This is a genomic window from Sinorhizobium sp., from assembly GCF_059070375.1.
The window spans coordinates 2,449,441-2,563,686 of sequence record NZ_JCACWC010000003.1 but is presented as its reverse complement, the minus strand read 5'-3'; the positions used below and the strand labels follow the sequence as shown (position 1 = coordinate 2,563,686).

The 114,246-nt window shown below is 60.7% G+C and carries 104 protein-coding genes and 1 tRNA gene (2 of these 105 cut by a window edge); 55 read left to right on the top strand and 50 right to left on the bottom strand.

Annotated elements, in window-relative coordinates; genetic code table 11:
• The 6 genes from AC5J09_RS24385 to lgt form a co-directional block, all read right to left on the bottom strand.
• Positions 1 to 284 carry the 5' end (the start) of a ribose-phosphate pyrophosphokinase gene (locus AC5J09_RS24385; RefSeq protein ID WP_018095645.1) on the bottom strand. The gene continues 649 nt to the left of window position 1, outside the view, so the window shows 284 of its 933 coding nt (coding positions 1–284); its start codon is at positions 282 to 284; its stop codon lies off the left edge, out of view.
• A 284-nt stretch (positions 285 to 568) separates the two neighbouring features.
• Positions 569 to 1,450: a hypothetical protein gene (locus AC5J09_RS24380; RefSeq protein WP_494298718.1), complete on the bottom strand. Its 882-nt coding sequence runs from the start codon at positions 1,448 to 1,450 to the stop codon at positions 569 to 571.
• Between the two features lie 258 nt (positions 1,451 to 1,708).
• Positions 1,709 to 2,860, bottom strand: a complete 1,152-nt coding sequence (locus tag AC5J09_RS24375) for a M24 family metallopeptidase (protein WP_018095643.1) — start codon at positions 2,858 to 2,860, stop codon at positions 1,709 to 1,711.
• 1 nt (position 2,861) lies between these two features.
• Entirely contained in the window at positions 2,862 to 3,656 is a 795-nt protein-coding gene (pgeF, locus tag AC5J09_RS24370) for a peptidoglycan editing factor PgeF (RefSeq protein ID WP_494298717.1), read from the bottom strand.
• Between the two features lie 162 nt (positions 3,657 to 3,818).
• A complete protein-coding gene (locus AC5J09_RS24365) occupies positions 3,819 to 4,922 on the bottom strand; it encodes a class I SAM-dependent methyltransferase (RefSeq protein ID WP_494298716.1) in 1,104 nt (367 codons plus the stop codon).
• An 11-nt stretch (positions 4,923 to 4,933) separates the two neighbouring features.
• Positions 4,934 to 5,776, bottom strand: coding sequence for a prolipoprotein diacylglyceryl transferase (lgt, locus tag AC5J09_RS24360; protein WP_494298715.1), 843 nt, complete (start codon positions 5,774 to 5,776; stop codon positions 4,934 to 4,936).
• A gap of 284 nt (positions 5,777 to 6,060) precedes the next feature.
• On the opposite strand from lgt, the gene AC5J09_RS24355 reads away from it, so the two are divergent.
• From AC5J09_RS24355 to AC5J09_RS24340, 4 genes are all read left to right on the top strand, one after another.
• Positions 6,061 to 6,348: an accessory factor UbiK family protein gene (locus AC5J09_RS24355; RefSeq protein ID WP_100671982.1), complete on the top strand. Its 288-nt coding sequence runs from the start codon at positions 6,061 to 6,063 to the stop codon at positions 6,346 to 6,348.
• A 474-nt stretch (positions 6,349 to 6,822) separates the two neighbouring features.
• Positions 6,823 to 7,323: a type III secretion system chaperone family protein gene (locus AC5J09_RS24350; protein WP_018095638.1), complete on the top strand. Its 501-nt coding sequence runs from the start codon at positions 6,823 to 6,825 to the stop codon at positions 7,321 to 7,323.
• 1 nt (position 7,324) lies between these two features.
• Positions 7,325 to 8,143, top strand: a complete 819-nt coding sequence (gene proC, locus AC5J09_RS24345) for a pyrroline-5-carboxylate reductase (protein WP_494298712.1) — start codon at positions 7,325 to 7,327, stop codon at positions 8,141 to 8,143.
• 108 nt (positions 8,144 to 8,251) lie between these two features.
• Positions 8,252 to 8,593, top strand: coding sequence for a tRNA-binding protein (locus tag AC5J09_RS24340; protein ID WP_018095636.1), 342 nt, complete (start codon positions 8,252 to 8,254; stop codon positions 8,591 to 8,593).
• A gap of 12 nt (positions 8,594 to 8,605) precedes the next feature.
• On the opposite strand, the gene AC5J09_RS24335 is transcribed toward AC5J09_RS24340, so the two are convergent.
• The 5 genes from AC5J09_RS24335 to AC5J09_RS24315 all read right to left on the bottom strand — a co-directional run bounded on the left by AC5J09_RS24335 (position 8,606) and on the right by AC5J09_RS24315 (position 12,821).
• Positions 8,606 to 9,988, bottom strand: a complete 1,383-nt coding sequence (locus AC5J09_RS24335) for an ATP-binding protein (protein WP_100671822.1) — start codon at positions 9,986 to 9,988, stop codon at positions 8,606 to 8,608.
• Positions 9,989 to 10,021: 33 nt separating this feature from the next.
• On the bottom strand, positions 10,022 to 10,723 hold the full coding sequence (locus AC5J09_RS24330) for a response regulator (protein WP_013844742.1): 702 nt from the start codon (positions 10,721 to 10,723) through the stop codon (positions 10,022 to 10,024).
• A gap of 217 nt (positions 10,724 to 10,940) precedes the next feature.
• Positions 10,941 to 11,417 carry a MarR family winged helix-turn-helix transcriptional regulator gene (locus AC5J09_RS24325; protein WP_100671821.1) on the bottom strand — a complete coding sequence of 159 codons (477 nt, stop codon included), beginning with the start codon at positions 11,415 to 11,417 and terminating at the stop codon, positions 10,941 to 10,943.
• Between the two features lie 183 nt (positions 11,418 to 11,600).
• Positions 11,601 to 11,867 carry a hypothetical protein gene (locus AC5J09_RS24320; RefSeq protein WP_127710081.1) on the bottom strand — a complete coding sequence of 89 codons (267 nt, stop codon included), beginning with the start codon at positions 11,865 to 11,867 and terminating at the stop codon, positions 11,601 to 11,603.
• A 324-nt stretch (positions 11,868 to 12,191) separates the two neighbouring features.
• Positions 12,192 to 12,821, bottom strand: a complete 630-nt coding sequence (locus tag AC5J09_RS24315) for a DUF1236 domain-containing protein (protein WP_494298710.1) — start codon at positions 12,819 to 12,821, stop codon at positions 12,192 to 12,194.
• A 218-nt stretch (positions 12,822 to 13,039) separates the two neighbouring features.
• Here AC5J09_RS24315 and AC5J09_RS24310 point away from each other — a divergent pair, with 218 nt between their 5' ends.
• Both AC5J09_RS24310 and AC5J09_RS24305 read left to right on the top strand, forming a co-directional pair.
• The gene (locus tag AC5J09_RS24310; protein WP_080636519.1) at positions 13,040 to 13,195 is read left to right on the top strand and encodes a hypothetical protein; all 156 of its coding nucleotides are present in this window, start codon (positions 13,040 to 13,042) and stop codon (positions 13,193 to 13,195) included.
• A gap of 108 nt (positions 13,196 to 13,303) precedes the next feature.
• Positions 13,304 to 13,945, top strand: coding sequence for an MBL fold metallo-hydrolase (locus tag AC5J09_RS24305; RefSeq protein ID WP_275597559.1), 642 nt, complete (start codon positions 13,304 to 13,306; stop codon positions 13,943 to 13,945).
• A 72-nt stretch (positions 13,946 to 14,017) separates the two neighbouring features.
• On the opposite strand, the gene AC5J09_RS24300 is transcribed toward AC5J09_RS24305, so the two are convergent.
• From AC5J09_RS24300 to AC5J09_RS24275, 6 genes are all read right to left on the bottom strand, one after another.
• Entirely contained in the window at positions 14,018 to 14,443 is a 426-nt protein-coding gene (locus tag AC5J09_RS24300) for a BA14K family protein (RefSeq protein WP_100671817.1), read from the bottom strand.
• Positions 14,444 to 14,586: 143 nt separating this feature from the next.
• Positions 14,587 to 14,802 (bottom strand): cold-shock protein, encoded by a 216-nt coding sequence (locus tag AC5J09_RS24295; RefSeq protein WP_003532915.1) that lies wholly within the window; start codon positions 14,800 to 14,802, stop codon positions 14,587 to 14,589.
• Between the two features lie 669 nt (positions 14,803 to 15,471).
• Positions 15,472 to 16,374: a DMT family transporter gene (locus tag AC5J09_RS24290; protein WP_100671981.1), complete on the bottom strand. Its 903-nt coding sequence runs from the start codon at positions 16,372 to 16,374 to the stop codon at positions 15,472 to 15,474.
• Between the two features lie 186 nt (positions 16,375 to 16,560).
• Positions 16,561 to 17,751: a PQQ-dependent sugar dehydrogenase gene (locus AC5J09_RS24285; protein ID WP_494298709.1), complete on the bottom strand. Its 1,191-nt coding sequence runs from the start codon at positions 17,749 to 17,751 to the stop codon at positions 16,561 to 16,563.
• Positions 17,752 to 17,876: 125 nt separating this feature from the next.
• On the bottom strand, positions 17,877 to 18,161 hold the full coding sequence (locus tag AC5J09_RS24280; RefSeq protein ID WP_440852049.1) for a hypothetical protein: 285 nt from the start codon (positions 18,159 to 18,161) through the stop codon (positions 17,877 to 17,879).
• Positions 18,154 to 18,351, bottom strand: a complete 198-nt coding sequence (locus tag AC5J09_RS24275) for a hypothetical protein (RefSeq protein ID WP_494298708.1) — start codon at positions 18,349 to 18,351, stop codon at positions 18,154 to 18,156. Before AC5J09_RS24275 ends, AC5J09_RS24280 begins: the two co-directional genes overlap by 8 nt.
• Before the next feature lie 398 nt (positions 18,352 to 18,749).
• Between AC5J09_RS24275 and AC5J09_RS24270 the strand changes: the two genes are divergently transcribed.
• Complete coding sequence (locus AC5J09_RS24270; protein WP_100671814.1) at positions 18,750 to 19,952, top strand: pyridoxal phosphate-dependent aminotransferase; 1,203 nt, start codon at positions 18,750 to 18,752, stop codon at positions 19,950 to 19,952.
• A 119-nt stretch (positions 19,953 to 20,071) separates the two neighbouring features.
• On the opposite strand, the gene AC5J09_RS24265 is transcribed toward AC5J09_RS24270, so the two are convergent.
• A complete protein-coding gene (locus AC5J09_RS24265) occupies positions 20,072 to 20,938 on the bottom strand; it encodes an NAD(P)-dependent oxidoreductase (RefSeq protein ID WP_494298707.1) in 867 nt (288 codons plus the stop codon).
• Between the two features lie 24 nt (positions 20,939 to 20,962).
• Positions 20,963 to 21,724 (bottom strand): SDR family oxidoreductase, encoded by a 762-nt coding sequence (locus AC5J09_RS24260; protein WP_494298705.1) that lies wholly within the window; start codon positions 21,722 to 21,724, stop codon positions 20,963 to 20,965.
• A 112-nt stretch (positions 21,725 to 21,836) separates the two neighbouring features.
• Here AC5J09_RS24260 and AC5J09_RS24255 point away from each other — a divergent pair, with 112 nt between their 5' ends.
• The gene (locus AC5J09_RS24255) at positions 21,837 to 22,727 is read left to right on the top strand and encodes a LysR substrate-binding domain-containing protein (RefSeq protein WP_275597565.1); all 891 of its coding nucleotides are present in this window, start codon (positions 21,837 to 21,839) and stop codon (positions 22,725 to 22,727) included.
• Between the two features lie 38 nt (positions 22,728 to 22,765).
• On the opposite strand, the gene carA is transcribed toward AC5J09_RS24255, so the two are convergent.
• Entirely contained in the window at positions 22,766 to 23,971 is a 1,206-nt protein-coding gene (gene carA, locus AC5J09_RS24250) for a glutamine-hydrolyzing carbamoyl-phosphate synthase small subunit (protein ID WP_100671811.1), read from the bottom strand.
• Positions 23,972 to 24,296: 325 nt separating this feature from the next.
• Between carA and AC5J09_RS24245 the strand changes: the two genes are divergently transcribed.
• From AC5J09_RS24245 to AC5J09_RS24190, 12 genes are all read left to right on the top strand, one after another.
• Positions 24,297 to 24,746 (top strand): GatB/YqeY domain-containing protein, encoded by a 450-nt coding sequence (locus AC5J09_RS24245; protein WP_018095619.1) that lies wholly within the window; start codon positions 24,297 to 24,299, stop codon positions 24,744 to 24,746.
• Positions 24,747 to 24,981: 235 nt separating this feature from the next.
• Entirely contained in the window at positions 24,982 to 26,985 is a 2,004-nt protein-coding gene (gene dnaG, locus AC5J09_RS24240; protein WP_411921648.1) for a DNA primase, read from the top strand.
• A 45-nt stretch (positions 26,986 to 27,030) separates the two neighbouring features.
• The gene (gene recQ, locus AC5J09_RS24235; protein ID WP_494298704.1) at positions 27,031 to 28,941 is read left to right on the top strand and encodes a DNA helicase RecQ; all 1,911 of its coding nucleotides are present in this window, start codon (positions 27,031 to 27,033) and stop codon (positions 28,939 to 28,941) included.
• 139 nt (positions 28,942 to 29,080) lie between these two features.
• Complete coding sequence (locus tag AC5J09_RS24230; protein ID WP_494298703.1) at positions 29,081 to 30,268, top strand: glycine C-acetyltransferase; 1,188 nt, start codon at positions 29,081 to 29,083, stop codon at positions 30,266 to 30,268.
• 23 nt (positions 30,269 to 30,291) lie between these two features.
• The gene (tdh, locus tag AC5J09_RS24225; RefSeq protein ID WP_018095615.1) at positions 30,292 to 31,326 is read left to right on the top strand and encodes an L-threonine 3-dehydrogenase; all 1,035 of its coding nucleotides are present in this window, start codon (positions 30,292 to 30,294) and stop codon (positions 31,324 to 31,326) included.
• Positions 31,327 to 31,764: 438 nt separating this feature from the next.
• The gene (gene rpoD / locus AC5J09_RS24220) at positions 31,765 to 33,819 is read left to right on the top strand and encodes an RNA polymerase sigma factor RpoD (protein ID WP_018095614.1); all 2,055 of its coding nucleotides are present in this window, start codon (positions 31,765 to 31,767) and stop codon (positions 33,817 to 33,819) included.
• Between the two features lie 272 nt (positions 33,820 to 34,091).
• Positions 34,092 to 34,382 (top strand): GYD domain-containing protein, encoded by a 291-nt coding sequence (locus AC5J09_RS24215; protein ID WP_003532955.1) that lies wholly within the window; start codon positions 34,092 to 34,094, stop codon positions 34,380 to 34,382.
• A 201-nt stretch (positions 34,383 to 34,583) separates the two neighbouring features.
• Positions 34,584 to 35,153, top strand: coding sequence for a transglycosylase SLT domain-containing protein (locus AC5J09_RS24210; protein WP_018095613.1), 570 nt, complete (start codon positions 34,584 to 34,586; stop codon positions 35,151 to 35,153).
• A gap of 95 nt (positions 35,154 to 35,248) precedes the next feature.
• Positions 35,249 to 35,602, top strand: a complete 354-nt coding sequence (locus tag AC5J09_RS24205) for a DUF1428 domain-containing protein (protein WP_029956413.1) — start codon at positions 35,249 to 35,251, stop codon at positions 35,600 to 35,602.
• Positions 35,603 to 35,725: 123 nt separating this feature from the next.
• Positions 35,726 to 36,148: a secondary thiamine-phosphate synthase enzyme YjbQ gene (locus tag AC5J09_RS24200; protein WP_494298702.1), complete on the top strand. Its 423-nt coding sequence runs from the start codon at positions 35,726 to 35,728 to the stop codon at positions 36,146 to 36,148.
• Between the two features lie 101 nt (positions 36,149 to 36,249).
• Complete coding sequence (locus tag AC5J09_RS24195) at positions 36,250 to 36,654, top strand: ketosteroid isomerase-related protein (RefSeq protein ID WP_494298701.1); 405 nt, start codon at positions 36,250 to 36,252, stop codon at positions 36,652 to 36,654.
• Positions 36,655 to 36,913: 259 nt separating this feature from the next.
• On the top strand, positions 36,914 to 37,270 hold the full coding sequence (locus tag AC5J09_RS24190; protein ID WP_379938101.1) for a hypothetical protein: 357 nt from the start codon (positions 36,914 to 36,916) through the stop codon (positions 37,268 to 37,270).
• A gap of 93 nt (positions 37,271 to 37,363) precedes the next feature.
• Here AC5J09_RS24190 and AC5J09_RS24185 read toward each other — a convergent pair whose 3' ends face one another.
• The gene (locus AC5J09_RS24185) at positions 37,364 to 38,152 is read right to left on the bottom strand and encodes an SIMPL domain-containing protein (protein ID WP_003537551.1); all 789 of its coding nucleotides are present in this window, start codon (positions 38,150 to 38,152) and stop codon (positions 37,364 to 37,366) included.
• Positions 38,153 to 38,297: 145 nt separating this feature from the next.
• Here AC5J09_RS24185 and AC5J09_RS24180 point away from each other — a divergent pair.
• The 6 genes from AC5J09_RS24180 (at position 38,298) to AC5J09_RS24155 (ending at position 43,479) form a co-directional block, all read left to right on the top strand.
• A tRNA-Ile gene (locus AC5J09_RS24180) sits at positions 38,298 to 38,374 on the top strand.
• Positions 38,375 to 39,001: 627 nt separating this feature from the next.
• On the top strand, positions 39,002 to 39,649 hold the full coding sequence (locus AC5J09_RS24175) for an HD domain-containing protein (protein ID WP_494298700.1): 648 nt from the start codon (positions 39,002 to 39,004) through the stop codon (positions 39,647 to 39,649).
• A gap of 598 nt (positions 39,650 to 40,247) precedes the next feature.
• Positions 40,248 to 40,994, top strand: coding sequence for an SDR family NAD(P)-dependent oxidoreductase (locus AC5J09_RS24170; RefSeq protein ID WP_494298699.1), 747 nt, complete (start codon positions 40,248 to 40,250; stop codon positions 40,992 to 40,994).
• Between the two features lie 215 nt (positions 40,995 to 41,209).
• The gene (locus tag AC5J09_RS24165) at positions 41,210 to 41,644 is read left to right on the top strand and encodes a hypothetical protein (RefSeq protein WP_494298698.1); all 435 of its coding nucleotides are present in this window, start codon (positions 41,210 to 41,212) and stop codon (positions 41,642 to 41,644) included.
• A gap of 152 nt (positions 41,645 to 41,796) precedes the next feature.
• Entirely contained in the window at positions 41,797 to 42,435 is a 639-nt protein-coding gene (locus AC5J09_RS24160) for a response regulator transcription factor (RefSeq protein ID WP_494298697.1), read from the top strand.
• A 282-nt stretch (positions 42,436 to 42,717) separates the two neighbouring features.
• Positions 42,718 to 43,479, top strand: coding sequence for an SDR family oxidoreductase (locus tag AC5J09_RS24155; RefSeq protein WP_494298696.1), 762 nt, complete (start codon positions 42,718 to 42,720; stop codon positions 43,477 to 43,479).
• 195 nt (positions 43,480 to 43,674) lie between these two features.
• Here AC5J09_RS24155 and AC5J09_RS24150 read toward each other — a convergent pair whose 3' ends face one another.
• The 7 genes from AC5J09_RS24150 to wrbA all read right to left on the bottom strand — a co-directional run bounded on the left by AC5J09_RS24150 (position 43,675) and on the right by wrbA (position 51,378).
• Positions 43,675 to 44,646 carry an alpha/beta fold hydrolase gene (locus tag AC5J09_RS24150; RefSeq protein WP_494298695.1) on the bottom strand — a complete coding sequence of 324 codons (972 nt, stop codon included), beginning with the start codon at positions 44,644 to 44,646 and terminating at the stop codon, positions 43,675 to 43,677.
• Between the two features lie 133 nt (positions 44,647 to 44,779).
• Entirely contained in the window at positions 44,780 to 45,385 is a 606-nt protein-coding gene (locus AC5J09_RS24145; protein ID WP_494298694.1) for a hypothetical protein, read from the bottom strand.
• A 251-nt stretch (positions 45,386 to 45,636) separates the two neighbouring features.
• A complete protein-coding gene (locus tag AC5J09_RS24140) occupies positions 45,637 to 46,797 on the bottom strand; it encodes an adenylate/guanylate cyclase domain-containing protein (RefSeq protein WP_494298693.1) in 1,161 nt (386 codons plus the stop codon).
• Positions 46,798 to 47,381: 584 nt separating this feature from the next.
• Positions 47,382 to 47,753, bottom strand: a complete 372-nt coding sequence (locus AC5J09_RS24135) for a response regulator transcription factor (RefSeq protein WP_494298692.1) — start codon at positions 47,751 to 47,753, stop codon at positions 47,382 to 47,384.
• A 65-nt stretch (positions 47,754 to 47,818) separates the two neighbouring features.
• Positions 47,819 to 48,457 carry a response regulator transcription factor gene (locus AC5J09_RS24130; protein ID WP_494298691.1) on the bottom strand — a complete coding sequence of 213 codons (639 nt, stop codon included), beginning with the start codon at positions 48,455 to 48,457 and terminating at the stop codon, positions 47,819 to 47,821.
• Positions 48,458 to 48,589: 132 nt separating this feature from the next.
• Positions 48,590 to 50,542, bottom strand: coding sequence for a PAS domain-containing sensor histidine kinase (locus tag AC5J09_RS24125; protein WP_494298690.1), 1,953 nt, complete (start codon positions 50,540 to 50,542; stop codon positions 48,590 to 48,592).
• Between the two features lie 206 nt (positions 50,543 to 50,748).
• Positions 50,749 to 51,378: an NAD(P)H:quinone oxidoreductase gene (wrbA, locus tag AC5J09_RS24120; RefSeq protein WP_494298689.1), complete on the bottom strand. Its 630-nt coding sequence runs from the start codon at positions 51,376 to 51,378 to the stop codon at positions 50,749 to 50,751.
• Between the two features lie 329 nt (positions 51,379 to 51,707).
• On the opposite strand from wrbA, the gene AC5J09_RS24115 reads away from it, so the two are divergent.
• The 9 genes from AC5J09_RS24115 to AC5J09_RS24075 all read left to right on the top strand — a co-directional run bounded on the left by AC5J09_RS24115 (position 51,708) and on the right by AC5J09_RS24075 (position 61,157).
• Positions 51,708 to 52,871 (top strand): VOC family protein, encoded by a 1,164-nt coding sequence (locus tag AC5J09_RS24115; protein WP_494298688.1) that lies wholly within the window; start codon positions 51,708 to 51,710, stop codon positions 52,869 to 52,871.
• A 33-nt stretch (positions 52,872 to 52,904) separates the two neighbouring features.
• Complete coding sequence (locus AC5J09_RS24110; RefSeq protein WP_494298687.1) at positions 52,905 to 54,023, top strand: iron-containing alcohol dehydrogenase; 1,119 nt, start codon at positions 52,905 to 52,907, stop codon at positions 54,021 to 54,023.
• Positions 54,024 to 54,038: 15 nt separating this feature from the next.
• Positions 54,039 to 55,391 carry an amidase gene (locus AC5J09_RS24105; RefSeq protein WP_494298686.1) on the top strand — a complete coding sequence of 451 codons (1,353 nt, stop codon included), beginning with the start codon at positions 54,039 to 54,041 and terminating at the stop codon, positions 55,389 to 55,391.
• 22 nt (positions 55,392 to 55,413) lie between these two features.
• The gene (locus AC5J09_RS24100; protein WP_494298685.1) at positions 55,414 to 55,842 is read left to right on the top strand and encodes a CBS domain-containing protein; all 429 of its coding nucleotides are present in this window, start codon (positions 55,414 to 55,416) and stop codon (positions 55,840 to 55,842) included.
• 70 nt (positions 55,843 to 55,912) lie between these two features.
• The gene (locus AC5J09_RS24095; RefSeq protein ID WP_494298684.1) at positions 55,913 to 56,563 is read left to right on the top strand and encodes a glutathione S-transferase family protein; all 651 of its coding nucleotides are present in this window, start codon (positions 55,913 to 55,915) and stop codon (positions 56,561 to 56,563) included.
• A 103-nt stretch (positions 56,564 to 56,666) separates the two neighbouring features.
• Positions 56,667 to 58,124: a mechanosensitive ion channel domain-containing protein gene (locus tag AC5J09_RS24090; protein WP_494298683.1), complete on the top strand. Its 1,458-nt coding sequence runs from the start codon at positions 56,667 to 56,669 to the stop codon at positions 58,122 to 58,124.
• Positions 58,125 to 58,270: 146 nt separating this feature from the next.
• Positions 58,271 to 58,984 carry a nitroreductase gene (locus AC5J09_RS24085; protein ID WP_494298682.1) on the top strand — a complete coding sequence of 238 codons (714 nt, stop codon included), beginning with the start codon at positions 58,271 to 58,273 and terminating at the stop codon, positions 58,982 to 58,984.
• Positions 58,985 to 59,082: 98 nt separating this feature from the next.
• Positions 59,083 to 60,006, top strand: coding sequence for a LysR substrate-binding domain-containing protein (locus tag AC5J09_RS24080; protein ID WP_494298681.1), 924 nt, complete (start codon positions 59,083 to 59,085; stop codon positions 60,004 to 60,006).
• A 218-nt stretch (positions 60,007 to 60,224) separates the two neighbouring features.
• Positions 60,225 to 61,157, top strand: coding sequence for a LysR family transcriptional regulator (locus tag AC5J09_RS24075; protein WP_494298680.1), 933 nt, complete (start codon positions 60,225 to 60,227; stop codon positions 61,155 to 61,157).
• Between the two features lie 112 nt (positions 61,158 to 61,269).
• On the opposite strand, the gene AC5J09_RS24070 is transcribed toward AC5J09_RS24075, so the two are convergent.
• Together AC5J09_RS24070 and AC5J09_RS24065 are read right to left on the bottom strand one after the other, a co-directional pair.
• Positions 61,270 to 61,632 carry a response regulator gene (locus AC5J09_RS24070; protein WP_494298679.1) on the bottom strand — a complete coding sequence of 121 codons (363 nt, stop codon included), beginning with the start codon at positions 61,630 to 61,632 and terminating at the stop codon, positions 61,270 to 61,272.
• Positions 61,633 to 61,649: 17 nt separating this feature from the next.
• On the bottom strand, positions 61,650 to 67,217 hold the full coding sequence (locus tag AC5J09_RS24065; protein ID WP_494298678.1) for a trifunctional serine/threonine-protein kinase/ATP-binding protein/sensor histidine kinase: 5,568 nt from the start codon (positions 67,215 to 67,217) through the stop codon (positions 61,650 to 61,652).
• A gap of 345 nt (positions 67,218 to 67,562) precedes the next feature.
• Here AC5J09_RS24065 and AC5J09_RS24060 point away from each other — a divergent pair, with 345 nt between their 5' ends.
• The 3 genes from AC5J09_RS24060 (at position 67,563) to AC5J09_RS24050 (ending at position 70,204) form a co-directional block, all read left to right on the top strand.
• A complete protein-coding gene (locus AC5J09_RS24060; protein ID WP_494298677.1) occupies positions 67,563 to 68,042 on the top strand; it encodes a carboxymuconolactone decarboxylase family protein in 480 nt (159 codons plus the stop codon).
• A 162-nt stretch (positions 68,043 to 68,204) separates the two neighbouring features.
• On the top strand, positions 68,205 to 69,044 hold the full coding sequence (locus AC5J09_RS24055) for a tryptophan 2,3-dioxygenase family protein (RefSeq protein WP_494298676.1): 840 nt from the start codon (positions 68,205 to 68,207) through the stop codon (positions 69,042 to 69,044).
• 110 nt (positions 69,045 to 69,154) lie between these two features.
• On the top strand, positions 69,155 to 70,204 hold the full coding sequence (locus AC5J09_RS24050; RefSeq protein ID WP_494298675.1) for a glutathione S-transferase family protein: 1,050 nt from the start codon (positions 69,155 to 69,157) through the stop codon (positions 70,202 to 70,204).
• Between the two features lie 230 nt (positions 70,205 to 70,434).
• Here the strand turns inward: AC5J09_RS24050 and AC5J09_RS24045 are convergent, their stop codons facing one another.
• Positions 70,435 to 70,812, bottom strand: a complete 378-nt coding sequence (locus AC5J09_RS24045) for a GFA family protein (RefSeq protein WP_494298939.1) — start codon at positions 70,810 to 70,812, stop codon at positions 70,435 to 70,437.
• Between the two features lie 237 nt (positions 70,813 to 71,049).
• Positions 71,050 to 72,012, bottom strand: coding sequence for an MBL fold metallo-hydrolase (locus AC5J09_RS24040; RefSeq protein ID WP_494298674.1), 963 nt, complete (start codon positions 72,010 to 72,012; stop codon positions 71,050 to 71,052).
• A 370-nt stretch (positions 72,013 to 72,382) separates the two neighbouring features.
• On the opposite strand from AC5J09_RS24040, the gene AC5J09_RS24035 reads away from it, so the two are divergent.
• Together AC5J09_RS24035 and AC5J09_RS24030 are read left to right on the top strand one after the other, a co-directional pair.
• Positions 72,383 to 73,294, top strand: coding sequence for an MBL fold metallo-hydrolase (locus tag AC5J09_RS24035; protein WP_494298673.1), 912 nt, complete (start codon positions 72,383 to 72,385; stop codon positions 73,292 to 73,294).
• Between the two features lie 437 nt (positions 73,295 to 73,731).
• On the top strand, positions 73,732 to 74,109 hold the full coding sequence (locus AC5J09_RS24030) for a cupin domain-containing protein (protein WP_494298938.1): 378 nt from the start codon (positions 73,732 to 73,734) through the stop codon (positions 74,107 to 74,109).
• Between the two features lie 93 nt (positions 74,110 to 74,202).
• On the opposite strand, the gene AC5J09_RS24025 is transcribed toward AC5J09_RS24030, so the two are convergent.
• The 6 genes from AC5J09_RS24025 to AC5J09_RS24000 all read right to left on the bottom strand — a co-directional run bounded on the left by AC5J09_RS24025 (position 74,203) and on the right by AC5J09_RS24000 (position 83,736).
• Positions 74,203 to 76,362, bottom strand: coding sequence for a PAS domain-containing protein (locus tag AC5J09_RS24025; protein ID WP_494298672.1), 2,160 nt, complete (start codon positions 76,360 to 76,362; stop codon positions 74,203 to 74,205).
• 218 nt (positions 76,363 to 76,580) lie between these two features.
• Entirely contained in the window at positions 76,581 to 77,801 is a 1,221-nt protein-coding gene (locus AC5J09_RS24020) for an MFS transporter (protein WP_494298671.1), read from the bottom strand.
• A gap of 640 nt (positions 77,802 to 78,441) precedes the next feature.
• Positions 78,442 to 79,926 (bottom strand): DUF1254 domain-containing protein, encoded by a 1,485-nt coding sequence (locus tag AC5J09_RS24015; RefSeq protein ID WP_494298669.1) that lies wholly within the window; start codon positions 79,924 to 79,926, stop codon positions 78,442 to 78,444.
• 114 nt (positions 79,927 to 80,040) lie between these two features.
• Complete coding sequence (locus AC5J09_RS24010; protein WP_494298668.1) at positions 80,041 to 81,576, bottom strand: DUF1254 domain-containing protein; 1,536 nt, start codon at positions 81,574 to 81,576, stop codon at positions 80,041 to 80,043.
• A gap of 107 nt (positions 81,577 to 81,683) precedes the next feature.
• Positions 81,684 to 82,676, bottom strand: a complete 993-nt coding sequence (locus tag AC5J09_RS24005) for a helix-turn-helix domain-containing protein (protein WP_494298937.1) — start codon at positions 82,674 to 82,676, stop codon at positions 81,684 to 81,686.
• A gap of 73 nt (positions 82,677 to 82,749) precedes the next feature.
• Positions 82,750 to 83,736, bottom strand: coding sequence for a helix-turn-helix domain-containing protein (locus AC5J09_RS24000; RefSeq protein ID WP_494298667.1), 987 nt, complete (start codon positions 83,734 to 83,736; stop codon positions 82,750 to 82,752).
• A gap of 543 nt (positions 83,737 to 84,279) precedes the next feature.
• On the opposite strand from AC5J09_RS24000, the gene AC5J09_RS23995 reads away from it, so the two are divergent.
• Positions 84,280 to 84,906 (top strand): hypothetical protein, encoded by a 627-nt coding sequence (locus AC5J09_RS23995; RefSeq protein WP_100671791.1) that lies wholly within the window; start codon positions 84,280 to 84,282, stop codon positions 84,904 to 84,906.
• Between the two features lie 118 nt (positions 84,907 to 85,024).
• Here the strand turns inward: AC5J09_RS23995 and AC5J09_RS23990 are convergent, their stop codons facing one another.
• Positions 85,025 to 85,363 carry a hypothetical protein gene (locus AC5J09_RS23990; RefSeq protein ID WP_494298666.1) on the bottom strand — a complete coding sequence of 113 codons (339 nt, stop codon included), beginning with the start codon at positions 85,361 to 85,363 and terminating at the stop codon, positions 85,025 to 85,027.
• Positions 85,364 to 86,405: 1,042 nt separating this feature from the next.
• Positions 86,406 to 87,029: a hypothetical protein gene (locus AC5J09_RS23985; protein ID WP_494298665.1), complete on the bottom strand. Its 624-nt coding sequence runs from the start codon at positions 87,027 to 87,029 to the stop codon at positions 86,406 to 86,408.
• A 121-nt stretch (positions 87,030 to 87,150) separates the two neighbouring features.
• Here AC5J09_RS23985 and AC5J09_RS23980 point away from each other — a divergent pair, with 121 nt between their 5' ends.
• Positions 87,151 to 87,387: a hypothetical protein gene (locus AC5J09_RS23980; RefSeq protein WP_494298664.1), complete on the top strand. Its 237-nt coding sequence runs from the start codon at positions 87,151 to 87,153 to the stop codon at positions 87,385 to 87,387.
• A 47-nt stretch (positions 87,388 to 87,434) separates the two neighbouring features.
• On the opposite strand, the gene aac(3)-IV is transcribed toward AC5J09_RS23980, so the two are convergent.
• On the bottom strand, positions 87,435 to 88,244 hold the full coding sequence (aac(3)-IV, locus tag AC5J09_RS23975; RefSeq protein ID WP_494298663.1) for an AAC(3)-IV family aminoglycoside N-acetyltransferase: 810 nt from the start codon (positions 88,242 to 88,244) through the stop codon (positions 87,435 to 87,437).
• 550 nt (positions 88,245 to 88,794) lie between these two features.
• Here aac(3)-IV and AC5J09_RS23970 point away from each other — a divergent pair.
• The 4 genes from AC5J09_RS23970 (at position 88,795) to AC5J09_RS23955 (ending at position 92,423) form a co-directional block, all read left to right on the top strand.
• Positions 88,795 to 90,621: an AfsR/SARP family transcriptional regulator gene (locus AC5J09_RS23970; protein WP_494298662.1), complete on the top strand. Its 1,827-nt coding sequence runs from the start codon at positions 88,795 to 88,797 to the stop codon at positions 90,619 to 90,621.
• Positions 90,622 to 90,638: 17 nt separating this feature from the next.
• Positions 90,639 to 90,854, top strand: a complete 216-nt coding sequence (locus AC5J09_RS23965) for a hypothetical protein (protein WP_324762092.1) — start codon at positions 90,639 to 90,641, stop codon at positions 90,852 to 90,854.
• Positions 90,851 to 92,065: a YcaO-like family protein gene (locus AC5J09_RS23960; protein WP_494298661.1), complete on the top strand. Its 1,215-nt coding sequence runs from the start codon at positions 90,851 to 90,853 to the stop codon at positions 92,063 to 92,065. The genes AC5J09_RS23965 and AC5J09_RS23960 overlap by 4 nt, the downstream gene beginning before the upstream one ends.
• A 124-nt stretch (positions 92,066 to 92,189) precedes the next feature.
• Complete coding sequence (locus AC5J09_RS23955) at positions 92,190 to 92,423, top strand: hypothetical protein (RefSeq protein ID WP_275597593.1); 234 nt, start codon at positions 92,190 to 92,192, stop codon at positions 92,421 to 92,423.
• Between the two features lie 123 nt (positions 92,424 to 92,546).
• On the opposite strand, the gene AC5J09_RS23950 is transcribed toward AC5J09_RS23955, so the two are convergent.
• On the bottom strand, positions 92,547 to 93,341 hold the full coding sequence (locus AC5J09_RS23950) for a DUF1194 domain-containing protein (protein WP_494298660.1): 795 nt from the start codon (positions 93,339 to 93,341) through the stop codon (positions 92,547 to 92,549).
• 234 nt (positions 93,342 to 93,575) lie between these two features.
• Between AC5J09_RS23950 and AC5J09_RS23945 the strand changes: the two genes are divergently transcribed.
• Positions 93,576 to 94,889: a glucoamylase family protein gene (locus tag AC5J09_RS23945; RefSeq protein WP_494298659.1), complete on the top strand. Its 1,314-nt coding sequence runs from the start codon at positions 93,576 to 93,578 to the stop codon at positions 94,887 to 94,889.
• Positions 94,890 to 94,938: 49 nt separating this feature from the next.
• On the top strand, positions 94,939 to 95,418 hold the full coding sequence (locus tag AC5J09_RS23940) for an anthrone oxygenase family protein (RefSeq protein WP_100671782.1): 480 nt from the start codon (positions 94,939 to 94,941) through the stop codon (positions 95,416 to 95,418).
• Between the two features lie 63 nt (positions 95,419 to 95,481).
• Here AC5J09_RS23940 and AC5J09_RS23935 read toward each other — a convergent pair whose 3' ends face one another.
• A complete protein-coding gene (locus AC5J09_RS23935; RefSeq protein ID WP_494298658.1) occupies positions 95,482 to 96,273 on the bottom strand; it encodes a crotonase/enoyl-CoA hydratase family protein in 792 nt (263 codons plus the stop codon).
• 85 nt (positions 96,274 to 96,358) lie between these two features.
• Here AC5J09_RS23935 and AC5J09_RS23930 point away from each other — a divergent pair, with 85 nt between their 5' ends.
• From AC5J09_RS23930 to AC5J09_RS23920, 3 genes are read left to right on the top strand one after another with little or no spacing between them, the layout of a single operon-like run.
• Entirely contained in the window at positions 96,359 to 96,955 is a 597-nt protein-coding gene (locus AC5J09_RS23930; RefSeq protein ID WP_494298657.1) for a TetR/AcrR family transcriptional regulator, read from the top strand.
• On the top strand, positions 96,952 to 97,314 hold the full coding sequence (locus AC5J09_RS23925; RefSeq protein ID WP_494298656.1) for a glyoxalase superfamily protein: 363 nt from the start codon (positions 96,952 to 96,954) through the stop codon (positions 97,312 to 97,314). Before AC5J09_RS23930 ends, AC5J09_RS23925 begins: the two co-directional genes overlap by 4 nt.
• A 39-nt stretch (positions 97,315 to 97,353) precedes the next feature.
• Positions 97,354 to 97,650 (top strand): hypothetical protein, encoded by a 297-nt coding sequence (locus AC5J09_RS23920; RefSeq protein ID WP_494298655.1) that lies wholly within the window; start codon positions 97,354 to 97,356, stop codon positions 97,648 to 97,650.
• Here the strand turns inward: AC5J09_RS23920 and AC5J09_RS23915 are convergent.
• Positions 97,647 to 98,930: a cystathionine gamma-synthase family protein gene (locus AC5J09_RS23915; protein ID WP_100671778.1), complete on the bottom strand. Its 1,284-nt coding sequence runs from the start codon at positions 98,928 to 98,930 to the stop codon at positions 97,647 to 97,649. The genes AC5J09_RS23920 and AC5J09_RS23915 overlap by 4 nt on opposite strands.
• Positions 98,931 to 99,164: 234 nt before the next feature.
• On the opposite strand from AC5J09_RS23915, the gene AC5J09_RS23910 reads away from it, so the two are divergent.
• Positions 99,165 to 100,844, top strand: coding sequence for an alpha/beta hydrolase (locus AC5J09_RS23910; RefSeq protein ID WP_494298654.1), 1,680 nt, complete (start codon positions 99,165 to 99,167; stop codon positions 100,842 to 100,844).
• A 65-nt stretch (positions 100,845 to 100,909) separates the two neighbouring features.
• Here AC5J09_RS23910 and AC5J09_RS23905 read toward each other — a convergent pair whose 3' ends face one another.
• The gene (locus AC5J09_RS23905) at positions 100,910 to 101,761 is read right to left on the bottom strand and encodes a LysR family transcriptional regulator (RefSeq protein ID WP_324762082.1); all 852 of its coding nucleotides are present in this window, start codon (positions 101,759 to 101,761) and stop codon (positions 100,910 to 100,912) included.
• Between the two features lie 122 nt (positions 101,762 to 101,883).
• Here AC5J09_RS23905 and AC5J09_RS23900 point away from each other — a divergent pair, with 122 nt between their 5' ends.
• From AC5J09_RS23900 to AC5J09_RS23890, 3 genes are all read left to right on the top strand, one after another.
• The gene (locus AC5J09_RS23900; protein WP_494298652.1) at positions 101,884 to 104,331 is read left to right on the top strand and encodes a GcvT family protein; all 2,448 of its coding nucleotides are present in this window, start codon (positions 101,884 to 101,886) and stop codon (positions 104,329 to 104,331) included.
• Positions 104,328 to 106,775 carry a GcvT family protein gene (locus AC5J09_RS23895; RefSeq protein WP_494298651.1) on the top strand — a complete coding sequence of 816 codons (2,448 nt, stop codon included), beginning with the start codon at positions 104,328 to 104,330 and terminating at the stop codon, positions 106,773 to 106,775. The genes AC5J09_RS23900 and AC5J09_RS23895 overlap by 4 nt, the downstream gene beginning before the upstream one ends.
• Before the next feature lie 143 nt (positions 106,776 to 106,918).
• On the top strand, positions 106,919 to 108,463 hold the full coding sequence (locus tag AC5J09_RS23890) for a trimethylamine methyltransferase family protein (protein ID WP_494298650.1): 1,545 nt from the start codon (positions 106,919 to 106,921) through the stop codon (positions 108,461 to 108,463).
• A 15-nt stretch (positions 108,464 to 108,478) separates the two neighbouring features.
• Here the strand turns inward: AC5J09_RS23890 and AC5J09_RS23885 are convergent, their stop codons facing one another.
• The 5 genes from AC5J09_RS23885 to AC5J09_RS23865 form a co-directional block, all read right to left on the bottom strand.
• Positions 108,479 to 109,000, bottom strand: coding sequence for a hypothetical protein (locus AC5J09_RS23885; protein WP_275597601.1), 522 nt, complete (start codon positions 108,998 to 109,000; stop codon positions 108,479 to 108,481).
• 107 nt (positions 109,001 to 109,107) lie between these two features.
• Entirely contained in the window at positions 109,108 to 110,241 is a 1,134-nt protein-coding gene (locus AC5J09_RS23880) for an ABC transporter substrate-binding protein (RefSeq protein ID WP_494298649.1), read from the bottom strand.
• Between the two features lies 1 nt (position 110,242).
• Positions 110,243 to 110,974, bottom strand: a complete 732-nt coding sequence (fhuF, locus tag AC5J09_RS23875) for a siderophore-iron reductase FhuF (RefSeq protein WP_494298936.1) — start codon at positions 110,972 to 110,974, stop codon at positions 110,243 to 110,245.
• 28 nt (positions 110,975 to 111,002) lie between these two features.
• Positions 111,003 to 113,177: a TonB-dependent siderophore receptor gene (locus tag AC5J09_RS23870; RefSeq protein ID WP_494298648.1), complete on the bottom strand. Its 2,175-nt coding sequence runs from the start codon at positions 113,175 to 113,177 to the stop codon at positions 111,003 to 111,005.
• Between the two features lie 416 nt (positions 113,178 to 113,593).
• Positions 113,594 to 114,246 carry the end of a gamma-aminobutyraldehyde dehydrogenase gene (locus tag AC5J09_RS23865; protein WP_494298647.1) on the bottom strand. It continues 775 nt past the right edge of the window, so only the last 653 of its 1,428 coding nucleotides appear in the window; its start codon lies off the right edge, out of view — the gene reads right to left on this strand; the stop codon is at positions 113,594 to 113,596.

Here is a 114,246-nt window from a genome sequence, read left to right as displayed (position 1 = left end):
TCCTGCCGGGCATAGCCGAAATAGGGAAGGACGGCGGTGATGCGGCGAGCCGATGAGCGCCGGACCGCGTCGATCATGATGAGGAGTTCCATCAGATGATCGTTGGTCGGGAAGGAGGTCGACTGGACGATGAAGACGTCCTCGCCGCGCACGTTCTCGCCGATCTCGACGAAGATTTCCTGATCGGCGAAGCGCCTTACTGTGGCTTTGCCGAGCGGCAGGTTGAGATAGTTGCAGATCGCTTCGGCCAGCAGCCGGTTCGAATTGCCTGCGAAAACCTTCATTGACGGTCCGCCTTGAGCTGGCGCGGCCACGTCCGGTCGTCCGGGGGGTGGGTTCTCCGCGCAGATTCCGTGAGCCATTCCGATTGCGGGCAATCACTGCGGACGGCCGCTGTCAGAGCTGATCGGCCGCTTTTTAGCGTCCTTGAAGGTGAATGCAAGGGGATTGCTGCGGCGCAACGCTCAATATCCGAAAAACTTTGCGCCAGCCGGCCAAGATGACGGCGATTCCGGGCCGATTGGCCGAAAATCAGAAAGCGCGGGCAAGCGGAGCGCGAGCGGAGACGCTATCCCGCGGTCGACCGACGCCATTCGATGTAGGCGTCGATCGTCTGGCTGGCGATCGCCTCCATCGTTTCTGCCGGGACCGCGCTCCAGGGGTCGGCCGCTGCGTTTGCAACGGAGTCTTGTCCCTGGATGCGGTGCAGGCGATTGCCGCTGCCGTCGAGTATGTCCCAGACATAGACGACCGTCGTCTTGCCGCCGTCGTTGAGCGCTGAAAAATATCCCTTGAGGATATGGTCGCTGGTTTTGTCGGTCGAGCTCTTGATCGCGAGGCCCTGACTGCGCGCAGAGGCTCCGAGCTGCTTCGAGAGCGGCGTGACCGCCTGGACCGGTGCGCCGATGATCGGCAGAAAACGGATTCCGCCCGAGCCGGTCGCAGCTGCCGCAGGCGATGCGGCGGCTTGCTGCGTCGGCGCGGGCGCCTGCGTCGTTTCGACCGGTGTGGGCTGCTCCTCGCCGCCATTGTCTTGCGTCGCGTCTTCCACGGGCGGTGCCTGATGCCGGGCGATCCGGGCAGGCGCCGACTGAGGCTGCATCGTCTGTACCGGTGCTTCACCGCCGGCGAGACGGTTTGCCTGGCCTTCCAGCGTGCCGGCCGGGTCGGTGTAGTCGCTATAGCCGACATTGTCGGCGGCGTGCTGCGGAGGCGGGCTCGAAATGTTCGGCTGTGCCGCGAAGGCGGCGGAGCGGCCCGGCGGCACGCTTTCCACCGGCATCACCGCGGTCTGCGCCGACATGGAGTCGAGATCCGACTGGGTCACCGGAGGGGAGCGGAAAGTGCCTTCGCCCACATCCACCTGCGGGATCAGGGCGTCGGTCGTGTTGCAGCCGGCCAAGGCTGCGGCAAGGCCAAGGCTGGCGATCGGATTGATCTGCTTGCGCATCGTTCCCACCGTCTCCGCTAGATCACGATGATTTGAGGTCGAGCCGACCTGAAATTATGACCGTGATCGCTTCCAAAGAGCGAGAGCGGGACGCGGGCGGAAAACCGCACGCACTTTTCCTCATCCCGCTCTCGAACATCCCGGCGCCGGATGCGGCGGCTGCAGCGCCGCGCGCCCTATGGACGCGCAAAGGTCGCTGCAGCAGGATCAGCCGCCGGCGCGTTCTTCACTTTCAACGGAAATCATAGGGCGATTTCCTTACGCAGATATGAAGTCCAGTCCGTAGCGCGAGAGCGGGCGGGGGGTGTCGGCCGTGGTGAGATAGGTCTGGCCGAGCGTCATGGCGGTGCCGCTGTCCGAATCCATGATGATCATGTGGACGAAGAGGGACATGTCCGGCTCGATCTCCTGCGGATTGCCGATATGGAACATCTGGTGTTCCATCCAGGAGGGCGAGAAGCGTGCGCCGAGCGAATAGCCGCAGGCGTTCAGACGGTGCCGGGCAAGGCCGCGCTCGTCCATGATCTTCGCATGCACGTCGAAGACGGTCCCGAAGGTATTGCCGGGTCGAAGCACCATTTCGATCGCCTGGATCGTTTCCCGGCAGGCGCTGTAAAGCTCGCGGTGGCGGTTGGTGGGCTCGCCGATCACCACCGTGCGCATCATCGCCGCATGGTAATGGGCGCTGACACCGGCCCATTCGAGCGTGAGCTGATCGTTGGCGTCGAGGTTGCGCCGGCCGGCCTTGTAGCGGCAGAGCAGTGCGTCGGCCCCGGAACCGATGATGAACTCATTGGCCGGATAATCGCCGCCGCCGGCGAAAACGGCACCCTGCATGGCCGCGAGGATATCCGCCTCGCTGCCGCCCGGGCGGATGAGTGGCAGCGCCGCGTCGAGCGCGTCGTCTGCAAGGCTCGCCGCCTTCTCGACATAAGCGATCTCCGCCGGGCTCTTGATCAGACGCAGGCGGCTGACGAGCAGCGACGCGTCGACCAGTTCCCCGAAAGTGGAGAGCTGGTGGTCGACGAGGCGCGCCGTTCTTCCGGTCATGCCGTGGGTGTCGTATTCGACGCCGATGCGGCGGCCGAGGAGATCGAGTTCACTGAGCAGATTCTTGAGGTCCATGGCCGGATCGGCATTGACCCGATCCACCCATATTTCGATGCGCTCGATATTCGACGTATGACGCGCCTGGCGCAGGTCGGCCGAACGGGTGAGCAGGACCATGGAACCATCCCGCTTGACCACCAGCGACTGGAAGAAGCAATAGCCGAAGGTGTCGTAGCCGGTCAGCCAGTACATGCTCTCCTGGGCGAAGAGCAGTATCGCGTCGAGCTTTTCCTCCTGCATCTTGGCCGTGAGCCGCGCCAGGCGGGCCGCATATTCTTCTTCGGCGAAATGAAGCGCCATCTCAAACCTCCCGTATGGAAATCGCTGATATCTGCCGCCCGTAATCAGGCTCCTGCCTGTGCGTCGTACGGCGATAGGAGAAGAAGCGGTCTTCGTCCGCATAGGTGCAGATGCCGAGGTTTTCCGCCGTCACGCCGGCCTCGGCCAACCGCCGGACCGTCAATCCGGGAAGGTCGAACATGGCATGGCCGTCGCGGCCCGACGGCGTAAAAAACGACGCATAGCTTGCCTCGGTGGCGACGAAGCGGGCTACGAATTCGGGGCCGACCTCATAGTGGCTCCGGCTGATCGACGGTCCGAGACAGGCGATGATGCGCTCGCGGCGAGCGCCGAGCGAGATCATCGCTTCGACGGTGCTTTCGAGCACGCCGCCGAGCGCGCCCTTCCATCCGGCATGGGCGGCACCGATGACGCCTGCTTCCGGATCGGCGAAAAGGACCGGACCGCAGTCGGCGGAGAGAACGCCGAGGACGATGCCTGGCGTTGCCGTTACTAGGGCATCGGCATCCGGCCGCGCGCCGTCGTAACTGGCGTCGACGATGATCGCGTCCGGCGAATGGACCTGGTGCACCGTGGCAAGTTGTCGTGGCTCCGCGTCGAACCAGCGGGCGACCCGGGCTCGGTTCTCGCCGACCCGTTCCCGCTCGTCGTTCGAGCCGAGACCGACATTCAAACCGCGGTAGATGCCCTCGGAAACGCCTCCCTGGCGCGTGAAATAACCATGTGCGATTGCCGGGCCTGCCTTTGCGGCGAAGAGCGGGCTCTGCACAGGGGATAGCGAGGCATCATCCTGCATTCGGTGTTTTCGCCCTCGTGATTTTCTAAGCTTCGTTGGAATTGAGGGCGCGTTGCGGCCCGTCGACTTGCAGCTGATTTGCCGGCGCGATGTTGACCCGGCAGGCGGGGACTGTCAATCGCCCTGCCGAGCCGAGAGACCCGAGGCGGTGCACGGCCGGCCCTAAGACGCCTTCTTCCGGAAGGGCGCCAGGGCGACTTCCGGACTGCTTACCACCAGCACCTTGAACAGCTCTCCCATCCTGCCCGCGCCGGAGCCCGCAAGCCGCTCGACATCGTCGCGGATGCTTTCCTGGGTCGTGTCGTCCTTGTCCCGGCCGAGTGCCGCGGCGCGTTCCAGGAGTCCGAGGCCGACCAGGAAATCACCCTGACGGGCAAGGCCGTTGATCTGCACGCCCTCCGCTTTCGCACGGCTCGCCAACTGCTCGAAATCGACATGGCTGGTCAGGTCGGCGAGACCGGGATTGGCAAGCGGCGGATCATATTCGTGATTGCGGACGGCCTGCAGCGTGTCGCCGTAGCCGGTCGCCAGATGGCCGTAGTCGATGATGATCGCCGTGCCGCTGCCGGCCCGGAGGCGCTCGCAGAGCGCAGCCATCACCGCGTCGCGGGCGGGGGAAATTTCGAAGATCGTGCCTTCCGCGACGGTTGGCGCCGGAGAGGGCAGCAATGCGGGATCAATGCCGGCAATGCCTGCGGCAAAGGTCAATCGGCCCTCCGCATCGAGGCCGACCATGCGCTCACGGAAGCCCTGTGCGGTCCTCACGAATTGACGGATCGGAATTGCGTCGAAAAGCTCGTTCGCAGCCAGGAGCAGGAATCCGGAGGGAAGGCTGTCGAAGCTCTCATGCCAGCGGACCTTGCCTTCGTGTTCGGCCAATGTCTCGGCCTGCAGCTTGCGAAGCCGGTCGCTGGTTTCGACGAGATGAACGGTTGCGGTCCGGTACAGCGCCGGCGCCAGCCGCTGGATGACGCGGAGCATGTCGGACATCATCGTGCCGCGGCCCGGACCGATCTCGGCGATAATCGCGTCCTCAGGCGTGCCGTGCTGCTGCCATGCATGCACGAGGAATATGCCGATCATCTCGCCGAAGAGCTGGCTGATCTCCGGCGCGGTGGTGAAATCTCCCGCCGGCCCGAACGGTTCGCGGACGCGGTAATAGCCATGCTGCGGATCGGCAAGGCAGAGGGAGAAATAGTCGGTCACGCTGATCGGTCCGTTGGTCCGGATCAGCGCCTTGACCTTGTCGGCGAGAGGATTCGTCATGACTTGTCCAGTCAAGCGGCGGCAGCCGCGCTGCGCGCCCGCGCAATGGCCCAGATTCCGACCAGTAGCATCGGCAGTGAAAGTACCATGCCCATGGTAAGCCAGTCCCCCGCAAGATAGCCGATCTGTGCGTCCGGTTCGCGGAAGAATTCCACGAAAATGCGGCTCGCGGCATAGCCGCAGACGAAGATGCCGGTGACAAGGCCGGGTATTTTCAAGGCTCTGCGGCGATAGACGAACCAGGCGAGCACGACCAGAAGCACGATGCCCTCGAGGCCCGCCTCGTAAAGCTGACTGGGATGACGGGCGAAGGGGCCTCCCGTCGGGAAGACGACCGCCCAGGGCATCGAGGACAGGCGGCCCCAGAGTTCTCCATTGATGAAATTGGCGATGCGCCCGAAGAAGAGCCCGATCGGCACCACTGCTGCCACGACGTCGAACAGGCTCCAGAGGGGGATGGCGTTCCTGCGCGCAAAGATGATCATCGCCAGCGTGGTGCCGAGAAGGCCACCATGGAAGGACATACCGCCATTCCAGATCTGGATCGCGCGGACGGGATTCTCGAGGATGGAGCCGAGATCGTAGAAAAGGATGTAGCCGATGCGCCCGCCAAGTACGATGCCGCCGGCCGCCCAGAGCAGGAAGTCGTCAAGCTGCGCCAGGTTGAGGGGGGCGATGCCGTTGCGCCAGAGCGAAGCGTTCTGGATTATGCGGCGCGCGTAGAGCCATCCGAGGAGTATCCCCGCGACATAGGCGAGCCCGTACCAGCGCACGGCGAGCGGCCCCATCGTGAAGATGACGGGGTCGATTTCGGGGAAGGGCAGGATGGCGAGGCGGGTCGCGATTGTTTCCAAGGTCTTCTCTCGTGCCGGACCGATGATTTCGGCGGAACATGACGAGCGAATCCGGCGCGGTCAAGCACCCGCTGCCGCCGCGCAGCGACGCCCCCGCCTCTTCGAACGTAGAAAGGTGCCCGCAGTACGCTATACTGCCCCATCGCCCCATCGCAAATTCAAGGACCCTGGAGAACGTTGAGCGGCGTCACGGACGTCATTTTCCTTGCATCCTCACGCCGGGGACCCTACCTGAAATCATGAGCTCCGCCGCATGTGGCGGGTTGGAAATGGAGACCAGAAAGATGAGCACAGGCGCCAACCGTATTCTCGATGATCTCGCTCGGCTGATGACGGATGCGGCGGGCGCGGCCCAAGGGGTGCGGCGCGAGGTCGAGGCGGCATTCCGGGCGCAAACCGAAAACTGGCTGAATTCGCTCGATGTCGTGAAGCGCGAGGAGTTCGAGGCGGTCAAGGAGATGGCCGCACGGGCACGGGACGAAAACGACGCTCTCCTTGCTCGTATCGAAGCGCTGGAAGCACGTTTGGCCGCGACCGGTCCGGCAGCCGGCGACATCACGACGGGCAAGTAAAAAACCTGCCGCAGGTTGGCCTTCGGTCGCCGTCTACCCTCGAGCCGCGTGCCTTTCCGGCTCTCATGGATGCGAATGCGGCGCGGGGCCAATCGGCCACCCGCCGTCGCCCGGCGCATTTCACTTCGTCAGCGTCACGGTTAACAAAAACTGAAAAGTTTTCCACCTGTGGACACTGGCAAAAAACCTTTATCGCAGAGTCGTTTAAGCAGCCGCGCTGAATCAGATTCATAGCGCGGGGCGCAATTCTTCCCGGCAATTTTTAGGCTCAGGGGCTGGCACGCTGACTCTGCCGTTATACACTGATTTTAAATGATGATTCGACACGGACCAAGCAAGCTCCGGGCAGGGTGAGTAAGCCAGGATAGTCGCAGGTCCAGCAATCATAGTGTGTTCGTATCCGGTATTGGGTTTGCAGTGTTGCGTCCTGTGAGCGTGACTTTGTGCGCCTTAGCCGCGCCTTTAGGGTGATGCATGAGCCTTTTGGAAATGGAAGTCGAGCGCCAGTCCAACCCGGTCGATATGATCGAGTTCGTTGCCGCGAACAATGACTGGTCCTTCGAGCGATCCGGCGAGGACGAGATTGCCATGACCGTCGAAGGCAGGTGGGCGGACTACCACGTTTCCTTTTCCTGGATGGAGGAGTTCGAGGCGCTGCATCTGGCCTGCGCCTTCGACATCAAGGTGCCGGACAGCCGCGCAAACGAGGTGATACGACTTCTGTCCCATATCAACGGCCAGGTGCTGATGGGTCATTTCGATCTTTGGCGCCAAGAAGAAGTCATCATCTTCCGGCAATCTCTGTTGCTCGCCGGTGGAGCGGAACCGACGAACCAGCAGGTCGAGGTGCTCCTGTCGAACGCGCTCGACGCCTGCGAGTCCTATTTCCAAGCGTTCCAGTTCGTCGTTTGGTCGGGCATGGATGCGCAGCGCGCGGTCGACGCGGTATTGTTCGAGACCGTTGGGGAGGCATGAAGTGAGCTTTGCCGTTTCGGGTCCGATCGTGCTCGTCGGCGCCGGCAATATGGGCGGCGCCATGCTCGCGGGCTGGCTGAAGAGCGGAGTGCGCGGCAACGACGTTCTCGTCATCGATCCGGGCCCGTCACCGGCGATGGCAAAGCTGCTCGCGGATAGCGGCGTGCAACATGCGACCTCCGCTCCGGCGGGCGCCGAGGCGGGCGCGATCTTCATCGCGGTCAAGCCGCAGGTGATGGAAACAGTGCTGCCACCCCTGAAAGGGCTCGTCGGTCCGCAAACCGTGATCGTTTCGGTGGCCGCCGGCAAGACGCTCGGTTTCATCGAGCGGCACCTGGGTGAGGCGGCGACGGTGCGCGCCATGCCGAATACGCCGGCCATGATCGGACGTGGTGTGACCGGCGCCTTCGCAAATGCGCGCGTCAGCGATGCTCAGCGCGCCCTGGTGCATGATCTGCTGAAAGTCAGCGGCCCCGTCGAATGGGTCGGGAGCGAAGCGGATATCGATGCCGTGACCGCCGTCTCCGGCAGCGGCCCGGCCTATGTCTTTTATCTCGTCGAGTGCATGGCGGAGGCCGGGCGCAAGGCCGGACTCGAGGCGGACCTAGCCATGCGTCTTGCTCGGGAAACCGTCGCGGGGGCTGGTGAACTCCTCCATCAGTCCCCCGACGATGCAGCGCGCCTGCGCCAGAACGTCACTTCGCCCGGCGGTACCACGGCGGCTGCACTGGCGGTATTGATGGCGGATGACGGCATGCAGCCGCTCTTCGACCGGGCCATTGAGGCGGCGCGCAAGCGCGCGGAAGAACTGGCCGGGTAATTCCAGGCGAGAACGGCGCGTCTCGCAGTTCACTTTGAAGTTGTCGCAATCGTTCACGTTTCCGGTCGTACGTCGAATCGACCCATCGACGTGATCCGAGGAACATTCATGACTGAAATCATTTCCTACGCCGATTTCGAACGCGTCGACATACGTGTCGGTACAATCGTGGAAGCGGAACCCTTTCCCGAGGCGCGCAAGCCGGCAATCAAGCTCAAGATCGATTTCGGCCCTGACATCGGCATCAGGAAATCCTCCGCGCAAATCACGGCGCACTACAAGCCCGAGGAACTCGTCGGCAGGCAGGTTCTGGGTGTCGTCAATTTTCCGCCGCGCCAGATCGGCCCCGTGCGTTCCGAGGTGCTCACGCTCGGCTTCGAAGACGAGGCCGGTGCGATCGTGCTCGCATCCACCGACAAGCCAGTGCCGAACGGCAAGAAGCTGATGTGATCGTCCCCGTATTTACGTCGGGACACGCACCGTCGCGCGCAGGCCGCCGAGGGGGCTGTCTGCGAGCGTGACATTGCCGCCATGGCTGCGGGCGATGTCGCGGGCAACGGCGAGGCCGAGGCCGGTGCCGGAACTGTCGAGATTGCGGGCTTCGTCCAGGCGGAAGAACGGTTTGAACACGTCTTCGCGTGACCGCTCGGGGATGCCCGGTCCGTCGTCATCGACTGTGATGGTCAGCCATTTCGCGCTCTGGCGGGCCTCGATATGCACGGTGTTCGCATAGCGATAGGCGTTGGATGCGAGATTCGAGATGAGCCGCGTGAAGGCGTTCGGCCTCACGTGAATCTCGTTCTCGCCCTGGATCTCGGTCGTCAGCGTCTTGCCGTACAACTCCGCCTCCGCCGAAAGCCGCGCCATCAGATCGCTGAGTTTCAGCTGGCCGACATCCTCTTCCGCGTCTCCTCGGGCGAAGGCGAGGTAGCCTTCCAGCATGTTCTGCATGTCCTCCACATCCTGGTTGAGGCTTTCGAGGTCCGGATTGTTGCCCACAAGTGCCAGCTGCAGCTTGAACCGGGTCAGGATCGTCCTCAAGTCGTGGCTGACGCCGGTCAGCATCGCGGTGCGCTGTTCGATCTGGCGCTCGATCCGCTCGCGCATCAGGATGAAGGCGAGACCAGCCCGCCGAATTTCATTGGCACCCCGCGGTGCGAAATCGTCGATCTTCTGTCCCTTGCCGAAGCTCTCCGCTGCGCTGGCGAGCGCCAGGATCGGCCTGATCTGCCCACGCAGGAAGAGAATCGCGATCGTCAGCAAGACGAGAGACGCGCCGACCATCCATACGAGGAAGATGTGTGTGTTCGATGCATAGGCCTGGTTGCGGCGGGCATAGACCCTGAGAATGCGGTCGTCTTCGAGCTTGATGCGAATTTCCACGATCTTCGAATTGCCGACCGTATCGATCCAGAAGGGACGCCGGATCTGGTCCGAAATCTCCTCGCTGAGGATCTGGTCGAGGATTTCGAAGAAGGGCTTGGGGCGCGGCGGCGGCAGCTCTCCGCCCGGCTCGACGGTTATGTTGAGGTCGAGCTGATCGCGGGCGATGCGGACGATCTGGTCGATATCGCCCTCCCGCGGGAAGGTCGTGATCAGGTCGACGATGGCGGCGATGTCGTTGGTCACCGCCGAGGAGAGGCGCTGGGTGACGAGTTGCCAGTGCCGCTCCATGAACACGAAGGCGACCACGGACTGCAGCAGCACCATCGGGATGACGACGATCAGAAGCGAGCGCGCGTAAAGACCCATCGGCAGCCGGCGCCGCAGCCAGCGGACCACGCGCTTCCAGCCGCCGTCCGCGGGTGTCGTTCCTTCGCGCTTCAAACCGTCAAAGCTTGCCATGGCCCTTGATCCGGCACTCGTTTCTGCCCATCGTCAGTCAACGCTCAGCCGGTAACCGATGCCGCGAACGGTCTGCAGCCAGACGGGGTTGGAAGGATCGTCCTCGATTTTACGCCTTAGCCGGTTTATCTGCACGTCTATCGTCCGCTCGCCGACCTCGGCGTCGTCGCCGATCAGCTCGTGGCGCGGAATGGTTTCGCCGGCGCGCTGCGAAAACAGCGTCATGATCTCCTGCTCACGGTCGGTGAGACGGATATGGTCGGCTCCGCGGCGCAATTCCTTGCGCACGACCGAGAAGGTGTAGGGCCCGAAAATAACCTGATCCACCTTATGTGTCTGTGTCGGCTGGTTGCGGCGCAGAATATTGTTGATGCGGAGCACGAGTTCGCGCGGCTCGAAAGGCTTCGGCAGGTAATCATCGGCGCCCGCCTCCAGCCCTTCGATACGCGAATTCGCCTCCGCCAGGGCCGTCAGCATGATGATCGGCACCGACTTGATCTGCCTGAGACTTTGCGTCAGAGCGATGCCGCTTTCCCCCGGCATCATCACGTCGACGACCAGAAGATCGAAATCGATTCCTATCAGCTTTCGCCGGGCCTCGTCGGCATCGGCTGCCGTCGTTACGCGAAATCCCTGTTCGACCAGATAGCGGTTGAGCAGGTCGCGGATGCGCCGGTCATCGTCGACGACCAGAAGATGCGCCGCATCGTCGGAGACTGTCGCCTTTGCTATCATCTTTCGGTACCCTCATTGCCGGTCGAGCCGGAAAGGCTGCGCCAAAAATGCCGGAGACCGTGCAGCACAGGCGCCGCGGTCTCCCATTCTCATTCAAGGGGCTACCCGTTCTGCCACGAACGGCGAGCCGACGTCCAATCAGACGCGCACAGGTCGCGTAACATTTTGAATCGTTGTGTGACTCTCGGGCGGCTTCCCTGCAGCGCCGCACAGTGAATCAGCCCGCAACGTCGTTCATCATGTTGGCGAGAAACCGCTTCACGGTTTCCCGCGCACCCGGTCCGGCCCTTGCCAATGCATCCGCTATGCGGCGGGACTGTGGTTCGGCAAGCGCCCGCGCCAGGGCCTGGCCTTCCGGCGTCGTGTAGAGCATGCGCTGCCGCCGGTCTTCGGGACCGGTTACCTGCCGGATATAGCCGGAATCGATCAACTGCTTGAGGACACGGGCAAGGCTCTGCTTGGTGATCTTCAGCGTTTCGAGAAGGTCCGCGACCGTCATGCCGGGTTCCCGGTTGACGAAATGCACGACGCGATGATGCGCGCGGCCGAATCCGCTCTTCTCGAGAATGGCGTCCGGGTCGCCGGTGAAGTCGCGATAGGCAAAGAAAAGCAACTCGATGATCTCGAAATCTATCGTGTCCATATCTTCGCCAGCGCTGTCGCTTACGCTCTTGTTCCTGATCTGGCCGACCACGCGGTCATATCCTTTCAATCGAAATGCCGTTCGCGAAACATACCGCAATATATGTCAGTTTGGTTGACATATTTCCATCGAGTCGCATTCATTCAGGGCGAAGACACGCACATGGCGCCTCGGCGACACGCAGAAAGGCGGCCGCAGCCGCCTTTTGCATTACGATGGATGTCGCCTGAAGACTCACGCCTGCTTGCCGACGAACTGCCCGACAATGCCGTTGAGAACGCCGCCGCCGACGAGAGCGCCGATTGCCTGCATGGCCAGACCGGTCGCGGCGGCCTCTCCGCCAAGCATCTGGATCAGGAACCCGCCGCCGAGGCCGCCGATGGCACCGACGATCGTGCGTGCCACGACTGAGAATGCCTGCTGCTTCAGCATGGCGCTGGCGGCGTTTCCGCCAGCTGCCCCCGCAATCAACTGGGTAATGATAGGCACTAATGCTTCCATCGATCCCTCCGTCCTGCGACCCCTCATCCAGAGCCGCGACATACCGGACAATCCGGCACGGGAAGGTTGAAGCCGACGGGGAGAATTGTCAATTTTGCCACCACTGGTGTTGGCCACAGGCGGCGATCCGGAAGCGGGCCTGTGAGATAGTCGCTTGAGTTGTTTCGGGAATTTATTTCGGGCGCGCGCGAGCGCACGAGGATCCTCAAAGCGGCATTGCTCGTGCTCTCTCCTGCCGGCGCGCTTCCGACGGGTGATTCGCCATGACGCAGCGTTCTTAAATTGACGCTGCGCCACTGTGCTTTCCCGCTTTTCGCCTGACGATTAGCGATAGACGTAGACAACCCTTCTTGTCCCCGGATCGACAAGGACGGGCTGGCCATTGATGGTCACGTACTGATACTCGTAGTCGGGAATTGGCTGGACGGCCACTGTGTTCGGCAGCGTGGCACCGACGACGGCCTCTCCATCTACATAGACGGTGTCGACCGGGTTCTCGGTGATATAGGTGCGCACCGTAGGAGGCGGAGTCACCGCTTCGACCTGCTCGACCGGACCCACCAGTTCGAGCGGTTCGGATGGGGCCACCACGGTCTCGCCCTCATAGGCGACTGTCGGGACCGAGAGCTCCGTGCGGCGTTCCTGGATAACGGCTGTCGTGCCGCCCATGTCCGTGGCCAGGTAACGGGCGTAAGCCCAGCCGCGCAAGCCGTTGACGTCGATGCGGCACCAGTTGCTTCCCTCCATGCAGCCGTCGAGCACGGCAGCACTGCCGCGCGTGGCGACGCCGACCGCAGGATATTGCGGGCCGGGTCCCGCACGCACATTGAGGTCCGTCAGCGTCGTTGCGCTCATTTCGGCATGGGCTGCGGGAATGGCGGCGAGCATCGCGCCGGCTGCCAAAGCCGCTCTGAGCGAGGCCGCTTTGAACAGAGTTGGAGAGAGGGTCTTCATCATCTTGCTCCTTCATTTGCAGGCCAGAACGCGCCGCGCTGCAGGGATGTTCCCCCCGTCACATCACGAAATGCAGGGATGAAACATATTGCCGTCGCCAAGCGTTGCCCGGACTGAAGGAAGCCGACGAAGTCTTCGCTCTATTGTTGGCCGGCAACGCGCGGCTGAATTATCGATTTCTATCCGACACAGGATGGCTCCAAGCCGGGAGTGACGAGATGCAAGGTGAGATTTCGGACGATGCCAAGCTTGCCGCCAAACGGTTGCGTCCGCTGGTGGTGGTCGTCGTGACAGCCAAGCTCGTGGTTTCGGTGCTGTTGCTCGCGACGGTGCACTATTCGCCGCCGGCTTCGGAAATCGTGGCCCTGCGCTGATTTGCACTGTCATACCGCTCGCTTATCGCTATAGCTGGGAAAACGGCCTGGATCGGGAAGGGCTCTCACTTCCAGGTCACCTCACGAGCAAGAGCGAGGCATGGTCCGATGTTACAGGCAGGCATTATCCCGGTAACGCATTTCGAGCAGAACTGTACGGTCCTGTTCGATAGCGAGACCAAGGAGGGCGTGGTCGTCGATCCCGGCGGCGACGTGGACATCATTTTGCAGACGATCCGCGAGAACGGCATCGCGTTGAAGGCTATCTGGCTCACACACGGTCACATCGATCACGCCGGCGGCGCCAAGGAATTGAAAGAAGCACTGGGGCTCGACATTGTCGGACCCCACAAGGACGACCTTCCGCTGCTCGAACGGCTGGAGGATCAGGCGGAGCGCTTCGGCCTCGCGATGAAGGTTCAGAACGTCGTACCGGACCGCTGGCTTGAAGAGGGCGATACCGTCTCCTTCGGCAACCACGTCTTCGAGGTCTTGCATTGCCCCGGCCACGCGCCCGGTCATGTGGTCTATTTCAACCGGGCACAAAACTTCGCCCATGTCGGCGACGTGCTTTTTCACGGCTCCATCGGCCGCACCGACCTGCCGGGCGGCAATCATCAGCAGCTTCTGGATTCGATCCGGGACAAGATACTGCCGCTCGGGGACAATGTGGGCTTCATCTGCGGCCACGGCCCGGGCGGGCAGATCGGTGAAGAGCGACGCAGCAATCCGTTTCTCCGCGGTCTTTGACGAGCGGTGCGAAAAGAAAAGGGCGCATGACTTTTCCAGTCATGCGCCCTTTCGGTTCATACGCGGCGGTTTTCAGCCGGCGTTGCAGAAATGGCTGCGGCCGTCATAGCCGACGAAGGTTCCGGTGTCCGGATCGAACGAGCGATAGCGCTGCGAGCAATAGCGATACCAAGCCGGTGTCCAGGGCTCGAGGCCGTAGGTCTCGACCGCCACCGGACGATAGACGGGCCGATAAACCGGGCGCGGACGATAGACGGGGCGGGGCTCGTAATAGTCGGGCTCCGGATCGATATAGACCCGCTCGCCATAATAGCGCGGCGGCGGCGGCGAAGCGATCGCGCTGCCGATGAGCGCGCCTGCGGCCAAGCCGACGGCGCCCGCTACCCATGCATCGTCGTTATTGCGATGGCGGTGCCCTGCCTGGGCGGTGCCGAAGGTCGGGATAACGATGGCGGCCGCGGCGACCGACAGGACGGCTGCTTTGATGAATTTGTTCATGGGCTTCAATCCTATGCATGCGACCGGATGGTTTCCGGATTTCATGATGAACAAAGTCTATATAAGCCAAACTGAACGGAGCCTGAACGAAAAAACCCGGCAAAACTGCCGGGCTCGAACTTAACTTTCAGCAGAGAACAGCGTTAGCCGACGATCTGCAGGTTGACCGCCTTCGGTCCCTTGCCGCGGCGATCCGGCTCGGTGTCGAAGGATACCTTCTGGTTTTCCGTGAGGCCGCTCAGGCCCGAGGCCTGCACGGCAGAAATATGCACGAAGATGTCCGCGCCACCGTTCTCAGGCTTGATGAAGCCAAAGCCCTTGTCTGTGTTGAAGAATTTTACAGTGCCAGTCTCGGCCATGCGTCAGGTCCTTTTCTCTCCACCCGCGTTGCGGGCAGCATTGCAGTTTTGCCCGGTATGGGCGTGGGGGCAGTTCTCGACAATTGAGGAAAGGGTCCTGGTTATCGCGACCAGCCGCAGGAAGGAATAACAGCCTCCCCCCGTTGGCCGCCCGGAGTGGGTTGCGTCTCCGGCCCGCTTTTATTCAAGATCTTCCCGTGTTCGCAGATTGCCCGAACACAGTAAGAGTGATGGGTTTATTTTGAATTGGCAAGCAAAACTTTTCTGACGAGGTATTGCGTCTTCTCATTGCTCAAAAAGAGGTCAGTTGGTCGTTTTGACTCGCCTGTTCAAAAAGCATCGCAAGCTGTTGAATTCAAAGCTTTTCGACCAAGGATCGGGATGCGGCTGGATCATTTGCGCCAAATTGCGTCGCTCATGGGTATGCCGCAACTTTGTGCAGCCTGGTTTCTCGGTCCAAGCGCCTGATATCGCTCGTCGTTCACGCAGCGCACGGGTGCGAGGGGCCATGGCCTGCAGGCCTACAGAAAAACTGCAGGATATATTGCCGACTCAAGCGCAATTCACAGTTCCAAGCAAAATTGAGGGGTTTCCGAGAGTATTAGTAGTATTAACCCCGATGCGAAGCGCGCGGAGAAATTGCACGGAACGGCCAGCAGAAACCGCTGTTCAGACAGCAGCTTCGGCGGCCTCGCCACGTTTCTTCGTCAGTTCCGGCACGAGCTCGACCGCAAGCATGGCCAGGAAGATGACGGCGCAGCCGACGTAGCCGACCGGAGTGATGGTCTCTCCGAGCAGCAGCACCCCGAACAGGGCGGCGAAGAGCGCTTCGCTCGAGAGGAAGATGGCAGCCTGCGGCGCCGTCGTATAGCGTTGGCCGACGACTTGGCAGATGAACGCGATGCCGCTCGAGAATATCCCGGCATAGAGGATCTGTGGGAGGGCGCCGCTGATCGCGTCAAAGCTCAGCGGCTCGAGCAGTCCGGCCAGTGCGCAGCCTGCAACGGCACAGACGGCGAACTGCGTCATCGACAGGAGCATCGGCCGGCCCGTGGCCGGAGCGAATAAGCCGACCAACATCAGCTGAACCGCCCAGAACAGGGCGCAGACGATCGTTAGCATGTCTCCGCCGGTCAGCGCCGAGAGCGCGCCGCCGCTCAGGAGAAAGATGCCGAAAGCCGCGAGCAGGGCGGCCGGCCAGATGACCCAGTGCGGCCGGCGGCGCAGGAACACCACAGTCAGTACCGGGACGAATACCACGTAGAGCCCGGTCAGGAAGCCGGAATTGGTGACGGTGGTGGTGAGGAGGCCGTATTGTTGCGTGACCGCTCCGCCGAAAAGCGCCAGTCCGACGAAGACGAAGTTGCGCATGGCGTTGCGCGGCAAGGGCGCAGCGGCCTGCTTCTTTTCAAGGAGCGCCAGGGGCAGTGCCACGAGTGTCGCGATCGCAAAGCGCAGGCCGATGAACCAGAGCGGTCCGATCGCGTCCATCGCCGTCGACTGCGCTACGAAGCCCGCACCCCAGATTGCACCGGAGAACAGTAGGAAGAGATTGGCTTGAATGCGAGTCACCGCTGGCTCCGGGTCGTGGTCCTGCTCACGGGAGGCGCGCGATCTTCGCGCCATATTCCCCGACTTTCGAGAATCACTCCGAAGCCATGCTGCTCAGGTGATTGCGACCTCGCTCTATCAGTTGCGTTTTTTGCGGGCAAGCCGCTCCGTGTTGCCGTCAGGCTGGGCAGCCGTGCCGCAACGGACTCATTGCGTCGGAGCTTTGGAGACCCTGAGCACTGCACCGTCCTCCTCGTCGGTGACCATGACCAGTGCCCCGTCGGAAGCGACGATGACGTCGCGGATGCGGCCGAATTCGCCGTCGAACAGCCGTTCCTCGTTGGTCACGGCGCCGGTCTCGTCGCGGTCCAGTCGGGCAAGCAACTGGTACTTCAGTGCCGCGATCAGAAGGTCGCCGTTCCACTCCGGAAACATTTTGCCGCGATAAACGGCGATCGCGCCGGGCGCGATCGATGGGTCCCAATAGAAAAGCGGCTGCTCAAGACCTTCCTTCGCGGTGCCCTCGCCGATCTCCACTCCGGAGTAATCCTTGCCGAAGGTGATCACCGGCCAGCCATAGTTTCTGCCGGGCTGCGGGTTGTTCACCTCGTCGCCGCCGCGCGCGCCGTGCTCGACGGTCAAAAGCTTGCCGTCTTCGGGATCAAAGGCGATGCCCTGGGGGTTGCGGTGCCCGATGGACCAGATCTCGGCCAGGCCGCCGGTGCCGCCGCGATAGGGATTGGAGGCGGGAATGCTGCCGTCGGCGTTGAGGTGGAGGATCGAACCGGCATGGTCGCGCGGGTCCTGGGCGCGCTCGCCTTCGCCGCGATCGCCGATGCCGAAGAACAGGCTGCCGTCCTTGTCGATGGCGATGCGCGAGCCGAAGTGCTGCCCCTTCCGGGTGAACCTGTTCATCCGGAAGATCTCCTTCACATCCCTCAGGCTCTGTTCGTCCTGCGAAAGAGCCGCCCGCACGAGAACGGTGCCGTAACCACCATCACCGCGGACGGAAAGAGTGAGATAGAGAGTCCTGTTGGTCGCAAATTGCCGATCGAGGGCGACGTCCAGAAGACCGCCCTGGCCGTGTGCGGCCGCTTTCGGCACCCCTTTGATCGCAGCCGACAGCTTGCCGTCGCGCAGGATGCGCAGCCGGCCGGGTCGTTCGGTGACGATCAGCGCCCCGTCAGGCATGGCTTCGACCGCCCAGGGATGCTCCAGCCCCGAGGCAAGCGTCTCGACGAGAACGGTTCCTGTCTGCGTGGGAAATTCCCGCCTCTCCTGCGCAGCGGCAGGGGAAGAGGCGAAGGCCAGAAAGAGCGAGACTGCAGCCGCCGCCGAGAATGTAAACAATGTTCCGATGTCCCTTGAGCCGTCAGTATTCCAGCGCGAGTGCCGCATTGCATTCCTCCGGTCCGTCCGTCTGAGCAAATGCATCGTGCCGTCTCGGAGGTCCGAACGCGCGAGCAACGCGCAAACTGGAGCGGCACGCACCGGCCTTCAAGTCAAATCGGATCAAAACGGCTTTATCGCACCGATCCTGTGGTGAGCGGTCCCGGCGCTTCTCGGATCGCCTCGAGGCGCGTCGGCTGGGGTTCGCCTTCCGTCGCCGGACGATGTCGTCCTCCGGAGTTTTGCTGGAGCAGATACTGCGCGACCTCGTCTTTGGCCTTCACGTAGAAGCCTTTGCCGACGAGCATCAGGCCGGCAAGGGCGAATAGGGCGACAATCGCAACGAGGATTGTCTGGACCGCCGACAGTCGTGCAAAGAGGTCGGCGTTCGGCTGCGACCCGTTATCGTTGTCAGCCATGGCGCGCGGCTTCGGACTGGACGTGGGCCGTCGCGGGCTGCTGCCCGATGTCGGCTTGCGTCGTCACCTGCGTCATTAATCCGAGGACCATCACGATGCAGGCCGCAAGTGCGGCGAGCGCGATATAGAAACCCCAGTGTGCCTCGTTGCGGCGGGTGCGCGAGGCGGCGACTTCATCATCGAGAAACATAGCATACCCCCAAGATGCCGATGCATCCGCATCGCGAATTGGCGCTTGGAAATCGGCTCTTGCGGGACGGAATTGCGGCGCGCTGAGACAGTTGTTGTGGCGAAAAAAAGGCACGTCTCGGCCGCGAAAAAGCGCGGGAGTATCCGGGCGGAGGCGCGTCGACCGATGGTGCGCCGGCAGCCGCTCGGCCGCACGAGGTCATCCAGTTTCGATCGATTGCTTTGATCGCACCCATGAAACTTTGTCATGGTGACGCATTTTGCGCTGACTTGCCGCCGTTTTTCGCCTGAGGCGCTTGCAAGACCGGGCGTCTTTCGACATAGACCTAACCGCTAGGGAACCCCGGTTTTCCGTTCCGTAGCGTCTCACGCCGTCTCGAAACGATCAGGAAACACACCATGGCCTTCCTTGCCGATGCCCTTTCCCGTGTAAAGCCGTCCGCCACCATCGCTGTTTCGCAGAAAGCCCGCGAGTTGAAAGCGAAAGGCCGCGATGTCATCGGCCTCGGCGCAGGGGAGCCGGACTTCGACACGCCTGACAACATCAAGGAGGCCGCGATCGACGCGATCAATCGCGGCGAGACGAAGTACACGCCGGTTTCCGGCATTCCGGAACTGCGCGAAGCCATCGCGAAGAAGTTCAAGCGCGAGAACAATCTCGACTACACCGCGGCGCAGACGATCGTCGGCACCGGCGGAAAGCAGATCCTCTTCAACGCCTTCATGGCGACGCTCAACCCGGGCGACGAAGTCGTGATTCCGGCACCGTACTGGGTCTCCTATCCGGAAATGGTGGCGCTGTGCGGCGGCACACCCGTCTTCGTCTCGACCAAGCAGGAGAACAATTTCAAGCTCAAGGCCGAGGATCTCGACCGCGCGATCACGCCGAAGACCAAGTGGTTCGTCTTCAACTCGCCGTCCAACCCCTCGGGTGCGGCCTATTCGCATGAGGAGCTCAAGGCGCTCACGGACGTCCTCATGAAGCATCCGCATGTCTGGGTTCTGACGGACGACATGTACGAGCACCTGACCTATGGCGACTTCAAATTTGCGACTCCCGTCGAAGTCGAGCCCGGCCTCTACGAGCGCACGCTGACGATGAACGGCGTCTCCAAGGCCTACGCGATGACCGGATGGCGCATCGGCTACGCGGCCGGGCCGCTTCATCTGATCAAGGCGATGGACATGATCCAGGGCCAGCAGACTTCGGGCGCCGCCTCGATCGCGCAGTGGGCGGCCGTCGAGGCGCTCAACGGCCCGCAGGACTTCATCGGGCGTAACAAGGAGATCTTCCAGGGCCGCCGCGATCTCGTCGTCTCGATGCTGAACCAGGCCAAGGGCATTTCCTGCCCGACGCCGGAAGGCGCCTTCTACGTCTATCCGTCCTGCGCCGGGTTGATCGGCAAGACCGCGCCCTCGGGCAAGGTCATCGAAACGGACGAGGATTTCGTCTCCGAGCTTTTGGAGACGGAAGGCGTGGCTGTGGTCCACGGCTCGGCCTTCGGCCTCGGCCCGAACTTCCGCATCTCCTACGCGACCTCCGAGGCGCTGCTGGAGGAGGCTTGCCGCCGCATCCAGCGCTTTTGCGCCGCCTGCAGGTAATGCTCCTGCAGACCCACATGAAAGAGCCCGCTGCAACGGCGGGCTTTTTCATGTTCAGAGCTTGAGTCAGCGATCTGCCAGTCCGATTCAAGCAGCAGTCCTACCCCGTTGAAACAGAATCACTTTCGCTTCCGGATCACTTCGACGACGGCGGAGATGTCGTCGCCGTGGCCCCCACCGTCGACGCGGTCGCCCGCCAGCCGCAACATGGGTTGCATGAAATCGGGGGCGACGCCCTGTTCTTCGCTTGCCCTCACGATGTTCCCGAGCGCGATCTTCTGCATGGCGATGTTGGAGACGACATCGCGGCCGTGCATGCCGCTATCGATTTTGCCGGCGAGGTCGGGCAGGGTACCGCTCATCGCCTCGATCCAAGGCAGGAGCAGCGGCAGGAAGTCGACGGCCTTGCCTCCGGCGCTGGTCACCAGCGCGCTCGCGTGCAGGAAGCCCGAGAAGAGCCCGTACATGCCTGACAGTAGCGCTATGTCGTAGAGCGAAGCCAATCCCTCGTCTTCGCCAAGGTGACGGCTTTCGGCAAGGGCTTCGAGGGCCGAACTGTGCCGATCGAATAGCGCACGCGAGCCGCTGTAAAGGATCAGGGCGCCGGCCCCGCCGATCATCGGCGGGATCGCCATGATCCCCCCGTCGAGATAGATCGCTGCCTTGGCCGCCAGCCACGTGCCGAGTTCCCTGGCGTCACCCGGCGTGCCGTTGGTCAGGTTGAGGAGGTCACGGCCGGCAAGCGCCTCCTCCGCCTGTTCCAGGACCGCACGTGCGGCGGGGTAATCGACGAGGCAGAGGATGGCGAGTTCGCTCGCTGCAATCGCTTCGGCCGGGCTTTCCGCGATCTTCGCACCGGCACCGGCAAGCGGCTCGGCGCGCGATCGCGTCCGGTTCCAGACCGTGACGCTATGGCCGTGCTTGAGAAGCGTGCGTACAAGCGCCGTCCCCATGGCGCCCAGGCCGAGAACTGAAATGTTGCTCATGGATCGTACCTTTCTCGAAATCATTCAGGCGGCGGTCGAGAGCTTCTGGCCCAGGCCGCCGTCGACGGCGAGTTTCGCCCCGGTCGTGAAGGTCGCCTCAAAGGCGAGGAAGAGCACGGCGCGTGCCACTTCATCCGCGGTGCCGTTGCGCTTCATCGGCGTGATGTTGTCGCCGAGCGTCTTGAACTCGGCGCGCTCCGCTTCGGTGATGCCGGCGACGCCCTTGGTCGGCGTATCGATGAAGCCAGGGCTGACGCTGTTGACCCGGATACCGCGCGGCAGAAGCTCGGCGGCGAGCACGGATGCGAAGGAGACGAGTGCCGCCTTGCTCGCGCTGTAGACGCTCATGCCCGGATGGCCACCCTCGTCGGCGACGGAGGAGGTGAAGACGATCGATCCGCCTTCGCGGATCAGAGGCGTCAGCCGCTGCACGGTGAAGAAGGCGCCCTTGGTGTTGACGGCAAACTGGCGGTCATAGGAGGCCTCGCTCACCTGATCGAAGGGCTCGAGCTCGGAGACGCCGGCATTGATATGCAGGAGATCGATCGCTCCGAGCGTCTGACCGACGGTCGCACCGAGCACGGCGATTTCGTTGAGATCGGCGATGTCCGAGCGCAGTGCATGCACGCGCGGGCCGAACTCGTCCCTGATGCGGGCGAGGTTGCTCTCATTGCGGCCCGTGAGCAGTACCTCGGCGCCGCCTTCGACAAGCCGTCTCACGGTCGCCAGGCCCATGCCGTGGGTGCCGCCGATGACGATCGCCTTCTTTCCCTGATAGTTGCCCATGTTCGTTTCCTTTCGGTTCAACAATGATGACCAACAGATGCATCTGTGGACGAACTTGTGCTAGATGGCTCTGCGTGGATCTATCGTCCACGCTTGTGGATGATAGAAAGCCATGGCCAATCTCAACGACTTCACGTTCTTTGTTCACGTCGTGGACCACGGGGGTTTCGCGCCGGCCGCGCGAGCGCTGAACCTGCCGAAATCCACGCTCAGCAAGCGCGTGGCCGAACTCGAAAAGGATCTCGGCGCCCGGTTGATCAACCGCACGTCGCGTCATTTCGCTGTGACCGAAACCGGCAAGGATTTCTATCGCCACGCGGCGGCGATGATGATCGAGGCGGAGGCGGCGGAGAATATCGTCAGGGGCAGACTTGCCGAACCGAGCGGCACGGTGAGGATCACGGCTTCGGTGCCGACCGCGCAGCTGTCCCTGGCGCCGCTCTTGCCGCAGCTCGCACTTGCCTATCCGAAACTGCGGGTGACGCTGCATGCGACGGACCGCTTTGTCGACGTCATCCAGGAAGGCTTCGATCTTGCCGTGCGAGACCATTTCGCACCGCTGCCGGATTCGGGCCTCGTCCAGCGCCGTGTCGGATTTCAGGCTAAGCTGATCGTCGCCTCACCGCTCTATTTGCGAGGGAACGGCACTCCCGAACGCCCGGAGGACCTCGATCGTCATGATGGGCTGCTCACGTCGCTGGCGTCCGAAGGCTGGGTGATGGAGCGCGCCGATGGGGCGACCGTGTCGGTCTCGCCGAGGCCGCGTTTCGTGGCCGACGAATCCCGCGTCCTGCGAGAAGCTGCGCTCGCGGGTCTCGGCATCACCACCTTGCCCGGCAAGCTTTGCCAGCAGGAGATCGAAAGCGGCACGCTTGTCCGCATTCTTCCGGAGTGGACCGCCGGCAAAGTGATGACGACGATCTTGATGCCGCACCGGCGCGGGCAGCTCCCCTCCGTGCGGGCAACGGTCGATTTCATCGCCGAGCGTCTCGTCGACGGCTGATGCAAGAAGGCCCGCACGAGGCGGGCCTTGAGAAGAACTCAGCGCTCGGCGAGTGCCGGTTCGCCTTTCTTCTCGCGAATGAGATTCAGGAAGCGGCGGAAGAGGTAATGGCTGTCCTGCGGGCCTGGCGATGCTTCCGGGTGATGCTGGACGGAGAAGATCGGCCTGCCGCCGACGCGCAGGCCGCAATTGGTGCCGTCGAAGAGCGAGATGTGAGTCTGTTCAACGCCTTGCGGAAGCGAGTTCGCATCGACCGCGAAGCCGTGGTTCATGGAAACGATCTCAACCTTGCCGGTGGTGTGGTCCTTGACCGGGTGGTTGGCGCCGTGGTGTCCCTGGTGCATCTTTTCGGTCTTGGCACCGAGCGCCAGTGCCAGCATCTGGTGGCCGAGGCATATACCGAAGACCGGGATATCCGTCTTGAGAAGGTCCTGAATGACCGGCACGGCATATTCGCCCGTTGCGGCCGGGTCGCCCGGGCCGTTCGACAGGAAGATGCCGTCCGGCTTGAGCGCGAGGACTTCCTCGGCGCTCGTCTGCGCCGGAACGACGGTGACACGGCAGTTCAGACCGGCGAAGAGGCGCAGGATGTTGCGCTTGACGCCGTAGTCGAGAGCCACGACGTGATAAGCGGCGTCGGTCTCGCCCAGCGTCGAGTAGCCCTCGTTCCAGACCCACGGCTTCTCGTTCCAGCGATAGGACTGCCCGGACGTGGCGACCTTGGCGAGGTCGAGGCCTTCGAGGCCGCTCCAGGCCTTTGCCTCGGCTTTCAGCGCCTCGACGTCGAAGACGCCTGCCGGGTCGTGGGCGATGACGCCGTTGGGCATGCCGTTTTCGCGGATCCAGGCCGTCAGCGCCCGCGTGTCGATGCCGCAGAGCCCGATGATGCCGCGCGCCTTCAGCCAGGCGTCGAGGTGCTTGGCGGCGCGGTAGTTGGAGGGCTCGGTGATGTCGGCCTTGAAGATGACGCCGACGGCACCGTTGCGGGCGGCAGGCGTAAGATCCTCGATGTCCTCGTCATTGGCGCCGATATTGCCGATATGCGGGAAGGTGAACGTGACGATCTGGCCGAGATAGGAGGGATCGGTCAGGATTTCCTGGTACCCGGTCAACGCCGTGTTGAAACAGACCTCGGCCTGAACCTTACCGGTCGCGCCGATGCCCTTGCCTTCGATCACCGTGCCGTCGGCCAGAACGAGCAGGGCAGTGGGTTTCTGGATTGTCCATGCGGGTGTCGCGGTCATCGTCTCTATCCCGTTGTGGCCGAAAGCGAGGCTTGAAAGCCGGTCGGTTCAGGGCCATTTCAGATCGCATGCGGCATGGCGCGCGGAAACCCCGCGGGAGAAAGTTCATGCCGATGTACGTGCAGGTGCCGGAAAATAGCCAAAGGCTCTGGCAAGGTCAACCAGACGCTGTGAATTGTTCCGAAATAAAATGCGTTATAATTCAATCGGTTGCCAAAGACGTTTGATTGTGCCTGCCGCACTGGTTTAAGACGATGACAAATGGACGCATCGAACCGGCCCCGCAGATAGAGCCCTGGGGTCGGTTTCGACATGGAGTTAAGACATGCGCGAGCATTTCGCCAATGCACTGAAAGAAGCCCTCAAGGCCAAGGATACCCGGCGCATCTCGACCGTCCGGCTCATCCAGGCTGCGATCAAGGACCGCGACATCGCCAATCGCGGCCACGGCAAGGACCCGGTCGGCGACGACGAGATCCTGCAGATCCTCGCGAAGATGATCAAGCAGCGCGAGGAATCGGCCCGAGTCTATGACGAGGGCGGCCGGCCGGAGCTTGCCGAGCAGGAGCGGCAGGAAATCGCCATCATCAACCAGTTTCTGCCGGAGCAGCTTTCCGAGGAAAAGGTCAAGGAAGTCTGCGCCAAGACCGTCGCGGAAATCGGTGCGCACGGGCTGCGCGACATGGGCAAGTGCATGAACGCCCTGAAGGAGCGTTATCCCGGCAAGATGGACTTCGGCAAGGCCTCCGGGGTGGTCAAGGACCTCCTGAAGTAAGCCGCAGCGCCCGCTCCGGCGGGCGCGCATTCCTTAAGGCCGCTGACGGCAAACGACCCGCGCCGCGCCGGCCGACAAGCGTTACCTCCTTGGCTCGAGCCCGTGCCTGTGAATAGCGGGCAAGGCGCAGGCTGCCTGTGGCTTCCTTCGGCCATGCCGCTTATATGGAGGTTTGCATGCATGTCGTTGCCCGAAGCCGCTGCACGGGCTCGGGCGACATGCGGTAGAGGTAACCATGCGCTTTTCACCGTCCTTCCTCGACGAGATACGCGACCGCGTCCCCATTTCGGACGTGATCGGCAAGCGCGTCACCTGGGACCGGCGCAAGACCAATGTTCCGCGCGGCGATTATTGGGCCTGTTGCCCGTTCCACGGCGAGAAATCTCCGAGCTTCCACTGCGAGGATCGCAAGGGCCGCTATCATTGCTTCGGCTGCGGCGTTTCCGGCGATCATTTCCGCTTCCTGACCGAGCTCGAGGGCCTGAGTTTTCCGGAAGCCGTGCAGCAGATCGCCGATTTGGCGGGCGTCCCGATGCCGCAGCCGGACCCGCAGGCCGAGCAGCGCGAGCGGGAACGTACGAGCCTGCTCGACGTCATGGAACTGGCGACGCAGTTTTTTCAGGATCAGCTTCAGACGGCGAACGGGGCAAAGGCGCGCGCCTATCTGCGCGAGCGCGGACTGACCGGCCGCACAATCGAGACGTTCCGTCTCGGCTTTGCACCCGACAGCCGCAATGCGCTGAAGGAGTTTCTCGCCGGAAAGGGTATCGGCAAGGAGCAGATCGAGGCCTGCGGCCTCGTCGTGCACGGCGACGGCATTCCGGTTTCCTACGACCGCTTCCGCGACAGGATCATGTTCCCGATCCCGTCCGCCCGAGAAAAGGTGATCGCCTTCGGCGGGCGCGCCATGTCGCCGGACGCCCCGGCAAAATATCTGAACTCCAACGAGACCGAGCTCTTTCACAAGGGCAATGTGCTCTTCAATTTCGCCCGCGCCCGGCGGGCTTCGCAGGGTGCCGACGGCGCAGGCACGATCATTGCCGTCGAAGGCTATATGGACGTGATCGCGCTTCATCAGGCGGGGATAGAAAATGCCGTTGCGCCGCTCGGCACGGCGCTGACCGAAAATCAGCTCGATCTCTTATGGAAGATGACGACCCAGCCGGTGCTCTGCTTCGACGGCGACGGCGCCGGCGTCCGGGCCGCCCATCGGGCCGTCGATCTCGCGCTGCCCCATTTGAAGCCGGGCCGGTCCGTGCGCTTTGCCCTGTTGCCGGAGGGCAAGGACCCGGACGATGTGGTGCGCCATGACGGACGCGAGCCCTTCGACAAGGTGCTCGCCAATGCCCGCTCGCTCGCCGACATGGTCTGGCAGCGCGAGGTGCAGGGCGGCGATTTCGACACGCCGGAAAAACGCGCCGAACTCGAAGCGCGGCTGCGGCAGGTGACCTCGGTAATCGCAGACGAGAGCGTGCGCCGCCATTATGGGCAGGACATGCGCGACCGCCTGAATGCGTTTCTTCAGGGGAGCGCGCCGTTCAGAGGCGAAAGGCGGCCGTTCGAGCGAGCCGGGAGGCAGGCGGGCAGGCAGGGTGGCAGGGGCTGGTCGCCGGCTCCCAACCCGGTCATGGGCGCGGCCGTGGAGGCTGGGACCGCCGGCAGTTCCAAACTCAATCAGATGCTGAAGGCCCGCGGCTCGCTTCGCCCGCCGGTACTTCGCGAGAGCGTGCTTGCGTTGACGATCGTCAATCATCCGCAATTGCTGTTCGACGAGTATGACGAGATTGCCACGATCGAGTTCGACCACCGTGATCTGCAGCGCTGCTGGGCTGCGGTTCTGAACGCGGCGGCGGCGAACGGATTGCGGCTCACGCGGGAAACCCTCATGGAGCAGCTCGAGGCGGAGGGATTCTCCACGCTGATCGCCGCTCTGGACCGGCAGGTGCGCTATGCGCGGCTCTGGACCGCAACGGCGGCGGCGGCTCCGGAGGATGCACGCGAAGGTTACCTTCAGGCCCTGACGCTTCATCGGCGGACGAAGGCGCTGCTCTGGCAGAAGCGGGAACTCGAGCGCGAGATCGCGGAAGCCACGGCGTCCGAAGACGTGGAGCAGGGTCAGCGGCTCGTGCGCGCCATGGAGGAGGTGCAGCTCGAGCTTCACCGGATGGACAAGCTCGAAGCGATCATCGAAGGCTTCGGCGTGCTTTCCGGCCGCGTCAAGGGCCCGGCGGCTCGTTAGCCGATACTCTCACGACGGGCCGGTTGAGCAGCGGCCCGAGCCGGTTTGCCTTCAATCAGCCGCGACTCCATACTGCGTGCTCCCGATGAAAGCGATTCCATGCCCGAAAGCCACAACACCGCCCGCCTGTTCGAAACGGAAGGCCTCAACAATCCCCTCGATCTCCTGAAGCGTATCTACGGTTATTCCACCTTCCGCGGCCAGCAGCAGGCGGTCGTCGACCATGTGGTTGCCGGTGGCGACGCCGTCGTGCTCTTTCCGACGGGGGCGGGAAAATCGCTCTGCTTCCAGATCCCGGCGCTCTGCCGCCGGGGCGTCGGCATCGTCGTTTCGCCGCTGATCGCCCTGATGCGCGATCAGGTGGAGGCGCTGAAGCAGCTCGGCATCCGGGCCGCGGCACTCAACTCTTCATTGACGCGGGACGAGGCGATCGCGGTCCGCCGCGCACTTTCGAGAGACGAACTCGATCTCCTCTACGTGACGCCGGAGCGCGCCGTCACCGATGGCTTTGCCGAAATGATCGCCGATGCCGACATCGCCCTTTTCGCGATCGACGAGGCCCATTGCGTATCGCAATGGGGACATGACTTCCGCCCGGAATATCGCGGCCTCGGCTGCCTCGCCGAGCGCTTTCCCGGCGTGCCGCGCATCGCGCTTACCGCCACCGCGGATCCCCATACGCGCGACGATATGATCGAGCGGCTGGCACTCGGCGGCGCGCGCGTTTTCACCTCCAGCTTCGACCGACCGAATATCGCCTATGAGATCGTGGAACGCGATCAGCCTCGCCAGCAATTGCTGCGCTTCCTGTCGCGCTTCAAGGATGCAAGCGGCATCGTCTATTGCCTGTCGCGCGCGAAGGTCGAGGACACGGCGGAATGGCTCGATGGACAGGGCATCCGTGCACTTCCCTATCATGCCGGCATGGAGCGGGCGGCGCGCGACGCCCATCAGGATGCATTCCTGAAGGAGGAGAATCTGTGCCTCGTCGCAACCGTCGCCTTCGGCATGGGGATCGACAAGCCGGATGTGCGCTACGTCGCCCATCTCGATCTCCCGGGCTCGGTCGAGGCCTACTACCAGGAGACGGGGAGGGCGGGTCGCGATGGCCTGCCTTCCGAAGTGTGGATGGCCTATGGCATGGCCGACGTCATCCAGCGCCGGCGGATGATCGACGAGGGCGGTGCGCCCGAGGAAATCAAGCGCATCGAGCGGGCGAAACTCAATTCGCTGCTTGCCATTTGCGAGACGGCAGGCTGCCGGCGCCAGGCCATCCTCGCGCATTTCGGTGAGGCTCATCCGGGCGGCTGCGGTCATTGCGACACCTGCCTGAAGCCCGTCGAGACCTGGGACGGCACGGAAGCGGCGATCAAGGCGCTTGCCGCCGTCTACCGGACCGGAGAGCGCTTCGGAACCGGCCATCTGATCGATGTGCTTACGGGCAGCGTGAACGAGAAGACGGAGCGCTTCGGCCATGTCGACATGCCGGTCTTCGGGGCCGGCAAGGACCTGCCGGCGCGCACCTGGCAGTCGATCTTCCGGCAACTGCTCGCCGCCGGGCTGATCTCCGTGGACCACGGCGCCTTCGGAGCGTTGAAGCTCGAGCCCGAGGCCCGCAGCGTCTTTCGCCGCGAACGGCAGGTGCTCTTCCGCAAGGACCGTCCGAGTTCCGGCAAGGCCAAAGCCGCGCGCGGGTCGAAGGCGACCGGCGAACGATCGGACCTCGCGGGATCCGATCTCGAACTGTTCGAGCGGCTCCGGTCCGAGCGCCTCTCTCTCGCCCGAGAGATGGACGTGCCGCCCTATGTCGTCTTTCCGGATACGACCTTGATCGCTCTCGCCAAGCGGCGTCCGCGCGATTTCGACGAATTGCTCGACGTTCCCGGTATCGGCGAGAGCAAGCGGGAGAGATATGGCGAAGCGTTTCTCGCCGTGATCGAGGCGTTCGAGGGCTGAAGTCGAAGCGGGATGATGGAACCGCCCTCGTCCCGGTGCGGGCGTGGGCGCAGCATCGAAACCGATTCCATGAGCAGTGCCATCGTGCTAGTCGTCTAGACTGGTGAAATGAAGTTCTTGTCTCGAAAGCACGCAGCCCATGACCACGGCCTTCCTCTCCCATCTCCGTTCGGAACTCGAAAGCCTCAGGCAGGCCGGGCTCTATAAGTCCGAGCGGGTCATCACCTCCAAGCAGTCGGGCGAGATTGAAGTCGCTTCCGGCGAGCGCGTCCTGAATTTCTGCGCCAACAACTATCTCGGCCTCGCCGACAGCGAGGAGCTTGCGGAAGCCGCGAAGAGCGCGCTCGACCGTTACGGCTACGGCATGGCGTCTGTGCGCTTCATCTGCGGCACGCAGGAGGAGCACAAGGAGCTCGAAGCGCGCATATCCTCCTTCCTGGGCATGGAGGACACGATCCTCTATTCCTCCTGTTTCGACGCCAATGGCGGTTTGTTCGAGACGCTGCTCGGCGAGGACGACGCGATCATCTCCGATGCGCTGAACCATGCCTCCATCATCGATGGAGTGCGCCTCTCCAAGGCGAGGCGCTTCCGCTATGCGAACAACGACATGGCAGCATTGGAAGAGGAGCTGAAGAAGGCGGAAGGCAGCCGTTTCAAGATGATCGCCACCGACGGCGTCTTTTCGATGGACGGCATCATCGCCAATCTCCAGGGCGTTTGCGATCTGGCTGAGAAATACCACGCCATGGTCATGGTGGACGACAGCCATGCGGTCGGCTTCGTCGGCAAGCATGGCCGCGGCTCCGCCGAACATTGCGGCGTCGAAGGACGGGTCGATATCATTACCGGTACGCTCGGCAAGGCGCTCGGCGGCGCTTCGGGCGGGTATACCTCGGCGAAGGCCGATGTCGTCGAGTGGCTGCGCCAGCGTTCGCGGCCCTATCTCTTTTCCAATACGCTCGCGCCCGTGATCGCGGCCGCTTCTCTCAAGGTTTTCGAGCTGATGGAAGACGGCGACGCTCTGCGCAACCGTCTTTACGCAAACGCGGCGCTCTTCCGGAGCGAGATGTCGAGGCTAGGCTTCACGCTTGCCGGCGAGGGCCATCCGATCATTCCGGTCATGCTTGGAGATGCGGCGCTCGCACAGGAGATGGCGGCGCGCATGCTGAAGAAGGGCGTCTACGTCGTGGGCTTCTCCTTCCCGGTGGTGCCGAAGGGGCAGGCCCGCATCCGCACGCAGATGTCCGCGGCGCACAGCGAAACGGATGTCCGCCGTGCCATCGCGGTCTTCGAGGAGGTGGGCCGCGAACTGGAGGTGATCTAATTGGCACAGGCGAGGATCGAGCGATGACCAACATGATGAAGGCACTCGTCAAGACGAAGCCGGAGGTCGGCCTCTGGATGGAGCGCGTGCCGGTGCCGGAAGTCGGCCCGAACGACGTCCTGATCCGTGTCAGGAAATCGGCAATTTGCGGCACCGACGTCCACATCTGGAATTGGGATCAATGGGCGGAGAAGACGATCCCGGTGCCGATGGTCGTCGGACACGAATTCATGGGCGAGGTCGTCGAGGTCGGGCCGGCCGTCAGCAAGCATCATGTCGGCGAGCGCGTTTCCGGAGAAGGTCACATCGTCTGCGGCAAATGCCGCAATTGCCGCGCGGGCAGGGGGCATCTCTGCCGCAACACGCTCGGCGTCGGCGTCAATCGCCCCGGCTCCTTCGCCGAGTTCGTCTGCCTTCCCGAATATAATGTCGTGTCGATCCCCGACGACGTGCCGGACGAGATCGCCGCAATCTTCGACCCCTTCGGCAACGCCGTGCATACGGCGCTCTCCTTCGATCTCGTCGGCGAGGACGTTCTGGTCACCGGTGCCGGGCCGATCGGCATCATGGGGGCGATGGTGGCCAAGCGTTGCGGTGCCCGCAAGGTGGTGATTACCGACATCAACCCCGTTCGTCTGGATCTCGCGCGCAAGCTCGGCATCGACCACGTCGTCGACGCTTCGAAGGAAAATCTTGCCGACGTCATGCGGGTGATCGGCATGACCGAGGGCTTCGATGTCGGGCTGGAAATGTCGGGCGCCGCGCCCGCGTTCCGCGATATGATCGACAAGATGAATAATGGCGGCAAGATCGCGATCCTCGGCATTGCACCGGCGGGCTTCGAAATCGACTGGAACAAGGTCATCTTCAAGATGCTCAACCTCAAGGGCATCTATGGCCGCGAAATGTTCGAGACCTGGTACAAGATGATCGCCTTCGTCCAGGGCGGGCTCGACCTCTCGCCGATAATCACCCACCGGATCGGCATCGACGATTTTCGCGACGGCTTCGAGGCGATGCGCTCGGGCAATTCCGGCAAGGTGGTGATGGACTGGTAGACGGAGTCGCGGTCGCGATCGACTGCCATCAGGATTCTTCCGGAAAAATCGCGCAACCCTTGTCTTTCTTTGGGGCGCTCCTACATGTTGAGCGAAAGCTGATAAACAGCGCAAAATCCCGTCAATGAGCGTTTTTTGCCGATTTGCGCGGTTTTTCACCGGAAATGCTTGACGGGATCAAAAATTCTGGGAATCACCATTTCAAGCAGAAATGGCGACATGGTACGGCGGATAGGAAATCATGCCAGGGACGTTTCAGTGGCAGGACTGTCGAAGCTTGCCCGTTCACCGCGATCGCTGTCGTGGTTAATCAGGAATTAAATATCATCCCGTTACGTCAGGGGAAATAATCGGTGGCGGGTACGCGGCGTGCCCGGACCTCCGAGTAGCATTGATTACCGGGCGCCGGCCGGTTGCGACAAGGAAAGCGACGAATAAATGGCAACAAAAGTCAAAGAAAACGAAGAAGCCGACGTTGAACGTGAAGGTGCACCGGACGGTCCGCTTCTCGATCTTTCCGACGATGCTGTCAAGAAGATGATCAAGGCCGCCAAGAAGCGCGGCTATGTGACCATGGACGAGCTCAACTCCGTTCTGCCCTCCGAAGAAGTGACTTCCGAGCAGATCGAAGACACGATGTCCATGCTTTCCGACATGGGCATCAACGTCATCGAGGACGAGGAAGCCGAGGAGGCTGCCGCCAGCGACGACGATGACGGCGCCGACGAGGGCGAAAGCGAAGGCGGCGAACTCGCGCCTGCCAGCGGCACCGCGCTTGCAGCCAGCAAGAAGAAGGAGCCGACCGATCGCACCGACGATCCGGTGCGCATGTATCTGCGCGAGATGGGCTCCGTGGAGCTTCTCTCGCGCGAAGGCGAAATTGCCATCGCCAAGCGTATCGAGGCCGGCCGCGAAACGATGATTGCCGGGCTTTGCGAGAGCCCGCTTACCTTCCAGGCGTTGATCATCTGGCGCGACGAGCTGAACGAGGGTCAGACCCTTCTGCGCGAGATCATCGATCTCGAGACGACCTATTCCGGCCCCGAGGCAAAGGCTGCACCGCAGTTCCAGAGCCCGGAAAAGATCGAAGCCGACCGCAAGGCTGCGGAAGAGAAGGAAAAGGTACGCAAGACCCGCGCTGCGGCGAACGACGACGACATCACCAATGTCGGCGGCGAAGGCCAGCCATCCGAAGAAGAAGAGGAGGACGACGACGAGTCGAACCTCTCGCTCGCCGCGATGGAAGCGGAACTGCGTCCGCAGGTGATGGAGACGCTCGACGTCATCGCCGAAACGTACAAGAAGCTCCGTAAGCTGCAGGACCAGCAGGTGGAAGCGCGCCTTGCCGCGACCGGCACTCTGTCGCCGGCGCAGGAGCGCCGCTACAAGGAGCTGAAGGACGAGCTGATCAAGGCCGTGAAGTCGCTGTCGCTCAACCAGAACCGCATCGACGCTCTGGTCGAGCAGCTCTACGACATCTCCAAGCGCCTGACGCAGAACGAGGGCCGCCTCCTGCGCCTGGCCGAATCCTATGGTGTCAAGCGTGAGGCGTTCCTGGAGCAGTATTCCGGCGCCGAGCTCGATCCGAACTGGATGAAGTCGATCAGCAATCTCGCCGGCAAGGGCTGGAAGGAGTTTGCCAGGGCCGAAAACCAGACGATCCGCGACATCCGCCAGGAGATCCAGAACCTTGCCACCGAGACCGGCATTTCCATTGCCGAGTTCCGCCGCATCGTATCCATGGTCCAGAAGGGCGAACGTGAAGCGCGTATCGCCAAGAAGGAGATGGTCGAGGCCAACCTTCGTCTGGTGATCTCTATCGCCAAGAAGTACACGAACCGTGGCCTGCAGTTCCTCGATCTGATCCAGGAAGGCAACATCGGTCTGATGAAGGCGGTCGACAAGTTCGAGTATCGCCGCGGTTACAAGTTCTCGACCTATGCGACATGGTGGATCAGGCAGGCGATCACCCGTTCGATCGCCGACCAGGCCCGCACGATCCGCATTCCGGTGCACATGATCGAGACGATCAACAAGATCGTGCGCACCTCTCGCCAGATGCTGCACGAGATCGGCCGCGAGCCGACGCCGGAGGAACTGGCGGAAAAGCTCGCCATGCCGCTCGAAAAGGTGCGCAAGGTCCTGAAGATCGCCAAGGAGCCGATCTCGCTCGAAACGCCGGTCGGCGACGAGGAAGATTCGCATCTCGGCGATTTCATCGAGGACAAGAATGCGCTGTTGCCGATCGACGCGGCCATTCAGGCGAATCTGCGCGAGACGACGACGCGCGTGCTCGCCTCGCTCACGCCCCGCGAGGAGCGCGTGCTGCGCATGCGTTTCGGCATCGGCATGAACACCGACCATACGCTGGAAGAAGTCGGCCAGCAGTTCTCGGTCACCCGCGAACGCATCCGGCAGATCGAAGCGAAGGCGCTGCGCAAGCTCAAGCATCCGAGCCGTTCGCGCAAGTTGCGCTCGTTCCTGGACAGCTGATCCCAGGACCTTCCAAGAAGTAACGAAGCCGGGCCTGGATCTAGCGCCCGGCTTTCTTTGTGCGCCGGGCGTGGCGCAAAACCGTACCTCGTTTTCCTCGAAATGCTTTATACTTTGCGCGTTGCGGCAGAGAAGGTCGCTCCCTCCCATCGCCGGGAACTTGGCGTTCCGAGGCCGCATATGAGTGCGCGAATGCGCTGCGGTATTCTTCAGATACAGGGCATCCTTGAGCGCCTTCGGCCGAAGGCGGGATGCTTTGCGGGAGGTGTGAGATGACGACTTACGTTCTGCTTCTCAATTGGACCGAGCTGGGTATCAGGAACGTGCGCGAGTCGCCGAAGCGGCTCGATGCGGCAAGGAGGCAGCTCGAGGAAATGGGCGGTTCCTTCAAGGATTTCTATCTGACGATGGGCGAACACGACATGGTTGCGATCTGCGAAGCGCCTGACGACGCAGTCGCTGCGCGCTTCGCTATCACGCTCGGCATGAACGGCAATGTGCGTACGCGCACGCTGAAGGCCTTCCCGGAGGCCGCCTACCGCGAACTGATCGGTACGCTCTGATCGAGCGCTTCCGGATCGCCGCTCATCTGCCTGCCGGCGCCTTCTCCCCGCAAGGGGCGAACGGAGTCGTTCGCCCGCTCCCCGCCTGCGGGGGAGCTCGGATTCTAACCCGAGGAGAGGGGTAGCCCACTTCGCCTACGCATAAAAACCGATCCTTAAGATTTACGTCTTATCAACCTCTCGCAAACGAGAGGTTCCGCGATGCGTTGCGTTTTTGTCGTCGTCCTCCTGTTGTTGGCCGGCTGCGGGACGGTGCCGAGAGAGACCCGGAACGCCTGTGCGGTTTTCGAGCAGCGAGATGGTCTTTTCAACAATTGGCGCAGGGCTGCCTACGCGGCAGAGCGCGAATACGGCGTGCCGGTCCCGGTGTTGATGGCGACGATCTATGCCGAGTCAGGCTTCCGCCATAATGCCAGGCCGCCTCGCACGAAACTCTTCGGCTTCATCCCGTGGACAAGGGTCTCGTCGGCCTACGGCTACTCGCAGGCGCTTGACGGCACCTGGGCGCGCTATCAGTCCGAGACTGGCCGGTGGACGGCGCGCCGATCGGATTTCGGCGACGCGATCCGCTTTATCGCCTGGTATCACAATCAGAGCCACCAGCGGAACGGCATCGCTCTCAACGATACCTACCGGCTCTATATCGCCTATTACCACGGCCACAGCGGCTACGCCCGCGGCAACTGGAGTGATACGGCAAAGGCAGGCGCCAAGAGAGCATCCGGCATGGCTGCGAACTACGCGCGCCAGCTGCGCGGCTGCGGCTCCTGACGCGAGCGGATGACGGCAGCCATCAAAATGTCGTCCCCCTGTCGGATCCTGCGCTCTTCGATCGTCCTTGTGATGTCAACGTGGAGGAGACGAAAATGGCGTATGTGGACGGTTTTCTCGTTGCAGTGCCGACGGCCAACATAGAGGCCTACAAGAAGCTGGCGAGCGCGGCGGGTGCGGTGTGGAAGGAGCATGGCGCGCTCAATTACGTCGAATGCCTCGCAGACGACGTGCCCTATGGCGAACTCACATCATTCCCGCGCGCGGTTCAGGCAAAGGACGACGAGACCGTCGTCTTCTCGTGGATCGTCTACCGGTCGCGTCAGGACCGGGACGCGATCGTCGCCAAGGTGATGGCGGATCCGAGACTACAGGGCGACGAATGGAAGTCCATCTTCGATGGAAAGCGCATGATCTATGGCGGGTTCGAGGCTTTCCTCGAACTATAGAAACGGCGTTGCAGCCTGCGGTACGATCCCGTAAGTCATGGGGCGAACCGGATGCTAGACAGGCCCCGGACGTCAATGGACATGCGGGGTCACAGCAGCGCCCGGAAGCTCGCGGAGGGGAGAATGGCGCAGACCGCCATCGCCATATCTACGAAAGGGCAGGGGCTCTACGAGTTCACGGCCGCGGCCGGCGACTTCGTGCGCGCGTCCGGCGTGGACGAAGGATTGCTCACGGTTTTCGTCCGTCATACTTCCGCTTCGCTGATCATCCAGGAGAACGCCGATCCGGACGTGAAGCGAGACCTCCATGCCTTTTTCCACCGGCTGGTACCGCCGTCCTCCGATCGCTCGATGAGCTGGATCGTCCATACGATGGAGGGGCCGGACGACATGCCGGCCCATATCAAGGCGGCACTCACACAGGTTTCGCTCGGCATCCCCGTCATGCAGGGACGCCTGGCGCTTGGAACCTGGCAGGGGCTTTATCTCTTCGAACACCGCGACCGGCCGCACCGCCGCGAGATCGTCCTGCATCTCGGCAGCTGACGAGGCGCAGGTGCGGCGGCCCGCGCAGGCGCTACCATTTTCTCTTTCCGCGCGGCCGGCGCATTGCGGTAGAGTGAAGCGGGGACAATGCGGAGGAGAAAATGACAGACGCCCAGACGATAGCCAGCCGTTTCATCGAAGCCCTGAACGACCGCGACTTCGACACGCTTTCCCGTCTCGTCGGCGAGGACGTCGCGTTCGACTCGCCCACCGGGGAGCGAACCCTCGGCGCCGGCGCGCTCAGGAGCTGGGTGATGAATTATTTCCGCCATTTCGACGAGAGCTTCGGCGACGTCGTGTTGATGCGGGACGCCGGCGGTGAGCGGGTGGCGGCGGATACGACCGCGCGCGGTACCTATCGCGAGACGATGGCCGGCTTTCCCAAAGCCTCCGGTCAGGCCTATTCCATTGCGAGCGTCTTCGTCTTCGAGATCGAGGACGGTCTCATTGCGCGACTCAGCCACTATCGCAACAGCCGCCTCTTCGAGCGCGAGCTGGCGGGGTGAGCCCGTCTTAACCGTCTGACGCCAACGCACGTCCGGACGAAGAACCTTTGTACACGTTTCTGGAATCGCTCCTTAGCCTGTCGGATCAATAACTTACCCTGCCGGAATGTACCGGGGGTTTGGAGCGATTCATGGCGCGCCGGGGGCGTGATCAACCTGAATACTGCATGAACGGAGGGTTCCGGTGCCGTTCAGTTTGGCGGGCCTATGTTTGCCTCAATCGTCAACCAGAACCGCTTCGTCACACCGGAGAAAAGCAATGAAAAAGTTCCTCGTTAAAGCCGCCGTCGCTGCAGTGATCGGATTGACCGGTCTGGTTTCCACGGCCTCGGCGCAGTCGCTCACCCTGGAATTGGGTCCGGGCGGCGGCGTCCACTACCGCGACTATGACCGCCACGACGACTGGCGCGATCGCCGGCACTATGACCGCCGCGACCGTCGCGGCCGCTGTGCACCCGGCCTCGCCGTCGAAAAGGCACGCGATCGCGGGCTCCGCCGCGCCTATGTTGCCGACGTCACGGGTCGCCGCGTCGTCGTCGAAGGCCGCCGCCATGGGCACCGCCAGGCCATCATTTTCGCCAATGCACGCGGATGCCCGGTCATCGGCCGCTGGTAAATCCCCGGTTTTCCGTCTCGTCTCCCCCGGCCGACGGAAATGGAGCCCTCACGCCCTGGCGTGGGGGCTCTTTGCTTTGCGCTTCGGACCCCGTTACTGATTGACGGCGAACGTCACGTTGACGGTGACGTTATAGGCATTCTCGCCGGTCGCCATCGGAACCGAATCGGCGGCGGCAAATTCCTTCGCCATGCTGCGGACCACGGGGATCGGTTCGGGCCGGGAGGGCTGCTCCGCGATCTCGATCACGCGTCCGAGCGAGACCCCCGCCGCCTCGGCCAGAACCTTGGCCTTGTTGATGGCGTCGGCGACCGCGGCCTTGCGGGCTTCCGTGATCACGGCATCCGGCTTGTCGTTGGTGAACTCGATGCCGCCGCCCTGATTGACGCCGAGGGTCACGGACTTGTCCAGGATCTCGCCGAGCTGTCCCAGATCCCGCACGCGCACGCCGACGCCGTTGACGACCTGATAGCCCACCAGTTCCGGCGGCCGATTACCGCCATCATTGTTCGGCGGATAGTGATATTGCGGATTGATCGAGAAGCCGCTCGTCTGCAGGTCGCGCTCGGCGATCCCGGCCTGCTTCAATGCCGAGAGCACGTCCGCCATCGCCTTGTTGTTGGCATCGAGCGCTTCGCGCGCGGTCTTGGCGTCCTTGACGACGCTGAGCTGCAAAATCGCCATGTCCGGAGCGGTCGTCGAGCGGCCCTCGCCGGAGACCTTGATCACCGCCTGACGGCCCCTGACACCGTCCGGGCGCCCCTTGCCATCTCCCTTGCCGGCGGTGCTCTCCTGCGCCGCCGCCGCGGCTGCAAAGGCGCCGGCAAATGCGGCTGCGACTGCGGCGACATGAACGGTACGGGCAATGCGTGTAGAAAACATGGACGTTTCTCTCCGGTTGTTTATCCTCGATTCCATGCTTACTGATTGTGTAGCTATTGCGGCAATGGCTTGTCGGCAAAAAGGTTTTACGCTAGAGCCTGCACAGCGGACTGCCATTGGTCCGCAACCGCCGGCGACGACGGCAGGGCCTGTAGCTCAATGGTTAGAGCCGGCGGCTCATAACCGCTTGGTTGGGGGTTCGAGCTCCCTCCGGGCCCACCATTTTCCTTTGTTTTCAATGGGTTGAGGGGGAGGGGCTAAAAAAATCAAGTACCCCTTTAGTACCCCTGAGAAACAAAAAAGCGGCCCGAAAGCCGCTCCTTTTTCATTCGCCGCCAACCCGCAACCGGGGCCGCGTTCGTTTGGCTCCGAGTCGTTCGTCCAGTAGCTTGCCGGCCGCCGCCGTGGGGCGCCCTCGGCGTAGAGGGCAACTTGCTGCGTCGTAGTGTGGCCGAGCATGTCTTTCTGCATTTGGAACGTTGCGCCGGTTTCGGCCAGCATTCGGACATATGATTTACGGCCGTGCAAGGTGTATCCGGTCTTCCGCCTTCTTGTTTGAAACCGGGATATCGGCCTGTTCGCACCAATGGGCCATCTTGCCGATCAGGCTCTTGTCAGAGAACGCATTGCCATATGCGGTTTTCAAAACAGTTCCGCTGTCTCCCTTCGACGGCGCCAGCGCCTCGACGAGCAGGGCGTATGGCAGATTCGCGTTGGTTGCGGGTCTGTTGTCCGGTCCTCGCTAGCTGAAACGCCGGTCGATAAGCACAACGTATAGTGTCGGAGATATTTCAACTTATCTAACCATGCCGCTCCAGTTGAACCAAGAAATCGTGACCGGAGATGCAAATGGCTGTTGAACGCAGACGTATTTTAGCTGGCGTTGTTGTGCCAGACACGGAAATTGTGCGGAAGGCATTGGAATACGCCGGAAAAGTATATGAGGCGTACTTATTCAATCACGTAATGCGATCGTGGCTGTTTGCGGTAAGTTTGGCTAAAATCCAGAATGTCGATCACGACGAAGAGGTCGTGGCGCTAGGCACCCTCCTACATGATGTGACGTTGAACACCTCATTCCGAGGGCCGCGCCGCTTCGAGGTCGAAGGGGCGGATATCGCGAGAAGCTTCGCCTGGGAAGCCGGCGTGGTAGGTCAGCGGGCGCAACTCATCTGGGATAGCGTGGCTCTCAACTCAACTCCCTCAATCGGACTCTACAAGGAACCGGAAGTGGCGCTTTGCACAGCCGGAATCTGCCTCGATGTCGTGGGCCTGCAGTATTTTCTGATTTCAGCGGTGGAGATAAGAGCAATCGTCGAAGCGTTCCCACGGCTCGGTTTGAAGAAGAAGATGACCAGCTGCTTTTGCCATATGGTAAAAAACGCGCCAGAGACTTCCTACGACAATTTCCTACGCGATTTCGGACAGCGGTATGTGCCGGGCTACGAGGGGCCGTCATCAGCGGATTTCGTCATGAATGCTCCCTTCGACAGCTAGTGCTGAGCGACGCCTCGGTACTCCAGATCACTTGTGATGGCGGAAAACATCGCGGTGTCGATCCTCCGGCGCCAAGGGTCCAGGCGCTCGCCACGGACAATTCCTTTGAGTTCCCTAAAGTATTAGTGTCAGGCAAAACCAACGTATAACTATCATCGGAACCCCGACGGAGTAACCTCACAACCGTCAAGATCGCGGTCCTCCCCCTTCCAAGCGACTTGACTGTCCTCGGTCCCCCTCGTCACCGAGGACTGCGGAAGCCGCATCCGCATAGTGGGCCGTCTCTTTGCCGGAGACGGCCCCTTTTTTATGCGAGGCTTGTTCTTCAAGATCAGTTCGCAAACCGATTGACTCGCTAACCTCCAACCATCTTGCGGCCTCAAGGGCGAATGATCGGTCTCCGGCATCTACACGCTTAGACACCCGGCACACCAGGTCGGGTTGTGGTATTCGAAAATTTGGCGTGGGCGAAGAGCGCTGACCGTCAGCCTCTTCGGTCTATTCGATAAGCTGAGGAATGATTGATGTGCCAGCTGGCCGGCTAATACCTTGCGGCTCCAGATCGTATTTCGATGAGATCGAAAACGGAGCTCAAGCCATGAAATCACTTGAAGGAAAAATTGCAGTAATAACCGGTGGCAATAGCGGCATCGGAAAGGCGACTGCCAAGCGCTTCGCTGAGGAAGGCGCGCAGGTCTTGATTACCGGCCGCCGCGAGGACGTCGTCGAGGCTGCCGCGGCGGAAATTGGCCATCAAGCAATCGGCGTGTGCGGCGACGTCTCGAGAATCGATTTTCATCAACGCCTGGCCGAAACGGTGCAGCGCAAGTTCGGTGCAATCGATATTTATGTTGCGAACGCTGGTGTGATTAACCTCGAGGGCTCGAACACGGTCACGGAGGACGAATTCGACCGGCATTTCGACATCAATGCGCGCGGCGTCTTTTTCGGTGTACAGGCAGTTGCCCCACTGATCCGCGACGGCGGTAATATCATCGTCACAAGCTCTTTGGCCGCCACGAAGGTGCTTCCGCAGCACACGGTCTACGCCGGTTCGAAAGCGGCCTTAGCAGCATTCGCGCGCAACTGGGCGCTCGAGTTCAGGGACCGTCGTATCCGGGTCAATATCCTAAGCCCTGGGCCGGTCGAGACCGAAATACTCAGCAAGCTCGGCGTGAGCGAGGCCGACCGCCCTGGGTTCGAGGCGCACATGGCGGGTTTGATCCCCGCAGGTCGGATGGGCCGACCTGAAGAACTCGCGGAGGCGGCATTGTTCCTCGCGTCGAAGGGAACCTTCGTCAACGGGATTGAATTGATCGTAGATGGCGGCATGCATTTGACCTGAGGCAATGCCCACCGACCCGTCACTTCGAAGGCGGGTCGGTGGCAACGGTTCAGCCAGTCCTTCGGCGGCGGATCCTACCCTGTTCGCCCCTGGAAGATGGACCTGCAGGGTCCGCTCCACCGGATATTTTGCGCTCGATGCCCAAACCTTCGTTTGGGCAGTTTCGAATATGTCACGATGTTAATTTCTCCGGCAGTCAACCGAAGGAGATTGAAATGCAGGTTCTCAAATATTGTGTATTCGCAATGGTGGGGTTCAATGTGGTCATGGCCGGGTGGCTCTCGATCCACATGCTCTATGATCCCGAGGGTTGGTACTATTTCGTTCCCGGGGTGACCGATACGGGCTTTTACAATCAGCACTTCATCCGAGATATCGGCATCATCCAAGGGTTCATTGCGCTGGCATTCGCCATCGGTACGTTCAAAACGGAGCGCCGCATTGAGCTCTGGGCTGCCGCAACGCTCTGGCTGATCGCTCACGCCTGCTTCCACCTGTGGGAAGTAGCGGTTGGCATCTGCTCCGCGTCTGTTCTACTGCGCGATTTTCCCGCCGTAAGTCTACCGGCGCTTTTTGGCATCGCTGGCACTGTTTGGGCTTGCGCCGAGTCTAAGGTGACGGACAAGAGCGTCGCAACCGCGTATCTCTGATTGGCAACGTTGGCATGTGTGCGAGACGGGACCCAAACCAAGGTTTATGGTCCCGCCGATTCTGAACTGTGCTATGGCAATCCCGAGGGCCAGGACTTTGTGGCGCGACCCCGTCAGATTGACGCACGCTTAGACTGAAAGGCGGCAACAAGATGCAAAACGCAAACGTCAAGCCGGAAGCGTCCGCTGAACCCATTGTGTACGTGGTTGATGACGACGTCGAGATGCGGGAAGCATTGCTAGACCTCTTTCTGGTCACGAAGAAGCGTGCGTCTGCGTTCTCCTGCGGTTCGGAGTTCTTCCAGCGGGCCGACACCACAGCGCCGGGATGTGTTGTCGTCGATCTGAGGATGCCTGATGGTACCGGGCTCGACTTGCAGGATCGCCTCATTTCGATAGGAAGCAAACTCCCTGTGATCTTCCTGACCGCGTTCGCGGACATACCTACCAGCGTTCGCGCAATGAAGGCGGGAGCCACCGACTTTATAACCAAACCGTTTTCCAACACGGACCTACTCCAGGCCGTCGATCATGCAATCGAAGTGGATTGTAAGCGACGCAACACCGCTGCCGAGGTCGACCGGGTGAGGTCGCTTGCCGACACACTCACGCCGCGGGAAACCGAGGTTATGCTTGCCGTCGTAAGCGGCCTGATGAATAAACAAGTCGCCTACGAGCTTGGAATCAGCGAGATGACCGTCAAGCTCCACCGCATGAGCGTTATGCGCAAGATGCAGAGCCGCTCTCTTCCCGATCTGGTCCGCAAAGCTGAAATGCTACGGCGGGACTAAGACGCCGAACCTTAGGCTGCCTGTCGATGAGATGCATTCGTCTGCGGACGGCCGGCGGGTGTAGTTCGCGCGCAAACGATTATCCCCAACCTACGTTTAGCTAGGCTGATCGACATATTCCCATAGACTTTCCGCAGGTCGGGCCATGATCGGTCGGCGGCATTGGAGATCGACCTTCGTCGAGCCGATCGCTGCCTTTGTGGACTGGAACCTGACCGCAGGGAACCTGCCGTGCCGGTATCAACCGGCGTTGCGGATAGATCACCGTAATAGGAGCGAACAATGAAAATCGTCGTGATTGGCGGAACCGGCCTGATCGGTTCGAAACTGGTGAAGCGCCTTGAGGCCAAGGGGCATGAAGTGGTCGCGGCATCTCCAGCGTCGGGTGTGAACGCTGTAACCGGCGAAGGACTGGCTGAAGTGCTTGCAGGGGCGCAGGTTGTAGTCGACGTCGCCAATTCTCCGTCGTTTGAGGACAAGGCTGTCATGGAGTTCTTTCAGACCTCCGGGCGTAACCTTCTATCCGCCGAGGCTGTTGCAGGTGTTAAGCACCACGTGGCGCTTTCGGTTGTCGGCACCGAGCGCTTGCAGGATAGCGGCTATTTTCGAGCCAAGCTGGTTCAAGAGAATCTTATCAGGGAGTCGAAAATTCCCTATACGCTCGTTCACTCCACCCAGTTTTTCGAATTTATGTTCGGTATTGCTCAGTCCGGTGCGCAGGGTGATAAGGTTCACCTTTCTCCCGCGATGATGCAGCCAATTTTTTCCGATGATGTTGCCGACGCTCTTGCGGAGGTCGTGGTTGGTTCACCTTCCAACGGCGTAAAGGAAATCGCGGGACCGGAACCGATCCGCATCTCGGACGCCGTGGCGAAGTACCTGCGTCAGATTGGCGACAAGCGGGAGATCGTCGTCGACGACAAGACTCCGTATTTCGGCGTAGTGCTCGATGACAGAATGTTGATGCCGGGGCTTGGCGTCCACCTTGGGCGCACTGCTTACTCCGAGTGGGTTAAGACCGCAACGCCGCCTCCGGCACGCTGATCGCCTCCATAGGAAGCAACCAGTCAGAAAGGCCGCAGAATGTCTGCGGCCTTTCCCATTTCTGCAAAATTGGCTGAAGCTGAAGATCGGAAACGCGGGGACCAAACTGTTTTTTCGCCGGTAGGCGTAATCATGAAGTCGCTTGCGGACGCCACCGGCGAAGGGGGAGCGCTCGTCACCTCGCGCTACCGCCTATCAAGCTTGAATGAACGCAAGAATATCGGCGTTGATGAGATCCGCGTGTGTGGTCGCCATGCCGTGAGGCAGGCCAGGGTAGATCCTCAGCGTTGACTTCCGAAGAAGCTTCGCGGACAGTTCTGCCGAATTAGCAACCGGGACCACCTGGTCGTCATCCCCGTGCAGCACGAGTGTGGGCACGTCGATGGTCTTCAAATCTTCGGTGAAATCCGTCTCGGAGAAAGCCTTGATTCCCAGGTAGTGCGCGTTCGCGGCCCCGGCCATTCCCTGACGCCACCAGTTCTTGATCGTGGCGTCGCTTGCCTTAACTCCTTCACGGTTGAAACCGTAGAACGGGCCGCTTGCCACGTCATAGTAGAACTGCGAGCGGTTGGCCGCGAGCGCAGCGCGGAACCCGTCGAAGACCTCGATCGGGAGGCCACCCGGATTTGCGGGCGTCTTCACCATGATCGGGGGGACAGCTCCGATGAGTACGAGTTTGGAGACGCGGCCCTTGCCGTGGCGAGCTGTGTAGCGTGCGGCTTCGCCGCCGCCGGTCGAGTGCCCAACGTGGATCGTATTGCGGAGGTCGAGATGTTCTACCACCGCGGCAACATCGGATGCATAGTGGTCCATATCGTGGCCGCCGTTTACGGGTGAAGACCGGCCGTGCCCCCGGCGATCATGTGCGATTACCCGATGGCCTTTTCCGAGGAAGAAGAGCATTTGATTGTCCCAGTCGTCGCCACTAAGAGGCCACCCGTGATGGAACACGATGGGCTGAGCATCCTTAGGACCCCAATCTTTGAAGAAAATTCGCGTGCCATCGCTGACAGTGACAGAGTTATGGCTATCGGACGTGACCGGCTGTGGCTTCTTTTTGCCGGCCGCCGAGGCTGGCTGCGCTCCGACGGCGGCCGCGGCCGCGGCAAGGGTAAGTGTTCCGGCTACGACGTTTCGTCGTGTCGTGCCAAGAGAAGATCGTTCCATGGTTTTCTCCAAAGTAAAATATTACTTGCATGCAACACGTACATCTAAGTCATGCAAGAATATTACTCTATCAATATAGAAACGTATTGAAACGTATACCTACGTTATAGTCGTTGCTGCGCTGCAGTAAAGATCACGAGGTCACCAAACCGAGCCTTTCGGGCAAGCCAGGCATCACCGGCGACGTTGCCTCGTCGCGCAGAGTCTCCCGCCACTCGTACAACTGGGTTCCGGGTTGGTGATCCTGGACTATGAGATCGTGCTCTACTGCGAGGAAGAACTCTGCGTGGATCCGGTCGGAGAAGCCCGCGAAAAGCATACGCTGTCTACGCGCAGGCAGATGTCGCTCGCGGACTTCGATCTCGACAATTCCAATCGTCGCATCCCAATGAGCGACGGACAACGGGTTCTTTTCGGCATGTAGAGCGCGATCCGAATAGGCGAAAACTTCGGGCAGTTCGAAAAACTCATCAATCTCGGCGCGTCCGAGCTGCTCGTGGTCAGGCTGCCAATCGTGGATGTTCAACGGTCCCATGTGATGCTCTGAGAAGAGCTGACCATGTTCGACGCGATCACGGCATCTATACCCAAAACCGTTTTTGCATAACGCAAGTTGGACCTCTGCGCAGTCGAATTCGAAAGGTCTGTCGCGAATGCGATCGATGATCTTTTTAAGGTCGCGGAGATAATGCGTGTAAGACGTGACGGCCATGTTGAGACCCAAAGTGCTCGCTTCCACCACCTATCCAGAATGGTGGGCGCAGCGCGCTGATGGTAAGTGAAACTGTAGCCTGCCAATGCTCCGCCGGAGGTCGGGGCTCCCGAATTCAAGAGGTTACATCGCAGGTTTCGAATACCTTAGGTGCTAAACGTAGGACCTTGAAGCTATACCGAAGTTTGCGCATCGCCACTTTCTTGGCCTGGCGACGCCTGGCGTCGGGCGAAGCGTTCTCCGAGACCATGGTTGGCTAAGCGGGCCGAAGGCGGTCCTCAGATGTTGAGCGCATGAACCTCGATCATCTCATCGAAGCCTTTGATACTGTGCATCCCGAGGCAATCTGTCTGGGCCGCACATCCGGCGGAAGCGACAAAGTCCGCGGAGATCAAAATAGGCCGCTTGAGTTGTTTTGTCATGGTTTCGAGCCTTGACGCCAGGTTTACGGCAGGGCCAATCACCGTAAAGTCGAGCCTTCGCTGCGAGCCGATGTTCCCATACATTACCTCCCCCACATGCACACCGGTGCCGAATTGGACTGGAAACGTCGCTGAAGTGCGGCGTGCGAATGCTTCGCATGCAGCGGTCAACGCCCCGACAAGTCTTTGACAAGCGTTTGGTTTGTTGAGGGGGAAAACAGCTAACAGGCCGTCGCCCATAAATTTGAGAATTTCCCCGCCGTGCCTTTCTATTGGATCAGCCATCAGGTCGAAGTATTCATTCAGGATCTCGATAACCCGATCCCTGTGCTGGCTGCCGGAAAGGAGGGTGAAATTCCGTAAATCGCTGATCATGATTGCGGCGCTCACCGTGGCGCCGCTGCCCCGGGTCGTAGCACCATCCAGGATCTGCTCACTGGCGTGTGGTCCGACATAGGTCTGAAGCAGTGTCCTCGCCAGCTGATTTTTAAGCCGGATCTCGGTGATCAAGGAAAAGAGCGGCAGCGTGCTGTGGATCAAGGCGATGTCAGCCTCATCGAAACCTTCTGGCCTGTCCGTGGCAAAGGTGACGAGATGGCGACGCCCCTGCGTGTGGTCGAGCGGCCACGCAGCGTAATCGGTGTGCCCCTGGTCGCGAAGTTCGTCGTATACGGGATACTTGTGAGGGCCATGCACCTGGACTTTCTGCCTGACCTCCTTGCCGGTGGCCATGACGAAATGCAAAGGGCTTCGCAGGAAAACGTCTGTCGCCTCGACATCATATGCGACGTTTTGCACGTCCGCTTGACTGTATCCCCTATACCATACAAGGCGCGTGCCCAACCATTGCGGATGATGGACCCTGAAGTGCAAGGTCGCTCGACTAAGTACGATACCCGCCTTCATCAGACGTTCGCAGAGCTGTACGAAAATTCTTTCGGATGAGGCTTCATCGCGAAGGCCTTGCGAAAGCCATTCGATCACCTCTGCGCCGGAGTCAGCTTCTCTTCCGTTCATTTTTAGCTCCATCGGTCCATACCGGACCCAAGGTCAAAGGCAGCGAGACGACGGTCGCGAATAGCCACACACGCTGCCTCCGAGGTTATTTCCTGAAGGACGTCAAGTCTGTGTTGGTGGAACGCGTGTCGGCCTTCGGTTCCTTCCGGCGACACAGGGAATTCGCTCGCGGAGGCATGTCCACGGGGCGGAAGGTTAAATGCAAAGGTCCTCATGACCTTTCATTTCACCGTTTTCGAATTCGGACGCTGATCGGATGGAGGCTTTCCCATGCCTAAGGGGAATCCACTCGGGTATGCCTGCGGCACATAGACCGTGATGACAGTCGGTTCAGCCTTTTGCCCCAGCGGGCGACCGCGTGAAGTCCTTTTCCAAGGCGATTTCGTCCGGCTGCTGACGCTTATCGAGCCTCGCTCTCCAAACACGATTTTGTACTCCTGTTGCAATGAACAGGAAATTACGCGCTACGGACGAGGATATGCACTATACGTCAGTTTGTGCGGTCAACCGTAGTTGAGGGCCGTTGGCGTTCGAATGCCGCCTTCCGAAGCGGGCGCGGTTCCGGGTTGCGCTCGATGCAGGCGTCAATGTCGGCTCTTGGTGGAGATGAAAGCGAGCAGGTCGGTGGAGTTGATAGGCTTTTCCAAAAACCCTGCGGCGCCGCCGTTCATCGCAGCCGCTTTGGTCCGCGTGTCGGCGAATGACGTCATGATGCATACCGGGGGGCCACCTTGCTTGACCAGCGCGTCCAAGAGTTGCAGGCCGCTAGTGCCCGGCATTTTGAGATCGGCGAGTACGCAATGCACTTTGCTCACATCACCGGAGGAAAGGAATTCATCCGCGGAACAGTAGGTCTTGCTGCGAATGCCGATCGCGTCGAAGAAGTCATGGAGTGACTCCAGCAAAAAGTGATCGTCATCAACTATGGCGACCATGGTGTGGGGCTTGGGACGCATTGAACCTCTGATTGTGTCGTTGGCCGCGCTGAGCCTGGCGTTGAATGTCGACGGTAGGCTTAGAGCTAGCTGATGAGCTCATATTGCCGCACAAGGTCGGCTAAGGATTTAGCGCGCATCTTTCGCATCACGCTGCCGCGATGGAGCTTGACCATGATTTCGCTGATCCCGAGCTCAAACGCGATCTGCTTGTTCATCAAGCCACTGGCCACTAGTCCGAAAATCTGGGTCTCGCGGGGGGTGAGAGTGTCGGCACGGGATCGAATTTCGATGCGGTGTGATCTTTCCTGCTGCTGGTCCCGATCCAAGGAAAAGGCTGCTTCGATAGCGTCAAGCAAGTCGCTCGTCCGGAGCGGCTTCTGAAGAAAGTCCACCGCGCCTCCCTTCATTGCGGTTACGCTTGTTGCGACGTCGCCGTGTGCGGTCATGAAGACTACCGGCAGGTCGAACCCATTAGCACTCAGCTTCGCCTGAAACTCGATACCATTGACCCCCGGCAGGCGGACGTCGAGAAGAACGCATCCCGAGCTAGCCTTGGAAGCCCTTTCAAGAAACGAAGCTGCGTCCTCGAACGCTTCAGCCTCAATATCGAGCGACTGGAAGAGGTCTAGCAGCGATAGACGAAACTGCTCGTCGTCCTCGACAATATGTACGACCTGTCGCGGGACCAAAGGGGGCTCGATGGATTTGGCAGCGTCTGCCATGTCAGGTCCTCCAACCGGGATTGATGGCATCAGATCAGGGTGCATTCTACCACTCATCCCTCCTCGAATAAGTAAACCAACGTTTGCCATCTGATTGCAATTTAACGACGAACTGTTTCAAATGTACTGTGGCTAGCTGTCGACGATTGGTAACGTCACCCGGAACACAGCACCACGCAGCCCATCGTTTTCGGCCCAGATCGTACCGCCGTGATTACTGATGATCGACCGGCAAATGGCGAGCCCCATTCCCATGCCGTCTGCTTTCCGCGAAAAGAAGCCGTCGAAGATTCTGTCGATGTCATCGGCTCGGATGCCCCCTCCGGAATCCCTGATTACGAGACTTATTTTGTCGGCGGATTGGGCCGTCTCAACTGAAATTTCACGGGTGCGAGAATTGTTAGCCGCTATTGCCTGAATGCTGTTGATCAGAAGGTTCACGACGACCTGCTGGAGCTGGACACGGTCTCCCATGACCCGGGGAAGCCCGCCCGCCAGCCTGGTCGTAACCGCTATGTGGTGCGTCTGGCTCTCCGATCGCACAAACAGGGCGGCTTCCCGCACAATGTCATTGAGATCAACGAAATCGCGAACAGGGTCGGACTTTACCGCCATGTCCTTTATTCGGCGAATCACTTCGTTCGCTCTATGGGCGTTCTCCATTATCCGCGCCATAATCGACTTTACCTTGGGGAGGTTTGGTTCGTCCCGAGCGAGCCAGAAAATTCCCGTGTCGGCATCAGTGACGATCACTGAAAGCGGCTGCCGTACTTCGTGGGCGATCGACGTCACCAATTCGCCGAGAGCCGAAATGCGGGCGGCGTGGACAAAATCGGCTTCGATCTTCCTCAACTGCCGCTCGATACGACGCTGTTCCGTGACGTCGATCATCATGATCAACGTCTTGTCCAACGTCTCCGGGTATTGAGGAAAAGTAACATAAAACAGAACGTCGAGAAGATCGCCGTCGAAAGTAAGGATCTTCATTTCCTCGCTGTAGTTCCGTCTGCCTCCAAAGTGAGCAGTGAGCACACGAGAAGCGGCATCCGGTGTGCCGGCGAAGAGATATGATACGTCTTGCAGGAAATCTTCTCTCCTGTGGCCTCGGAAGAGACGCATCGCGCTTTCATTGATTTCCGTGACGACGACTGTCTCGCTGGCAAAACGCACCAGGTCGGGTTGTTGCGAAAGGTAATCCTCGATGTTGTCGATGCCGGATGCCTTGAGATTCTCGATAACCCCGCTCATGGCACGAGCGTCGACCTGCCACACAGGAAGAGGTATGTTGTCGATCAGGTTGCGATAGCGCTGCTCGCTTGCGGCGATTTCCCAAAAGGTCTCGGGAGCGTTCCACGATCCGGTCACGTTGACGGAAATGAGCGAGGGATGGTCGGCGCCGGCGCGCCATACGGTGAGCATTTCGGCTCCGACCCTGTGGTTCTTTGGCCAGCAGCCATATCCGCTACTAGCAATGACTGCAGCCGGAGACCCCTCGTTTGCAAACAGTTTGGCGGCAGTAAGGTTCAGATCTTGGATTTTGAGATGGTCGGCCGCGAAGCGGAGGGCCGCAGCGGGTAGATAATTCGGTCCGCCTTCTCTGTCGCTGGCCATTTTCCGGAGAACCGCGGTCGCACCCGACACATCGATACTCCAGACGGCCGCCCCGTCCTTTTGGATGCCGACCGAATGCCCCTCCATGAAGCGCGGATCGGCCCTGCGACCGAATTCGATGAAGAGGTCCGTGGCATCTGCTGCGGCTCGAAGGGATCTCACCCGGATTTCGACGAGCAGCGGTATTCCATCAGCCGTGCGGCGTTGGACGATACCCTGCCAGGAGCGTTTTGAGACCATGTGGTCCAGCCCCGGCTCATCCATTGACTCCCCGAACAGTTCAGCCGTTGTCTTTCCGATCGCCTCCGAATTTGCGACCCCATAAAGCAAGTGGGACGCCACGTTCCAGTGAACGATGCAACCTGCCGCGTCGTAGATGACGATGCTTTCGCTGGACGCGTCAGCGATCTCGACGGCCAAACTGTCGATGGCGCGCCTCGCGGAACCGATCTTGTTGTTAACTCTTTCGGCCATCCGACTTCTTCAAGAGCTCGTTCGAGGCCTCGGCTTCGATCAAGTCATTGGGTTGTTGCTGTCTATGCTCGAAAGGCGGACCGAAGGGGCGAACAGCCTTCGAAGCCGGCGAGCCTTGGGGCAATGATCATTTGACTGAAGCTGGACTTTGAGATGCCTAACCGGTCGACGAACGATGTGCCGACGGCCACACCGTCTTCTCTTTATCAGGCGGCAACGCCCGGGATTTTTGCATGGAGCAACCAGCGAGCTACCGAAGTGACTCGACGACCCTGGAAGCGTGCGACGGCCAGATGATCGTCGTCCGGCTTCAGACTATCGCGGGCGGAGACGTGTGTTGCGCCGTAGGGAGTGCCAGCCTTGAACATCGCGGGGTCCGCGTAGCCGAGTGGGACGATGATAAGTCCGAGGTGTGCCATCGTGGTGTAGATGGACAGCAGCGTAGACTCGTTTCCACCGTGGAGGGACGAGGTAGAGCCGAAGACCGAGCCAACCTTGCCGTTGAGTTTGCCTTGGAACCAGAGGCCGCCGAGACCATCGATATAGGCCTTGAGTTCGGACGAGATGGAGCCAAAGCGGGTAGGCGTCCCGAACACGATCGCATCTGCCCATTCGGCGTCCGCCTCGCTCGGAGCTTCGTATTTCTGGTTCATAGCGTGCGCGTTCTCGCGCCAGCCCGGCACCTGGGACATGGTTTCGTCGCCGACAAGTTCGCGCGCGCGACGAAGGCGTACCTCTGCGCCCTCTTCGATCGCTCCCTGAGCGATTGCATTTGCGAGAATTTCGGTAGAACTGTTCCGCGAATAGAATGCGATCAGCAACTTTGGTTTCGACATAACTGCCTCCGGTTGGTCGCTGTGGGCTCATGCCACAGCCGTGCTCGGAACATGGCGAACCGCAACCAGCGTCAGAAGCCGTCAAAAGCCGGAATGTGCGTCCAAAAATTTGGACGATCGTCTCAGTGGCGCGTCCTGGCGGACATCCGCGCATGAATCTGGGCCTCAAAAGGTCTCAGGCGGGCGTGGGCATGCCAATCGCGTGGTTTGCGTCCATAATTTTGAACGCTTCGTTTGTGTCGCGCCGGCTTCAGATGGAAAGAACCTGATCATACGGTTGCAGTCGATCGAGCCAGCCAAGGCCGAGAACGAACGAGCAAAGGTGGAACATGAACCAGATGGTCATCAGGGGCGTCAACAGCCAGACTTTCGTTGCAGCCAATATCAAGCGGACGGAAGACTTCTACAACAGAGTCCTCGGCTTGCCGGTCGTGAAGCGGACAGTTCATCACCATGACGCGCGCCTTCCGCTCGTCACCTTTGGATTCCAACCGTTCGAGGGCGAGCCGCAGCGTGGCGAAACAATCACGTACATCGAATGGAATCCAATCTTCTACATGATGCCGAATGGTGGTTTCGTCGAAGAGAATGCCACGCGTGACGGCGTCGCCAATCCTCGGGTTGGGGATCCGAAGGGACGTTGGGGTGCTGGTACGAACCATCATCTTGCCTTGCACGTGCCGAACAGGGACGGCCTTCTGAAGTGGAAGCGCCGCCTTTCCGATCACGGCGTCCACGTGACCGGGCCCTACAATAGGCACTACTTCCATGCGATCTACCTGCGCGATCCCGACGGCGCGATTATCGAAATAGCGACGACGGAGCCGGGCTTCTCCCATGACGAGGCCGTCCTCGGCTCAGGGTTTCGACCGCAGCCTAAGGAAAATCTGATCGGTGGTCGTGACGAAGTGCAGGTCGCCGCTGAAACCTGGCCGCAACCGCTGTCCCGCATCACATCCGATTTCGCCCTTCGGGGCTTTCATCACATCACATCTATTTCGAGCAACGCGGAGAGAACCGAGAACTTCTTCGTCGAGAAGGTCGGACTTAGGATCATCAAGAAGACAGACTATCTCGACGAGAAAGGCGGAACTCATTTCTATTATGCCTGCGACGAGGACCTGTCGCCCGGCTCTGTGCTGACCTTCTTCGGTTTGCCCGGATATAAGAGCGGCCGGCTTGGTACCGGACTTTCGCACCACTTTACGTTGGAAGTAGAAAACGATGCCGCTCTCGCCGACGAACATGCGCGGTTCAAGAAAGTTGGGATAGACGTGTCTACAATTCAGGACACGGTATACGCACGCCAGTTCCTCTTCCGTGATCCGGATGGGCACATTTGCGGACTTTCCACCCCGAACCGCTATTCGATAGACGAAGACGCCGACTTCTTAGGCCAGAAGCTATGCCTCCCGGAACATCTTGAGAGCGAACGCCGCGAGATCGAACGCCATATCGCGTACCGCCCAGCACCTGTGCCGGCCCTGTCGTAAACGACGACATGCCCCGGATGGCAGGAGTGAAACATGCAGCAGCTTGATTTTCTACCGCAAGAAAAAGTCGTCTGGGGCCGCCAAGTTCTCGCCGATGCCCTGACCAAACTTAGTCGCCACGGCATCGAGAGACCTATAGTGTTCACGGTGGAGCCGCTGGCTGGGCTGGCCAACGAGGTGGTCGCCGCCATGGGCTCCGACGTCGTTGGCGAGTTCCTGGATTTCCCGCCGCATGTTCCCGAAACCGCCGTGAACAACGCCTTGTGGGCTTGCGAAAGCACCGGGGCAAAATCGATCATCGCCCTCGGAGGGGGCTCAGTACTCGACGCCGCAAAAGCCGTGTCGCACTTCCATCAACTGCGGCACGGAAGACATATACCAATCGTCGCCCTCCCCACCACATTGTCGGGTTCGGAGTTTTCGCATTATTTCGGTGTTACCGAAACGGCAGGGGCGGTCAAGTTTAAGCGGGGCTATGCAGTCAGGGAGACCGCTCCGAGGATCGTGATTATCGACCCCGAACTCATCCGAGGAACACCGCGCGGGTTACTACTCTCCTCCGCCATCAAGGGGATCGACCATGCCGTTGAGGGGATGCGGCTGGTAGGGCCAGACCACCCGCACGCGGTTCTCGCGGCCAGCGGCGTGGCTCGTTTTTTGGGCGTTCTCAATCGGTGGCCTTCGGGGCTCGAAACACAACACGCGCTCGACGCCGGATCGATCACACTCGACGACTTGCTTCAACTCCAGTTGGCTGCCTGGCAATGCTATTTCTTTCCGGCATCCGTGATTTACGGTTTGAGCCACCGTATCGGTCACATTCTCGGCGGGACCTACGGCGTACCGCACAGTCTCACGTCGTGCATAACGCTGGCTCCGGTCATCGAAGCCTGTGCGTCCTTCTACGGCGACAAACTGAGGATTTTCAATGGCCGGGCGTCCGGACGTGAAGCTGCTTCCGTTCTGTCGAGTGACATCGGCGACGTTGTGACCTCGCTCGGCTTGCCCTCGAAACTGAGGGACATTGGCTTCGATAGAAGCCTGCTTTCACACGTTGCTGAATTGCTGCTCGAAAACTATCCGCGGGAGGTGAACGATCTCGGTGTCGGCGCTCGCGCCAAACTTTTCGACCTGCTCGAGAGCCTCTGGTAGGCAATGGAAGCCGACATGACCCACTCACTAGTCGGGTTGCTGTCTGACTATGCTGCAGGGCGGCAGTTGCCGTCGAGCGCAGTTGAGGTGGCAATTGCAACCGCCCGGCACTGCCGCGCCGAGATCCGAGCGTTTGCGGAAATCGACGGCCCGGGAGCGAGGCTATCTGCAGCCTCGTCGGACCGCCGATATCGGAACCGGACGGCTCGAGCACTCGAAGGTGTTCCGATCGGCGTTAAGGACCTGTTCGATACAGCCGGATTAGCGACGCGGTATGGTTCGCCGACCTATTCCGAGAACGTACCTCGTGTGGACGCCGAGATGGTCCGTATCCTAAAGAAAAAGGGGGCTGCTATTGTCGGTAAGACGACCACTCACGAGTTCGCATGGGGTGTGACAACGGCGAGTGAGCATTTTGGTGATACGCTAAATCCATGGGATCACAACAGAATCCCGGGCGGTTCGAGCGGAGGGATGGCCGCGGCAATCGCCTACGGAGCCGTCAGCGCCGGGCTGGGTACGGATACCGGCGGTTCGGTCCGCATTCCTGCAGCTCTCTGCGGAGTTGTCGGCTTCAAACCGAGCTATGGGTTGCTATCTACACACGGGGTCTTTCCTCTTGCTCCGTCGCTGGACCACGTGGGGGTAATGGGCAGGTCTGTCGCCGATATGAAGGTGATCGCGGCTGCCCTCGGCATCAGGAGTAACCCGTCGTGGACTTCCCGGTGGCGATTAGGGGTTCTTGGCACGGCCAACGACCTGCCGATCTCAGCGGACGTTCAGCGGTCTTTCGAGCGGGCCGTTGCCACCCTTGGGTCGCACCACGATGTCGTAGAAATCAACGATGTACCATCGTTTAAGCGTGGATTTCAGGCGTTCGCGGGAATTGTCCTCGCGGAAGGCGGGATGGTGCATTTCAGCCGGCACGATAGAGAACATGTCCGGGCAACTTATGGGGCCGAGACCGCCAGTCGCCTTGCGTTGGCGGAACTGACAACGATTGGAACTTACGCGGACAGCCAGAGAACTCGCCGAGAGTTCGTTCAACAGTTGGATTTCGCGATGAGCAATGTCGACTTTCTGCTTCTTCCAACATGCCCGTGCACCGCACCGCGGCTCGGAACCGATCAGATCACGATCGGCGCATGGAACGGCAGTATCCGAGAAGCGCTGATGATCTATACCGCGCCGTTCAATTTGGCCGGCATGCCAGCCCTGTCTCTGCCGATGTCTCCGGCAGCGGCGGACGGGATGCCCGTTGGACTGCAGATCGTCGCCGGTAGAGGACGCGATGCGGCCCTTCTGACCTTTGCTTCCGAGGTCGAGGCCCATCTGGGTGTTCGCGCGAGTGACGTCGATCTGAAGTAATGGTGAACGGGCGGAGGACCGAATGTCTGTAAATGCAATTTTGATCGAGAAGGGGTGCCATGTCATAACAGCTTCTCGCACCGATACGGTGGAGCACGCGTGCCGCCTGCTTCACTCGAACCACGTCGGCGCCGTCGTGATAGTAGACCACGAAAACCGGATCGAGGGGATATTTACGGAGAGAGATGTAGTCGCGGCCATAGCTCAGCGCGGCATTTCGTGCATGGATCTACGACTTTCGGAAACTATGTGGAAGAACGTCTTTTCCTGCAGTCGATCGACCAGCATCAACGGGCTGATGGACATTATGAATAAACAAAAAGCGCGGCATCTCCCGGTGGAGCAAGACGGTCGGCTGGCGGGCATTGTCTCGATCGGTGACGCCGTCCGGCACCACATCAGAGCTATTGAATGCGAGGCGGAACATATACGATCATATATCTCCGGTTGAGGCCTGACTGGCGGATACAATCCCAAATTCGATAGCCATAACCGTAGGATAGTGACTAGAGTGTGACTCGTTGGATCGAAAGACGAGGGGACGCACGCGATGCTTAGAACTCTATGACAGCCGGTACTCTGGCAACTCATGGAAGGTAAGGATCCTGTTAAACCAGCTGAAGATCCCTTTCGAGAGACGCACGCTCGACCTGGAGTCGGGTGAGACCAAGAGCGACATTTTCCGTAAGTTGAGCCGTTTTAGTCGCGTCCCAGTTCTGGAGCTCGAAGACGGGCGGAGTGTAGTCGAGTCGGCTGCCATCCTTCTTTACCTAAGCGAAGGTACGCCGTACCTCTATGACGATCCGTATTTGCGGTCGCAAGTCATTGGCTGGATGTTTTTCGAACAAGGAGACCTCCAACGTTTTCTTGCCATGGCCAGGGTCTACCATATTCGTGGGTTGGCCGACAAAATGTCGCAACAGATCGAGCGGCTTCACGCTGACGGTTATTTGGGACTTGAAAAGTTGGAGCGTTGGCTCGTTAGCCATGAGTGGCTAGTGGGCGACCGGTACACGGTTGCCGACTTGGCAGTGTTTGCATACGTTTCGCTTGCGCATCAAGGAAAGTATGAGATGGAGCGATTTGCGGCCATCGCCGCGTGGCTCGCTCGCGTGAAGGCTCAATCCGGCTGGATCGACATATCCGACACGAGCCCCTACCAATTGGTTTAGTATCGAGACAGTCCGACGGAGGATAGGTTGCGAGTAAAAATCCTCTGAGAGGCGACGGGACAAAGTGGCTTTTGCGCGCAATCCGTCGCGAACACGGTTCCGTATGACTCAAAACACCATTCTTACCGACTTAATCAACCTGCTCGGCATAGCGGGCATCGTCGTGTGGCACCTCCAGGGTCGGGCGCGGCCAAACGAGAGAATTATAACTCAGATCGTCGTCTTCTTCGCAATGACCGTGGCTCTCGCTTTCGCGCGCATTGTGCCATTTCGCTTCGACGCACCACACCTGGATGGAACTGGGTCGCTCGTGGTGACGGCCAAGATACTTTGGTGGACGCACCTTTCTTGGGCCACGATCGGATTTGTGCGAATCTACATCGTGCTTGACGGAAGGCCGCGGGAGGCACGCCTCATACAGGACCTGCTAGTAGCCATCGTCTACCTCGGGGTATTTCTTTCTGTCATGGCCTTCGTTTTTGGAGTGCCGATTGGAACCATTCTCGCCACTTCAGGCGTGTTCGCGATAATTCTCGGTCTTGCGCTTCAGAACACCCTTGGCGATGTTTTCTCCGGCATCGCCCTGACCCTCGGAAGGCCGTATACGATCGGAGACTGGATACTACTCCCTGATGGAACTGAGGGGAGGGTGGTCGCCAGCAATTGGCGTTCGACCTATCTCCTGACCGGAGCTCAGAATCAGGTTGTAATGCCGAATAGTGTTCTTGCTAAACAGGGGTTGACGAATGTCAGCAGGCCCGATGAAACGCATCTGCTCGTTTTAGCGGTTCGCATTGTCCCGACACACACACCTGCCTTTGTACTCAAGGTAATGTTGGATGCCCTCAGTAGCTGCAACAGCATTGTCCAAGAGCCGCCATCGAGTGCATCCCTCATGGGAATCGATGCGGCCGCAATCGACATTCAGCTCTTCTTCAGGGTTACTTCTCTGGCTCAGCGGAGTGCCGCCAAAAACGAAATTATCGATCTCATATACAGGCACTGCATTGCCAATGGGCTTGTTCTGGCGAGCCCGGCAGGAAGCCAGATCCTCCGAGACGGCCAGATATCTGCCCCCAAGACCTCGGCGTTGACGTTGTTGAAGTCGATTCCGCTTTTCTCGGATTTGACAGAGGAGGAGCAACATGCGATCGCCGCCGGCGCGATTGAAAAGAGGGCGGGTTCGGGGGAGGAGCTGTTACCACAGGGGTCCGTTTCGGACAGGCTGCTGATTATCCGCGGAGGAGTAGCTTTGCGGTGCGATCAGGGCGAGATCGTCGCGAGACTGGCTCCCGGCGATATCGTCGGGGCCTGGGGGGTATTTGCAGGCCAACCTGAGAACAGCCAGTCTCTTACGCTGACACCTGCCACCTTCTACGAGATCGAGAAGTCGGTGTTCGATAGCCTCGTTGCAGATCGACCGCGCTTAATCGAGGACCTGGCCCGACGATTACATCGACATGGGTCGCATGGCGACGCCGGATCGCCTCCTCGAAGCCATTCCGACGGAACACGCGCGGACCTCGTACACGCAATAAGAAGCATGTTCGGAGGACACTAGCGATGGGTGCTTAGCGGCGAGCACGCCCCGCTCGAACGGGGGCATATCGTTCAAGTCGTTGGACCATGCGTACAAGCACAGGAACTTCTAAAATTCGAGAGAGCCACTACTGTTTCAACAGCTCAAAAAAACGAAGGGGAGCTGTCATGGACGCCAATCTGAAATGGGAAAACTCCGATACCGACCGAGCCAATTTCGTTGATCAGATCATGGTGGAAAGGCGCGCTAAGCGGGGCTTTCTGGCCACCTCCGTTCCCAGCAACACCGTCAACGACATCCTCAATGCAGCCCGCTTTGCACCCAGTTCTAGCAACACGCAGCCCTGGCGGTGTTACGTACTGACGGGTAGTGCCAGAGATCGCATCACGTCGAAAGCGGTCGAGATCTTTCGGGCTGGCCCGGAAAAGCTGACACCGGAATATCCGTTCTTCCCGCAGCCGTTGCATGACCCGTTCGTTGGTCGCTTCAATCAATTCCGTGGCCAACTCGGCGACGCGGTTGGTGTCCCCCGAAGCGATAAGTACGGGAGGCTCAAGGACGTGGAGCGTCAGTTCAGATTCTTCGGAGCCCCCGTCGGTATGATCTTTACCATGGACAGGAAGCTCGAATGGGCGAGCTTCATCTGCTACGGGTGCTTTTTGCAAAATCTGATGCTCGCGGCCAAGGCGAGGGGATTGGACACCTGCGCACAGCAGATTTGGTCGCTACAACATCAATTGCTTCGCGAGGAACTCGGGTTTCCCGAGACCGACATGGTGGTGGCAGGCATGTCGCTGGGCTGGGCCGACAACACCCTCGCAGAGAACAACATGGTTAACCACAAACTGGCGATCGAAGACTTTGTCGAATTTGTGAGCTGAATACATCAGGTACTTGACCTCATACCATCAAGCCGCCGATTAATAGGTCGCCGCGATGTCTCGCGAGGGCAGCCTTTTCGGAAGAGTGATAGGTGCCAATGCTCGACCTCAAAGACGTGTATTTCTTTGTTCAAGTCGTAGATCGCGGCGGCTTTACCGCAGCCGGCGAAAGTCTCCGCGTACCAAAATCGACTCTCAGTCATAGGGTCCGCGAACTCGAGGATTCCTTGGGCGTGCGGCTGATCAACCGCACATCCAGGCAATTCGGCATGACGGACGTAGGGGCGGAGTTCTATCAGTATGCCCTCGACATGCTTCAATCGGCAGACACTGCCGAGGAGTTCGTCCGCCAGAGGCTACACGAACCTAGCGGCACGATCAGGATCACGACCGCGGTCGAAATTGCTCAGTTCGGTCTAAGGGACGTTATCCCAACCTTTTTGAACAGATACCCGAAAGTGAAGATTGTGGAAATCGCAACCGATCGGCTGGTCGATATGGTTGCCGAGGGATTTGATGTAGCGCTACGCGGCCATGTCGCGTCCCTGCAAAATTCAACCCTGGTTCAAAGAGGGATCGCCAGTGTGCCCTGGTACTTGTTCGCGAGTCCGGAGTACCTCCGACAGGCGGGCGACTTATCCAAGCCGGAAGACCTTTCGTCACATTCCACGCTGGCTAACGACCGTCACGGAGCTGAGGTGTGGCGGCTGAAAGGCCCGGCAGGCCAAGAGCTAGAGGTCCCCATAGAGCCGAGATTTCTGAGCAACAACATGATCGCTCTGAAGGAGGCGGCGTGCGCAAATCTTGGCGTCGCCGCGTTGCCTGGATATATGTGTCGCGAGGAAATAGAGGCGGGGAGGCTATATCAGATACTGCCTGGATGGATGGCCGCTGACGCTCGCATGAGCGCACTTATGCCCTATAGGAACGGGCTTCTTCCTGCCGTGCGGTCGCTCGTCGATTTTCTCGCGATCGAGGTCCCCAAGGTGACCGCGTTCACACCCCGCTCAGTAGACGATTAAAGCCGCGCGCCGGCGACTGCTACCAAACCTGAGTTTGCTACAAACAGAACGCCGACGCGACTATTCTTGGCTGGCGATCGGCCACTACACGAAATGCGGCATCGGTATGGAATCATGAGACTGCGGACTCACGTAAAACAGGCAATACAGTGTTGTGCGGGCAGGTGGTCCGAGACAGCAGGCGTTATACGGCGAGAGCCGGGAACAGGCGGATTTCTGTGTATGGTCTCCTAAGTGAAACTGCGGGCTTACTCGCGTTTTGCCGAACTGTCGAAACCGGCTCATTTACCGCGGCCGCACGGAGTATTGGGACAAGCCCTTCATCGGCCTCAAAGGCTGTGTCGCGGCTGGAAGCGGTTCTCGGCGCGAAACTGTTCCGCCGCACCACAAGGACCCTTACCCTGACACACGAAGGCGAGGCGCTCTACGAGCGCATACGCCCTATACTGGACCTGATGGAACAAGCAGGCGATGTCGTTCAGTTTAATCAGAACACATCGGGTCACCTACGCGTCAGCCTGCCGGGCGAATTCGGCAGGCAGCTTCTTGGACCTATTTTCGAGGTGTTCATGGCGATGTATCCGGGCATTTCACTACAACTGGACATGACTGACCGGCACGCTGACGTCGTCCGCGACGGGTATGACGCAGCGTACCGAGTAGGATACGCAGACCAAAATTCCCTTGTTTCCCGCACTCTTGCACAGCTGGATATGGTCGTGGTGGCTTCGCCGTCGTTCGAAGCGATCCGAGGAACGCCAGCGACGGTCGAAATGCTGCGCGAGTTGCCCTTTGCGCGATACTCGATTGGTGGGCGGACTTATCCAGTTCAGTTTGCTGACGGAACCGAGTTCGTTCCAAACGGCCGATTAGATCTCGACACAGCCGCGGCAATCCATCAGGCGGCGAAATCAGGAATTGGGCTCGCACACGTAATCAAACTGATCGTGCAAGAAGACTTGGCTCGTGGCACGCTCTTCGAGGTGATACCATCTGCACGCCTCAAGCGGATGCCTTTCCAGGTTCTCCATGCGCTTGGCAGGATGCCCACGCAGCGCCTGCAGGTGTTTACCGAGTTTTTGGCCGAGACCGTGCGAGCGCTCCAGGATGGAGACCGTAAATCCGGTTCTGTTCGGTTTCCGCCGGCGTAGCCTAAGCTTGGCTTCCGTCCTCCACGCGTGAGGTGCCCGCTTAAATCCGCCCTGCCGTCCTCTCACAAGCTGATACGCAGCCATGGTCAAAAACTGGCAGGCTACGTCTCCGCTAGCGTTTAATAGCGGACTCGATCGCTGGTTTTAGCTCCTTTCCGCCGAATGGTTTGAAGAGGCAGATTCCCGCTGATCTCGCCTCTGAAATGATAGCTTCCTGAGCGTGCCCGGTCATGAACACAACAGGGATGGCAATCGACCGCCTCTTGAGCTCCGCGTTGAGCTCGACCCCATTCATTCCGGGCATCGAAATGTCGAGAAGTAAGCAATCCGTCAGCAACAGCGACGAAGAAGCTAGAAAGTCGTAGGCTGACGCATATGACGTTGGCGAAAAACCCAAAACCTCCAGGAGATCGGTCAAAGATTCCCGCACCGATTGATCGTCGTCGATGATCGCGATGGTTGGTGGGGAGTGCATGTCGATATCGTCCCCAATCAAGAGCTACGGACTGGCAGCGATCCGTTAGCTTCGTCATTGGGTCGCATGCCATGACAATCGCTGGCACGTTTGAGAGTAAAAGAAAAGGTCGCGCCTCCTCCGGAATTCGCTGCCGCCCAGATATGCCCTCCGACGCTGTCTATAATTGCTCTGCTGACTGATAATCCAACGCCCATACCGTTCGGCTTGGTGGTATAGAAGGCTTCAAACAGTCGTTCGCTGTCTTCATCGTCGATGCCGCAACCGTTGTCGCGAACGTCTATTCGCAATTGGTCGCCGGCGTAAGACCTGGTGGAGATGCTTACGCAACGCTGGCCGCCTGGGAGACACTGGACGGCATCTACCGCGTTGAGCAGAATATTCAGCACAACCTGCTGCACCTGCGCCCTGTCGCCGGAGGCTGAGGGCAGCCTCTCCTCAAATGAGGATCGGAGTAGGACCTCGTTAGCCTGAAGCTCGTTTCCGGCAAGCGTGAGAACCTCGCGCACGACGTCGTTCAAGTCGAAAGCTTCAACAGCCGGCGTACTGCCGCCGAACAGGCCGCGCAGGCGCCTGATCGTCTCGGCCGCGCGGTTACCGTCCCTGAGACTGCGGGCGGCTGTACGCCGCGCGCCATCGAGGTTCGGAGGTTCGGAGGCGAGCATGATCTGGCAGGCCTCGGCGTTGGCTACAACACCCAGCAATGGTTGGCTGAATCCATGCGCGATCGACGCCGCCAGCACTCCTAAAGTGGCGGTGCGCGAAACATGCACGAGTTCCGCGCTGATGCGTGCGAGAACGTCCTGGGTGCGCTGCATTTCACTGACGTCCTGCAGAGAGCCAAGGCGCCTGCGGCTGCCGCCGGCGTCGTATGCCGTTCGTGTAACAAGCCGAACATCCCTGATAGTTCCATCATGCAACTGCAGCTTGAATTGCCGATCAATGTCCGTGCCGTATTGCCGAGCGCTTTCGACGAGCTGTCGGAAATCCGATTGGTCGGTCGGGTGGATAAGCTCTCCGATGTGGCGAATGGTTAGTGGTTGACCCTGTGGCAGGTGAAAGATGCGATATATTTCTTCGGAGCATTCGAGTTGCTCGATTTCGTCACTCCAGTAAAAGCTGGCCGTGCGGCTCAGGCGCTGGGCTTCACGCAACCAAGCCTCGCTTCGCTGGAGCTCCGAGTAGAGTCTCGCGTTACCGAGCCATATTCCCGCCTGCGAGGCGAGAAAGTCCAATACCGAAGTCCGATCCTCCGAGAAGACGCCGGACACGATGTTGTTCTCAACGTAGAGAAGACCAATCAGACTCGTCGCGTTGAATACCGGTACACATAGAATCGATCGGGGCTGATTTGCTTGAAAGTATTCGTCGCCGGGATCGAACATCGCGACTGCTGTGTCGTGCAGAGCTATCGGAGACTTGGTTCGCATTACGTAATGGAGCACCGACGATGGAAGCTCGGTGCCGGCAGGTCGCCTCCTATTCTGCTGGACTTTAATGTCGCCTTCCCCGGTAGCTGCCGTTGCTTCTATGTAAAGCTCGTCTCCCGACAGGAGCATTAAAACGCCGCGCTCCGCTCCCGAATTCTGCACGACAAGCTTCATCAGCTTTTCGATCAGGCTGGCGAGTACGATTTCGCTCGACAATACGCGGGAAGCCTTACCGACAGTATCGATATCCAGCGAGGCGACAGGCAAAGCCAAGGACGCGTGTGATGGCGGTAACGATCCACGGTTTTTCAGGCTGATAAAACGGAGATCGAGCAGCCTCACTTTCTCGACCGCACCCCATCGAGAAAATGCCTCCCTCGCGCGCCTCAGATAAGCTTCCGCTGCGATGTCCAATCCGCGGGTGACATAGAACCTGCCTGCGAGCTCGCTGGCGATGGCATCTACCTGTAGAAAGCCGTTCGCCCTGGCACCCCTGATCGCCTCCTCGTAGAGTGACTGCGCGTCGTCGCTGTTGCCCTCCAATTGTGCGATCTCGGCCGCAAGGAGAGCTTCACGGCAGGCGAACGTTGCTTCACATCCGTTCGCCCACGCCTGTAGCCGGGCGTGATGCCGACGGAGGCCTTCGAGATGCTGCTGGCAGCGGCCGGGAGGCATGGTGTCGCGTACCGCCAACGCTGATGCGGTGAGGCCAGCATAAAATTCGAACTCGGCTTCCTCGATCGAGGATCGCATTGCCCATTTAATTGGCTCGACGCGCAACGCAGCTTCGCGAGCCGCCGAGAAATCTTCCGTGAGATAGTCTTCGACCAGGCGGAAGACCCAGTGATAACTGATCATCATCGCGTTGCGAGGTTGTGGGTTACTATACTGGGTGGCCCACGCGTCGACATCGCTGCTTCCTGCGGTCGGAAGTCCGCGTAGCCTCCTTATGAAGCGAGCTTGGCTGAAAAAGTTTTCATGGGGTAGGCCCAATTCCACCTTGCGTGCAAAGGCTAGAGTATCTTCCGCCACCTTTTGCACTTCCGCGAGCGGTTTGCCTGCCATCAGCTGATGTGTGATATGGTTTCTGGCGTTGTAGGCGGCAAACGCCAGATCCCCCGTCGACGTGCTGATCCGGAATGCCTCCTCAGTGAGGGGATTGCTATGGGCCAGCGGCTTGATCCAGGGAACGGCGAAGCCCGCGAAAAGGGCATATACACGCGCCTTGTATCTTCCGGCACGTCCGCGATCGACGAGCGTTCGCGAGAGCTCGCCGAACTTGTACGCCGTTGCATAGTCACCGAATTGAGCGCCTAGCGCCATGTTCAAAGCGGAGAACGCGACGCTCGAGCTGTCGCACAGGCCATGCTGTAAACTCAAGACGGTCATGCGAAGCAGCAGGAACTCCATCAGCCGACGATCAACTGCATAAGCCGCAGGGAAGACTTCCGTCATCACCGCCATACAGGACATGATGTGGGGGTCGGCCATTTCTGAAGCGGAAACCAGGTCCTCGATCGGTCTTTCGACCAACAGTCGATGAAGCACATCGAACTCGCTGACAACATCTGCGTATCCCGGTTGGGGCGGCCATTCGATACCAGCCTCCCCCAAGAAGTCGACGCCGGTCTCCACCGCCTCAACATTTCGTCCCGTCGTAAAGAACAGCAGCACGGTCAGGCATATCACCTCCGCGCGCTCCGCGAAGGCGGTTGTTCCTTCCATGAGCTCGGCAAGCCGCTCTTCGGCCGACGAGAAATCTCCAGTGACTATATCGCATTCTGCAAGGCCCAGTCGAAGTCTGAAGGATAGCGGACAGATTTCTTCTTTGTCGCGACTTAGGACGGATATGCCTTTTTCGTAATACGACTGAGCGGACGTGTAGGCGCTTGCCTGTTTCGCTCGTTCACCGGCTGCGATGAAGACCCGGGCGACCGCTATGCGTTCGCCATCGGAAATGGAGTTCAGTGCTTTGTCAAAGTGGCCGGCGATCTCATAAACCCTGTCGTCGACCTCATCGACAGTGGCGAGAAGCAGGCGTCCGATCCTCAGATGCTCCTCGGCGCGCACTGCGCTGTCCAGCGAGACATAGGCAGCCATCTGAATTTTATCATGTACGAAGGACACGATATTTGATGACAATCGCATCATGCCGGCATCGATCGAAGGTCGCAACATCGGCTCCAGTTCGTCAATCTTCGTCTCGAGGGCGAGCGCGGCGGTCTTCACGTCTGTTGCGCTGCCCAGAAGCGATAAGATTCCCAAAGCGGATTTTGTTCTGCGCGGTAGCCTGTCTAGCTGGATTCCAAGGAGTTGTGCCACGTTTCGTGTGACGCTTCGGCTCGCGACTTCTGAATCGTTCCACTCCCATTCCGATGTTTTGGCTTGGAAGGTAAGCAAGTTGTCCGAGGCGAGCTGTCGAAGAAATTGAAGCGTGAAAAACGGGTTCCCGTCCGTCTTCTCGCTAACGATAGCAGCCAGTGTTTCGACGCGCTCCGGGGCGCATGAGAATATATTTGCCAACAGCCGCTCAAGGTCGGCGTTCGATAACTTATCGAGCCGGATGTCCGTGACACGATGAGACATCTGCCTGACCCTGGCGAGGAGGGCAGCAAGTGAATGGGTCGAATCGACTTCGTCATCCCGGTATGCGACGATCAGTAGCGTATGTTTGAGCTGATGCTCCGTAGCGAGCCCTTGGATCAGCTCTAAAGTCGCCGGATCGAGCCACTGCAGGTCGTCTACGAAGACAACGAGCGGATGGGCAGCGGTGGCGAAGACACTCAAGAAGGCTCTAAAAAGGTATCGGAAACGGACGGCAGCAGTAGCGAGTTCCGCTGCCGCGATTGGTGGCTGATCTCCAACTATATGCGCAAGCTCCGGAACGAGATCGACCATCAGTCCCGCATTCTCTCCCAGGGCCTTAACTAAATTGGCCCGCCATTCTTTGACTTCCGATTCGTCTTTCGCCAGCAATTGTCGAACGAGGCCTCGAAACGCCTGGACTATTGTGGCGTAAGGGGTCTCCCACCTGTTCTGATCAAATTTTCCTTCCGCGAAGAGAAAGCCCCGGCCTACCAGCGTTTGCTGTATGCGAGCCACAAGGGACGACTTCCCGATGCCGGCGGCCCCGGTCACGATTACGACTTCGCTATCCGCTCCAGCCGCCACACGCTCGGCCGAGTTCAACAGAAGCTGTCGAGCGATATCGCGTCCGTACAGCGTAGCTTCGTAGCCCGAGTGTCTGAACAGATCGCCCCGGGCAACCGGAAAGCGTTCAACCCTGCCTCCGGCAGCCCACTCAGATACGCAACGTCTGAGGTCGCTCTCCACCGCCTTGGCAGATTGATATCGACGGTCCGGATCCTTCTCCAGCAACTTGAGCAAGATTGCGTCCAGCTGTTCAGGTAGGCCGCGATATCTAACGCTCGGCTTTGGCGGGCGCATCGTTAGGTGTCGGTGCGCCCAATCGAGTGGCTCCGAAGCGGAAAACGGCAGCGTCCCGGTGAGCAGCTCGAACAGCATCACTCCTAAGCTGTAGAGGTCGCTGCGTTGATCAGGTCGGCGGTTTGTACGGCCTGTCTCCTCAGGGGACATATATGCCGGCGTCCCAAAGGACGGCAAAACAGAATCCGTGGCTCGGCCCGCACGGCCGAAACCGGTAAGCGCTACCCCACCGGACGTCGTCAGAAAGCAATTCTCGGGCCGCACATCACCATGGATCAACCCCGTTTCGTGAACTAGCCGCAGCGCCTCTGCAATTCGGGTTGCCACCTCCAGCTTGCGACCGACGTAAGGTAGGGTTTCCCATTCTGCCGCCTTGCAAACGCTGCCGAGCGGAATGCCGCCGGGATCAACGAGAGCCATTCCGACCCGCTTCTCCCCGATAAAGACTTTGGTCGGGTGCAGTATCGCTGGGCTATGCGCAAAAGGCTGGAGTAGTTCAAGCTCTTGAGTGAACTCCTCCTCTCGGGAGGGGGCGACATCCGCGGCGACAATCAGAATCGTCCGGCGGTCTGGCGACGTTGCCCGATACCATGAGCGGTCAACGTCGGAATGCAGTTTTGTTGCTATGATATCAGGATGGTCGATAATCTCAGCGGCGACCGATGCGGCGAAGGAATTGTCTGCTTCGACGGTCAGGTCGGACTGCATGCTTGGCTCGCTGGGCGACATTTACCGATTATACACGTCAGGATCCCCCAAACGGAGGTAAACCATCGTTTTATTGCGCTGGTTTACCTTCCTGAATGGAGAGCGCGCGTGACGCTCACCGTGTCTACGACTAGACGTCCGCCGACATCTTCGGGCCACGACTGAACTCTTGGCAGCGTGACAATCCTGTGCTCGCGGCGGCGCGACGCTCCGCCGGGAACACGCCCCGCGCGTAACATAAACGCGTGTATAGCTATCCTGACACAGCATCGTATCCCACGGTTTGTCCGGCCTGCGGTCGAAAGTCGAGCGGGCGCTCAACGAACATCAAACTGGAAAAAGACGATGACACAGCGGATCAACTACGCGCAGCTTTCGCCCGAGCTCTTCAAGAGCCTGATGGGCTTCAGCATGGAAGTGAAGAAAGGCTCAATCGAGCAATCCATCCTCGATCTGGTCGATATCCGTGCCTCCCAGATGAATGGATGCGCATTCTGCCTGGATATGCATTCGAAGGAAGCCAAAATCCACGGCGAACGCGAACTTCGCCTTTATCATCTCGCCGCTTGGCGCGAATCCACCTTGTTCAGCCCGCGTGAGCGTGCCGCTCTGGCTTGGACGGAAGCGTTGACGAAGCTCCCGGAAGGCGGCGTCTCCGACGAAATCTACGAAAGGGTCAGAGGTCAGCTCTCCGAGAAGGAAATCTCTGATCTGACGTTCCAGATCATGGTGATCAACAGCTGGAACCGCGCTAGCGTGGCGTTCCGTGCGGTTCCCGGCTCCGCAGACAAGGCTTTCGGCCTCGACAAGGCAGGCCTCGCCTGAGCGCGTAACGCATGCGGCCGCATGCGACTTGCCAGATATCGTCCAGCTTTTTGAACGCTGAGTCGAAGAACGGCCGCCTGTCCGTCCTCGCAGATTGGCTCTACGCTCCCTTGACTGGACGCGAATAGCCGGCGGCAACAAGCCGAAAAGGAGGACGGAACAGTGAACGATACCGGGACAACCCAACCGATCCAGAGCGACGGCCATACGCCTTACAGCAGATACGTCCAAACCGAGATCCTGCATACGCTTCAGGAATTCGTTAGCGACAGCCCCGCGGAGCCGGCATTTCTCGCCAACGTCCAGATCAGCGAAATCTACTGGGCGCTCATCACCCGCGAACTCGTAGCTGCGCAGACCGAGCTTCGCCACGACCGTCTCGCGGCGACGAACCGGATCCTTCGACGCATCGTCAGCCATATGGAAGCGTTCAACGCAAACTGGCGCTCGCTTTCATGGCTGACGCCAGCGGAACTCATGCCCATCTTAAGGGGATTGAGCGCAAAGCACGGCAAGGACACCGCCCTGCAAGGCTGGACGTTCCGCGAGATGACTTTTCTTCTAGGGGTCAAAGACCGCCCGTCACTCGAACACTTCGAGCCGCAGCCCCAGAGACATCTACAGCTGACCGAGCGCTTGAACTCACCAAGTCTGTACGACGACATCCTGGCCGCGTTGGCGCGCGTCGGGAAACCGGTTCCGCAAAACTACCTGAAGCCAGACTATGCCAAAGCGTACAAGCCAAGTAAGGAGATCGAAGCCATATGGGCGGAAATCTATCGCAGAGATGATCCTGCCGACCACTGGCGGTCGTTGGCCGAGCTGCTCGCCGACATTGCCGTGGAATTCACAAACTGGAAGTACCTTCATCTGATGGCGACGCGCCGCACATTCGGATCGCGACCCGCGTACCACGGTGTCGATGCGATCCAATGGCTCATTCCCACCATGGAAGAGATTCCGTTTCCAGAAGTTTGGACTGCCCGGGGCCTTGTGTCCTAGCAGCATAGCGCCGGCCCTGTAGTCGGTGCCCCTTCCAATCCACCAGCAAGAAATCTTGTTGAGGACTCTCCGGGATCCCGGACACCTCACTTGGCTCCGGAGAGCAGGACATGGACCGCATCAGATGGGATTCCCTGGTGTCGAACGCGCGCGCTTGCATAGCCGATAGCAAGCGAGCTGGCGTAATGCGTTTCTCTGACGGTGCCGAGAAGGGGCGTTTCGTACTCTTCCATGCCGCCATGTCATTCTGCTCACAAAAAGTGCGAGCGACCCTGTTGCAGAGGGGCGTCGCCTACGAGTCAAACGAGATGTCGATACTCGCCAGCCGGGATCGGGACGGAAACCTGGTTGCTGCAGAGAACTACGGTGCGGAGTACGTGCGTCTGAGACGCTCAGGCAAGTTAATAGAAGTCGGGGGCCTGGCGGAGAGCTATTCGGGGATGTCCTCGGTTTCGCTCTGCGGATTGGACGCATGTGCTGTCCCGACTTTGGTCGACTTGGAGACAGGTGAAGTGATCGTGGATTCTCTGCGCATCTGCGTTCACATCGACTCTGTCGTTGGCGGCTCGGAGCCGCTGATTCCGAGCGCTGACCAGGATCGACAACGGGTGTTCCGGCAATTGGAGGCTGTCGATGCCACGCCACATCCCGGCCTTCTATACGGGTTCCACCCATATGGAGATCGGCGTCCCCAGGTGCTTCGCGATGCCATGAAGACCGTCTATGACGAGAAGCTCGAGACACTGGCGGCGCTCACCGCTCGTCATTCCGCCGACCTTGGGGTTGTCGAGGCCTATCATGCAAAGATTTCGAAAGAGAGCGCCGGGCGGGCGGTCCAGCACGATGCAGTGTTCCAGGAAGCAATCCGGAAGGCCACCCGCGAACTTCTCGTGCAACTCAATCTCGACCTCCAGAAAACCACAACGGATTGGCTATGTTCCAACAGCCTAAGCCTCGCTGACATTTTCTGGGCTGTCAGCTTGATCAGGCTTCGCTACCTGGGCCTCGCGGTTCTATGGGACGATCTGCCTCTCGTCGAAGCCTACTATCGGATGGTTACGTCGCTGCAGTCTGTTCGCGAAGAGGTCATCAAGGCGACAATAGCATCCATGCCGCCATCAGCGTATTTAAGCCCCGAAACGGCATCGCGCTCATTCTGAAGCCGCGGATCAATGCAATCGAACGTTTGGCTGACACGGTCAACGCAATGCCGTTCTAATATCGAGATTGCTCGGCTGTGGGCAACCCGGCCAAAACTCGAGCTCGAAAGGCAAACCACAATCGGACACCGTTTCGCGGAGAAGGGGCGCAGATAGATTGCGCCGATTGGCGGGATGCGGACCACATCGGGTCTGGCACCGAAAGCTCGGCCCGACATCTGGCGGTGTCGCTAGCCAGTCTGTAAATTGACCCATGGGTGTCGCAGGTGGTCGTATATAGCTTTCTCGGGCTCGAGACCGGAAGGATCTGCGAAACAACCCAAACCGATGGCCGTCAGGCCCGGATATGCGTTCGGCATCCAATATACGGTCGTGCCGCAGGATGGGCAGAACTTGAATGTCACGTTATGCCCACTATCGCCGGTCCTTGTATACGCCCGTTCTTCGCCGACGCATCGCACATTCTCTGCATTAAAAAGGACAGCAACTCCAAAGGCGGAGCCAGTCCGACGCTGACACGATCGGCAATGACAGAGGGCCACCATGACGGGCGATCCATTCGTAGTAGCCGTCAGTTCACCGCAGCAGCATGTCGCCAGTCTTCTCATTTCACGTAATCCGGGATTGGTGCTTTTTTCCACGTTTCAATCGACAAGTTGACCTGAACACGCGCGCGCACAATTAGCCCAACTCAGAAAAGGATGGCCGGCTATAGCCGGACATCCTTGCCTGTATTGAATTTAGGACAGCTGCTGTTGTCGCAAATGCCACCACATTTTCCTCGTTTCGAGGATGTCATCCCTGCGGTGGGTAACTGCTTTGCTTCCGCAGGCCCGCGATTTTCCTCAGTAGTCCCAGAAGACCGGTACCCAGCGGAAGGCATCGCCGGCGACGGCGACACGGCCGAGGGACGGGAAGGGCAGGTGGGTTGCGACGAGGAGTTCGCCGGTCCCTGCGAGCTTGTTGAGAAGATCGATGCGGACACGGGCGGCCTCCTCGGGGTCGTGTTCGAAACCGTTGTGCCAATTGGGCTGGTCAAAGCCCACTGCAAAGATGGCGTCGCCGGCGAAGGTCAGTGCCTCGTCTCCCGATGCTACCCGGATGATAGAGTGACCCGGTGTGTGCCCACCGGTTCGGCGGGCCATGACACCAGGAGCGACTTCAACCTGTTCCTCAAACGGCACCAGGTTGCCGCGATACTGAGACAGGAAATTCTTGGCGGTCGCCTTAAGTGCGTCCGGAAAGCCATCCGGCATCTTCGTTTTGGTGAAGTCCGGCGACTCCCAAAACGCCACCTCTGCGGCGGCGACATGAATACGAAGGTTAGGGTGGAGACGCTCCTTGATGCCTTCGACCAGAAGGCCCCCGACATGGTCCATATGCATATGGGTGAGGACGATGTCAGTGACGGACGCAAGCTCGATGTCCGCATGCTGAAGGCGTTGCAGCAGCTGACCTGCGCGCGGTAGGTTAAGGTCGGGATCAAGGCCCAATCCTGCGTCCAGAAGGATCGTGTGCGAGCCACTACGGACGACCACGGCGTTCAGCGGCCAGTCAAACGCATCTGGCGGAAGAAACTGGTCAACCATCCAGTTGGCGCGGACAGTAGGATCGGCGTTGTGACCCATCATCACGGTCGGCAGAGGCAACACGCCGTCGCTGACAACCATCACATCGATGTCACCGATCTTAACCGCGTATCTCGAAGGAACGAGTTCCTCAGCACCCTTCCTGCCAGTGTGGAACGCATTTTCAGGCGGAACCTGTAACTGTCGGACGGGTGACGGGTGGTTTGATGGTTGCGACATTTCGCACTCCTTTGTTGTCGACTAATGGTCACCGTTAACGAGCACCGGAATTCGAACCAAACTGCGTGTTGCGTTTGTTTTGCAAGGCTCGTCGCGTGACGCTCCAAGAAGCTAGCTTTACGGGTCGTTGTTGGTAACCAAACTTTAGTTTGGGAGAGCCGAGCCTTGCAGCGTTGTTGTGCGCAGGTGCCCAGGCGGGCTTTGGCAGTCTACGTAACGGTGAGGGAATTCAGGGCTAAACCCAAACCAGTGTTTAGCTTTGGTCATATCTGCCAGTCGCATAGAACGGCCCGGCCGCTTTGGGACATCCCCTGCGCAGGTACATGCCTCGACTGCGGCACTTGTCTAGGAAAGGTCAAAGGAGATCAATATGGAAACCGAAGTCTCAACACGTCCCCGTACGCAGTTGGATGAGCTGGTTCCGTCTCGCTATGCAGTCAAGGTTGGCGATATAGAGGTCATCGTTATCAGTGACGGTGTGCTCGCGCCGCCGGCAGAGTCTATGGCGACAAACGCTGACGCGAAGAGCCTCAACGCGTGGCTGGACGACAGGCTTCTCCCGCACGACTCGTTTGGCTGGGCGCTTAACGCAGTCGTTGTTAAAACACCCAAGCAGACAATCCTGATCGACAGCGGCCTCGGTGAAGAGTATCCGGATTTCCCGCGCGCGGGACACCTGATCCAGAGACTGGAGGCAGCGGGTGTCAGGCTCGGTTCGGTAACCGATGTAGTCCTGACTCACATGCACTTCGACCATGTCGGCGGGCTGCTGGCTCACGGGGTGAAGCAGCAGCTTCGGTCAGACCTACGGGTGCACCTTTCCGCTACCGAAGCTAAGTTCTGGGAAAAGCCCGATTTCTCTAAGACTGCCATGCCGCCAGATCTCGCAGACCTCGCTGGCAAAGCTTCGTTGGATTTCCTGAAGGAGTATTCAAGCTACCTGCACTTCTTCGAGCGGGAAGCCCAAGTCGCTGATGGCGTCACCGTGAGCCTGACGGGCGGTCATACGCCCGGTCACAGCGTGGTCCGTGTGGAATCCGGGAACGATAAATTGATGTTCGGAGGTGACGCGATCTTCCCCGTCTCGTTCGAACACCCGGAATGGCATAATGGCTTCGAGCACGATCCAGAGGAAGCGACGCGAGTCAGGCTACGCCTGATGGCGGAACTGGCGGCCTCTGGCTCTTGGCTTGTCTCCACTCACATGCCGTTCCCTTCCGTTGGGCGAGTGGTCGCTGCCGGTGACCTCTATCGTTGGGTCCCGGTTCAATGGGACTATTAATGTGGCGGCGCGACCAGATGAGTAGACCATCGAGTATCCTCCTGAGCGAGGGATAAGCTCGTGCTTGACGGGGTCGGGCCCAGCGGACTCCCGTCAAGCATACAGAGGTCTGGCCCGTAATATCCGGCACGGACGAGCCGTGAGGGGAGGCCTCACGACGGCGTTGCCCGTATGTGACCGAGATCGACTGGTTGCCGGGTAGTACCGAACCAGCAAAGTGGAAGTCATCGGGAACGCTACGCTTTGCGACCATGTGTCGATCGAAGCTCTGACACACCGGTCGGCTGTTCAAGGCTTTGGGCGGAAAGCAAACAAACCATCGTATATCTCAGATGTCGAGCCTGGATTGCTTAGCGTGAGCTCGCCGCTCATTCGACCAAGCGGTGCCATACAGGAGATACGAAATGTTTCGAACCCTCATTACCGCAGCCATCGCGATGTCCTTGGCTGTGCCTGCGTTGGCGGCCGACAAGCCATATCGCGCAAAGATTTCCGTCGTCTTCGATCATGTTCTTCCCAACGTTCCTGGCAAAAGCCTCCGCGGTGTCCTGGTGGAATACGGGCCAGGCGGATCGAACCCGTCGCACACGCATGCCAAGAGCGCCTTCATTTACGCCACCGTCCTCGATGGCCGGATTAAGAGTGCCGTAAATGATGGCAAGTCAAGAATCTACAAGGTGGGTGAACATTGGATCGAGTCCCCGGGCGATCATCACAAGATTAGCGCCAACGCTAGCGATACGGACCCGGCGAAACTTCTGGCCGTGTTTGTCGTCGACACGGAGGAAACGGAGCTCACGACTCCGGATAAGTAACTCCGGATGCAGAGCAGCGCTATCATCGCTGCTCTGCCAAGCCGTTAATCGAAGGAGCTGCTCGGCAGGTTCCGGCTGACGGAATACGGCAAGTCACCGCGCTAAACCGGGTGTCCGTAATTCGGCAATCGGCAGCGCGAAGATGAATATCGCACCCTGCGGCGCGTTGCGCTCCACCCACAGCCGGCCGCCATGCGAGGTTATGACGGACCTGCAAATTGCCAGTCCCATCCCCATGCCTTGGCCCTTCGTGGTATAGAAGGGCTCGAAAATTTTCGACGGTACCTCTACCCCAGAACCCGAGTCGCTGACGGCTACCTGCACCATATCTTCAACACGGTGAATGTGAATGCCGAGGCTTCGGGTAGCAGACTGTGAATCGATTGCCTCTATGCCATTCTTCATAAGGTTGATTATCGCCTGCTGTATCTGAACCTTGTCGAGTTGGAGAGCGGGCAAGTCACGTTCGATTTCGACGTCCAGCTTCACTCCGTGCCGCAGGAGTTCTTCCGCGATAAGATCGCAGGCTTCGACAGCTACGCGACCGATATCGGTCGGTTCTCGTGTAGCGGTCGACTGAGCGAACAGGGCGCGGATTCGACTTACGATGTCGGTCGCCGCGTTTCCGCTTCGGATGATACGTTGCAGCGCCTGTTGCGCTCTGTCCAAATTTGGGGGATCAAGAGAGAGCCATTGTTTGCACGCGTCGGAGCTGGACAGCAAGGCGGCCAGCGGCTGAGCAACTTCATGGGCGATGGATGCGGACAACTCCGCCAGGTTTGCAGCTTGCGTGGCCTTGGCTAGATCTTCGTGGGCGAGGCGAAGCTCTTCTTGGGCAAGAACCTGGTCATTGACGTCAAGCGACACAGCGTACCATTCCACGATCGTTCCGCTTGCGTCTCTGATCGGCTCCGCACGGCTGTCCATCCATCTATAAACGCCGTTCGCGCCGCGCACCCGATAACGTACTGCGATTCGAGCGCCGTGCTGTGCGCCCCGGCGAAGAGCCTCCGTCAACCGCGCCTCGTCATCGGGATGGATGGCACTGCGCATGGCCGTCAACGTCAGTTCGAAATTCTCGACGTATTGGTCATTCAGTGCGAAAAAGTCGAGCGTGGCTTTGCTGAGGAACGTTGGCTTCCCATCGCCGCTAAGGCGCATGATGTGAACGGGGACCATGTTGACGAGCTGTGAAAGCTCTTGTTCGCGGATGCGCAGGGCGGCTTCGGTTTTTTTATAAACGGTGATATCAATTGACATCCCGTACCAACCTGTAATCCGGCCCTCGTGATCCCGCGTCGGCCGCATTGCAACGCGGTGCCAGCCGTATTCGCCCGTGGAAACTCTCCTTAGTCGATATTCGTTGTTCCAGTGTTCGCCTGTGCGCAAACTGTGGCGAAGAGAGGCGGCAACCCGTTCGTACTCGTCGGGGTGGAATATGTATTTCCACCCCAGATCACCGCCATCGAGGAAATCCTGATCGGTGAGCTGCTCGTTCATCTCCTGGAGGGTCTGGCCTATCGTCGTCTGAGCGTTGGGGGTCGCGTAAGTGAAGCGACCTGTTGTGTCCATCGCCCAGCCGGTTCCAAAAATGGTCTCGAGAACCAGCGCGATCCGCGCGGCTTCAGCCGTCTCGCCGACTGCGTCTGTTATGGACCAAGGTAGATGTTGGGCCGAGATTTTGGCAGGCGTGTCATCCGCGATCGCGTATCCCGGCTCAGCCCTGAGTTCGGTCCACGCATAACTGCCATCGGGTTGAAGACGGCGATATCGGACGATCTGTGGGAAGCCGCTCCAAAAAGCCCGGGAGGATGCGTGGCTTGCTACGTCTCTGTCGTCGGGATGAACCAAGCTCAAGAACTGCGCCGTTAGCCCGGGTGGATGCTCTTTGCCGATTGATGGCGAGCCACCGATGATGGGAAAATCTGCCTGTGTCGGACGGTTGAAGCCGAGAACAAAGACGCATCCCAAAGCCACTGCAAGAAATGTTGCGCACGGGACCAAAATGGGCGAGTCCCTGTCGGGACTAATGACTGCTGCGGCCAACACCAACAACAATGCCAAGATTAGAATCCAGTGTGTAGCAAGCAGAACTTTCCGATCGAAGCGTTGTGCCAAAACGATGATTGGCAACAAAAGGCCGATCGGATTGAAAGTAAGCCAGGACAGAAGGCCGCCGGCAACGGAGAACGCGACCAAAACGGCCAGGCGTGGGAAGGCAATTTTCTTCGTCATCGCCTCGTCATCCGTCATGATTCCGCGATCTTGTCCATTACAAGAATTTGCGGTCGTGTGCTGATTTATCGGGTGTTCGTCACAAAATGTTGAAGCGTCGATCTTCAACCGCGTGACAAACTCATCTTAGGAATTCATTCCCGGCACGCGGCCCATCCCTTAGCGGTGTGACTGGAGTGTGCTTCAGCGGGGACATTCGGCGTACTCCGTAGACCGTGGAACGGTTGTGCTGCATTTCATGATGCGGCGGCTCGTGTATCGCGGGGCATGAACGTAAGGAGAAAGACGCCTGTAACGAGTGCCAGCGACCCCCAGATCGGCGCATCGTGACTAGTCTGATAGAGCATCGTGCCGAGCACCGGGCCGATCGCGGACCCCAATCCGCGCGCCGCCATGTTGATCCCTCCGATTTTGCCCTGCGCTCCCGGACCGCCGATGAGACTTATCGCGCCTAAGACCGCCGGTGCCAGGAATCCCACGGCGAAGCCAATGACAGTCATCGAGACGCACATCGCCAATATATCGTTGGCAAACAGTAGCATTGCCAAGCCCACGAAAATTCCAGCACTGCCAGCGCGTAGCATCACGAGAGGTTTCTTGAAGTCCCACAGGGTAATCAAAACCTGCGCGAGACAAACGGCTACGACACCGACTGTAAGCACAAGGCCGGTTTGGGCGGCGGCGGTACCTCCGTCCATGCCGAAACTGTCTATAAGCCTAAGCGCGAATATGGGCGGAACGGTTGTATAGCAGGTGAAGCCAACCAGGGTAATCGCGAGATAGGGCCAGATTTTCGCGAGAGGCAGTGTCGTTTCCTCGCGAGAAAGCCCGGGTCGCGGGCGAGAGTGCGGTAAGTACGCCAGCGCGATCAGGCACGCAAGAATACCGAACGCGGAGATTGTCGCGAAGCCCGAGACTATCCCCAGTCGACCCGTGAGCCATAATAATGCTGAGCCGCTAAGGGTCCCGAAGCTGATAGCGGCGCTCAGGCCCCCCATACCGCGAACGCGTTGCGAAGGCTGAGTGAAATCCGCCACGTAACATTGTGCAACTGGAATCAGAGCTGCCCCGAATACGGCTTGAATCAAGCGGGCAGCCCCAAGTACAATCCCCGAGACGGTTGCGGACAGCAACACGAACTGGCCCGTCACGATCGCCATTATCGCTGGCCCCAAGGCAACCATCGGGACCGCCCAAAGCATCAGCGTCCGACGGCTCCATCGTTCTGAGGCATAGCCCCATCCGGCTGCCGCGATCACGCCAACGAATGCCCCGAGGCCAAGGATCAGCCCGACGTCGACGTCACTCAATCCCAGCTGCCGCCCGGCAACTCCAAGGCCTCCGGTCATGAAGCCGTTGGCGGATGTGTAGATGACGACGCCGGATAGCGCTGCCGCCAACTCTAGCTTGGATCGAGGTTGGGTTATTTCCAGTTTGGAGAATTCGGTGGTGGCCATGACTTTTTGTTCGAATAATGAGTTCAGGTCTTATACGGCAGATTACCGGCAATCCAATATGTCACCCTGACTAGGCTCTCTCCTGCTCGATTTTGGTGTCTCGGAATGGGCATTGCAGCCTGGAATGCTCCGGGAGATCTTTGTGCCCGGGCGACGCCGCCAAACGGCCGGCACATTCGGATCACAAGATTGTCCATTACTACAACATCGGGCCAGAGCGTAGGTGGTTGCTTCCTTACGCCCTTACCAACGTCGCAAAACGGTTGCTGGGATGCGCAGCTCGACGGTTCCGGCGCGGGTCTCCCATGGATACGGCCGCTGTCGCATCCGAGCTCCAGCGCGCATGGCATCGCGGTGATGCCCAGCAGTGGGCGAAATCTACACGAAAATCTTTCCGCCCTACGCGTTGCTGATCGAGAGCTACCGGAAGGCGCAGGAAGTCGCCACCAACCACGAGCAGCTGGATTAGGCTCGGGGCTGAGCACGGCCGTTGGCCCAATGCAAACAAGGGTTCGACCACTTATGGACGGTTTTGCAAACCGATCGCTTGGTCTCTCCAGTATCGAAAGAATTCGGTGCGCTGCAACCGCGTGCGCCCTTCCTGAATGGTGGTCAAACAGGAAGGGCGACAGTTCACGATTTATGGGTTGAACTTCTCAATGTCGGGCAGCGCCCAGGACTTGTCGAAGAACGCTTCTGTCGGGCCATAGAAGCGGAAGTAGGCGAACCATCCCTTGTCGGGGTTGGTCTGCACCCAGTTCGCCTCCTTGCCTTCGGGGGCTTTCGGGCCGAAATAGACGTCCACCGATCCGTCCTCGTTGGCGACGATGTCTTCCTTGCGCGATGAGATGTCCGGCCGTCCCTGTTCGGTGACCGGCATCTGCCGCGTCGCCTCGTCGTAGGCGGTGACCGACCAGAAATTCTTTGCCGGCGGATTGGCCGGGACATGAAGTTTGTAGGTGTTCTCGCCCGAGAGCCATGCGCCGTCCGCGTCCTTGTAGGCCGCGATGTAGCGCTGTCCGACGCCCACAGTCTGGGTCAGCATCGCCTTCGAAATCACGACGGCCTCGTAGAACCACGCGGCACGCTCGTCGAGCTGATCATAGGTGTTCGCCTTCTGATCGGTCGCCACGACCAAAGCATGCTTCCAATTGGTCCCCTCCCAGAAAGGAGGCTCCACCCTTTTGTCGGTGGTGTTCGCCTTCGCCATCGCCTCGCCGACCAGAACCCCGTCCTGGAGCAGTTTGCTCTGTCTTTCGTCGGGCTTGAATGGCCGCCCTCTCTCGAGGCCGAGGAATTTCAATTGAGCCAGGATCAGCCGGTCGCGTTCGTCGATGGGGTTGCGCTGGATGACTTCGTTCAGACTGTCCCAGTAGGTCATGCCGCGTGGTGGCATCTGGCTCCACTTCTTGTCACCGGCGGCGCGTGCCGGCATCGGCTCGCCAGTGCCTTCGACAGTCCAGGAGTAGGTCTTGATCTGCGGGATCATCTCGGCGATCGCCTTTTCCTTGTCGGCATCGAGCAGCCGGAAGCCGGCGAAGACGTCGCGGCTCGTGGCCTGCACCACGAAATAGCCGGGTGCCTCCACCGGTCCGTATCCGGGCGGCATGATCAGGTATTTTCCACCCTTGCCCATGTCTGGGCCGACGACGCCGAGATCGGCAAGCACCCGCTGCCACGGGTCGAGGATCATGCCCGCGATCAACCCCGGAGGCACTTCGACGACGAAAGGACCAGTTTCCTTCAAGTCGATAAAGGTGGCGATGTAAGGCGTCGTGTAGTTCGGCGTCAGGATTCCCAATTTTTCGGCGAAGTCCAGATAGGTGAGCATCTCGCCGCTCTTGCCGCCGAACACGCTGTAGTGGGCGCGACGCCACTCGTTCATACCGACCGCCGGGATGCCCCAGAGATAAGCTTGCGATGCGCGCTGGAAGTCCATCTCGTCATACAGCTTTTTCACCGTTTCGGCGGATGGATATCCGCTCTGGAAGTTCAACTCGCCGATGCGGGTTTTGACTGCGGCATCGCCCTCGAAGGGGTTCGCCTCCTCAGCCCATGCGGCCGATGCGCTGCACAATGCCGATCCCAAAAGAGCCGATGTCAGAATTTTGGAAAGCACGGTCATGATCGTTCTCCTGCAGGTTGGTTTCCGGTCCGGGGCCGGCCAATCGGCCCGCCGAACTTTGATTTCGCTAGCATTCTCGGCCGTGGCAGCCGTCTCGCCTGGAACGGGATTTTGTCATTTGATCTTCTCGAAATCGCCCGGCTTCCAGCTATAGTCGACGGCGCGCTCGCCTGGACCGTAGAGCCGAAGGATGGCGAAGAAGCCTCGGCCGGGAGCCGTCGCCAGCCAGTTGGCTTCCTTGCCTTCGGGAGCCTTCGGCCCGATGTAAAGGTCGATCGTGCCGTCTGCATTGACGACCGGTTTGTCGCGAGAGCCGAGCGACGGGTAGCGCCGCTCCTCGGTCGCAAGGCCCGATGCGTTCTCCGCCTCGTAGAGCGTCAGCGACCAGAACAACTCGGCCGGTACATCAGGCGGCAGCGTCACCTTGTAGGAATTGTCCCCCGACAGCGGCGTGCGGTCCGCATCATTGAAGGCGATTGCGTAGAAGGCACCGCGGCCCGGCGTCAGCGACACCATACCGGGGCTGATTGAATAGTAATCCGTGAACATCCATGCCCGGTGCTCGATGTCCGTGAAGCCGTGTTCCCGGTTTACCCAGGATAGGTCGATCGACTTCTCCGGTCCTGGTTCGGCGGCGGTGTTTATCGGATTGGTCCAGCGCCGATCTGGCCAGACGAGGAGCGACTTACCGCCGACCTCCTCGCTAAGGCCGATGGCGCGGCTCATCTTATAGCCGACATCCGCTGCGGTGTTGAGGATTGCCCGCGTCTGCGGAGAGGGCGAGAAGGGTTTCTTCGCGATCAGGCCGACATTGGCGAGGAGACCAAGACCGTCCGGTCCCGCCAGATTCTGGCCTTCACGGTCGATCAGCCAATTCAACTGCTCGAACGCTGAGATGTCCGAACGCGGCAGCATGTTCGCGTTCACGCCGGAGGCATTCGGAAATTGCATCGGCTTGCGCTCGCTCTCGGGGAGGTTCAGCGGATAGAGCTTGACCTGTTCCACCAGTTTGTTGGTGGGCTCGAGATTGTCCGGATCGTCGTAGAATGCGCGTAGGAATACGAAGAGGTTATTGGTGCCCGAGCGGTAGATATAAGCATCTTTGGGTAACTGTCCGTCATAGCCAGGCGGCGTGATGACGAATGTACCACCTTTGCCCGCATCGGGGCCGGGCAGGCCGACGTCGCCGAAAAACTTGCCGCCGTCCATCGGGATCGGCCGCTGCCAGAAGTCAAGCAGGATGCCCTGAAGTTTCGGAGGTGCCTCAAATACGATCGGACCCGTATCGCCCATGTCGACGAAAGCCATCGCATAGATCAGGTCGGAGTTCGGCGTCGTCACCATTGTCTTGGTGTCAAGCCTCTCTTTCCAGACGGGCATCACGTTGTAGCCGGTGCCAAAGACGTCCTCGGCTCCGCTCCTCATGCCCAGCGTGTTGATCAGCGGTAAGGCCCAGATATAGGCTTGGGTCGCCTGCTGAAAGAGAAGCTCGTCCTTCAGTGTCCTGGCAGTCTCGGCCGTGGGACGGTTCTGCTCGAACGGTAGGTTGGCCAGTCGATCGAAGCGTGCCTCTTCGGCCGCTGCCGAACCGGTCAGTCCCAACGCAAGGAATGCAGCGGCTATCGATGGAAATGCGGTCGTGCGTTTCATGATACTCGGCCTTCTGCTGTGGTTGGTGTTCCAATGCCGACATGCCGGATTTTCGGGCAGAATATGCACCCCCGCGCCCGCAGGCGGCTATGCGTTTTTTGCCAATCTCAGAGCCAGGCCCGTGAAATCACGCGGAGGGATTGTGCGGCTACGGTTGCGCTGGGCTTCTCTCCGAAAAGCTCCTGATACCAGCCGGACATGCGCCCGTGTTCGGCAATGCCCCACTTTTTGGCGCTTGCCGATATGGTCGCCAGTTGATCGACAGCCATCAGATCGCGGCGAATTCTATGCAGCCGAAGCCTGCGCAGATAGTGGTTGGGCGTATCGCCCAGCACCTCGAGAAAGGCGCGGTAAAGGGTGCGACGGGACGATCCGCACGCTGTCGTGATATCGGTTATCGATATAGGACTTGCGAGATGCCGGTCGATATATTGTTGCGCCAGTCGAACGATGGTTTCATAGGACGAAGGCCGGCTTGCGGCGGTCGTCCCACGATCGTTTGCGTAGTGAGAAATTACGGCCCGCAACATCGTGCTTCCTATGTGGACGCCGGCCTCTGTTTCTTCTCCCAGGTGCACCCGGAGCAACGCTTCTCTCAGCTCTTTGAGTTTTTCCTGGGCCAATGGCTTGGAATGAACCGCGGATTGCAGAAACCTGCGGCCAAGACCATCCTCCAGCCGGCGCAGATCAAGAGTTGCCGTTACATACATCGATCCTGGTGCGCATAGGACGTCGACCTCGCAACCCGGAAGGAGAATACCCACCGTTCCTTCCGGGGCCTGTCGCAGACAGACTCGAAATCCACCGACCTGGGAGAGCACAATTCCGACGGTGACGGCAGCGTCCGACAGGACACCCCTCGCCATCGCATTCCCCGCGATAAAGCCCGAACTGAGAATCACGCCGTCGTATGTGCTGAAGGCGAGACTGCCGCCGATCTTGCGCCCCGCCATTTGCACTGCGTCCAGGTCGGCGCCCAGTACTGCATTTCGAAGGCCTTCGATGTCTTGCAACGGGAAGCGCTGCCAATGATCGGCCTTTGCGTCCGGGAACGGATCACCGCTTAGCTTCTTCAAGGCTGCGACATGGCCATGGACCACGCTCTCCAATTTGCATCCCCAAAAGACGAGGATGGCAGGAAGGAAGCGTTCCCTCTATGCGCCTTTTGCCAATCTAGTGGGCTGTCGAGCCTTCCTGTGCGGATTCGGACTGCTTGAACGCTGCTAATGTTTCGCTCGGCAGTTCCCCGAACAATTCGCGATACCATCCCGCCAATCTGCCGAGTTCGCTGATGCCCCACTCATTTGCCACGACCGCGATGGTGCACGCTCGTTCCCGATCAGTCGCGAGGCCCCGTCTTATTCTGTGCAGCCTTAGACGCCGGACGTATGTTTGGGGAGTGTCGTCGAGGATGTCCGCGAACGCGCGGTAGAGCGTACGACGCGAGGCGAAGGCGGCAGCGGCGATGTCATCAAGGGCTATCGGCTCAGAGAGGTGTTCGACTATGTAGGCTCTGGCACGCGCCACGATCCTCGCATGAAGATGTGTGTTGGCCCGGCGTCCGTGGTTGTAAGGGGGGCGACCAAGATGATTGATGAGCGCTCTCAGCAGCATCTTCCCGAGACCGGGCCGTGCGGGGTTGCCCGTGTGGATGCGGCTAAATTCCGCCGCAAGCGCCGTTACCACCTCCGGCGTCATGGATCGATTGTGGATCCCAGTTCCGCCCAGCGCAGCCCTGTCCAGAACCATTCCGTTTTTTCCGGCTTCCTGCTCGAGCTGATCGGCGGAAATCGTCGCTACGGCGTACATGGAGCCCGGCGCGTAGAGAGAATCGTGTTCGTCCCCTCCATGATATATGGCCACGTCTCCAGTTTTGACCTCGGTGAACGAGTGCCAGGATGATCCGGGAAGCCAAAGGCCAAGCCCCAAAGAAAGAGTGTCCGGGGAGAGAGGTCCGCGAAGCGCCACACGGCCTTCTATAAAGCCGCCGCTGTATGTCACGCCATCCTGCTCGGAGAATATGAGGCTCCCTGACAGCTTGCCACGCGCCATCTGTGTAGCTTCCATTCCGGCACCATGCACGGCATCGGACAGGTCTTCGACTTGCGATATCTCGATACGGTGCCAGGGGCACGGGACCGGCTGGAGAATTCCTTCCATTCCGAAACAGCCCTCTTTTCGGAGAAGTTTCATACCGCAAACGGCCTCGGCGCAAGCATTCCATCAACACGACTTCAGCTTCGCCGATCGTTTCACTACCCAGGATTGATACAATAGAGGAGCGCTTGCCGGGGGGCCAGTGTTCATCGTCATCGCAATGCGAGAACTTGACGGCAATAGTCCCCGGTTCGAGGCCTGCTGAGGTTCAGGCCGCCCGCCGCGGCTAATTTCATTTCCTCATTCCTGTGCTTGTCACAGGAATCCAGCCAGACTAAGTCCTTGGGCTGAAAGACCTTTTCCCGCGCCGCAGACGCGGCGCTGCTCTCATCCCTGTGACGAGCACAGGATGAGCAACGAGGAGACGTTGCAGTCCCCGAAAACTTTCCTACAGCCGCGCATCTTATGAGACGCGCAAAGGTCGCCGTAGCCCTTGGAGCTGCTGCGTGGCTCACGCATCGGTTGCCGGTTCCAATCACAGGATTTCGATTTTACGCCAGCCGTTTTCAGCAATAGGCTTCACTGACGAAATGCTGGAGAATCGCCATGAACCGCGCGCTTGCATTCACAGTGGCCGTCCTGGCCTGCTCTCCACTGTCGGCACACGCCCAGGACACCTCCATGAGCTTCTTCGTCACCAGCGCAAATCCGGGCAGGGGTGGCGACCTCGGAGGACTGGCCGGAGCCGACGCATACTGCAATTCCTTGGCGACGGCGAGTGGTTCGACGGGCAAGACCTGGAGAGCCTATCTATCCACCGACACCGAGAACGCCAGGGATCGGATCGGAAACGGTCCCTGGTACAACGCCAAGGGCGAGAAGATCGCCGACGATGTCGCCTCCCTTCACAGCGACGGCAACAACGTGACGAAACAGACTGCTCTCAACGAGAAAGGCGAAGTCATTCCCGGCCGTGGCGACAGCCCCAACCGCCACGACATCCTGACTGGCTCGAAACCAGATGGAACTGCCGCACCGGAAACCTGCGGCAATTGGACAATGGGCGGCGCGGAGGGCGCGGCGATCGTCGGCCACAGCGACCGGACGGGCCTGGACGATTCCGATGCGGCGAAATCCTGGAATTCGTCGCATTCGACGAGGGGCGGCTGCTCGAACGAGGCATTCAAGGGAACCGGCGGAGACGGCCTCTTCTACTGCTTCGCAAGCAATTGACGGTGGCAGGGCCGCTCGCGGCATACACCCGGTGCCGAAAAGCAAGCCGGCGCCACCAATCAAGAATGGCGCGTTTCCGTTTGGGCACAATCTCGCTTGAATAGCTGACCGAAGGCGTTCAGGTCAGAAAGGGCATGATATCTACGCCGTCTCCTGGGAAGACTGTGATGTGCGGGTGGTCCTGGAACAGCCGCGCCGCGGCCTCGATGCTTTCCGCTTCGACGACAAGGTAGCCGCAAAAAGGGTTCACGGCATCGGCGATACCGTCCCTGATTACGCGTGTCGTCTTGCCCACCATGCCACCACGATCGAGGATGGATGCGGCGTTTCTGTCCTCCCATGCTGCCCACTGTTCCAGTCCGACCGCGTCGATCGCGTCCTGCTCTGCCTTTGGCAGACTGCGGAAGGCGGCGAGGTCTTCGGGCTTCATGGTGTACACGGCTAGAAAACGGGGCATTGGCGCTCTCTTCGTGGTGGTAGATGGCTGCCAACTTACACCGTGTGCGGCCGAAGTCACCCGCATTGCCGCCACTTGTTTGATTTCCTCATTCCTGTGCTTGTCACAGGAATCCAGCCAGGCCAAGTCCTTGGGCTGGAAAGGCTCTTCCGCGCCGCAGACGCGGCGCTGCTGGATCTCTGTGACAGGCACAGAGATGAGGGTGGAGAGGGTGCGGTCCCTCGGCGCGTTCTATAAACCGTGAAGATAGCGAGGTGGCGCGGAGGGTCCCCCTGTACTGCGTCCCGCTTCGCCTCGATGCGAGAATGTAGGCGTACCCTTTCATTGCGTGACAGGTTGACCATTCCCTCGCATATTCGCAACGGAAGTTGCAGTAGCCGCACATCCCGGTCCCTCATTCCTGTGCTTGTCACAGGAATCCAGCCAGGCCAAGTCCTTGGGCTGGAAAGGCTCTTCCGCGCCGCAGACGCGGCGCTGCTGGATCCCTGTGACGAGCACAGGGATGAGGTGGAGAGGGTGCGGTCCTCGGCGCGTTTCATAAACCGTGAAGATAGCGAGGCGGCGCGGAGGGCCCAAGTCACGCCCGTATACCACGTCCCGCTTCGTTTGGACGCGAGAATGTAGACGTGACCTTTCATTGCGTGACAGGTTGACCGTTCCCTCGCATATTCGCAACGGAAGTTGTAGTAGCCGCACATCCCGGTCCCTCATTCCTGTGCTTGTCACAGGAATCCAGCCAGGCCAAGTCCTTGGGCTGGAAAGGCTCTTCCGCGCCGCAGACGCGGCGCTGCTGGATCCCTGTGACAAGCACAGGGATGAGGTGAGGAGAGGTTGCAGTCCTCCGCTATAGCCCTTTGAGTTGCTGCATGTTTTTGTCCTTTGATCGACTACGATCAAGGAAATTCCTCGGCATTCGTGTCTTAGAAGCCTAGTGTTACGTCGGTCATCAGAAAATCGCTCGCCCCAATTCGTGTCGGTCATCATCGACGGCAATTATAAAGAAGGGGTGACCGCGTCCGGGCGCAATCCGGTCGGTTACTGATTACCGAAGAAGTCCATCGCGCCCGAACTCCTCCCATCCGGCCAGGTTGGAGGCGACGTCTCCGTGTTCGGAATTCGACCCGCCCTTGGTGGTGTTTCTCAACGACCGCGTCAACTTCGCCTTGTACGCAGCCCGTCTGCGGTTTTCGGCGGCAGCCGCCGCGTCTTCCTCGCGCCAATCTTCGACGACGCCTCGATCGAGAATGTCTCCGACAATCCTCGGGTCGAAGACATGAAACGTTATCCTCCTGGCGCGTCCGCGCAGCTTGACCGTTCGCGTTCCAGCACTCGGCAAGCGTCCGTCGGCCAGCCAGCGATGTCTTTCGCTCGTCTTGATCGTGAGAATGTCCTCGATCTCGCGCGGAATCACCGGAAGGGTCTCGATGTTTCCCAACGCCTCGGCGACGACGGCCGATGCGGCGTGGAATGCAGCCTTCTCGCTTGCGGACATCATAAGCGTGAGCTCGCGACCATCGAGATTGAGCGATTTCTTCGTGGCAGACGGAAGCCGCGCGCGAATTTCCAGAAGGATGCCCTTCATGCGGACGGATGAACCCAATGTCGCCGCTGGCGGCAGCACCCACGTCTTGAGCAGCTCTATGCGACTGTTGTCGTGTTTCGGCATTAGACCTAGATGGGTCGCCTTCTTTAGATCGTCAATGACGTCATGCTGTTGGAGACCGAGCGTCCTCTAGGGTCAAGCCAAAAAGTATGGTAAGCGCCAGCCAGACAACAACAGGAGTGTAATGGTGAGCGAACCGACCGTCGCAGATGCGATAAGCCGCATTTATGAATCGCTCCAGGCGGACAATGCCGACATCGACGCGCATATCGCGACTCTCAAGGCAGCGTTGACGCGCGAGGGGTTGAAAGAGGCCGTCTTTGATCCGGGCAGGCTCGCGCAGAACAACCGTTCTGGCAGGAAGCTGATGCAGGCCTACTTTCGGCAGCGCGGCGTCACGGTCAAATACTCGGCTTCGTAAAACCGTCCCATGTCGTCAGACATTGCCGTAGGAGACGGCCGAGCTGATCACCCGGCGGGGCTGCCGCCACGAGCGCAGCCGACCGACTGGCGCGCCGCATCGCATTCGTCGCACCCTGCCTCTACCGGATGCAGGAAGACGAGTGGATCGCGGGCCAGTTGATCCGTGGCGATCCTCGCGATGTCTCGCGAGCGGATCAGGCGAGCATGGGCATGGCCGACCGGGCCCTCCCGCTGCAAGCCCTTTCGCCTCAGCCAGGTGTCGGCAAGGTTGAAGTTCTGGCAGCAGTGATCGTTCTCGCGATAGTCGATGCGGATCGGCCTGCCGTTATCGAGGACCGTACAGTGTTTCGGCACTCCATAGGGGACCTTCGCCATCAGCTCGGCGAGATGCAGCGTGGTGTCCGAATCGTGCCCGACGCCGAGGAGGAGCACTTGCCCGTCTAGTTCGTGGATACGCCCTATCGGACTTGCGGGAGCGTGCGGGGGCAGGGGCAGAGTGTCTGATGTGATGCGTGCTGCAAGCGGGCCGGCTGCCGCAAACGCGAACGGATGGTCGCTGCGCGTCACATTCTCCAGCCGCCAGAACGTGTCGGCGAGTATTCCCAGATCGGATGTTGCAGGTGTCGTCGCGGGGTCGAACGGCTCGTCGTCAAGACCGGACCATGATGGCATGACGAGTGTGCCCTCCGGGCCAATGGCGGCACGCAGAGCGGCAATCAGGCCGAGCGGCCCGCCTTCGACAGGGCGGACGCTGCGAAAGGAACTGTGAACGAGCAGAGTGCCTCCAGGCTTTACCCCGAGCGCAATGAGTTGATCAACGATTTCCGAAGTCCGCCATTCATATTGGTGAGTCATGGATTGCCTATTGGTAACCGCTGGCATTGCGACAGCAAAAAGCGCGCTTGTTTGGGCCAAGCGCGCTCCGGCGAACGATCTGCAGCGGGGTTACGGCACCCTCGATCGATCCCGTTGAACATAGCATGAAAACGGCCGGCGAACAACGATGCGGAAGCTCCGCGGACGCCGTCTTGGGCTGCGTCCTTAACAGATATAAGCGGCAATGAGTTGCCATGTTCCGGCTTTTCGAGCATGTTCCCATCTGGGCTGCATGCGTTTCCGCATCGGGCTGGGAAGTGAACAAAGGGACGGGCAGGTATGGCTCCGGGCGTCGCAGCCGCACATCCGGAGGCATGAACCGTGCCGATCGGTGGCTGCGCCTGCAGAGATTGCCGGTCTGTTCGGCGTCCGTCCTTCTTTCTCCAGCGATGAGCCGTGGGGCGACGTTGGTTGCAGCGTGCGCTTTGGTGTTCGTGCCGAAGGGGCAGGAGAGGGTTGGTGAACGAGATGTCGACGGTCTCGCCGGTCGCCGGCGGCGCTTCCACTATTCGAGCCATTTGAGGTTTTCGTGGCGGGGCCGCATTATCGTCTGCAGACATTCGGGGAGTTGCGGCTGGTCGATTCCGGCGGCGTGGTTGTGGCGTGTCCCGAGCGGGGGTCGCTGATACTCGCCTATCTCTGCGTGTCCGGAGAGAAAACGGCTTCCCGTGAAAAGCTTGCAATGCTGATCTGGCCCGAGCGGGAAAAGAGCGTCGCTTTCAAGAACCTGCGGTCGACATTGTGGCGCATGCGCCACCTTGCTGCGGAGTTGGGGCCGCTCATTACGGCGAGGGAAACCGAGGTGACGCTGGGGGAGATTACCTGCGACGTCGACGGTTTCGAGGCGCTGGAACGTTCGGAAGAGGCGTTCCGCACCGGGCTTGCGCTCTGGCGCGACGGGTTTCTGGCAAGCGCGGATGTGCCGCCGGGCCGCTATGCGGATTGGGTCGGAGAACAGCGGCGGCTGTTCACGCAGGTGATGCGTGCGGCGCTTCTCGGCGGCGAAGAGCGGTTTGCCGACAGGTCTCTGCGGCGCAGCGCGTGCATGCACCTCCTCGAGCTCGATCCGATGGATACGGCCGTGCGTGCGATCCTGGAGCGGATGACCGGCGGGGGGCTGGTCATCGGGGGCGGCAAGCCGGAAAGGGCCCGGCTGCCGCAGGCTGCGTTTGGCAGGGAGTTCGCAAGGGAGGCGAGTGCTCCGCCGGTTGCGCCGGCACCCCGTGTCGCTCTGCTTCCGCCGGCGGCCTTCGGCAGCGATCCGATGCTTCACGCGGTCAGCGTGGCCGTGGTCGAGGACATCACGATCGGGCTATGTGCGCAACGATCGATGTCGGTCGTTGCTCCTTACACGGCGGAGCGGATACGGGATGCCGCGGACAAGGCTGCGTTCCTGGAAAAGCATGGCGTCACCTATGCGCTCGACTGCCGCATGTCGGACCAGGGACTTTTCACGCAGCTCATATTTCTGCCCTCCGACGCGATCGTCTGGGCGGAGCGGTTTGCGATATCTCCGGTCGGTCTGCTCCAGCAACGCCAGGAAATCGCCTTTCATGTCGCCCGGGCGGTGACGGAGCAGGTCGAGACCGGCCGTTCCGCGCGTATCGACTATCTGGCCCATCCGGAGGCCTATTACGCCTACCTCGCCGGACTGCGAAACCTCTCCAGCGTGGGGCTTCCCGAAATCCGCAGGGCACGCCGCGACTTCAGGGCCGCGCTCAAGCACAAGCCGGATTTCGCTCCGGCGCTGAGCGGGATGGCGCGCACCTATGCAATCGAGTGGATCCTGACGGCCCGCGGCGATCGGGAACTTCTGTCGGTGGCGGAGCATCACGCCAAGGGGGCGATCGAAAGCAATGAGGACCTGCCCGGAGCACACCGCGAGTTCGGTGTCGTCAAACTCTATCAGGGTGATCTCGACGAGAGCCTTGCGGCGCTGGATCTCGCGGAAAATCTGAGCCCGCATTATGCCGACGTGCTTTACAGCCACGCCGACACACTCGTTCATGTCTCCCGTCCGCGCGACGCGCTGGACAAGCTGGCCAAGGCGCTTTCGCTCAATCCGCTGGCGCCCGACACGTATTTCTGGAGCGCTGCCGGTGCCAGCTATTTCCTCGAAAACTATGAGGACGCGATCGGCTACGTTCAGAGAATGAAGGACAAGTCGCCCGGCGACAGGCTGCTTGCGGCAAGCTGGGCGATGCTCGGCGACCAGAAGAAAGCACGGGCGTACCGGATGCGGGCGTTGAAGAGCAATCCGACATTCGACGTCGACAAGTGGCTTGCCGTCGTTCCGATGAAGGAACAATGGCAGAAGGACCTCTATCGTGAGGGGCTGAAAAAGGCGGGGTTTTAAGGATGAGGGATAGCGATATGGCGAAGGTTGTTGTGATAGGCATTCCCGGCGAGCCGGGTCTGTGGCTGGCGGACCTGGGGAGCGGAACCGTGAGGCCGCTCGATCAGGTGACGGGCGACCTGGCCGTGGCGGACAAGCTCCGCGCACAAGGGGGGACGATCGTCAAGAATGTCGACCTCGCAGTGGCTGTGTCCTCCGCCGACAAGGTGTTTTCGGGCCATTTCGACGGGTGACCGGTCCCGGCATCGGGGGTGGGGCCGACTTGCGCAATGAATATTCCGATCGTGTGCTGAGCCCGGAAGAGACCTTCGACCGTGTAAGGCCTCTGCTTTCCGGTTTCGGCATAACCCGCATCGCCAGGCACACGGGACTGGACAGGACCGGAATCCCGGTCTGGTGCGCCTATACGCCGAATGCGCGATCCATCGTGGTTGCACAGGGCAAAGGGCTGACGGATGCGGAGGCGAAGGTTTCCGCCGTCATGGAGGCGCTGGAGCGCGCTGTTGCCGGCGAACCCGCCGTCGAAACCATAGTGGCCACGATGCGCTCCCTGCGGGCGTCCGGGCGGACCGTGAACCCGCTTCCGGGGCTGATTGCGGCCGGGCAGGAGGAAATCGGTCCGGACGAAGAACTGCTCTGGGCTCCCGGCTCCGACCTGATCTCCGGCCGCGAGGTGCTCGTACCGCTCGACGCGGCGCAGTTGGACCGTACCCGGCCTTCGCGTTTCTGGATGTCGTCGGATGGGCTCGCATCGGGAAATTCCATTCAGGAAGCGACATTGCACGGGCTGCTGGAGCGCATCGAGCGCGACGCCCATGTCCTGTGGGGCGTGTCAGGGCCGCAGAGCCGTTACCGAAAGTGCGTTGCTCCCGAGGGGTTCGGCGATGCAGCGCTGAATAGTCTCGTCGAGCGCATCAGAGCCGCCGGTCTCGATCTCCGGCTTTTCGACATTACCAGCGACATCAGTATTCCCTGCTTTCTGGCACTGCTCGGCCCCTCCGACATCACCATCAGGGACGATGGTCGTTTCGTCGATGTGACAAGCGGCTGCGGGGCGCATGTCTTTGCCGTTCGCGCGGCGATCAGAGCGGTGACCGAAGCGGCGCAGTCGCGGCTCACCTTCATGAGCGGCGCGCGGGACGACGTCTTTCCCGAAACCTTCAGCCGGCCTTTGCCGGACTCGACCCGCCGGGCCTTCCTCGCGGCGCCGTGCCTGCATGCGCCGGCGGCGCCGCGAGCCGGCGGCGATCCGGATGGGCTGCTGCGGCACACCATCGGTCATCTAGAGGATGCAGGCGTGCAATCAGTAATTGTGGTGCGCCTGTCGGATGAAGCTCTACCGTTCGCGGTCGTCAAGATCTTCGTTCCCGATCTTGAAAACCCTGACGGCGAAAGAGCGCGCCGTTTCGGTCCGCGCGCGCTTTCCAAAGCGCTCGCATCATAAAGGAGCAGACCCGCAAAGCATTTGGCGAGGTCCACTCCGGTACTCTACCGGTGCGAGTGCAACGCTCGTGCAACGCGCGGAAAATCCGAACTCGTCTATAGTCGCCGTCAGGGAAGCGCACGGAATGGGGGTTCAAATGGATAATCATCCTTCGTCCTTGACGGATACTGAAACGGAACTTGCGAGCATCGCCAGAATGCTGAGCCACATTCGCGATAGCGCCCGCGCATTGGACGCTCAGGCCGTCGAATATTGCGTCGAGATGGCGCTGCAGGCCGTTGCCAACGAGTTGCGGGATCGCAGCGAGCTCGTCATCGCGGCGGCGGGCTTCGACGCCAGAATTCACTCGCTGCAATAGCAGCGGGCGCGGGTCGCGTCGCAAAGGGCCAAGGCGGCTTCGCCGTTCAGAGACGGTGGGGCGATCCATGGTCGGGCGGGGAAAAAGCGCGCTTCGGGAAGACCCGCGGCGCGCTCCTCACATCTAACGATCCAGCTCCGGGTAAACCCTGTCGAGAAAACCGGGCCGCAGCTTCTCGCCTATCATGCAGTCTGCCGCGGCTTCGCCGGCTGCAAGGCGGAGCGCCGGCGCGGGAGTGAGGTCGCTTACTTCCAGGATAAGCTTCTGGCGGATTGCGATCGCGAAATCCTCGGGCTCATGGACGGGCAGGACGAAGGAGCCGGGGCCGCCGATGACGCATTCGGCGTAATACTGGTCGAGCGGCCCGGTCGAGACCGACGGGCGGATGAGGATCGCAAGCCCGTTGATGATGATTTCGCGCGATACGGCATCGTTGCGGGCAGGCGTGACCGGCGGCCCGGTATTGTTCGGTCCGTCACCGGAGATGTCGAGGACCCGTCGCGCACCCGAAAAGGCGTTCGAATCGATGAGGCTCGTGCCGAAAAGGATCGCGTTGGAGATCGAGGTGCCGCGCCGCGTCCCGATCGGCCGGGCCTCCAGCTTGACGGCGAAGGCTTCGGCGTCGGCAGCATTTTCGATCACCTGCCAGTTTACGACGGAGGCCTCGTTTACCAGCCCTGCCCATTCGAAATAGCCGATTGCGATCCGCCCGAGGAGCCCGCCCTGGACCGCATTGATGAAATCCGGGTGTCGCAGCGCCTGCAGATAGCCGGAGCGCTGCACGCGCGCCTCCTCCATGTCCATCGAACCCGACATGTCGACAGCCAGCAACAGCTCCACGTCCACGTCGGCGGCCATGGCTGCCGACTGTATCGGGCTCCCGCTCAGAGCCAGGATCAATGCTATCGTGCCTAACATCGCATCAGCCAATCATCGTGGATCACGCGTCGGGCGTTCTGCCCCTCTATCCCGGGCACCGCGATTTGCCGTAAAACCGGCCTCGGCCTCCGGGCCGATGTAATCCGATGAATGTACCACAGGATTGGAAATCCGCGACGGCTGGCGCGACGCGGGCCTACAATATTCGGTGATCGCGGCAATGGCTGCGTCACCCGCCGCAATGTCACCAACGTCATCGAAGAATAGGCCACCATGTTTCACTCGAGCTGGAACTCGGATATCGCATGCGTCGACCGGCTGCAGCGCGCGGCGTTCGGCTACTTTCTTCGTCATTCCGATCCGGCAACCGGTCTGGTGGCCGACACCTCGCGCGAGGGTTCTCCGTCGAGCATCGCCGCCACCGGCTTCGGACTGGCAGCCTATCCGGTCGCGGTCGAGCGCGGCTGGATCGGGCGGGCGGAGGCAGCCCGGCGTGTGTTGGCCACCCTCGCATTCTTCGCGGCGAGCCGGCAGCAGAGCGACGTACGGGCAACCGGCTATCGCGGCTTCTATTATCATTTCCTCGATATGCGGTCGGGAGAGCGTGCCTGGCGCAGCGAACTCTCCACGATCGACACCGCGTTGCTCCTTGCCGGTGCCCTGGCCGCAGCGGCCTATTTTTCCGGCTCGGGCGGGCAGGAGAGGGAGATCAGGAGCCTCACGGCGTTTCTCTATGAACGGGCCGATTGGAACTGGGCGCTCAATGGCGGCGATACCGTCACAATGGGCTGGCGGCCGCCGGGGCGCTTCCTGAAACACCGCTGGCGGGGCTACAGCGAGGCGCTGCTCCTTTATGTCCTGGCACTGGGATCGCCGACACGACCGATCATGCCGCAGAACTACGACGCCTACACCGCGGCGCATGAATGGCTCACGCTCGACGGGGTGGCGCATCTCCACGCCGGCGCGCTCTTCGTGCACCTGTTTCCGCAGGCCTGGATCGATTTTCGCGGCCTTCGCGACCGGGGGATGCGTGAAAGGGATAGCGACTATTTCGAAAACTCCCGGCGGGCCATCAGGCTGCAGCGCGCCCACGCCGAAGAAAATCCCCATGGCTTCGCGGGTTACTGCAGCCATCTATGGGGCTTCAGCGCCTGCCACGCGCCGAAAGGCTGGCTGCGGCTTCGCGGCGGGCGGCGGCAGAGATTGCTCGGCTACGAGGCACGCGGCGCACCATTCGACGCCGATGACGGTACGCTTGTTCCATGGGCGTCGCTCGCCGGCCTGCCGTTCGAGCCGGACGCGTGTCTCGGCAGCCTTTCCCACCTGGTGTCGCATTATCCCGCGCTCGTTAAGGAGGGTTGCCTTCCCGGCGGCTTCAATCCCAGCCTGCCCGGGGACGGCCCCGAGGGTTGGGTGGACGACAGAATCGTCGGGCTTGACCAGGGGCTCGTGGTCATGATGATCGAGAACTGGAGAAGCGGCCTGATTTGGGAACTGACGCGCAGCATTCCGGCATTCAGCCATGGGTTGAGCAGGGCCGGCTTTGCGGGCGGCTGGCTTTCGTCGACGCTGCCTCGAGTTTGAAACGAGGGAAGCGGCCCGAAGCGGCTTCGTTCCCGTCTGGAGTGCCGCGATGGTTGCCCTTGTTCCTGCGCTGGCTTTTGCCGCCGCTATCGGATCCGGTCTGATGGCCGGGCTCTTCTTCGTCTTCTCGGTCTGCATCATGCAGGCGCTGTCGCGGCTCCCGCCTGATCAGGGGGTCGCCGCGATGAACGCCATCAACGTGGTCATTCAGAACCCGCTGTTTCTCTCCGCCTTCATGGGTACGGCGCTGCTTGGCCTGATCCTCCTCGTCATGGCCTTCATCTGGGGCGGGCAGGGGAGTTATCTGCTGGCAGCCGGCGGTCTCGTCTACCTTGTAGGCACGCTCGCGGTGACGGTCGCGATCAATGTTCCGCTGAACGACGCGCTTGCGGCCGCCCCTGCCGGCCAGGCAGCCGCCGAGCTCTGGCAGCAGCGATACCTGACCGACTGGGTCCGCTGGAACCACGTGCGCACCTTCGCTTCGACAGGCGCGCTCGCCCTTTTCGTGCTCGGCTTCGCGCGAATTTAGAACACTCCTGGAAAAGTGACGAACGGTTCTCCGAGCGGAACCGGGTCGTTTTGAAGAACCGGATCAGCGCCCGGCATAGCGTGGCTCTCGCCGCTCTCTCCAGGCGGCAAGCCCTTCCTTGAGATCATGGCTCGGAACCAATCGCGCGAATTGCTCGCTTTCGCAAAGCAGACCTTCTCCGATGGCCATGTTGAGACCACGCGTCACGGCCGTGATGATGGCGGAGGTGGCAAGAGGGGAATGGCGGATGATGCGATCGGCAAGCGCTCGGGCCGAGGCGATCAGCTGATCATGCGGCACGACGGCATTGACGAGCCCTATGTCCAGCGCGCGTTGGGGCGAGAATGCGTCCCCGGTCAGGAGCAGCTCGAGCGCACGCTTTCGCCCTGCCAGGCGAGGCAGTCTCTGCGTACCCCCGAATGTCGGCGGCATGGCAAGCTTGATTTCCGGTTTGGCGAAGCGAGCCCGCTCGCTCGCTATCGCGAGATGCACCGCTTCGGTCATTTCGCAGCCGCCACCATAGGCGAGACCGTTGACGGCAGCGATCACAGGCTTCGAAAAAGCCTCCAGGCGATGCGTCAGCTGTTGCCCCCGCTGGACAAAATCGCGGCCGGCGGCGTTCACGCCTTTGGCCACGCTGCCGGCGAATTCGTGAATGTCGCCGCCTGCGGAAAAGGCGCGATCGCCGGCGCCGGTGAGGATGACTGCCTGCACCGTCTCGTCGATTTCGACACGGTCGAGAAGGGCTAAAAGCCGATCGATCAGTTCGTAGTTGAGGGCATTCAGCTTTTCGGGCCGGTTGAGGGTAAGCAGGGCGATGCCGGCCGAAATTTCGATAAGAACCGTATCGGACATGAATTGTCTCCCATCAAGTATTGACGAGCGGAGGCTAAGTCGGCGACAAAGGAATGTATATTCACTAGTCGGTATACATAGCCCCATGACGACGGCACCGAACACACGCGAACGCATCGTTTCCGCCGCTTCCAAGCTGTTCTATGCCGAAGGGATCCGCGCCGTCGGCGTGGACGCAGTCGCCGAAGCGGCCGGCGTGACGAAGCGAACGCTCTATTATCACTTCAAAAGCAAGGACGACCTGATTGCCGCCTATCTCGAGGGGCGCGATCAGCCGAACCTCAAGCTCTTCCGGAAATGGTTCAGCGAAACCGAAGGCGACGTGGCATCGAAAGTCGAGGGCATCTTCCTCAATCTTGCCCGCGTCGCCCGACACCCGAAATGGAAGGGCTGTGGCTTCCTGCGCACCTCCGCCGAACTCGCCGGCATGCCGGGGCACCCGGCGATCCGTAAAGGCGCCGCTCACAAGAAAAAATTCGAGGACTGGCTCCGGCAGGTGTTCGAGGCAGAAGGGATCGTGGACGCGGAAGCGCTCGCGCAGCAGGTCCTGTTGCTCCTCGACGGCAGCTTCGCCGTCGTTCTGCTCCACCGTGATCCGAGCTATATGGAGACGGCGGGGACGGCCGCGGCCTCGCTCGTCAAGCTGGCGCTATCGGAGCGGACAATCGGGAGGGTCGAATGACAGTACGACGCATCGTTCCTAATCTTCAGGTGTCCGATCCGCTTCAGGCGCAGCGGTTCTATGCGGACCTGCTCGGCCTGGAGGTGGTGATGGATCACGGCTGGATCGTTACATTTGCGGCGGTTGGCCGCTCCGCCATGCCGCAGGTGAGTTTCGCCACCGAAGGCGGGTCCGGAACGCCGGTCCCGGCGCTCTCGATCGAGGTGGATGACGTGGACGAAACCTATCACCGCGCCACGGCCGCCGGTGTGGAGATCGTCTACGATATCACCGACGAAAGCTGGGGCGTGCGCCGGTTCTTTCTGCGCGATCCGTTCGGCAATATCGTCAACGTCCTTTCGCACCGCACGAGGGCTTGACCCCGGTCGTCCCCTAAAAACGAATGGATCGGCACCGCAATGAACAGGACGGCGATGGTCGCGCTGAGCACGCTATCGCAGACCTCCAAACCGGACGACCTCGGGCCGGGTTTTCACGGCTCGGCTTCAAAGACGACAGAGAACCAAGGCCGGAACGGTTCAGACCGGCCAACGACAATAACGGTCCGCAGGGCGATCGAGCGCGAGACGTTTTCCAAGACCGATGCAGCGGCGCTCGCGCCGGCCCACATTATCGGCCGCCGCATGGTGCGAGAGGATTTCGAGCGGCTGACCGCCGTCAACGACAACAGGCCCGACATTTCCAGCAGCAGCTAGATCATCGTCAGCGCGTTTGCGACGTCGGCGACGAGATCGTCCGGGTGCTCGATGCCGATCGACAGGCGGATCGTGGATTCGAGCACGCCGATCCGGGCGCGGACCTCGATCGGCACGCCGGAATGCGTCATTGCCGCCGGGTGGCTCGCGAGCGATTCCGTACCGCCGAGGCTGACGGCGAGCTTGAAGATCTGCAGTGCGTTGAGGAAGCGGAATGCCGCCTCCTGGCCGCCGGCGATGTCGAAGGAGAAGGTCGATCCCGCGCCGGTGCATTGCGTGGCGAATACACGGCCGACCGGTGTGTCCGCGTCGTGGAACGGCAGATAATGGATCCGCTCGACCTTGGGATGGTCACGCAGGAATTCGGCGACGATGCGGGCGTTGTCGTTTGCCTTTTCCATACGCACCGACAGGGTTTCGAGCGATCGGCCGATCATCCAGCAGGAATGCGGATCGAGCTGTGTGCCGATCGAACCGCGCAGGGCCTTCACCTGCCTGATCAGCGCTTTGGAGCCGAGAACGGCGCCGGCGATCAGGTCGGAATGGCCGCCGACATATTTGGTCAGGGAATAAAGGGAAAGATCCGCCCCATGTTCGATCGGGTGTTGAAAGACAGGGCCGAGCAGGGTGTTGTCGCAGGCGACGATCGGCCGATGCGCCTGTCTTTCTCCGATTCTTTCGGCAATGCGCCGGATCAACGCGACGTCGACGAGGCTGTTGGTGGGATTGGCCGGCGTCTCTATCAGGATCGCGGAGACCCGCCCCTTGCTCATCGCTTCTTCAGCCGCGGCATTGACGGCCGCCTCGTCCGTACCATCGCCAAAGCCGACCGCGGAGACACCCAGATTGAGGAAGGTCTTGGCGAGCAGAGTTTCGGTGCCGCCGTAAAGCGGCTGGGAATGCAGGATGGAGTCTCCCGGCCGCACGAAAGCGAGAAGCGTCGTGGCGATCGCCGACATGCCGGAGGAAAAGAGCGCGCCGGCTTCCGCTCGTTCGAAAATGGCGAGCCGGTCTTCGACGATCTCGCTGTTCGGGTGATTGAAGCGGGAATAGACGAGCCCGGCACCCACGCCAGCGGGCGGTTCGCGCCGACCGGAGACGAAGTCGAAGAAGTCGCGGCCCTCCTCGGCGGAGTGGAAGACGAAAGTCGAGGTGAGAAAGATCGGCGGCTTGACGGCACCCTCCGAGAGCTCGGGGTCGTAACCATAATTCAGCATCAGCGTTTCGGGATGCAGTTTGTGGTTGCCGATATGGGTCTTGGAGGGGTGCGGCGCGGTCATGGGTTTTTCTCCTTGGCGCAGGCAGACTCTACTACCGGCTTAAATATACCAAACGTCTGCGTCCGATCCTTGCTATTTGCGATCACTTCGTTTTGATGCCCGCATCTCTTGCCGGTGCAAAATCCTCGACAGTGCCTCTGCTGCACGTTTTTGTCCTTTGCAGCAGGCCAGCGGGAATTGACTACACGCCGGCGGAAAGCGACATTGCCGCCAGCGCGCGAAGTGGAGTCCGCCATGGAACACGTTCAGCAGACGGACCTGCAGAGACCGGTGCACCGTCACATCTCCACCTTCCTGCGTTCGTTTTCCACAAGCGGCCTCCTCGTCGGCATTCTGTTCTTTGCGGTTTCGTTGACTCCGAGTCTGATACCCAGGCCCTATCTGATTCAGGCCGTGATCTCCGGATTTTCCCTTGCAGCCGGCTACGCGATCGGCGTGTTTCTGCGCTGGCTCTGGTCCTTCTTCGAACTCCCCGAGCCCACGGTGCGGCGCGCGCGAACTTTGAAAATCGCCGCTGCGATCGTTTCGATAGCGGCCGCGGCCGTATTCCTGTGGCAGGCGGCGCATTGGCAAAACACAGTACGGCACATCATGGGCCTCGAGCCCATCGAGAGCGCCGAGCCGCTCCAGCTCGGCCTGACAGCCGTGCTCATGTTCATCGTCCTGGTCCTCCTGGCGCGGCTGTTCCGGCTGACCTTTCGCGTTCTTTCCCGATGGCTGCAATATTTCCTCACGCGGCCGATCGCCAACGCTCTCGGCGGGCTGGTGGCGCTCGCCCTGTTCTGGTCGGCTGCGAACGGCGTGATCTTCAAGTTCGCGCTTCGTGCCGCAGACAGTTCTTTCCAGCAACTCGATGCACTTATGGATCCCGAGATCGCACCGCCTGCCGATCCCGCCAGGACGGGGAGCGGCGCGTCGCTCGTGCACTGGGACGAGCTCGGGCGGCAGGGACGGCAGTTCATCGCGTCCGGCCCGACCGGCGCCGACATCGGGGCGTTCTTCGGCGCTGCAGCTCCCGATCCCGTGCGTGTCTATGTCGGGCTTAATTCCGCCGAGACCGCGCGGGAGCGGGCGAAGCTGGCACTGGAGGAGCTGAAGCGTGCCGGAGGCTTCGAGCGCAAGTCGCTGATCGTCGTCGTGCCGACCGGCACCGGCTGGATCGACCCCGCCGCGCTCGATACGCTCGAATATCTGCTTCACGGCGACGTCGCGAGCGTGGCCGTGCAATATTCCTATCTCACCAGCTGGCTCTCCCTGCTGGTCGAGCCGGGCTATGGTGCCGAAGCGGCCGACGCTCTCTTCGACGCGGTCTATGGCTACTGGACGACGCTGCCCAGGGATCGTCGGCCCAAGCTCTATCTGCACGGGCTCAGCCTTGGCGCGATGAATTCGCAAGGGTCGGTCGATCTCTTCGATGTCATCAGCGACCCCTTCCAGGGCGCGCTCTGGAGCGGACCGCCGTTTCCGAGCGCGCTCTGGCGTTCGGTGACGGCCGACCGCGTCGCCGGCTCGACCGCCTGGCTGCCGCGCTATCGCGACAGCTCCGCCATCCGCTTCACCAGTCAGGAGAATGCGCTGGACATTCCCGGTGCGCGCTGGGGCGCGATGCGGATCGTCTATCTGCAATATGCCAGCGATCCGGTGACCTTTTTCGATCCCCGTTCCTTCTACCGGGAGCCGGACTGGATGAAGCCCCCGCGGGGGCCGGACGTTTCGCCGGCGCTGAGCTGGTTTCCCGTGGTCACCGGACTGCAGCTGCTTGCCGACATGGCGTTGGCGACGACCTCGCCGATGGGCTACGGCCATGTCTACGCACCGGAACACTACATCGACGCCTGGATGGCGGTTACCGATCCGCAAGGGATTACGGCCGAGGATATCACGCGATTGAAGGCGCAATTCAGCAAGCGGTGAGCTGCCTTCATCGCTCCCCATCCGACCGCAGAGAGAGGCCGGGGCGCCGCAAGCTTCCGATACGTCTAGGTCACGAACCCCGACAGCAGCCCCTCCATTGCGCCGATGATCTTGCGATGCTGATGGGCATGGCGGGTGCGGAGACTCGTTGCCGCGTAGACGGTCTGGGGGATGACCGGCGCGTCGGCCACGACGGCAACGCGGTCGGCGAGCCGATCGGCGGTCGCCTGAGTCACGTAAGCTGCGCCGCCGAGCGTGCGCAACAGGTCCGTGACGGCCATGTTCTGGCCGGCGGCGAGCGAAGCTCCCGAAAGATGCGGAAGAGCCAGGCGGTGCGCCCGGTCGAAGGCCGGCGAGTAACTCGAACGGATATAGGTTTCAGGCTTCACACCGGCCATCTCGGGAGCATCGGTGCTGACCAGCACGTAATGCAGTTCGCCGATCCGTTCATAGTGAAGGTCGGGCAGGAAATGCGGTGTGTAGAGGATCGCGAGATCCAGCTCCCCGGCGGCAAGATCGCGGTTCATCTGGTTCGAATAATCCGCCTCCATATAGATCTCGGTTGTCGGCAGGTCGCGGCGGATCGCAGCGACCCAGCGGCCGGCAATGGTCTCGGCCAGGTCGTGCTGGATTCCGAGCCGCATCGAACGCTCCAGAGCGCCTGCACTCGCGACTGCACGGGTTGCCTCATGCCACTGGTTTTGCAAGGCTTTCGCATAATCGAGAAAGCGCAGTCCCGCGGCGGTCGGAAGGGTTCCGCCCTTGTTGCGGGTGAAGAGCTTGCGGTTGAACTGCGTCTCCAGGGCCTTCACCCGATGAGAAACCGTGGATTGCGTGATGTTGAGGCGCTCGGCGGTCCGGTTGAAGCTGCGCGTTTCCATCAGGTCAAGAAAGGTCTCGATCAGGTCAACCTGCATTTGTGTCGCTCCTTGCTCCTCCCCGCCAATCTAATCGAATTCTTCGATCAATAAAGCTGAATCGCCGCGCTTGATGGCATCAGGCTTCCCCGTCAAAGATCGCCGTAACAGAGGGAGCCAGCATGTCGAATTTGCCGTCTCACGCACGTGTCGTGATCATTGGTGGGGGAGCCGTCGGCGCCTCCTCGCTCTACCATCTTGCCAAGGCCGGCTGGACCGACTGCGTGCTTGTTGAAAAGAACGAGCTCACGGCCGGCTCCACCTGGCATGCGGCCGGCAACGTGCCGACCTTCTCCTCATCCTGGTCGATCATGAACATGCAGCGCTATTCGGCTTCGCTCTATCGCGACCTGGGAGCGCTCGTCGATTACCCGATGAATTATCATGTGACGGGATCCATCCGCCTCGGCCATTCGAAGGAGCGGCTGCAGGAGTTCAAGCGCGTCGTCGGCATGGGCCGCTACCAGGGCATGGACCTCGATATATTGACGCCCGAGGAAATGCGCAGCCGCTATCCCTTCCTCGAAACGCATGACCTGACCGGCGCGCTTTACGATCCCTATGACGGCGACATCGATCCGGCGCAGCTGACCCAGGCGCTCGCCAAGGGCGCGCGCGACATGGGCGCGAAGATCATCCGCTTCTGTCCCGTGACCGGTGCCCGGCGCGAAAGGGATGAATGGGTGGTCGAGACGGCGCAGGGCGAAATCCGCTGCGAATACGTCGTCAACGCCGCCGGATATTATGCCCGCGAGGTCGGGAAGATGTTCGGCCGCGACGTGCCGATGATGGTGATGAGCCATCAATACGTTCTTTTCGACGAGATCCCGGAACTTGCCGCCTGGTCGAAGGAAGCCGGGCACAAGCTGCCGCTCCTTCGCGACGTCGACTCCTCCTACTATCTCCGCCAGGAGAAATATGGCATGAATCTCGGGCCATACGAGAAGAACTGCCGCGCTCACTGGGTGAGGCCCGATGACCCGATGCCGGAGGATTTTTCCTTCCAGCTCTTCCCGGACGACCTCGAAAGACTGGAATGGTATCTGAACGATGCGGTCGAGCGCGTGCCGATCCTGGGGACGGCAGGTCTTTCGCGCGTCATCAACGGACCTATTCCCTATGCGCCGGACGGCAATCCGCTGATCGGGCCGATGCCCGGCGTGCCGAACGCCTTCGAGGCCTGCGTCTTCACCTTCGGCATCTGCCAGGCGGGCGGGGCCGGCAAGGTGCTCGCCGAATGGGTGACCGAAGGCCGGACCGAATGGGACATGTGGTCCTGCGACCCGCGCCGTTACACGGACTATACCGACCAGGACTATTGCATCGCCAAGGGGATGGAGATCTACGGCCACGAATATGCGATGCATTTCCCGAAACACTACTGGCCGGCCGGGCGCGGCAGGAAGCTCTCGCCGATCCATGATCGCGTTGCGGCGCTTGGCGCGCAGTTCAAGCCCTATAACGGCTGGGAACGCGCCATGTGGTACGCGAAACCCAGCGACGACACGTCAGAGGCTTCGACGCAGACCTGGGGAAGGGAAGGCCCCTGGGCGAAGCGGATCGAGGAGGAGTGCCTGGCCGTGCGCGATGCCGCCGGCATTCTCGACCTGCCGGGCTTTTCGCGCTTCCGGCTGAAGGGGGAGGGCGCGCGCGACTGGCTCTCCGGCCTCATCACCGGCCGCGTACCGAAGCCCGGCCGCATCGGGCTGGCCTATTTCGCCGACGACAAGGGCCGCATCCTCACCGAAATGTCCGTCATGGCGATCGAGGAGGATTTCTTCTTCCTGATCACCGCGGCGACGGCGCAGTGGCATGATTTCGAGTGGCTGCAGAAGCATCGCCCGGCGGACGCCGCCTTCACGCTGGATGACGTGACGGTGAAATTCGCCTGCCAGATCCTGACGGGGCCGAAATCGCGCGCGATCCTGGCCGAGGTCTCGGACGCTGACCTTGCGAAGGGGTGGCTGACGCATCAAACGGCGCAGATCGCCGGCCGCTATTGCCAGCTCGTGCGGGTCTCCTTCGCCGGCGAACTCGGCTGGGAGATCCACACGAAAGTGGAGGATACCGCCCCGGTCTTCGATGCCGTTTGGGAAGCCGGGCAGAAGCACGGCCTCAAGCCCTTCGGAATGGAAGCGCTCGACAGTCTGCGCATCGAGAAGGGTTACCGCGCCTGGAAGGGCGATCTCTCCACCGATTACACGGTTTTGCAGGGCGGGCTCGAACGCTTCGTCGACTGGTCGAAGCCGGATTTCAGGGGCAAGGCCGCCCTGGAGCGTGAGAAGCAGCAGGGCGTCACGAAGCGCTTCGTGACGCTGACGGTAGAGCCCGGCGATTGCGACGCGCCCTATATGTCGACGCTTTGGTCGGGCGGCGAGGTCGTCGGCGAGACCACGTCCGGAAACTGGGGCTACCGCACCGGCAAGTCGATCGCACTCGGCATGCTGCGCGCCGATCTGGCCATTCCCGGCCAGGAGGTCGAGGTAGAGATTTTCGGCGACCGCTTCAAGGCCGTCGTCCAGCCGGACCAGCCGCTCTGGGATCCCTCGAATGAAAGACTGAAGGCATGACGAAGCCCATTCCCGCAAAAGCGCGTGTGGTCATCATCGGCGGTGGCGTTTCCGGCTGCTCGGTCGCCTATCATCTGGCGAAGCTCGGCTGGACCGATGTGGTTCTGCTCGAGCGCAAGCAGTTGACCTGTGGCACGACCTGGCATGCGGCCGGTTTGATCGGCCAGCTGCGCGCTTCGCAGAACATGACACGGCTCGCGAAATACTCGGCCGATCTTTACGTGAAGCTCGAGGCGGAAACCGGCATCGCTACCGGCATGCGCCAGAACGGCTCGATCACCGTGGCGTTGACGGAAGAGCGCAAGGAAGAGATCTACCGGCAGGCCTCGCTGGCGCGCGCCTTCAACGTCGACGTACGCGAGATCACGCCCGACGAGGTCAATGAGCTTTACCCCCACCTCAACGTTGCCGACGTGAAGGCGGCGGTCCACCTGCCGCTCGACGGCCAGTGTGATCCGGCCAACATCGCCATGGCGCTTGCCAAGGGTGCGCGGCAGAACGGTGCGACAATCGTCGAGGGCGTGAAAGTCACCTCGGTGCTGAAGAAGGACGGCCGAATAACCGGCGTCACCTGCGAGCAGAACGGCGAGAGCTTCACGATCGAGACGGAGAATGTCGTCAACTGCGCCGGCATGTGGGGCAGGGAGCTTGCCCGGCAATCTGGCGTCACCGTGCCGCTGCACGCCTGCGAGCACTTCTATATCGTCACCGAGGCGATACCTGACCTCAGCCGTCTGCCGGTGCTGCGCGTGCCGGACGAGTGCACCTACTACAAGGAAGATGCCGGCAAGATGCTGATCGGCGCCTTCGAGCTCAAGGCGAAGCCCTGGGGCATGGAAGGCATCCGCGAGGATTTCTGTTTCGACCAGCTGCCGGAGGACTTCGACCATTTCGCCCCGATCCTCGAAATGGCCGTCAACCGCATGCCGATGCTTGAAACGGCGGGCATACATACCTTCTTCAACGGTCCGGAAAGCTTCACGCCAGACGACCGCTACTATCTCGGCGAGGCGCCGGAGCTCAAGGGCTACTGGGTGGCAGCCGGTTACAATTCGATCGGGATCGTCTCCTCGGGAGGCGCCGGCATGGCGCTGGCGCAGTGGATGAACGACGGCGAGCCGCCCTTCGATCTCTGGGAGGTCGATATCCGCCGGGCGCAGCCCTTCCAGAAGAACCGTTCCTACCTCAAGGAACGTGTCAGCGAGACGCTGGGTCTGCTTTACGCCGATCATTTCCCCTATCGCCAGATGGCGACCGCCCGCGGCGTTCGCCGCTCGCCCATCCACGAACATCTGAAGGCGCGCGGTGCCGTCTTCGGCGAAGTGGCGGGATGGGAGCGGCCAAACTGGTTCGCAAGGGACGGCCAGGAGCGCGAATACCGCTATTCGTGGAAACGGCAGAACTGGTTCGAAAACCAGCGGGAGGAGCATCTCGCCGTCCGCAATGGGGTCGGCCTTTTCGACATGACCTCCTTCGGCAAGATCCGCGTCGAGGGCCGCGATGCGCTCGCCTTCCTGCAGCGGCTTTGCGCCAACGAGATGAATGTCGAGCCCGGCCGTGTCGTCTACACCCAGATGCTGAACGCCCGCGGCGGCATCGAAAGCGACCTGACCGTCACGCGGCTTTCGCAGACCGCCTTCTTCCTCGTCGTGCCGGGGGCCACGCTGCAGCGCGATCTTGCCTGGCTGCGAAAACATGTGCGCGACGAGTTCGTGGTGATCACCGACGTCACCGCTGCCGAAAGCGTGCTCTGCGTCATGGGGCCAAGGGCACGCGAGCTCATGCAGAGGCTGAGCCCGAATGATTTTTCCAACGAGGCGCACCCCTTCGCCGCCGCCCGCGAGATAGAGATCGGGATGGGCGTCGCCCGCGCCCACCGCGTCACCTATGTCGGCGAACTCGGATGGGAGCTCTACGTCTCCACCGACCAGGCGGCGCATGTGTTCGAGACACTGGAACTGGAGGGGGCCGATGTCGGGCTGAAGCTCTGTGGCCTTCATACGCTCGATAGCTGCCGGATCGAGAAAGCCTTCCGGCATTTCGGCCACGATATCACCGACGAGGATCATGTGCTCGAAGCGGGGCTCGGCTTTGCGGTGAAGTCCGGAAAAGGCGAGTTCATCGGTCGCGAGGCGGTGCTCGCCAAGCGCGACGAGGGTCTTTCGCGCCGGCTGGTGCAGTTCCGGCTTTCAGATCCGGAGCCGTTGCTCTTCCACAACGAAGCGATCGTGCGCGACGGAGAGATCGTCGGCACGATCACGTCGGGCAATTACGGCCACCATCTCGGGGGTGCGATCGGGCTCGGCTATGTGGCCTGCCAGGGTGAAAGCGAGGCCGATGTGCTGGCTTCCGCTTACGAGATCGAAATCGCCGGAACGCGGGTCAGGGCCGAGGCTTCGCTGAAGCCGATGTACGACCCGAAGGCGGAGCGGGTGCGGGCCTGAAAAGACTGCCCCCATACGCCTGCCGGCACTTCTCCCCGTTTTGACGGGGAGAAGGGAGATGCCGTGCAGTCCACCCCCCGGGTGCGAAAACCGAGGGAGATAGGCAAAGAACAGACGACGACAGCGCCATTGGGAGATGAATGATGGCTGAGGAATGCGCAGTTGCGGCTTCGAGACGGTCCGGCGGACGGGCGGCGCGCGTTGCGCTTCGTTCGTCGCCGCTCGCCGAAAACATCCGCCCCGTTCGTCCGGGCCTTTCCGGCGGACAGTACAAGCCGCTGACGGAGGCCAACGTCAGACGGATTCACGAGGCGGCGCTCGATGCGCTGGAACAGATCGGCCTTGCCAACGCGCCGCGATCCGGCGTCGAGATCATGACCGGCGCCGGGGCCATCCTCGGCGAGGATGGACGACTCCGCTTCCCGCGTGCACTGGTCGAGGACATGCTGGCCATCGCCGCGCGCGACATCACCCTTTACGCGCGCGATCCGAAACAGGACCTCGAACTCAGCGGTACGCGCGTCTATTACGGTACAGCGGGCGCGGCGGTTCACGTGGTCGACGTCGAGAAGCGCGAATACCGCGAATCGACCGCCAAGGATCTCCTGAACGCGGCGCAGCTCGTCCATCACCTGGACAATGTCCATTTCTTCCAGCGAGCCATGGTCTGCCGGGACGTTTCCGACAATTTCCTGATGGACATCAACACGCTCTACGCCTGCTGCGCCGGAACGACGAAGCATGTCGGCACGAGCTTCTCCGATCCGTCGCATGTGGAGGGCTGCTTCGACCTCATTCACATGATCGCAGGCGGCGAGGACAAGTGGCGGGCGCGGCCCTTCGTTTCGAACTCGAACTGCTTCGTCGTACCGCCGATGAAGTTCGCCGAGGAAAGCTGCATTACCATGGAGAAGTGCATCCGCGGCGGCATGCCCGTCCTGCTGCTATCCGCGGGACAGGCGGGGGCGACTGCCCCGGCGCCGCTCGCGACCGCCATCGTGCAGGCGGTTGCCGAGTGCCTTGCCGGCGTCGTCTACGTCAATGCGCTTTCGCCCGGCCATCCGGCGGTCTTCGGCACCTGGCCGTTCGTGTCCGATCTGAGGACGGGCGCCATGTCCGGCGGCTCCGGCGAACAGGCTCTGCTGACCGCAGGCTGCGCGCAGATGCACCAGTTTTATCGCCTGCCCGGCGGCGCCGCCGCCGGCATCGCGGATGCGAAGCTTCCCGACATGCAGGCCGGCTGGGAACAGGCGATCTCCAACGTGATGGCGGGGCTTTCGGGGCTCAACATGGTCTACGAGGCGGTCGGCATGCATGCATCGCTCCTCGGCTTCTGCCTGGAGTCGCTGGTGCTCGGAGACGACATGCTGGGCCAGGTGCAGCGCTGCATCCGCGGCATCGACGTAACGGAGGATTCGGTTTCGCTCGAGACCATGCGTTCGGTCTGCCTCGACGGCCCCGGCCACTATCTCGGCCATCCGCAGACACTCGGGCTGATGCAGACGGAATATATCTATCCGGCCGTCGCCGACCGCACGAGCCCGAAGGAATGGGTCGAGATCGGCCGGCCGGATCTCGTCGCCCGCGCCATCGAGAGGAAGAACCGCATCCTGGCAGACGCTGCCCCGTCGCTGATCTCGGCGGAGACCGACCGGGCGATACGGGAGCGGTTCGGCATCTTTTGTTGACGTGTCGATTCGCCGTCAGCGTCGACCGGCACCTCTGACCTCGCTTACCCTATAGGTCCATTTCGGCGCAGTCGGCGCTTCATCCGGCCTGTAGGGGAAGGTCAGGAACGTCTCGAATGGGCGGTTCTGGCCGCCCGGCACCCGGAGCAGGATGAGAGCCGTATCCTCGCCGATACGTTTGCAGGCGTCCTGCGGGCAGTCCTCGAGCGTCACCGTGAGACGAAAATATTCGAGCGTGACGTCCGACGCATTGGCTGCGGTGCCACGGACCCGAAAGGTGCGCTCGGTTTCGTTCGGTTCGAACGCCATGTCCCGCAGGGTGATGTCGGCGACGGTCAGCCCGGCGGCGGGCCGGCTCGGGGCCGGCTCCGGGGCTTTGTCCGGAGCAGCTTCGTTCAGCCAGACGAGAAATGCGACGCTGAGCCCCAGCGCAACCGCAATGGACAGGACCGGCTCGATCCAGCTGCGGAAGCGACCGTAACGGGCCGCGAGATACACGATCGCCAAGCCCAACGGTAACGCAATCAGCCACGCCATGAAGTTCCTCCTGCGAGAACCTTATATAGGGCGAGGCGGCGCTGGCAATCTTTGGGGTACGCCCGGCCGACACCCTTCTGCCAATCCGGGGCAGGTTCAGCCGGCGGTCATTTCTTCAAACTGATCCAGTAGGTGCCCTCGAAGGGAACTGCGGCGAAGCGCCGGTCGATTTCGGCAAGCGTCGCCGCGGGATCGACGTCGGGGAAGAGGTCGGGGCGAAGCCAGGAGGCAAAGGCTTCCGCTGCGACGATGTTCAGCGGAACCGCGTTGAAGAAATTCCAGAGGCCGTGCACACGCCCGTTGCGGGCGGCCGCGATGCTCTCCATCACCGGCTTGTCCACGGCCTGCGCCAGGGTCCGCTCCGCCTCTTCGGCCTTGACGCCGGGCCCGATCGAAAAGCCGCTATATTTCCCGCCCGGCGACGAGGTGGCGATATAGACGTCCGGGTTCTCGGCCATGACGGCTTCCGCGTTCATCATGCCGCCCGGGCGCGGCAGCGCGCCCTCGGCGATGTTGCGGCTGCCGGTGACGGCGATGAATTCGCCCAATCCGCCGACGCCGTAGGCCCAGCAGCAACGGTCTGGCGCGGGAAACGCTTCCATGAGGACTTTAGGGCCGGGCTCGGAACTCTTGGCGACGCGGTCGCGGATGCGGGCAAGACGTTCCTCATAGAAGCGGGCGAACTCCTCCGCCTGTTCTTCTCTCTCGAAGACCCTGCCGAGGAGACGTATGTTGGCAGGCGTGTTTTTGAGTGCTTCGTTGTTGAAGTCCACGACGATGACGGGCACGCCGGTGCTCTCGAGGTATTCCATCGCACGCTGTCCCGCTTCCGTATCCGCCTGCCAATTGGCGAGAACCGCAAGATCGGCCTTCAGCGTCAGGATCGTTTCGAAGGAAAGGCCGGGTCCGCTGCCGTCGTCGATCAGCGGCACGTCTGCGAGCTTCGGAAACTTGCGAACGAAGCTCTCATAGATTTCCGGATTGTCGCCTTTCATGTCGCCGGACCAGCCGGCGAGCAGACTTACCGGGTCCGGATGGATGAGCGAGAGGGCGACGAGATTGAAGCCGCTGCCGAGAAGCACCGCCTTGGGGGGCGCGGGGATCGTTACCTGTCTTCCGACTGCGTCCGTGACCGTGATCGGCCACTGTGCCTGCGCCAGCGCCGCGAGCGGGAAGAAGAGGATCGACAGGAGGGCAATGGCCTGAAGGAAGGGGCGGCGGCGTGGGTATGGACGAGACAAGCTATTGTTTCCTTTGGCTTGGAAGGGCGCAGAGGCTGCCGCAGCTCGGAATGCCGGGGAGGAGATATCTCAGACAGCAGATCCGGCGCCGACAGACGCGCGTCCCGTCCTCTTCCTCCTGACGCAGACAGTCGAAGAAAGGATTGGGAGCGCCGTTGGGCATCAGCCGGCAGCCGACCATGGCATCGGCCTGGTCGCTCATGGGGTCGGTCCCCGCGGTTCGAAGCGCATAATCGATGTAAACGGCGGCATTGTTCCAGGCGAGCCTCGGCGATATGCCGCCGGCTGCCTTGAGATGCGGGACCACCTTGGCAAGATGCTCGTCCATGAGCGAGCCGATCAAGGCGAAGATGTCACGCCCGTCATCGTCGCGCCACTGACCTGCCGTCGCGACCCCGAAGGCGCGGGGCAGCCCGTCGTCCGAGAGCGCCACCGTCATTTGGTCGAAATCCGCCGGCAGCGCCTGGTGGTCCAGCACCCGGGCGACGACATAGGGGATGGTCAGGGCCGAGAAATAATAGAGCGACCACATGGAGGCGACGGCGCGGCGGTCGGTGCCGCCGGAGGCCTCGGCATAGTGCGAGAGCGTCCGGTCGAAGGCGCCGGAAGCGAAAAATTCCGGGAGCGAAATGCCGTCGGAAAGATTAGCCGACAGCATCATTTTCTCGTTGCACCAGGCATGCGGGCCGGCAAAGGCCGCCGACAGACCTTTCGGCTCGTCGATTACCGCCACGCTTCCATGCCCGGCTGTTGTCATGAGCTCACCAGTTGTAACGCAGCGAGCCGATGACCATGCGGCCCTGATCGCGATGGCAGTAGCCGGCAGTGCACACGGCCTCGCGGCGGTCGAAGAGATTGGTGGCATTCACCTGCAGATGCAGACCGTCATATTTCTGGTCGATCGCTGCGAAGTCGTAGCCGACAGAAGCATCGAAGAGAACGCGCGAACTATTCTTGAAGGTGTTTTCGTCATTACCGTAACTCGATCCCACGAAACGCGCGCCTCCACCCAGGCTGAACCCGTAAAACGGGCTATCTTCCGGCAATGTATAATGGGCCCAGATCGACGCCATATGCTGTGGTGCGGAAGATACATAGTTGCCGATCGTGCCTTCGGGGCCCTGAATGATCTTGACGTCGGTATAGGCGTAAGAAGCGATAAGCGAAAGGCCGTTGTCAAGGCTGGTGTTCGCTTCGATTTCGAAACCGCGCGAACGCAGTTTGCCGCGCTGGACCTGTATGTTGGTGACGCCGTCGGCCTCGAAATAAAGGCCATTCTTCTGATCGATGTTGAAGAGAGCGGCGGTGATCAGCGTATTGCTGTTCGGCAGGAGGTACTTGACGCCGACTTCCTGTTGTTCGCTCTCGGTCGGTTTGAACGGCTGGTGCGTTTCCTGGTTGGTGCCGGCATTGGGTGTGAAGGCCGTCGAGTAGCTTATATAGGGCGCCAGTCCGAAGTCGGTCTGGTAGGTGAGCCCTATGCGGCCGGAGAACTCCTTGTCCTTCTGCGAGACCGACGTCAGCGAATCGCTGGCAAGGTCGGTGGTGTCCGTATCGGTCGATACCCAGTCGTAGCGCCCGCCCACCGTCAACGTCCAGGCGTCGTAGCGGATCTGGTCTTGCAGATATGTGCCGAGCTGCCACTGGTCCTGGACCGTACGCGTGTTGAAGTCGATCGCGTCGACCGGACGCCCCTGCGTCGGATTGTCGGTATCGAGCGGCGGCGACACGCCGCGTCCGTCGAGCGCACGGAAACGCAGTTTCGTATAGTCGATCCCCGCAAGCAGCGTATGCTCCAGAGCGCCGGTGTCGAATTTGGCTTCGAGCTGGTTGTCGATGACGAAGGCGGTCAGCCGCTCGTCATAGGTGCCGGCGGCGCTGTCGAGCAAAGTCGGGTCGTCAGCGTTCGGGGCGTAGGCGAAGTCCCAGTCGGCGTCGATGTTCAGCGTGGATACACGCGCATTCTGGCGGAAGACGAAGGTGTCGTTGAGCCGGTGCTCGAATTCGTAGCCGATGCGTCCCTGCTTCTGTATCGAATCGTTGAAGTCGGGGTTGCCGGCAAATATGTCGGTCACTTCGCCGGTCAGCGGGTCGTTGTAATAGGTCGCGGTGCCTCCGGTCTTGGTGCGCGAATACTCGCCGAGAACCGTCAGCTTCGTGTCTTCGTCCGGCTTCCAGGTGAATGCCGGTGCGATATAGGCGCGGTCGTCCGCAAGGCCGACCTGCTCGGTGTCGGCATCGCGCAGCAGGCCGGTCAGGCGATAATAGACCGGGTCGGTCTCGTTCACCGGGCCCGAGAAGTCGAACTGGCCCTGATAGCGGTCGTGACTGCCGTATTGGACCTGCACCTCTCTCAGCGCATCTTCCGTCGGCCGCTTGGTGATGAGGTTGTAAAGACCGCCGGCGCCCGTTGCGCCGTAGAGGGCCGAGGACGGTCCGCGCAGGATCGAAACGCCTTCGAGCCCGTAGGGTTCGTTCTTGAAGACCGAGTCGACAGCCGCCGGCTGGCGGAGATTGTCGCGGAAGATGCCGGTAAAGGTTACGTCGAAACCGCGGACGAAGAATGCGTCGAAGCGAGGATCGAAACCATAGGCGCCCACGCGCGTGCCCGGCGTATAGGCGAGCGTCTCCAGCAGCGTCTGCGGGTTGCGGTCCTTCAATTGCTGTTCGGTCACCGTGGAAATCGATTGCGGAGTCTCGAGGAACGGCGTGTCGACTTTGGCGCCCGTGGCGCTGCTGATGCCGACATAGCCTTCGGCCGTGATCACGCCGCCACTGCCGTTGACCACCAGCGTTTCGAGCTCGGTCGAATCGCCGCCGGAAGCGGTTTCCTGCCCTGCTTGCTGCGCCTGGGCCGTGGCGACAAGGGCGAGGGCGGACGTTCCGGCGAGGGCAGCGCGAATGAGGGGCAGGAGGAAGGCGGATTTCGAGGGCATGCAACGCAACCTTACAGAGATATAAGTTATGTTCTATAAGGTGAGCTATTCACTCATGATTGTTGCGGGCGCAAGCTCTTTTCATGACTTTTTCAGTCATGTTCCGGAAGTGTGTGTGAAAAGTGCAACATCGGCGAATGCGCGGGCAGGGGAGCAGCCGGCCCGTGAGGGTTTAGATGGGCAAGTGGAGTGCGACGCGGCATGCCCCCCAGAGCATTTCAACGTTTCATGGAAACATTGAATGCTCTAACCGATTGATCCAACGCAGTTCCGGACGGAAAAACCGTTACACCCTTTTCCTGGAAGTGCTCTTACCTCTCTCGAGGAGGCGAGGGACCGGGGCGAGGCTGCCGCGGGCCGCCTCGCCGGACCGGCGGCAGAAGGCCGCCGGCAGGCGGATGAGGGGCGCGGAAAATTCAGCCGTGATTGATCATGATGTGACGGACGGCGGTGTAGTCCTCCAGCGCATAGACCGACATGTCCTTGCCATAGCCCGACTGCTTGATGCCGCCATGCGGCATTTCGTTGGTCAGCATGAAATGGGTGTTGATCCAGGTGCAGCCATATTGCAGGCGGGATGCCGCTCGCATCGCCTTGCTGATGTCCTTTGTCCAGACCGAGGAGGCGAGGCCATAATCGCTGTCGTTCGCCCAGGCCACCGCATCGTCCTTGCCGGTGAAGCGCGTGACGGAGACGACCGGGCCGAAGACTTCGCGGCGGACGATCTCGTCCTCCTGAGTGGCGCCCGCGACGACCGTCGGTTGGAAGAAGAAGCCTTGCTCGCTGCCCGTGCCGCCGCCGGTGGTGATCTCGATGTGCTTCTGATCGGCGGCCCTCTCGACGAAGCTTGCCACGCGGTCGCGCTGGCGCCTGGAGATCAGCGGACCGATCTCGTTTTCCGTGTCGTCGTCGAGATTGTAGCGGATGGTCGAGACGGCCGATGTGAGGTCGGCGACGAGTTTCTCGTAGATTCCGGCTTCGGCATAGATGCGGCAGGCGGCGGTGCAGTCCTGACCGGCATTGTAGTAGCCGAAGGTGCGGATTCCGTTGACCACCGCCTCGAGGTCGG

Coding starts and splice junctions, on each gene's coding strand:
- AC5J09_RS24255 (WP_275597565.1), top strand. CDS start 21,837: ATGGCCAATCTCAACGACTTCACGTTCTTTGTTCACGTCGTGGACCAC.
- AC5J09_RS24045 (WP_494298939.1), bottom strand. CDS start 70,812: ATGAGAAGACTGGCGACATGCTGCTGCGGTGAACTGACGGCTACTACG.
- AC5J09_RS24350 (WP_018095638.1), top strand. CDS start 6,823: ATGAGCCTTTTGGAAATGGAAGTCGAGCGCCAGTCCAACCCGGTCGAT.
- AC5J09_RS23890 (WP_494298650.1), top strand. CDS start 106,919: ATGGCTGAGGAATGCGCAGTTGCGGCTTCGAGACGGTCCGGCGGACGG.
- AC5J09_RS24010 (WP_494298668.1), bottom strand. CDS start 81,576: ATGAAACGCACGACCGCATTTCCATCGATAGCCGCTGCATTCCTTGCG.
- AC5J09_RS23870 (WP_494298648.1), bottom strand. CDS start 113,177: ATGCCCTCGAAATCCGCCTTCCTCCTGCCCCTCATTCGCGCTGCCCTC.
- AC5J09_RS24060 (WP_494298677.1), top strand. CDS start 67,563: ATGACACAGCGGATCAACTACGCGCAGCTTTCGCCCGAGCTCTTCAAG.
- AC5J09_RS24140 (WP_494298693.1), bottom strand. CDS start 46,797: ATGAACGGAAGAGAAGCTGACTCCGGCGCAGAGGTGATCGAATGGCTT.
- AC5J09_RS24210 (WP_018095613.1), top strand. CDS start 34,584: ATGCGTTGCGTTTTTGTCGTCGTCCTCCTGTTGTTGGCCGGCTGCGGG.
- AC5J09_RS23980 (WP_494298664.1), top strand. CDS start 87,151: ATGGTGAGCGAACCGACCGTCGCAGATGCGATAAGCCGCATTTATGAA.
- AC5J09_RS24090 (WP_494298683.1), top strand. CDS start 56,667: ATGACTCAAAACACCATTCTTACCGACTTAATCAACCTGCTCGGCATA.
- AC5J09_RS24380 (WP_494298718.1), bottom strand. CDS start 1,450: ATGCGCAAGCAGATCAATCCGATCGCCAGCCTTGGCCTTGCCGCAGCC.
- AC5J09_RS24195 (WP_494298701.1), top strand. CDS start 36,250: ATGACAGACGCCCAGACGATAGCCAGCCGTTTCATCGAAGCCCTGAAC.
- AC5J09_RS24065 (WP_494298678.1), bottom strand. CDS start 67,217: ATGCAGTCCGACCTGACCGTCGAAGCAGACAATTCCTTCGCCGCATCG.
- AC5J09_RS24080 (WP_494298681.1), top strand. CDS start 59,083: ATGCTCGACCTCAAAGACGTGTATTTCTTTGTTCAAGTCGTAGATCGC.
- AC5J09_RS23920 (WP_494298655.1), top strand. CDS start 97,354: ATGAACAGGACGGCGATGGTCGCGCTGAGCACGCTATCGCAGACCTCC.
- AC5J09_RS24125 (WP_494298690.1), bottom strand. CDS start 50,542: ATGGCCGAAAGAGTTAACAACAAGATCGGTTCCGCGAGGCGCGCCATC.
- AC5J09_RS23905 (WP_324762082.1), bottom strand. CDS start 101,761: ATGCAGGTTGACCTGATCGAGACCTTTCTTGACCTGATGGAAACGCGC.
- AC5J09_RS24160 (WP_494298697.1), top strand. CDS start 41,797: ATGCAAAACGCAAACGTCAAGCCGGAAGCGTCCGCTGAACCCATTGTG.
- AC5J09_RS24050 (WP_494298675.1), top strand. CDS start 69,155: ATGGACCGCATCAGATGGGATTCCCTGGTGTCGAACGCGCGCGCTTGC.
- AC5J09_RS24085 (WP_494298682.1), top strand. CDS start 58,271: ATGGACGCCAATCTGAAATGGGAAAACTCCGATACCGACCGAGCCAAT.
- tdh (WP_018095615.1), top strand. CDS start 30,292: ATGACCAACATGATGAAGGCACTCGTCAAGACGAAGCCGGAGGTCGGC.
- AC5J09_RS24135 (WP_494298692.1), bottom strand. CDS start 47,753: ATGCGTCCCAAGCCCCACACCATGGTCGCCATAGTTGATGACGATCAC.
- AC5J09_RS24265 (WP_494298707.1), bottom strand. CDS start 20,938: ATGAGCAACATTTCAGTTCTCGGCCTGGGCGCCATGGGGACGGCGCTT.
- AC5J09_RS24165 (WP_494298698.1), top strand. CDS start 41,210: ATGCAGGTTCTCAAATATTGTGTATTCGCAATGGTGGGGTTCAATGTG.
- AC5J09_RS24025 (WP_494298672.1), bottom strand. CDS start 76,362: ATGACGGATGACGAGGCGATGACGAAGAAAATTGCCTTCCCACGCCTG.
- carA (WP_100671811.1), bottom strand. CDS start 23,971: ATGACCGCGACACCCGCATGGACAATCCAGAAACCCACTGCCCTGCTC.
- AC5J09_RS23885 (WP_275597601.1), bottom strand. CDS start 109,000: ATGGCGTGGCTGATTGCGTTACCGTTGGGCTTGGCGATCGTGTATCTC.
- AC5J09_RS24320 (WP_127710081.1), bottom strand. CDS start 11,867: ATGGAAGCATTAGTGCCTATCATTACCCAGTTGATTGCGGGGGCAGCT.
- AC5J09_RS24175 (WP_494298700.1), top strand. CDS start 39,002: ATGGCTGTTGAACGCAGACGTATTTTAGCTGGCGTTGTTGTGCCAGAC.
- AC5J09_RS23965 (WP_324762092.1), top strand. CDS start 90,639: ATGGCGAAGGTTGTTGTGATAGGCATTCCCGGCGAGCCGGGTCTGTGG.
- AC5J09_RS24205 (WP_029956413.1), top strand. CDS start 35,249: ATGGCGTATGTGGACGGTTTTCTCGTTGCAGTGCCGACGGCCAACATA.
- AC5J09_RS24230 (WP_494298703.1), top strand. CDS start 29,081: ATGACCACGGCCTTCCTCTCCCATCTCCGTTCGGAACTCGAAAGCCTC.
- AC5J09_RS23940 (WP_100671782.1), top strand. CDS start 94,939: ATGGTTGCCCTTGTTCCTGCGCTGGCTTTTGCCGCCGCTATCGGATCC.
- AC5J09_RS24330 (WP_013844742.1), bottom strand. CDS start 10,723: ATGATAGCAAAGGCGACAGTCTCCGACGATGCGGCGCATCTTCTGGTC.
- AC5J09_RS24245 (WP_018095619.1), top strand. CDS start 24,297: ATGCGCGAGCATTTCGCCAATGCACTGAAAGAAGCCCTCAAGGCCAAG.
- rpoD (WP_018095614.1), top strand. CDS start 31,765: ATGGCAACAAAAGTCAAAGAAAACGAAGAAGCCGACGTTGAACGTGAA.
- AC5J09_RS23955 (WP_275597593.1), top strand. CDS start 92,190: ATGGGGGTTCAAATGGATAATCATCCTTCGTCCTTGACGGATACTGAA.
- AC5J09_RS24295 (WP_003532915.1), bottom strand. CDS start 14,802: ATGGCCGAGACTGGCACTGTAAAATTCTTCAACACAGACAAGGGCTTT.
- AC5J09_RS23945 (WP_494298659.1), top strand. CDS start 93,576: ATGTTTCACTCGAGCTGGAACTCGGATATCGCATGCGTCGACCGGCTG.
- AC5J09_RS23930 (WP_494298657.1), top strand. CDS start 96,359: ATGACGACGGCACCGAACACACGCGAACGCATCGTTTCCGCCGCTTCC.
- AC5J09_RS23925 (WP_494298656.1), top strand. CDS start 96,952: ATGACAGTACGACGCATCGTTCCTAATCTTCAGGTGTCCGATCCGCTT.
- AC5J09_RS23985 (WP_494298665.1), bottom strand. CDS start 87,029: ATGCCGAAACACGACAACAGTCGCATAGAGCTGCTCAAGACGTGGGTG.
- AC5J09_RS24270 (WP_100671814.1), top strand. CDS start 18,750: ATGGCCTTCCTTGCCGATGCCCTTTCCCGTGTAAAGCCGTCCGCCACC.
- AC5J09_RS24070 (WP_494298679.1), bottom strand. CDS start 61,632: ATGCACTCCCCACCAACCATCGCGATCATCGACGACGATCAATCGGTG.
- AC5J09_RS24190 (WP_379938101.1), top strand. CDS start 36,914: ATGAAAAAGTTCCTCGTTAAAGCCGCCGTCGCTGCAGTGATCGGATTG.
- AC5J09_RS24040 (WP_494298674.1), bottom strand. CDS start 72,012: ATGTCGCAACCATCAAACCACCCGTCACCCGTCCGACAGTTACAGGTT.
- AC5J09_RS24100 (WP_494298685.1), top strand. CDS start 55,414: ATGTCTGTAAATGCAATTTTGATCGAGAAGGGGTGCCATGTCATAACA.
- AC5J09_RS24365 (WP_494298716.1), bottom strand. CDS start 4,922: ATGACGAATCCTCTCGCCGACAAGGTCAAGGCGCTGATCCGGACCAAC.
- AC5J09_RS24300 (WP_100671817.1), bottom strand. CDS start 14,443: ATGAACAAATTCATCAAAGCAGCCGTCCTGTCGGTCGCCGCGGCCGCC.
- AC5J09_RS24310 (WP_080636519.1), top strand. CDS start 13,040: ATGCAAGGTGAGATTTCGGACGATGCCAAGCTTGCCGCCAAACGGTTG.
- AC5J09_RS24150 (WP_494298695.1), bottom strand. CDS start 44,646: ATGGAACGATCTTCTCTTGGCACGACACGACGAAACGTCGTAGCCGGA.
- AC5J09_RS24155 (WP_494298696.1), top strand. CDS start 42,718: ATGAAAATCGTCGTGATTGGCGGAACCGGCCTGATCGGTTCGAAACTG.
- AC5J09_RS24375 (WP_018095643.1), bottom strand. CDS start 2,860: ATGGCGCTTCATTTCGCCGAAGAAGAATATGCGGCCCGCCTGGCGCGG.
- AC5J09_RS24130 (WP_494298691.1), bottom strand. CDS start 48,457: ATGGCAGACGCTGCCAAATCCATCGAGCCCCCTTTGGTCCCGCGACAG.
- AC5J09_RS24200 (WP_494298702.1), top strand. CDS start 35,726: ATGGCGCAGACCGCCATCGCCATATCTACGAAAGGGCAGGGGCTCTAC.
- AC5J09_RS24015 (WP_494298669.1), bottom strand. CDS start 79,926: ATGACCGTGCTTTCCAAAATTCTGACATCGGCTCTTTTGGGATCGGCA.
- AC5J09_RS23995 (WP_100671791.1), top strand. CDS start 84,280: ATGAACCGCGCGCTTGCATTCACAGTGGCCGTCCTGGCCTGCTCTCCA.
- AC5J09_RS24305 (WP_275597559.1), top strand. CDS start 13,304: ATGTTACAGGCAGGCATTATCCCGGTAACGCATTTCGAGCAGAACTGT.
- AC5J09_RS24020 (WP_494298671.1), bottom strand. CDS start 77,801: ATGGCCACCACCGAATTCTCCAAACTGGAAATAACCCAACCTCGATCC.
- AC5J09_RS23950 (WP_494298660.1), bottom strand. CDS start 93,341: ATGTTAGGCACGATAGCATTGATCCTGGCTCTGAGCGGGAGCCCGATA.
- AC5J09_RS24115 (WP_494298688.1), top strand. CDS start 51,708: ATGAACCAGATGGTCATCAGGGGCGTCAACAGCCAGACTTTCGTTGCA.
- AC5J09_RS23895 (WP_494298651.1), top strand. CDS start 104,328: ATGACGAAGCCCATTCCCGCAAAAGCGCGTGTGGTCATCATCGGCGGT.
- AC5J09_RS24105 (WP_494298686.1), top strand. CDS start 54,039: ATGACCCACTCACTAGTCGGGTTGCTGTCTGACTATGCTGCAGGGCGG.
- AC5J09_RS23900 (WP_494298652.1), top strand. CDS start 101,884: ATGTCGAATTTGCCGTCTCACGCACGTGTCGTGATCATTGGTGGGGGA.
- AC5J09_RS23935 (WP_494298658.1), bottom strand. CDS start 96,273: ATGTCCGATACGGTTCTTATCGAAATTTCGGCCGGCATCGCCCTGCTT.
- AC5J09_RS24035 (WP_494298673.1), top strand. CDS start 72,383: ATGGAAACCGAAGTCTCAACACGTCCCCGTACGCAGTTGGATGAGCTG.
- AC5J09_RS24280 (WP_440852049.1), bottom strand. CDS start 18,161: ATGGCTGACAACGATAACGGGTCGCAGCCGAACGCCGACCTCTTTGCA.
- AC5J09_RS24000 (WP_494298667.1), bottom strand. CDS start 83,736: ATGGAAGGAATTCTCCAGCCGGTCCCGTGCCCCTGGCACCGTATCGAG.
- AC5J09_RS24355 (WP_100671982.1), top strand. CDS start 6,061: ATGAGCACAGGCGCCAACCGTATTCTCGATGATCTCGCTCGGCTGATG.
- dnaG (WP_411921648.1), top strand. CDS start 24,982: ATGCGCTTTTCACCGTCCTTCCTCGACGAGATACGCGACCGCGTCCCC.
- AC5J09_RS24335 (WP_100671822.1), bottom strand. CDS start 9,988: ATGGCAAGCTTTGACGGTTTGAAGCGCGAAGGAACGACACCCGCGGAC.
- wrbA (WP_494298689.1), bottom strand. CDS start 51,378: ATGTCGAAACCAAAGTTGCTGATCGCATTCTATTCGCGGAACAGTTCT.
- AC5J09_RS24285 (WP_494298709.1), bottom strand. CDS start 17,751: ATGCGGCACTCGCGCTGGAATACTGACGGCTCAAGGGACATCGGAACA.
- AC5J09_RS23990 (WP_494298666.1), bottom strand. CDS start 85,363: ATGCCCCGTTTTCTAGCCGTGTACACCATGAAGCCCGAAGACCTCGCC.
- AC5J09_RS24170 (WP_494298699.1), top strand. CDS start 40,248: ATGAAATCACTTGAAGGAAAAATTGCAGTAATAACCGGTGGCAATAGC.
- AC5J09_RS24315 (WP_494298710.1), bottom strand. CDS start 12,821: ATGAAGACCCTCTCTCCAACTCTGTTCAAAGCGGCCTCGCTCAGAGCG.
- pgeF (WP_494298717.1), bottom strand. CDS start 3,656: ATGCAGGATGATGCCTCGCTATCCCCTGTGCAGAGCCCGCTCTTCGCC.
- AC5J09_RS23915 (WP_100671778.1), bottom strand. CDS start 98,930: ATGACCGCGCCGCACCCCTCCAAGACCCATATCGGCAACCACAAACTG.
- AC5J09_RS24275 (WP_494298708.1), bottom strand. CDS start 18,351: ATGTTTCTCGATGATGAAGTCGCCGCCTCGCGCACCCGCCGCAACGAG.
- AC5J09_RS24110 (WP_494298687.1), top strand. CDS start 52,905: ATGCAGCAGCTTGATTTTCTACCGCAAGAAAAAGTCGTCTGGGGCCGC.
- AC5J09_RS24030 (WP_494298938.1), top strand. CDS start 73,732: ATGTCCTTGGCTGTGCCTGCGTTGGCGGCCGACAAGCCATATCGCGCA.
- AC5J09_RS24215 (WP_003532955.1), top strand. CDS start 34,092: ATGACGACTTACGTTCTGCTTCTCAATTGGACCGAGCTGGGTATCAGG.
- AC5J09_RS24340 (WP_018095636.1), top strand. CDS start 8,252: ATGACTGAAATCATTTCCTACGCCGATTTCGAACGCGTCGACATACGT.
- AC5J09_RS24260 (WP_494298705.1), bottom strand. CDS start 21,724: ATGGGCAACTATCAGGGAAAGAAGGCGATCGTCATCGGCGGCACCCAC.
- AC5J09_RS24185 (WP_003537551.1), bottom strand. CDS start 38,152: ATGTTTTCTACACGCATTGCCCGTACCGTTCATGTCGCCGCAGTCGCA.
- AC5J09_RS23910 (WP_494298654.1), top strand. CDS start 99,165: ATGGAACACGTTCAGCAGACGGACCTGCAGAGACCGGTGCACCGTCAC.